Annotated in this window: 103 protein-coding genes and 2 pseudogenes (1 of these 105 running past the window's edge); 34 read left to right on the forward strand and 71 right to left on the reverse strand. The window is 70.9% G+C overall.

Going from position 1 to position 113,267, the window contains the following annotated elements; all coding sequences use genetic code 11:
• Positions 1 to 723 precede the first annotated feature (723 nt).
• Both IH68_RS0139485 and IH68_RS0139490 read right to left on the reverse strand, forming a co-directional pair.
• Positions 724 to 918, reverse strand: coding sequence for a hypothetical protein (locus IH68_RS0139485; RefSeq protein ID WP_030945662.1), 195 nt, complete (start codon positions 916 to 918; stop codon positions 724 to 726).
• A gap of 198 nt (positions 919 to 1,116) precedes the next feature.
• Positions 1,117 to 1,392, reverse strand: coding sequence for a hypothetical protein (locus IH68_RS0139490; protein ID WP_030945664.1), 276 nt, complete (start codon positions 1,390 to 1,392; stop codon positions 1,117 to 1,119).
• A 196-nt stretch (positions 1,393 to 1,588) separates the two neighbouring features.
• Between IH68_RS0139490 and IH68_RS0139495 the strand changes: the two genes are divergently transcribed.
• Positions 1,589 to 2,956, forward strand: coding sequence for a serine/threonine-protein kinase (locus IH68_RS0139495; protein WP_037886033.1), 1,368 nt, complete (start codon positions 1,589 to 1,591; stop codon positions 2,954 to 2,956).
• 4 nt (positions 2,957 to 2,960) lie between these two features.
• Here the strand turns inward: IH68_RS0139495 and IH68_RS0139500 are convergent, their stop codons facing one another.
• The 9 genes from IH68_RS0139500 to IH68_RS0139540 all read right to left on the reverse strand — a co-directional run bounded on the left by IH68_RS0139500 (position 2,961) and on the right by IH68_RS0139540 (position 15,018).
• Entirely contained in the window at positions 2,961 to 3,353 is a 393-nt protein-coding gene (locus tag IH68_RS0139500) for an NUDIX domain-containing protein (RefSeq protein ID WP_030945670.1), read from the reverse strand.
• Between the two features lie 4 nt (positions 3,354 to 3,357).
• A complete protein-coding gene (locus IH68_RS0139505) occupies positions 3,358 to 4,176 on the reverse strand; it encodes a TrmH family RNA methyltransferase (protein ID WP_030945672.1) in 819 nt (272 codons plus the stop codon).
• 64 nt (positions 4,177 to 4,240) lie between these two features.
• The gene (gene cobA, locus IH68_RS0139510; protein WP_030945675.1) at positions 4,241 to 5,473 is read right to left on the reverse strand and encodes a uroporphyrinogen-III C-methyltransferase; all 1,233 of its coding nucleotides are present in this window, start codon (positions 5,471 to 5,473) and stop codon (positions 4,241 to 4,243) included.
• Between the two features lie 173 nt (positions 5,474 to 5,646).
• A complete protein-coding gene (gene cobT / locus IH68_RS0139515; RefSeq protein WP_030945677.1) occupies positions 5,647 to 9,855 on the reverse strand; it encodes a nicotinate-nucleotide--dimethylbenzimidazole phosphoribosyltransferase in 4,209 nt (1,402 codons plus the stop codon).
• Positions 9,856 to 10,246: 391 nt separating this feature from the next.
• Entirely contained in the window at positions 10,247 to 11,467 is a 1,221-nt protein-coding gene (gene cbiE / locus IH68_RS0139520) for a precorrin-6y C5,15-methyltransferase (decarboxylating) subunit CbiE (protein ID WP_030945680.1), read from the reverse strand.
• Positions 11,468 to 11,551: 84 nt separating this feature from the next.
• A complete protein-coding gene (locus IH68_RS0139525) occupies positions 11,552 to 12,190 on the reverse strand; it encodes a GNAT family N-acetyltransferase (protein ID WP_030945683.1) in 639 nt (212 codons plus the stop codon).
• 154 nt (positions 12,191 to 12,344) lie between these two features.
• Positions 12,345 to 13,181: a MetQ/NlpA family ABC transporter substrate-binding protein gene (locus tag IH68_RS0139530; protein WP_030945686.1), complete on the reverse strand. Its 837-nt coding sequence runs from the start codon at positions 13,179 to 13,181 to the stop codon at positions 12,345 to 12,347.
• Positions 13,182 to 13,246: 65 nt separating this feature from the next.
• Positions 13,247 to 13,984: a methionine ABC transporter permease gene (locus IH68_RS0139535; RefSeq protein ID WP_030945690.1), complete on the reverse strand. Its 738-nt coding sequence runs from the start codon at positions 13,982 to 13,984 to the stop codon at positions 13,247 to 13,249.
• The gene (locus IH68_RS0139540; RefSeq protein WP_030945693.1) at positions 13,981 to 15,018 is read right to left on the reverse strand and encodes a methionine ABC transporter ATP-binding protein; all 1,038 of its coding nucleotides are present in this window, start codon (positions 15,016 to 15,018) and stop codon (positions 13,981 to 13,983) included. Before IH68_RS0139540 ends, IH68_RS0139535 begins: the two co-directional genes overlap by 4 nt.
• A 399-nt stretch (positions 15,019 to 15,417) precedes the next feature.
• Here IH68_RS0139540 and IH68_RS0139545 point away from each other — a divergent pair, with 399 nt between their 5' ends.
• Together IH68_RS0139545 and IH68_RS0139550 are read left to right on the forward strand one after the other, a co-directional pair.
• On the forward strand, positions 15,418 to 15,777 hold the full coding sequence (locus IH68_RS0139545; RefSeq protein WP_030945696.1) for a hypothetical protein: 360 nt from the start codon (positions 15,418 to 15,420) through the stop codon (positions 15,775 to 15,777).
• A gap of 1 nt (position 15,778) precedes the next feature.
• Positions 15,779 to 16,201, forward strand: a complete 423-nt coding sequence (locus IH68_RS0139550) for a hypothetical protein (protein WP_030945700.1) — start codon at positions 15,779 to 15,781, stop codon at positions 16,199 to 16,201.
• On the opposite strand, the gene IH68_RS0139555 is transcribed toward IH68_RS0139550, so the two are convergent.
• The 3 genes from IH68_RS0139555 to IH68_RS0139565 form a co-directional block, all read right to left on the reverse strand.
• Positions 16,191 to 16,688 (reverse strand): GNAT family N-acetyltransferase, encoded by a 498-nt coding sequence (locus IH68_RS0139555; protein WP_030945703.1) that lies wholly within the window; start codon positions 16,686 to 16,688, stop codon positions 16,191 to 16,193. The two genes, IH68_RS0139550 and IH68_RS0139555, sit on opposite strands and share 11 nt — an antisense overlap.
• 46 nt (positions 16,689 to 16,734) lie before the next feature.
• Complete coding sequence (locus IH68_RS0139560; RefSeq protein WP_030945706.1) at positions 16,735 to 17,241, reverse strand: sigma-70 family RNA polymerase sigma factor; 507 nt, start codon at positions 17,239 to 17,241, stop codon at positions 16,735 to 16,737.
• A gap of 74 nt (positions 17,242 to 17,315) precedes the next feature.
• Entirely contained in the window at positions 17,316 to 18,479 is a 1,164-nt protein-coding gene (locus IH68_RS0139565; RefSeq protein ID WP_030945709.1) for a glycerophosphodiester phosphodiesterase, read from the reverse strand.
• Positions 18,480 to 18,841: 362 nt separating this feature from the next.
• Between IH68_RS0139565 and IH68_RS0139570 the strand changes: the two genes are divergently transcribed.
• Positions 18,842 to 19,513, forward strand: a complete 672-nt coding sequence (locus IH68_RS0139570) for a lysophospholipid acyltransferase family protein (RefSeq protein WP_030945712.1) — start codon at positions 18,842 to 18,844, stop codon at positions 19,511 to 19,513.
• Between the two features lie 67 nt (positions 19,514 to 19,580).
• Here the strand turns inward: IH68_RS0139570 and IH68_RS0139575 are convergent, their stop codons facing one another.
• The 6 genes from IH68_RS0139575 to IH68_RS0139600 form a co-directional block, all read right to left on the reverse strand.
• Positions 19,581 to 21,119: an MFS transporter gene (locus IH68_RS0139575; protein WP_030945715.1), complete on the reverse strand. Its 1,539-nt coding sequence runs from the start codon at positions 21,117 to 21,119 to the stop codon at positions 19,581 to 19,583.
• The gene (locus tag IH68_RS0139580; protein ID WP_030945719.1) at positions 21,116 to 21,664 is read right to left on the reverse strand and encodes a TetR/AcrR family transcriptional regulator; all 549 of its coding nucleotides are present in this window, start codon (positions 21,662 to 21,664) and stop codon (positions 21,116 to 21,118) included. The genes IH68_RS0139575 and IH68_RS0139580 overlap by 4 nt, the downstream gene beginning before the upstream one ends.
• An 82-nt stretch (positions 21,665 to 21,746) precedes the next feature.
• Positions 21,747 to 22,718 carry an aldo/keto reductase gene (locus tag IH68_RS0139585; protein ID WP_030945720.1) on the reverse strand — a complete coding sequence of 324 codons (972 nt, stop codon included), beginning with the start codon at positions 22,716 to 22,718 and terminating at the stop codon, positions 21,747 to 21,749.
• 94 nt (positions 22,719 to 22,812) lie between these two features.
• Positions 22,813 to 23,631, reverse strand: coding sequence for an alpha/beta fold hydrolase (locus tag IH68_RS0139590; protein WP_030945723.1), 819 nt, complete (start codon positions 23,629 to 23,631; stop codon positions 22,813 to 22,815).
• A gap of 195 nt (positions 23,632 to 23,826) precedes the next feature.
• Positions 23,827 to 25,257, reverse strand: a complete 1,431-nt coding sequence (gene argH, locus IH68_RS0139595) for an argininosuccinate lyase (RefSeq protein WP_030945725.1) — start codon at positions 25,255 to 25,257, stop codon at positions 23,827 to 23,829.
• 47 nt (positions 25,258 to 25,304) lie between these two features.
• Complete coding sequence (locus IH68_RS0139600) at positions 25,305 to 26,498, reverse strand: argininosuccinate synthase (RefSeq protein WP_030945727.1); 1,194 nt, start codon at positions 26,496 to 26,498, stop codon at positions 25,305 to 25,307.
• A gap of 200 nt (positions 26,499 to 26,698) precedes the next feature.
• Here IH68_RS0139600 and IH68_RS0139605 point away from each other — a divergent pair, with 200 nt between their 5' ends.
• From IH68_RS0139605 to IH68_RS0139615, 3 genes are all read left to right on the forward strand, one after another.
• Positions 26,699 to 27,586, forward strand: a complete 888-nt coding sequence (locus IH68_RS0139605) for a hypothetical protein (RefSeq protein ID WP_030945730.1) — start codon at positions 26,699 to 26,701, stop codon at positions 27,584 to 27,586.
• Positions 27,587 to 27,794: 208 nt separating this feature from the next.
• A complete protein-coding gene (locus tag IH68_RS0139610; RefSeq protein ID WP_030945733.1) occupies positions 27,795 to 28,382 on the forward strand; it encodes a pyridoxamine 5'-phosphate oxidase family protein in 588 nt (195 codons plus the stop codon).
• Positions 28,383 to 28,385: 3 nt separating this feature from the next.
• Entirely contained in the window at positions 28,386 to 29,096 is a 711-nt protein-coding gene (locus IH68_RS0139615) for a L,D-transpeptidase family protein (protein WP_030945736.1), read from the forward strand.
• Here the strand turns inward: IH68_RS0139615 and IH68_RS0139620 are convergent.
• On the reverse strand, positions 29,083 to 30,543 hold the full coding sequence (locus tag IH68_RS0139620) for a sensor histidine kinase (protein ID WP_030945738.1): 1,461 nt from the start codon (positions 30,541 to 30,543) through the stop codon (positions 29,083 to 29,085). The two genes, IH68_RS0139615 and IH68_RS0139620, sit on opposite strands and share 14 nt — an antisense overlap.
• Positions 30,540 to 31,280 (reverse strand): response regulator transcription factor, encoded by a 741-nt coding sequence (locus tag IH68_RS0139625; protein WP_030945740.1) that lies wholly within the window; start codon positions 31,278 to 31,280, stop codon positions 30,540 to 30,542. The genes IH68_RS0139620 and IH68_RS0139625 overlap by 4 nt, the downstream gene beginning before the upstream one ends.
• 150 nt (positions 31,281 to 31,430) lie before the next feature.
• Between IH68_RS0139625 and IH68_RS0139630 the strand changes: the two genes are divergently transcribed.
• From IH68_RS0139630 to IH68_RS0139650, 5 genes are all read left to right on the forward strand, one after another.
• Positions 31,431 to 32,783 (forward strand): ferric reductase-like transmembrane domain-containing protein, encoded by a 1,353-nt coding sequence (locus IH68_RS0139630; RefSeq protein ID WP_030945744.1) that lies wholly within the window; start codon positions 31,431 to 31,433, stop codon positions 32,781 to 32,783.
• Positions 32,784 to 32,793: 10 nt separating this feature from the next.
• Positions 32,794 to 33,261: an FMN-binding protein gene (locus tag IH68_RS0139635; protein ID WP_030945746.1), complete on the forward strand. Its 468-nt coding sequence runs from the start codon at positions 32,794 to 32,796 to the stop codon at positions 33,259 to 33,261.
• Positions 33,262 to 33,336: 75 nt separating this feature from the next.
• Positions 33,337 to 34,719 carry a ferric reductase-like transmembrane domain-containing protein gene (locus IH68_RS0139640; RefSeq protein WP_030945748.1) on the forward strand — a complete coding sequence of 461 codons (1,383 nt, stop codon included), beginning with the start codon at positions 33,337 to 33,339 and terminating at the stop codon, positions 34,717 to 34,719.
• 30 nt (positions 34,720 to 34,749) lie between these two features.
• A complete protein-coding gene (locus IH68_RS0139645; RefSeq protein WP_030945751.1) occupies positions 34,750 to 35,568 on the forward strand; it encodes an FMN-binding protein in 819 nt (272 codons plus the stop codon).
• A 55-nt stretch (positions 35,569 to 35,623) separates the two neighbouring features.
• On the forward strand, positions 35,624 to 36,364 hold the full coding sequence (locus tag IH68_RS0139650; RefSeq protein WP_030945755.1) for an FAD:protein FMN transferase: 741 nt from the start codon (positions 35,624 to 35,626) through the stop codon (positions 36,362 to 36,364).
• A 103-nt stretch (positions 36,365 to 36,467) separates the two neighbouring features.
• On the opposite strand, the gene IH68_RS0139655 is transcribed toward IH68_RS0139650, so the two are convergent.
• Genes IH68_RS0139655 through IH68_RS0139690 form a run of 8 tightly spaced genes read right to left on the reverse strand, consistent with a single transcriptional unit; the run spans position 36,468 to position 45,303 of the window.
• Positions 36,468 to 37,007, reverse strand: a complete 540-nt coding sequence (locus IH68_RS0139655; RefSeq protein WP_030945759.1) for an arginine repressor — start codon at positions 37,005 to 37,007, stop codon at positions 36,468 to 36,470.
• 7 nt (positions 37,008 to 37,014) lie between these two features.
• Entirely contained in the window at positions 37,015 to 38,208 is a 1,194-nt protein-coding gene (locus IH68_RS0139660) for an acetylornithine transaminase (protein WP_030945762.1), read from the reverse strand.
• The gene (gene argB / locus IH68_RS0139665) at positions 38,205 to 39,119 is read right to left on the reverse strand and encodes an acetylglutamate kinase (protein ID WP_030945766.1); all 915 of its coding nucleotides are present in this window, start codon (positions 39,117 to 39,119) and stop codon (positions 38,205 to 38,207) included. The genes IH68_RS0139660 and argB overlap by 4 nt, the downstream gene beginning before the upstream one ends.
• Entirely contained in the window at positions 39,116 to 40,267 is a 1,152-nt protein-coding gene (argJ, locus tag IH68_RS0139670; RefSeq protein ID WP_030945769.1) for a bifunctional glutamate N-acetyltransferase/amino-acid acetyltransferase ArgJ, read from the reverse strand. The genes argB and argJ overlap by 4 nt, the downstream gene beginning before the upstream one ends.
• Positions 40,264 to 41,292: an N-acetyl-gamma-glutamyl-phosphate reductase gene (gene argC, locus IH68_RS0139675; RefSeq protein ID WP_030945772.1), complete on the reverse strand. Its 1,029-nt coding sequence runs from the start codon at positions 41,290 to 41,292 to the stop codon at positions 40,264 to 40,266. Before argC ends, argJ begins: the two co-directional genes overlap by 4 nt.
• A gap of 45 nt (positions 41,293 to 41,337) precedes the next feature.
• Complete coding sequence (locus tag IH68_RS0139680) at positions 41,338 to 41,736, reverse strand: GtrA family protein (protein ID WP_030945775.1); 399 nt, start codon at positions 41,734 to 41,736, stop codon at positions 41,338 to 41,340.
• Positions 41,736 to 42,686, reverse strand: a complete 951-nt coding sequence (locus IH68_RS0139685; RefSeq protein ID WP_030945777.1) for a glycosyltransferase family 2 protein — start codon at positions 42,684 to 42,686, stop codon at positions 41,736 to 41,738. Before IH68_RS0139685 ends, IH68_RS0139680 begins: the two co-directional genes overlap by 1 nt.
• Positions 42,687 to 42,708: 22 nt before the next feature.
• Positions 42,709 to 45,303 carry a YfhO family protein gene (locus tag IH68_RS0139690; protein WP_051833967.1) on the reverse strand — a complete coding sequence of 865 codons (2,595 nt, stop codon included), beginning with the start codon at positions 45,301 to 45,303 and terminating at the stop codon, positions 42,709 to 42,711.
• A 378-nt stretch (positions 45,304 to 45,681) separates the two neighbouring features.
• Here IH68_RS0139690 and IH68_RS0139695 point away from each other — a divergent pair, with 378 nt between their 5' ends.
• A complete protein-coding gene (locus IH68_RS0139695) occupies positions 45,682 to 46,122 on the forward strand; it encodes a carboxymuconolactone decarboxylase family protein (protein WP_030945781.1) in 441 nt (146 codons plus the stop codon).
• On the opposite strand, the pseudogene IH68_RS58620 reads toward IH68_RS0139695, so the two are convergent.
• Positions 46,055 to 46,316: pseudogene (locus IH68_RS58620) on the reverse strand (hypothetical protein); the annotation flags it as partial. The gene IH68_RS0139695 and the pseudogene IH68_RS58620 overlap by 68 nt on opposite strands.
• 21 nt (positions 46,317 to 46,337) lie before the next feature.
• Between IH68_RS58620 and IH68_RS0139700 the strand changes: the two are divergent.
• Together IH68_RS0139700 and IH68_RS0139705 are read left to right on the forward strand one after the other, a co-directional pair.
• Positions 46,338 to 46,613, forward strand: coding sequence for a hypothetical protein (locus tag IH68_RS0139700; RefSeq protein ID WP_234341751.1), 276 nt, complete (start codon positions 46,338 to 46,340; stop codon positions 46,611 to 46,613).
• Between the two features lie 2 nt (positions 46,614 to 46,615).
• Entirely contained in the window at positions 46,616 to 47,059 is a 444-nt protein-coding gene (locus tag IH68_RS0139705; protein WP_030945785.1) for a DUF6314 family protein, read from the forward strand.
• On the opposite strand, the gene IH68_RS0139710 is transcribed toward IH68_RS0139705, so the two are convergent.
• From IH68_RS0139710 to IH68_RS0139720, 3 genes are all read right to left on the reverse strand, one after another.
• On the reverse strand, positions 47,041 to 47,634 hold the full coding sequence (locus tag IH68_RS0139710; protein WP_030945788.1) for a histidine phosphatase family protein: 594 nt from the start codon (positions 47,632 to 47,634) through the stop codon (positions 47,041 to 47,043). The genes IH68_RS0139705 and IH68_RS0139710 overlap by 19 nt on opposite strands.
• A gap of 103 nt (positions 47,635 to 47,737) precedes the next feature.
• Positions 47,738 to 48,175, reverse strand: a complete 438-nt coding sequence (locus tag IH68_RS0139715) for a GNAT family N-acetyltransferase (protein ID WP_030945792.1) — start codon at positions 48,173 to 48,175, stop codon at positions 47,738 to 47,740.
• 171 nt (positions 48,176 to 48,346) lie between these two features.
• Entirely contained in the window at positions 48,347 to 49,795 is a 1,449-nt protein-coding gene (locus IH68_RS0139720) for a PLP-dependent aminotransferase family protein (RefSeq protein ID WP_037886037.1), read from the reverse strand.
• On the opposite strand from IH68_RS0139720, the gene IH68_RS0139725 reads away from it, so the two are divergent.
• Together IH68_RS0139725 and IH68_RS0139730 are read left to right on the forward strand one after the other, a co-directional pair.
• Complete coding sequence (locus tag IH68_RS0139725) at positions 49,794 to 50,744, forward strand: DMT family transporter (protein WP_030945797.1); 951 nt, start codon at positions 49,794 to 49,796, stop codon at positions 50,742 to 50,744. The genes IH68_RS0139720 and IH68_RS0139725 overlap by 2 nt on opposite strands.
• Before the next feature lie 95 nt (positions 50,745 to 50,839).
• Entirely contained in the window at positions 50,840 to 51,034 is a 195-nt protein-coding gene (locus tag IH68_RS0139730) for a DUF1918 domain-containing protein (protein WP_030945799.1), read from the forward strand.
• A 151-nt stretch (positions 51,035 to 51,185) separates the two neighbouring features.
• On the opposite strand, the gene IH68_RS0139735 is transcribed toward IH68_RS0139730, so the two are convergent.
• Positions 51,186 to 52,445, reverse strand: a complete 1,260-nt coding sequence (locus tag IH68_RS0139735) for a glycoside hydrolase family 10 protein (protein ID WP_030945802.1) — start codon at positions 52,443 to 52,445, stop codon at positions 51,186 to 51,188.
• 185 nt (positions 52,446 to 52,630) lie between these two features.
• Between IH68_RS0139735 and IH68_RS0139740 the strand changes: the two genes are divergently transcribed.
• The gene (locus IH68_RS0139740) at positions 52,631 to 53,506 is read left to right on the forward strand and encodes a 3-hydroxybutyryl-CoA dehydrogenase (RefSeq protein WP_078912821.1); all 876 of its coding nucleotides are present in this window, start codon (positions 52,631 to 52,633) and stop codon (positions 53,504 to 53,506) included.
• A 223-nt stretch (positions 53,507 to 53,729) separates the two neighbouring features.
• Positions 53,730 to 53,987 carry a hypothetical protein gene (locus IH68_RS0139745; protein WP_030945808.1) on the forward strand — a complete coding sequence of 86 codons (258 nt, stop codon included), beginning with the start codon at positions 53,730 to 53,732 and terminating at the stop codon, positions 53,985 to 53,987.
• Between the two features lie 29 nt (positions 53,988 to 54,016).
• Here the strand turns inward: IH68_RS0139745 and IH68_RS0139750 are convergent, their stop codons facing one another.
• The 10 genes and pseudogenes from IH68_RS0139750 to infC all read right to left on the reverse strand — a co-directional run bounded on the left by IH68_RS0139750 (position 54,017) and on the right by infC (position 65,083).
• Positions 54,017 to 54,556 carry an NUDIX hydrolase gene (locus tag IH68_RS0139750; RefSeq protein WP_030945812.1) on the reverse strand — a complete coding sequence of 180 codons (540 nt, stop codon included), beginning with the start codon at positions 54,554 to 54,556 and terminating at the stop codon, positions 54,017 to 54,019.
• A gap of 90 nt (positions 54,557 to 54,646) precedes the next feature.
• Positions 54,647 to 55,987 (reverse strand): hypothetical protein, encoded by a 1,341-nt coding sequence (locus tag IH68_RS0139755; protein WP_030945816.1) that lies wholly within the window; start codon positions 55,985 to 55,987, stop codon positions 54,647 to 54,649.
• A gap of 341 nt (positions 55,988 to 56,328) precedes the next feature.
• Positions 56,329 to 57,399: a PP2C family protein-serine/threonine phosphatase gene (locus IH68_RS0139760; RefSeq protein WP_051833969.1), complete on the reverse strand. Its 1,071-nt coding sequence runs from the start codon at positions 57,397 to 57,399 to the stop codon at positions 56,329 to 56,331.
• 297 nt (positions 57,400 to 57,696) lie between these two features.
• Positions 57,697 to 60,210 (reverse strand): phenylalanine--tRNA ligase subunit beta, encoded by a 2,514-nt coding sequence (gene pheT, locus IH68_RS0139765; protein ID WP_030945820.1) that lies wholly within the window; start codon positions 60,208 to 60,210, stop codon positions 57,697 to 57,699.
• Positions 60,210 to 61,331 carry a phenylalanine--tRNA ligase subunit alpha gene (pheS, locus tag IH68_RS0139770; RefSeq protein ID WP_030945822.1) on the reverse strand — a complete coding sequence of 374 codons (1,122 nt, stop codon included), beginning with the start codon at positions 61,329 to 61,331 and terminating at the stop codon, positions 60,210 to 60,212. The genes pheT and pheS overlap by 1 nt, the downstream gene beginning before the upstream one ends.
• A 139-nt stretch (positions 61,332 to 61,470) precedes the next feature.
• Positions 61,471 to 62,607: a sensor histidine kinase gene (locus IH68_RS0139775; RefSeq protein WP_030945824.1), complete on the reverse strand. Its 1,137-nt coding sequence runs from the start codon at positions 62,605 to 62,607 to the stop codon at positions 61,471 to 61,473.
• A 55-nt stretch (positions 62,608 to 62,662) separates the two neighbouring features.
• Complete coding sequence (locus IH68_RS0139780) at positions 62,663 to 63,505, reverse strand: TrmH family RNA methyltransferase (RefSeq protein ID WP_030945827.1); 843 nt, start codon at positions 63,503 to 63,505, stop codon at positions 62,663 to 62,665.
• Between the two features lie 87 nt (positions 63,506 to 63,592).
• Positions 63,593 to 63,976 carry a 50S ribosomal protein L20 gene (gene rplT, locus IH68_RS0139785; RefSeq protein WP_004933571.1) on the reverse strand — a complete coding sequence of 128 codons (384 nt, stop codon included), beginning with the start codon at positions 63,974 to 63,976 and terminating at the stop codon, positions 63,593 to 63,595.
• Positions 63,977 to 64,077: 101 nt separating this feature from the next.
• Entirely contained in the window at positions 64,078 to 64,272 is a 195-nt protein-coding gene (gene rpmI / locus IH68_RS0139790) for a 50S ribosomal protein L35 (RefSeq protein ID WP_003977225.1), read from the reverse strand.
• A gap of 111 nt (positions 64,273 to 64,383) precedes the next feature.
• Positions 64,384 to 65,083 (reverse strand): annotated as a pseudogene (gene infC, locus IH68_RS0139795) (translation initiation factor IF-3).
• 338 nt (positions 65,084 to 65,421) lie between these two features.
• Between infC and IH68_RS0139800 the strand changes: the two are divergent.
• The gene (locus tag IH68_RS0139800; RefSeq protein ID WP_030945834.1) at positions 65,422 to 65,790 is read left to right on the forward strand and encodes a DUF1844 domain-containing protein; all 369 of its coding nucleotides are present in this window, start codon (positions 65,422 to 65,424) and stop codon (positions 65,788 to 65,790) included.
• 4 nt (positions 65,791 to 65,794) lie between these two features.
• Here IH68_RS0139800 and IH68_RS0139805 read toward each other — a convergent pair whose 3' ends face one another.
• Positions 65,795 to 66,523 (reverse strand): SseB family protein, encoded by a 729-nt coding sequence (locus tag IH68_RS0139805; RefSeq protein ID WP_030945835.1) that lies wholly within the window; start codon positions 66,521 to 66,523, stop codon positions 65,795 to 65,797.
• A 161-nt stretch (positions 66,524 to 66,684) separates the two neighbouring features.
• Between IH68_RS0139805 and IH68_RS0139810 the strand changes: the two genes are divergently transcribed.
• Positions 66,685 to 67,683, forward strand: coding sequence for a serine hydrolase (locus IH68_RS0139810; protein ID WP_030945837.1), 999 nt, complete (start codon positions 66,685 to 66,687; stop codon positions 67,681 to 67,683).
• Positions 67,684 to 67,696: 13 nt separating this feature from the next.
• Here IH68_RS0139810 and mycP read toward each other — a convergent pair whose 3' ends face one another.
• The gene (gene mycP / locus IH68_RS0139815) at positions 67,697 to 68,863 is read right to left on the reverse strand and encodes a type VII secretion-associated serine protease mycosin (protein ID WP_030945839.1); all 1,167 of its coding nucleotides are present in this window, start codon (positions 68,861 to 68,863) and stop codon (positions 67,697 to 67,699) included.
• Positions 68,860 to 69,672 carry a hypothetical protein gene (locus IH68_RS0139820; protein ID WP_030945842.1) on the reverse strand — a complete coding sequence of 271 codons (813 nt, stop codon included), beginning with the start codon at positions 69,670 to 69,672 and terminating at the stop codon, positions 68,860 to 68,862. The genes mycP and IH68_RS0139820 overlap by 4 nt, the downstream gene beginning before the upstream one ends.
• Positions 69,673 to 71,215: 1,543 nt before the next feature.
• On the opposite strand from IH68_RS0139820, the gene IH68_RS0139825 reads away from it, so the two are divergent.
• A complete protein-coding gene (locus IH68_RS0139825; RefSeq protein ID WP_030945845.1) occupies positions 71,216 to 72,418 on the forward strand; it encodes an amino acid deaminase/aldolase in 1,203 nt (400 codons plus the stop codon).
• Between the two features lie 25 nt (positions 72,419 to 72,443).
• On the opposite strand, the gene IH68_RS0139830 is transcribed toward IH68_RS0139825, so the two are convergent.
• The 4 genes from IH68_RS0139830 to IH68_RS0139845 are packed head-to-tail and all read right to left on the reverse strand — an operon-like array spanning position 72,444 to position 77,254.
• Positions 72,444 to 73,682: a haloacid dehalogenase-like hydrolase gene (locus tag IH68_RS0139830; protein WP_030945848.1), complete on the reverse strand. Its 1,239-nt coding sequence runs from the start codon at positions 73,680 to 73,682 to the stop codon at positions 72,444 to 72,446.
• 25 nt (positions 73,683 to 73,707) lie between these two features.
• Positions 73,708 to 74,490 carry a 3-oxoacyl-ACP reductase gene (locus IH68_RS0139835; protein WP_030945851.1) on the reverse strand — a complete coding sequence of 261 codons (783 nt, stop codon included), beginning with the start codon at positions 74,488 to 74,490 and terminating at the stop codon, positions 73,708 to 73,710.
• Positions 74,487 to 75,875, reverse strand: coding sequence for an aldehyde dehydrogenase family protein (locus IH68_RS0139840; protein WP_030945854.1), 1,389 nt, complete (start codon positions 75,873 to 75,875; stop codon positions 74,487 to 74,489). The genes IH68_RS0139835 and IH68_RS0139840 overlap by 4 nt, the downstream gene beginning before the upstream one ends.
• Before the next feature lie 8 nt (positions 75,876 to 75,883).
• Entirely contained in the window at positions 75,884 to 77,254 is a 1,371-nt protein-coding gene (locus IH68_RS0139845) for a glutamine synthetase family protein (protein ID WP_030945857.1), read from the reverse strand.
• Positions 77,255 to 77,348: 94 nt separating this feature from the next.
• Between IH68_RS0139845 and IH68_RS0139850 the strand changes: the two genes are divergently transcribed.
• Positions 77,349 to 78,083 carry a FadR/GntR family transcriptional regulator gene (locus IH68_RS0139850; RefSeq protein WP_030945860.1) on the forward strand — a complete coding sequence of 245 codons (735 nt, stop codon included), beginning with the start codon at positions 77,349 to 77,351 and terminating at the stop codon, positions 78,081 to 78,083.
• 85 nt (positions 78,084 to 78,168) lie between these two features.
• Positions 78,169 to 78,882, forward strand: coding sequence for a gamma-glutamyl-gamma-aminobutyrate hydrolase family protein (locus tag IH68_RS0139855; protein ID WP_030945864.1), 714 nt, complete (start codon positions 78,169 to 78,171; stop codon positions 78,880 to 78,882).
• On the opposite strand, the gene IH68_RS0139860 is transcribed toward IH68_RS0139855, so the two are convergent.
• Together IH68_RS0139860 and IH68_RS0139865 are read right to left on the reverse strand one after the other, a co-directional pair.
• On the reverse strand, positions 78,857 to 79,822 hold the full coding sequence (locus IH68_RS0139860) for an aminoglycoside phosphotransferase family protein (protein ID WP_030945867.1): 966 nt from the start codon (positions 79,820 to 79,822) through the stop codon (positions 78,857 to 78,859). The two genes, IH68_RS0139855 and IH68_RS0139860, sit on opposite strands and share 26 nt — an antisense overlap.
• Positions 79,823 to 80,101: 279 nt before the next feature.
• Complete coding sequence (locus IH68_RS0139865) at positions 80,102 to 81,025, reverse strand: LysR family transcriptional regulator (protein WP_030945870.1); 924 nt, start codon at positions 81,023 to 81,025, stop codon at positions 80,102 to 80,104.
• Between the two features lie 71 nt (positions 81,026 to 81,096).
• Between IH68_RS0139865 and IH68_RS0139870 the strand changes: the two genes are divergently transcribed.
• Positions 81,097 to 82,263 carry a TDT family transporter gene (locus IH68_RS0139870; protein WP_051833970.1) on the forward strand — a complete coding sequence of 389 codons (1,167 nt, stop codon included), beginning with the start codon at positions 81,097 to 81,099 and terminating at the stop codon, positions 82,261 to 82,263.
• 69 nt (positions 82,264 to 82,332) lie between these two features.
• Here IH68_RS0139870 and IH68_RS0139875 read toward each other — a convergent pair whose 3' ends face one another.
• The 4 genes from IH68_RS0139875 to IH68_RS0139890 all read right to left on the reverse strand — a co-directional run bounded on the left by IH68_RS0139875 (position 82,333) and on the right by IH68_RS0139890 (position 88,030).
• Complete coding sequence (locus IH68_RS0139875) at positions 82,333 to 83,061, reverse strand: helical backbone metal receptor (protein WP_030945876.1); 729 nt, start codon at positions 83,059 to 83,061, stop codon at positions 82,333 to 82,335.
• Positions 83,062 to 83,066: 5 nt separating this feature from the next.
• Positions 83,067 to 83,642: a helix-turn-helix domain-containing protein gene (locus IH68_RS0139880; RefSeq protein WP_030945878.1), complete on the reverse strand. Its 576-nt coding sequence runs from the start codon at positions 83,640 to 83,642 to the stop codon at positions 83,067 to 83,069.
• A 691-nt stretch (positions 83,643 to 84,333) separates the two neighbouring features.
• Positions 84,334 to 86,949 (reverse strand): ABC transporter permease/substrate binding protein, encoded by a 2,616-nt coding sequence (locus tag IH68_RS0139885; RefSeq protein WP_030945880.1) that lies wholly within the window; start codon positions 86,947 to 86,949, stop codon positions 84,334 to 84,336.
• Positions 86,942 to 88,030, reverse strand: coding sequence for a quaternary amine ABC transporter ATP-binding protein (locus IH68_RS0139890; RefSeq protein ID WP_030945883.1), 1,089 nt, complete (start codon positions 88,028 to 88,030; stop codon positions 86,942 to 86,944). The genes IH68_RS0139885 and IH68_RS0139890 overlap by 8 nt, the downstream gene beginning before the upstream one ends.
• 141 nt (positions 88,031 to 88,171) lie before the next feature.
• Between IH68_RS0139890 and IH68_RS0139895 the strand changes: the two genes are divergently transcribed.
• From IH68_RS0139895 to IH68_RS0139905, 3 genes are all read left to right on the forward strand, one after another.
• Entirely contained in the window at positions 88,172 to 88,525 is a 354-nt protein-coding gene (locus IH68_RS0139895) for a hypothetical protein (protein ID WP_030945886.1), read from the forward strand.
• A gap of 21 nt (positions 88,526 to 88,546) precedes the next feature.
• Positions 88,547 to 89,476, forward strand: a complete 930-nt coding sequence (locus IH68_RS0139900) for a 5'-3' exonuclease (protein ID WP_030945888.1) — start codon at positions 88,547 to 88,549, stop codon at positions 89,474 to 89,476.
• 102 nt (positions 89,477 to 89,578) lie between these two features.
• Positions 89,579 to 90,427, forward strand: a complete 849-nt coding sequence (locus IH68_RS0139905) for a siderophore-interacting protein (RefSeq protein ID WP_030945890.1) — start codon at positions 89,579 to 89,581, stop codon at positions 90,425 to 90,427.
• Between the two features lie 69 nt (positions 90,428 to 90,496).
• Here IH68_RS0139905 and IH68_RS0139910 read toward each other — a convergent pair whose 3' ends face one another.
• The 3 genes from IH68_RS0139910 to IH68_RS0139920 form a co-directional block, all read right to left on the reverse strand.
• A complete protein-coding gene (locus IH68_RS0139910; RefSeq protein WP_030945891.1) occupies positions 90,497 to 91,273 on the reverse strand; it encodes an ABC transporter permease in 777 nt (258 codons plus the stop codon).
• Positions 91,270 to 92,286 carry a daunorubicin resistance protein DrrA family ABC transporter ATP-binding protein gene (locus IH68_RS0139915; RefSeq protein ID WP_030945892.1) on the reverse strand — a complete coding sequence of 339 codons (1,017 nt, stop codon included), beginning with the start codon at positions 92,284 to 92,286 and terminating at the stop codon, positions 91,270 to 91,272. The genes IH68_RS0139910 and IH68_RS0139915 overlap by 4 nt, the downstream gene beginning before the upstream one ends.
• A gap of 169 nt (positions 92,287 to 92,455) precedes the next feature.
• Positions 92,456 to 93,076 (reverse strand): PadR family transcriptional regulator, encoded by a 621-nt coding sequence (locus IH68_RS0139920; protein ID WP_030945894.1) that lies wholly within the window; start codon positions 93,074 to 93,076, stop codon positions 92,456 to 92,458.
• Positions 93,077 to 93,305: 229 nt separating this feature from the next.
• Here IH68_RS0139920 and IH68_RS0139925 point away from each other — a divergent pair, with 229 nt between their 5' ends.
• Positions 93,306 to 94,856, forward strand: coding sequence for an amino acid permease (locus tag IH68_RS0139925; RefSeq protein WP_030945898.1), 1,551 nt, complete (start codon positions 93,306 to 93,308; stop codon positions 94,854 to 94,856).
• Positions 94,857 to 94,884: 28 nt separating this feature from the next.
• Here the strand turns inward: IH68_RS0139925 and IH68_RS0139930 are convergent, their stop codons facing one another.
• Genes IH68_RS0139930 through IH68_RS0139940 form a run of 3 tightly spaced genes read right to left on the reverse strand, consistent with a single transcriptional unit; the run spans position 94,885 to position 97,952 of the window.
• Complete coding sequence (locus IH68_RS0139930; RefSeq protein ID WP_030945901.1) at positions 94,885 to 95,466, reverse strand: GNAT family N-acetyltransferase; 582 nt, start codon at positions 95,464 to 95,466, stop codon at positions 94,885 to 94,887.
• Positions 95,467 to 95,517: 51 nt separating this feature from the next.
• Entirely contained in the window at positions 95,518 to 96,867 is a 1,350-nt protein-coding gene (locus IH68_RS0139935) for a cytochrome P450 (RefSeq protein ID WP_030945904.1), read from the reverse strand.
• 53 nt (positions 96,868 to 96,920) lie between these two features.
• A complete protein-coding gene (locus tag IH68_RS0139940; RefSeq protein ID WP_234341753.1) occupies positions 96,921 to 97,952 on the reverse strand; it encodes a terpene synthase family protein in 1,032 nt (343 codons plus the stop codon).
• A gap of 612 nt (positions 97,953 to 98,564) precedes the next feature.
• Between IH68_RS0139940 and IH68_RS0139945 the strand changes: the two genes are divergently transcribed.
• On the forward strand, positions 98,565 to 99,512 hold the full coding sequence (locus tag IH68_RS0139945) for an RluA family pseudouridine synthase (RefSeq protein WP_078912822.1): 948 nt from the start codon (positions 98,565 to 98,567) through the stop codon (positions 99,510 to 99,512).
• On the opposite strand, the gene IH68_RS0139950 is transcribed toward IH68_RS0139945, so the two are convergent.
• The 6 genes from IH68_RS0139950 to IH68_RS0139975 form a co-directional block, all read right to left on the reverse strand.
• The gene (locus tag IH68_RS0139950; protein ID WP_030945915.1) at positions 99,506 to 100,987 is read right to left on the reverse strand and encodes a cytochrome P450; all 1,482 of its coding nucleotides are present in this window, start codon (positions 100,985 to 100,987) and stop codon (positions 99,506 to 99,508) included. The two genes, IH68_RS0139945 and IH68_RS0139950, sit on opposite strands and share 7 nt — an antisense overlap.
• A gap of 172 nt (positions 100,988 to 101,159) precedes the next feature.
• Positions 101,160 to 101,780, reverse strand: a complete 621-nt coding sequence (locus tag IH68_RS0139955) for a GTP-binding protein (RefSeq protein WP_030945918.1) — start codon at positions 101,778 to 101,780, stop codon at positions 101,160 to 101,162.
• Complete coding sequence (locus IH68_RS0139960; protein ID WP_030945921.1) at positions 101,761 to 102,174, reverse strand: DUF742 domain-containing protein; 414 nt, start codon at positions 102,172 to 102,174, stop codon at positions 101,761 to 101,763. The genes IH68_RS0139955 and IH68_RS0139960 overlap by 20 nt, the downstream gene beginning before the upstream one ends.
• Complete coding sequence (locus IH68_RS0139965) at positions 102,171 to 102,578, reverse strand: roadblock/LC7 domain-containing protein (protein ID WP_016434374.1); 408 nt, start codon at positions 102,576 to 102,578, stop codon at positions 102,171 to 102,173. The genes IH68_RS0139960 and IH68_RS0139965 overlap by 4 nt, the downstream gene beginning before the upstream one ends.
• On the reverse strand, positions 102,575 to 104,167 hold the full coding sequence (locus IH68_RS0139970; protein ID WP_051833971.1) for a sensor histidine kinase: 1,593 nt from the start codon (positions 104,165 to 104,167) through the stop codon (positions 102,575 to 102,577). Before IH68_RS0139970 ends, IH68_RS0139965 begins: the two co-directional genes overlap by 4 nt.
• 316 nt (positions 104,168 to 104,483) lie before the next feature.
• A complete protein-coding gene (locus IH68_RS0139975) occupies positions 104,484 to 105,119 on the reverse strand; it encodes a TetR/AcrR family transcriptional regulator (RefSeq protein WP_030945928.1) in 636 nt (211 codons plus the stop codon).
• Between the two features lie 182 nt (positions 105,120 to 105,301).
• Between IH68_RS0139975 and IH68_RS0139980 the strand changes: the two genes are divergently transcribed.
• From IH68_RS0139980 to atzF, 4 genes are read left to right on the forward strand one after another with little or no spacing between them, the layout of a single operon-like run.
• The gene (locus IH68_RS0139980) at positions 105,302 to 106,126 is read left to right on the forward strand and encodes an urea amidolyase associated protein UAAP1 (RefSeq protein ID WP_030945931.1); all 825 of its coding nucleotides are present in this window, start codon (positions 105,302 to 105,304) and stop codon (positions 106,124 to 106,126) included.
• On the forward strand, positions 106,123 to 106,725 hold the full coding sequence (locus IH68_RS0139985) for an urea amidolyase associated protein UAAP2 (protein ID WP_030945934.1): 603 nt from the start codon (positions 106,123 to 106,125) through the stop codon (positions 106,723 to 106,725). Before IH68_RS0139980 ends, IH68_RS0139985 begins: the two co-directional genes overlap by 4 nt.
• Complete coding sequence (locus tag IH68_RS0139990; protein WP_234341752.1) at positions 106,722 to 110,291, forward strand: 5-oxoprolinase/urea amidolyase family protein; 3,570 nt, start codon at positions 106,722 to 106,724, stop codon at positions 110,289 to 110,291. Before IH68_RS0139985 ends, IH68_RS0139990 begins: the two co-directional genes overlap by 4 nt.
• A gap of 29 nt (positions 110,292 to 110,320) precedes the next feature.
• The gene (gene atzF, locus IH68_RS0139995) at positions 110,321 to 111,994 is read left to right on the forward strand and encodes an allophanate hydrolase (RefSeq protein ID WP_324607699.1); all 1,674 of its coding nucleotides are present in this window, start codon (positions 110,321 to 110,323) and stop codon (positions 111,992 to 111,994) included.
• Positions 111,995 to 112,120: 126 nt separating this feature from the next.
• On the opposite strand, the gene IH68_RS0140000 is transcribed toward atzF, so the two are convergent.
• A protein-coding gene (locus IH68_RS0140000; RefSeq protein ID WP_030945943.1) for a DEAD/DEAH box helicase crosses the window boundary here: on the reverse strand, positions 112,121 to 113,267 show its final stretch. The gene runs 1,715 nt beyond the window's last position; 1,147 of the gene's 2,862 nt are visible here — the last part of the coding sequence; its start codon lies off the right edge, out of view; the stop codon is at positions 112,121 to 112,123.

Here is a 113,267-nt window from a genome sequence, read left to right on the forward strand (position 1 = left end):
CTCCGCCCCTGAACCCCGGCGGGGACTGCGTCCCCTGCACCCCGCCTCGGGACTCCGGCCCCGGGACCCCGTGCCCTGCACCCCGCTTCGGGGCTCCGCCCCTGGATCCCCGCGGGGACTGCGTCCTCCCCTGCACCCCTCGCGGGGCTCCGCTCCTGGACCCACCTCGGGGGGCCAGCCCCCGGACCCACCTCAGGGGGCCAGCCCCCGGACCCCGCGGCACTGCTCCCCCGGGCTCCTTCGCGGGGCTTCGCCCCTGCACCCCGTTTCGGGGCTCCGCCCCGGACCCCGATCGGCCTGAACGGCCTCGTCCTCAAACGCCGGACGGGCTGAAAGTGCCTGACCGGCGCCTGGAGAGTGCACCCCCGCGAGTGGGCGGGGGATCGGGATGACAGACACGTCCTCGCAGGACGCACGGGCTGAAAGCTCCTGACCAGCACATAGAGAGAGCGCCCCCACGGGTGCGTGGGGGATCGGGATGGCACACGCGTCCTCGCAAGACGGACGGGCTGAAAGCGCCTGACCAGCGCATGGGGAGTGTGTCCACACCCCGGCCCGGGGGGCTGCGCCCGCAGGCGGGCGGGGGTGGTTGAGGGCAAAGCAATGCCGGCGCAGCTCCCCAGCTGCGCCGGCATTTTTGCCGTCCGCCGCACCCCCGTCCCCACGGGGTTTCATGGGTGGATGTCCCCGCCCGGACCGCTCTTCCGGGCCTGGGGTCGCCGCTCAGCGCCCCAGCATCACGCCCACGGACGACGCCTGTGTGGCCACTGTCTCCCAGCCGTCGAAGACGAAGAAGAGCAGGGCCGCCAGGGGGAGGGCCATGAGTGTCGCCACCAGGGGGTGGCGGCGGCCCGTGCGGCGGCGGAGTGCGGTGCGCTCCCGGGTGCGGATCAGTGTCCGCGGTGCCGTTAGGGCCATGGTCCCTCTCCTGACCGTTCTCAGTTGTCGTTGGCAGCGGCGGGTGTCTGACCTCGGGGGACGAGTGCTGCACCCGCCGCTTGACCTCAAATCTAGGCGTCCGGCGCTCGCCGCACGTCATGCCCTCGTACCGATTGCCGGGCCTCCCGGAGGATGAGCCATGAGGTGGGGAGTACTCCCCTGGGTGGAGACGTGGACCTAGGTCTCAGGGTCTTCCCGGAGGGGGCGCCCGGTGTGTCCGGCCCTTTCCGAGCTGTCCTCCCTGGGGATCGGCTGTTCTACCAGGGCCAGCACCCGGTTGGCCATGAAGCGGGCCGTGCGGACCACGGAGCCGCTTCGGGTGACTTCGCTCACTTCCACGACACCTCGGCGTACCGCAGTCTCCACCCGGCGGCCCGCCCTGCTGGCCACCACCTCGTAGGTGCGGGTCGTGTCTCCCGCATCCACGACTATTTCCACGCGATCACCCTTCACGTGTTCAATCCCCCTTCTGTGATGGGTGGTTGGGGCCCCAGGGAGGGTAAAGGCCGCCTTTTCACGGGGTCCCTGACCACCCTTCAAGTCTCGCATCCGGCACTGACAATCGATCTGGGCGAGAGGGCGCGGCCTCTGCGCGCGGGCGGCCGTGGAAACGTAAGCTGTGCCACGTCACACGGACCGGGCAGCGGGGATGAACATGGCGATGATGCGCCTGAGGCGCGAGGACCCGCGCGTCGTCGGCTCGTTCAGGCTTCACAGACGGCTCGGCGCGGGTGGGATGGGCGTCGTGTACCTGGGCTCCGACAAGAAGGGGCAGCGGGTCGCGCTGAAGGTCATCCGGCCGGATCTGGCGGAGGACCAGGAGTTCCGGTCCCGGTTCGCGCGGGAGGTCTCCGCCGCGCGCCGGATCAGGGGCGGGTGCACAGCCCGGCTCGTCGCCGCCGATCTCGAGGCCGAACGGCCCTGGTTCGCCACTCAGTACGTGCCCGGGCCCTCGCTGCACGACAAGGTCGCCGACGGGGGGCCGCTGGGTGCGGCCGATGTGGCGGCTGTGGGAGCCGCCCTCTCGGAGGGGCTCGTCGCCGTGCACGAGGCGGGCGTCGTGCACCGGGATCTCAAGCCGTCGAACATCCTGCTGTCCCCGAAGGGACCGCGGATCATCGACTTCGGTATCGCCTGGGCGACCGGGGCGTCCACTCTGACGCATGTCGGCACGGCTGTCGGCTCCCCCGGTTTCCTTGCACCGGAGCAGGTCCGCGGTGCCGCCGTCACCCCGGCCACGGATGTGTTCTCGCTGGGGGCGACCCTGGCGTACGCGTCGATGGGGGACTCACCCTTCGGGCACGGCAGTTCCGAGGTGATGCTGTACCGGGTCGTACACGAAGAGGCGCAGTTGCACGGCGTTCCGGACGCACTGGCTCCGCTCGTGCGGGCCTGTCTGGCGAAGGATCCCGAGGAGCGGCCCAGCACGCTTCAGCTGTCGCTGCGGCTCAAGGAGATCGCCGCCCGTGAGGCGCAGGGGCTCGCCGACCCTCGTCCGCCCGCGCCGCGTTCCGGGGAGGCGGACCGGCCCACCGGGCGGCTCGTCGACACCTATCCGGAGCAGCAGCGCGAACACCGTCGTCCCCCGGGTCCGCAGGGAGCTCCGCCGTCGCGGGGTGCCTCCGCCGGGCCGCGCGGGGTCCCTCCGGTGCGGGGCGGGGCGGGTCCTTCGCGGGGCGCCGGCGCCTCCCGTGGTGGGCCCCCGCCACCCCAGCGTTCCGGGCCCCGGCCCGCGCAGGGGTCGCGGAACACGGCCCGCCAGGGCACGGGGGCCCGGCCCGCGCCGCGCAGCGGTACCGGTCGTCCGGCGCCCAGACCCACGGGGACGGGACGGCGTCCTGCCAATCCGCGGTTGCTGCGGCAGCGGCTGTTCGTGTTCGTCGTCGTGACGCTGCTGGTGGCGCTCGGCATCGCCGCGGCGCAGGGGTGCCAGGGGCCGCCGCGGGGGCTGGGCGGTGGCGACGGCGTCGTACGACAGCAACAGCAGGTGGAGCCGGGGCGCGCCCAGGTGAACTGAGGGGTCACAGCTCCGGCAGGATCCGTTCGAAGAACTCCCGGTCGCCGTCGAAGACCGGGGTGAGCGCCAGGAACTCCTCGGGGGTGACCCACCGGGTCTCGGCGACCTCGGCGGGGTCGGGGACGACCTCGCCGGTGGTCGCGTCCGCCGTCCACCAGTGGAGGCGGAAGAGACCGTCGTCGGTCTCCGACTCCCAGACCTTGGCGAGGGGGGAGACAGTGAGGCCAACCTCCTCCCGGACCTCGCGGACCACGGCCTGCTCCTGGGTCTCCCCCGGTTCGACCTTGCCGCTGAGGGGCTGCCAGTAGCCGGGGCGGGGGACGCCGGGGCCGCGGCGGATCGCCAGTACCCGGCCGCCCCGGCGCAGGACCGCGACGATCGCCTCCCGCTGGGGCACCGGACTATCCCGGCGGGCGGCCCGTGGCCACCGCGTAGAAGGCGACCGCGGCCGCCGCGCCCACGTTGAGGGAGTCGACGCCGTGGGACATGGGGATGCGGACCCATTCGTCGGCGGCGACGAGGGCCTGGGTGGACAGGCCGTCGCCCTCGGCGCCGAGCATCAGGGCGACGCGGTCCATCTTGTGCGGGGCGGCCTCGTCGAGGGATCTGGCCTTCTCGTCGGGGGTGAGCGCGAGGAGCGTGAAGCCTGCCTCGCGGACCGACTCCAGGCTCTTGGGCCAGGTGTCGAGGCGGGCGTAGGGGACGGAGAAGACCGCGCCCATCGAGACCTTGACGCTGCGGCGGTACAGGGGGTCCGCGCAGTCCGGGGATAGCAGGACGGCGTCCATGCCGAGGGCGGCCGCCGAGCGGAAGATCGCGCCGATGTTGGTGTGGTCGTTGACCGACTCCATGACGACGACCCGGCGGGTGGTCTGGAGGAGGTCGGCGGCCGTCGGCAGCGGCTTGCGCTGCATGGAGGCGAGCGCGCCGCGGTGCACGTGGTAGCCGGTGACCTGTTCGGCCAGGTCCGGGCTGACCGCGTACACCGGGGCCGGGAGCTCGTCGATGACGTCGCGCATGACGTCGACCCACTTCGCGGACAGCAGCATCGAGCGCATCTCGTACCCGGCGTCCTTCGCCCGGCGGATGACCTTCTCGCCCTCGGCGATGAACAGGCCCTCGGCCGGTTCGCGCTTGCGGCGCAACTCGACGTCGGTCAGGCCTGTGTAGTCGCGCAGGCGCGGGTCGTCGGGATCCTCAACGGTGATGAGATCGGCCACAGGGTGATACTGCCTTGTCCTGAGTGTGGTGCCAACGGCTGTGTACGAGTTGGGTTACCCGCGGTTACGCGGACGTCTGCGGGCCTACGCCGACAACCTCGCCGATGACGATCACCGCGGGCGGCTTGACCTCCTGCGTACGCACGGTTTCGCCGACCGTCGCCAGGGTCGCGTCGACGCGGCGCTGGGCGGCCGTGGTGCCCTCCTGGACCAGGGCGACGGGGGTGTCGGCCGGCTTGCCGTGTGCGACGAGCGTCTCGGCGATCTTTCCGATCTTGTCGACGCCCATCAGGATCACGAGTGTGCCGGTGAGCTTCGCGAGCGACGGCCAGTCGACCAGGGAGCGCTCGTCGTCGGGGGCTACATGGCCGCTGACGACTGTGAACTCGTGCGCGACGCCGCGATGGGTGACCGGGATGCCGGCCGCGCCCGGGACTGAGATCGAGCTGGAGATGCCGGGGACGACGGTGCAGGGGATGCCGGCCTCGGCGAGGGCGTTCAGCTCCTCCATGCCCCGGCCGAAGACGTAGGGGTCGCCGCCCTTCAGTCGTACGACCGACTTGCCCTGCTTGGCGTGCTCGATCAGGGCGTTGTTGATGGCCTCCTGGGCCATGAAGCGGCCGTACGGGATCTTCGCCGCGTCGATCACCTCGACGTGCGGCGGCAGTTCGGCAAGGAGGTCGCGGGGGCCGAGGCGGTCGGCGATGACTACGTCGGCCTCGGCGAGGAGGCGGCGGCCGCGGACCGTGATGAGGTCCGGGTCGCCGGGGCCGCCGCCGACGAGGGCGACGCCGGGGGTGCGGGTGCGGTGGTGCGGGGCGACTAGGGTGCCGTCGCGCAGGCCCTCGACGACCGCGTCGCGGATGGCGGCGGTGTGGCGGGGGTCGCGGCCGCGGGCCTCGGTGGTGAGGACGGCGACCGTGACGCCCTCGCTGTGGCCGGTCGCCGGGGTCCAGGCCGTGGCGGCGTCGGCGTCGTCGGAGCGTACGCACCACACGCGGTGGCGTTCCGCTTCGGCGGACGCCCGGGTGTTCGCCTCTGTGTCGCCGCTTGCGATCAGGGCGTACCAGGCGTCCGCGAGATCGCCTTCGGCGTACGGGCGCTTCTGCCAGGTGATCTCGCCCGCGTCGGCCATGGCCTCGACGGAGGGGGTCGCCTCGGGCGACACGAGGAGGATGTCCGCGCCTGCTGCGATGAGGGCCGGGAGGCGACGCTGGGCGACCTGGCCTCCACCGAGGACGACCACTTTGCGGCCGGTGAGGCGGAGGCCTACGGGGTAGGCGGGGTTTTCGGCCATGAGGGTGCGGCTCCTCTTTACGGCGGTGCAGTGGCCCTGACGTGCGGATTTTAAAGGGCAGGAGGTGGTGGCGGCTCAGGTGGTCCAGTGGCTGAGCACCATGGCCGGGTGCGTGCGTGGTCCGTGGGTAGCCGTCCCGCAGGGCGGGACGGCTACCCACGGACCACAGACGCCTACTTTTCAGTTACCCCTGCGGAATCGAACGTCGCCACCTCGTGCATCGCCCTGGCCGTGCTCTGGACCAGCGGGAGGGCCAGAAGGGCGCCCGTGCCCTCGCCGAGGCGGAGGTCGAGGTCGACCAGGGGGCGCAGGCCCAGCTTGTTGAGGGCGGCCACATGGCCGGGCTCGGCGCTGCGGTGGCCGGCGATGCAGGCCGCGAGGACCTCGGGGGCGATGGCGCGGGCCACCAGGGCGGCGGCGCCGGCGCTGACGCCGTCCAGGATCACCGGCGTACGCAGCGAGGCGCCGCCCAGCAGCAGGCCCACCATCGCCGCGTGCTCGAAGCCGCCGATAGCGGCGAGCACGCCGATGGGGTCGGCCGGGTCCGGCTGGTGGACCTCGATGGCACGGCGGACGACCTCGGTCTTGCGGGCCAGGGTCTCGTCGTTGATGCCGGTGCCGCGGCCGGTCACCTCGGCCGGGTCGGTGTCCGTGAAGACCGAGATCAGGGCGGCGGACGCCGTGGTGTTGGCGATGCCCATCTCGCCCGTCAGGAGGGCCTTGTTGCCGGCTGCCACCAGGTCGCGGGCCGTCTCGATGCCGACCTCGATGGCCTGCTTGGCCTCCTCGCGGCTCATCGCGGGGCCGGTCGTCATGTCGGAGGTGCCCGCGCGGACCTTGCGCGGCAGCAGGCCGGGGGTGGCGGGCAGGTCGGCAGCCACGCCGACGTCCACCACGCACACCTCGGCACCGACCTGTCCGGCGAAAGCGTTGCAGACCGCTCCCCCGCCGAGGAAGTTGGCCACCATCTGGGCGGTGACCTCCTGCGGCCAGGGGGTGACCCCCTGCGCGTGCACGCCGTGGTCGCCCGCGAAGATCGCGACGGCCGCGGGCTCCGGGATCGGCGGCGGGCACTGACGCGAGAGCCCGGACAACTGCGCGGAGATGATCTCCAGCATGCCGAGCGCACCGGCCGGCTTGGTCATGCGCTTCTGCCGCTCCCAGGCCTCGCCGAGCGCCTTGGCGTCCAGCGGGCGGATCTGGGCGACGGTCTCGGCGAGCAGGTCGTGCGGCTCCTCGCCGGGCAGGGCGCGGCGGCCGTACGTCTCCTCGTGCACGACCCAGGACAGCGGGCGGCGCTTGGACCAGCCGGCCTGCATCAGCTCGGGCTCGTCCGGGAACTCGTCGACGTACCCGACGCACAGGTAGGCGATGACCTCCAGATGCTCGGGCAGACCCAGGGCGCGGACCATCTCGCGCTCGTCGAAGAAGCTGACCCAGCCGACGCCGAGGCCCTCGGCGCGGGCGGCGAGCCAGAGGTTCTCGACGGCCAGCGCGGCGGAGTACGGCGCCATCTGGGGCTGCGTGTGGCGGCCCAGGGTGTGGCGGCCGCCGCGGGTCGGGTCGGCGGTGACGACGATGTTCACCGGGGTGTCGAGGATGGCCTCGATCTTCAGTTCCTTGAACTGCTTCGCCCGGCCCTTGGGCAGCGACTTCGCGTAGGCGTCGCGCTGGCGCATGGCCAGTTCGTGCATGCTGCGGCGGGTGTCGGCGGAGCGGATGACGACGAAGTCCCAGGGCTGCGAATGGCCGACGGACGGGGCCGTGTGCGCGGCCTCCAGGACGCGGAGCAGCACCTCGTGCGGGATGGGGTCGCTGCGGAAGCCGTTGCGGATGTCGCGGCGCTCGCGCATGACCTTCATCACGGCCTCGCGCTCGGCGTCGTCGTAGGCGGGCGCGGCCGGGCCGGTGGACTGTCGTACTTCTTCCACGGCGGCCGTGCTCTCTTCTTCCTGGTCGGCGGCCCTGGTGTCCAGGTCCTCCGCGTGCTGTACGAGGTCGGGGTCGGCCTCCCGCGGGGCGGGGACCTTGACGATCGGCTCCGGCGCCCGCTCCTCCTCCGGGGGGAGGGTGAGTGCGTGCGGCGGGGTCGGGGCGAGGTTCGGGGTGGTCGGCACGGAGCCCTCGACGAGGATGAACTGGCCGACGGACGCGTCCGGTTGCGGGTCCGCGGGCTCCGCGGCGAGCGGCTGGGGCGTCTCCGTGCCGGGGCCGGGACGGGCCGGGTCCGCAGCCTCCTCGGCCGGGGGTGCGGGCGGGACCTCGGCGGAGACCACGGCCGGCTCGGGGGCGAGGGGCGCTGCGGGGTGCGCCTGGTCCGTCGGGGAACTCGCCTGGGCCGGTTGGTCGGTGGCCGGCGCGGAGGGCATCGGGGACACGGCGGGGGCGGACGGGTCGGCGACGGCAGCGGCCTCGGGCTGCGCGTCCGCTTCCGGCGCGGGCGTCGGTGCGTCCGGGGCGGTCTGGACGGGGTGACCGCTCTGGTCCTGGAGAGCGTGCTCTGCTGCCACGAGGTGAGGTGAGGGCTCGGGGGCGGCGGTTGCGTCTCCGGCCGGTGCCACGGGCTGCGCCGGGTCCGGGGCTGCCGGGAAGGGGGCGGCTACGGCAGCCTCCGCGGTCCCGGGGGCGGGCGCCTCGGCGGTTTGTGCGGGTTCGACAGCGACAGCCTGGGCGGGTTCAAGGACGATGGGCTCGGGCGCAGCCAGGTGGGCATCCGGCGCCAGGGTCTCGGGTGCCTGTGCCGCCTCGGGGGCGATTGCTTCAGGTGCCTGTTCGGTGGTGGGTGCGGCCGCCTGGGGGAGCTGCGCAGCTTCCGGTGCGATCGTCTCGGGAAGCTGCCCGGCCTCGTCGGCCACTGCCTGGGGGAACTGCCCGGACTGGTGGGCGACCGCCTCGGGGAACTGCGCGGTCTTGTGGGCAACCGCCTCGGCGAACTGTCCGGCCGCTGCCGCGACCATCTCGGGCGACTGCTCGCTCGCGGGTGCCACCGCCTCCGTGACCTGCGGTGCTTCGGGCGCCACAGCCTCGGCGGGCTCCCCGCTGACGGGCGCAGCCGCCTCGGTGATCGGTGCGCCCTCTGGCGTAACGGCCTCGGCGATCGGTGACGTAACGAGCTCGGTGATCGGCGCGCCCTCTGACGCGGGCCCCTCGGCGACCGGCCCAGCCGCAGGCGTAAGGCCCTCGGCGACCGGTGCGCCCTCAACCGTCGGCGTTCCTTCCGGCGCGGGGGCTGCCTCCGGAACCTGGCCGGCCTCCGGCGCAGGCGCCGCTGCGGGAGCCGATACGGCCTCAGGTACAGGCCCAGGAGCGGGTACGGCCTCCACACCGGGCACGGCTGCATCGGGCTGCCCGCCTTCGGGTGCCACTCCGGAGCCGTACGTCTGCGCGGCCTCCGGCGCTGAAACGACCGGTTCGTCCTGCCCGGCGTCCGGAGCAGCCGGGAGAACCGCCCCCTGCTCCACGTCTTGAGTGGCTCCCGCCGGGGCAAGGTGCCCGCCGTCCACGGCAGCCCCCAGCGGAGCCGCCTGCGCGCCGTCCGCGGCGAACTCACCCGGAGCACCGTGCCCACCCCCCGCGGCGGGGAACCCGCCGGGAGCGACGTGCCCGTCCCCGGCAACAGGTCGACCGTCACCCGCGGCAGCCCCGGCGGTCTGCCCGCCCTCCGCAGCGGACACCCCCACCGGAACGTGCCCGCCCTGCGGGCCGTAGGCCACGCCGCCGTCACCGTTCTGCGCCGCCGGAGCGGTCTCCGTGGCCATGGGAGCCATGACGGCCTGGGCCGCGGCCACCGGCTCCGCGCTCGGCTCGGCTACTGGAACAACCGTTTCCGCAGCGGGTGCCCCGGTGTTCACCGGTACCCCTGCCTGCACCGCGGCCTGCGCCTGGGGGCCCCAAGGGGCCGCGCCCTGCGGGGGCATCTCGCGTAGTTGGGGGGCGTCGAAATACTCGGGGCCGGCGGTCGGCGTGCCGGGCTGGCGTACCGGTGCGCCCGCGGGGCCGCGGTCGGCGAGGGAGCGGACCGGGCTTGCCGAGGCGTCGGGGATCGGCGGGCCGAGGTGCAGCGGGCGGCGCGGGGGCACCGGGGACGACGCGGGTGTCGGGTTGGGGAGGCGGACGCCGCCGAGGTCGACCGAGCCGCTGTCGCGGCCGGCCGTCTCGTGCGGGCCCGGCTCGTGGACGGCCTCGACGACCGGCTCGGGCGCGGGCGGGGCGACCTCGTTGCCCCACGGGCTCTGGGCGCCCGGCAGCAGCAACAGGTCTTCGTCCTCGGCGGTGGTCTCGGAGAGGTAGGTGTACGCACCGTGCGCGTGGACGCCCGGCTGTTCCACCATGCCTGCGCTCTCCGGCAGTCCCTCGCCCGGGACCTGGCCGGTGTCGGTCATGCGTACCCCTCGCCCATCGGTTAGTGCTTCTACGTACAGCCCACCGGGAGCGGCGCACCGACCGCCCCCGCAGTGAAGAACGAGCGTGCCTGCCCAGCGGCACGAACGACCCGCCCGTAAAAGGCGACAAAGCCATTCAGTGGCATTGTCCCGGCCGTTCCTCCGTCACGACAGGTTGATCCGTGACGACCCGCTGTGGACTGCGCCACGTTGCGCGTCCTCCGGTTCTGCCGTACCGCGCCCACCCCAAAAGGGGCGTGTTTTCCGGACATTGACGAACGAAGTTCCGGGCCACCTGGTGCGGTACAACAGTCGGCCAGCCTACCGCGAGCGGTACGACTACAGGATCACCGGGACGGCAGAAACCAGGATCACTGGGACGGCGCCAGGGTCACGATGCGCGCCCCGGCAGCACTCCGCTGAGCAGGAACGCAACGCTCCGCTCCGTCTCCGTCCAGGCCCTGGTGTCGAGTTCGACGGACTGGATCAGGGCGCACTCGACCTGGTAGCCGTGCTCCGTCAGGTCCCGGCCGACGAGTTCGGCCGCGTCGCGGGTGGCGGCGTGGGTGACGATGCGCTGCGGGCGGCGGTCGGCGACCGCGGAGACCACGGCCGCTCCCCCGCCGCCGACGCGCACGACGTCGGGCTCGGGGAGGTTCTCCAGGACGTGCGGAGCCGTGCCCTGCACGATCTGCAGCTGGACGCCGAAGTGCCGGGCGGCGGCGTCGGTGCGGGCGCAGGCCTCCAGCTTGCGGTCCACGGCGATGACGGCTGCTCCGGCGCGTGCGGCTTCGGTGGCGAAGGCACCGCTGCCGCAGCCGATGTCCCAGACGAGGTCCCCGACGCGCGGTCCCAGCCGGGCGAGTTGGGCGGCCCGGAGCAGATCCGTCTCGCCCTCGCCGAGCGGCCCGTCGTAGACCTCGCCGGGCTGTGTCCAGCCGCGCGGTCCGGCTCCCGGGTCGCGACCGGCGAGCCAGCCGCCGCCCTCGCCGGAGCCGCCCGGCGCGGTGGGTCCGCCGATGACGATGACGACGTTCGGGTCGCGCCAGGTGTGGTCGGGGGCCTTGTCGGAGGTGACGACGGTGACCTGTTCGCGTTCGGTGCCGAGTTCCTCGCAGATGACGAAGGTGCGGTGGACGCCTTCGAGGAGGAGGCCGAGTTCGGCGGGGCCTGCGCCGGGTGAGGTGAGGACGGCGACTTTGGTGTGGGCGCGGCACACATTCACTGCGCGTCGCAGGGTGCGGCGGTGCGCGACGACCACCTGGGCGTCGTCCCAGGGCATCCCGGCGCGGGCGAATGCCGCGGCCACGGAGGAGACGGCGGGGACGACCTCGACCTCGAGGCCGAACTCGGGTGCGCGCAGGGTTCGTACGACGCCGAAGAACCCGGGGTCGCCGTCGGCCAGCACCACGGCGGTTCCTCGGTGGCCGGCGATGCGGCGGGCGGCGAGGGAGACGCTGCCGAGGCGGATGCGTTCGGCGGTGGGCGGCACTTCGGGCAGCGCCAGGTGGTGGGCGGCGCCGGCCACCAGGGTGGCGGCGGCCAGGGCGGAGCGGGCCGCGGCGGTCAGGGGCGAGCCGTCCCAGCCGATCACCGTGACACGGTCGGCCATCGTCGTCGGTCTCCAGGGGTTTTGCGCAGGTCGGGCTCCGTGAGGGTACCTGGTGTCAGGTGTGGGCCCTCGAGCCCCCAGGGTTCAGTTCCAGTCGGTGAAGGTCGTGAAACCGCCGGTGTCGGCCAGTTCCTCGCCCGCGCCGTCGAGGTCCTCCGGCAGCAGGCTCCACACGATGAAGTCGGTGCGTACGTCGCTCCAGGTGCCGTCCTCGGCGCGGACATGGGCTATGCAGGCGTTGCGCAGGACGCCCTCGCTGATGCAGCCGATCTTCTGGGCAACCTGCTGGGAGGCGGTGTTGTCGGCGGCCGTGCGCAGCTCGATGCGCTCCAACTTCTGGTCGCTGAAGAGCCATTGGGCAGTGGCGAGCGCGGCCTCCGAGGCGTAGCCCTCGCCGCGCGCCCACGGGGCGATGATGTACGACAGCTCGGTGGACCGTACGTGCCAGTTGGTCTTGGCGAGCTGCACGATGCCGACCAGGCGCTGGGTGAGGAACTCGGTGACGGCGAGATCGAGTCCGCGGCCCGTCGCCCGCTCGGTCGGCGCGTACTCGGTGATCCAGGTGCGAGCCTGGTCCTCGGTGAAGGGCTGGGGGACGTCGGTCCAGGCGCCGACCTGCTCGTCGTTCATCATCTCGGCCAGCGCGCTCACGTCGTCCTCGTCGAAGGGACGCAGCACCAACCGCTCCGTGCTGATGGAGATGTTGGGGAAGGTGCTAGTCATGCGCCACTCCGTAACCTTCGGAAAACCTTCAGAGCCTGCTGAACTGCCCAGCATGCAGCATGTGGGCACGCAACCGCACCACGGGGCCCACACCAGGTGAGCGAGTGGACCCCGTGCGTGGCGATACGCCGTATACGTGCCGTCAGGAGAAGGTTCAGAAGGACGGGATGACCGAGCCCTGGTACTTGTCCTCGATGAACTTCTTCACCTCGGGGGAGGTGAGCAGCTTGGCGAGCTTCTTCACCCGCGGGTCCTTCTCGTTGCCCTTCTTCACCGCGAGGAAGTTGCCGTAGGGGCTGTTCTTCGCGGACTCCAGGACGAGGGCCTCCTTGGCGGGCTTGATGCCCGCGGAGATGGCGTAGTTGCCGTTGACGACCGCGGCGTCCACGTCGTCCAGGGAGCGCGCGGTCTGGGCCGCCTCGACCTCCTTGAACTTGAGGTTCTTCGGGTTCTTGGCGATGTCCTGCGGGGTCGCTTCGCTGCCCGCGCCGTCCTTGAGGGTGATGAGCCCGTTCGCGGCGAGCAGCTTCAGGGCGCGGGCCTCGTTCACGGCGTCGTTCGGGACGGCGATCGTCGCACCGCTCTTTAGGGCGTCGGCCTTCTTGACCTTGTGGGAGTAGAGGCCGAGCGGCTCCAGGTGCACGGTGACGACGGGCACGATGTGGGTGCCGCGCTTCTTGTTGAAGTCGTCGAGGTACGGCTGGTTCTGGAAGTAGTTGGCGTCCACCGAGCCGTCCTCGGTCGCGGTGTTCGGGACGATGTAGTCCTGGAACTCCTTGACCTCCAGGTCGAGTCCGGCCTTCTTCGCCAGGTTCTTCTTGACGAAGTCGAGGATCTCGGCGTGCGGGGTCGGGCTCGCGGCGACGACCAGCGGTCCGCTGTAGTCGGAGGAACTCGATGCGGAGTCCGTGCCCGAGCCGCAGGCGGTGAGCCCGAAGGTGAGGGCTCCGGCGGCGAGGACGGCGGTGGTGAGTTTTGCGGTGTTACGCACGAAAAGTGCCTTTCCTGAGGGTGTAGCGACCCCGCGATGGGTAGTGCGGGGAGTCTGTGAGGGGGTTACGCGACCTTGCCGACGTCGGGGGTCGCGGGCTCCTCGGGCTTGAGCAGGCGGAGCCTGGGTGCAGCGCCGGAGCGGCCGCCGCGGCTGTGCAGGGAGCGGGCCGCGTAGTCGCCGGCGAACTGGATGACCGAGATGACGACGGCGAGGATCGCCACGGTGATCCACATGAGTTCGGTCTCGAAGCGCTGGTAGCCGTAGCGGATGGCGATGTCGCCCAGGCCACCGGCGCCGACCGTGCCGGCCATCGCGGAGTAGCCGATGAGGGCGACGATCGTGGTGGTCGTGCTGGAGATGAGAGAGGGCAGGGACTCCGGTACGAGGACCTTGCGGACGACGGTCCAGGTGTTGCCGCCCATCGACTGCACCGCCTCGACGAGCCCACCGTCCACTTCGCGGACAGCCGTCTCAACAAGGCGCGCGAAGAACGGGATCGCCCCGATGGCGAGCGGCACGATGGCGGCCTCGCGGCCGATGGTGGTGCCGGTGATCCAGCGGGTGAAGGTCATCAGGGCGACCATCAGGATGATGAACGGCATCGAGCGGGCGACGTTCACGATCTGCCCGATGACCTTGTTGGCGAGGACGTTCTGCAGCAGTCCGCCCCGGTCCGTGAGGACGAGCAGGATGCCGAGCGGGAGCCCGCCGACGACGGCGATCAGCGCGGACCAGCCGACCATGTAGAGGGTGTCCCAACACGCCTGGGACAGCAGGGGCTGCATCTCGGACCAGGTCACAGCTCGGCGCCTTCCTTCAGCAGTACGGGCTCCTGGCCCAACACGTCGATCTGCAGGCCCTGTTCGCGCAGGAAGCCGATCGGCACGACGTTGTCCTCGTAACGGCCGGGCAGTTCGATGCGCATCCGGCCGACCTGGAGTCCGCCGACGGTGTCGATGGCGGCGCCCAGGATCGAGATGTCGATGTTGTAGGTGCGCGAGAGCTGCGAGATGACGGGCTGGGTGGCGGCCTCGCCCTGGAAGGTGACGTCGACGACGGTGCGGTCGGCGTCGGTGGCCTCGCCGTCCACCGGGAAGAGGGCGGAGGCCAGCTCGGAGCCGGGGGTCGCGAGCAGCTCGCTCACCGTCCCGGACTCGACGATGCGCCCCCTCTCCATCAGTGCGGCCGAGTCGCAGATCGACTTCACGACGTCCATCTCATGGGTGATGAGCAGGACGGTCAGACCCAGCTGCCGGTTCAGGTCGCGCAGCAGCTGGAGGATCGAGCGGGTGGTCTCCGGATCGAGGGCGCTGGTCGCCTCGTCGGACAGCAGGACCTTGGGGTCGCCGGCCAGGGCGCGGGCGATGCCGACACGCTGCTTCTGACCGCCGGAGAGCTGGGCGGGGTAGGCCTTCGCCTTGTCCGCGAGCCCCACCAGGTCGAGCAGCTCGAGTGCCTTGCGGGAGCGCTCCTTGCCGGACTTGCCGAGGATCTCGAGCGGCAGCTCGACGTTGTCCTGGACCGTCCGCGAGGACAGCAGGTTGAAGTGCTGGAAGACCATGCCGATACGGCTGCGCGCCTGGCGGAGCTCCTTGCCGGCGCGGGGGCCGCGCCCCGCGAGGGCGGTGAGCTCCTGCCCGGCGACGGTCACCGTCCCGGCGGTGGGCCGTTCCAGCAGGTTGACGCAGCGGATGAGGGAGGACTTGCCGGCGCCGGACTGGCCGATGACGCCGTACACCTCGCCTTCGCGGACGTGCAGGTCGACGCCGTCCAGGGCGGTGACCTCACGGCCGCGTGAGCGGTAGACCTTGGTCAGGCCTGAAGTCGTGATCACTGGGTTTCCGTCACTGTCGAGTACGCGGGCGTGGGTGTGCCCTGGGTACGGGAGAGAAGTCATGCGCGGGCGGCTCGCATCACGTACGGCCTTCATGGCGTACGGACATGCCGCGGCGGCTCGCTTCGGGGCGCGAGGCTCAGGGTGTGGTGCAGGGGCCCTCTAGAAGGCGCGCATTCGACACATACAACGAGCACCGGGCGTCATGGTCGCCTCGGTCGCAAGGGTGCGGCAGCTCGTCGTGGTCATGCGATCAGTAAAGCAGACGTATCGGAGCAACCAAGAACCGCTGTCCAGATGACGGACAGCGGTGGACACACTCGTCCTGGCGGCGCGGTGGGTGGAGCGGCGGCCCGGGCCGGGCGCAGCAGGTCTTTTGGGCCGTATTAAGGTCGCTCCATGCTTGATGCCCTGACGCTGGTGACCGGTGTCGCCGCGCTGCTGCTCGCCGCCTGGTGCGGGTGGGCGGCCTATCGTGACCAGCCGACGAAGGACTGGCACTTCATCGGCATGGCCGTGGTGTCGCTGCTGGCCGTGGTGCAGCTGGTGATCGGGATCGTGCAGCTGGCGCGGGGCGAGAAGCCGGAGCAGGGCACGGCGATCTTCGTGGCGTATCTGCTGGGTGCGTTCGCGTGTGTGCCGGCGGCGGGGTTCATGTCCCTGGCGGAGCGCACCCGTTGGGGTTCGGTGACGGTGGCCGCCGGCGGTATCGTGCTGGCCGTTCTCGAAGTGCGGCTCTACGACATCTGGGGAGGCTGAGGTGACCTCGGTGCAGGAGAAGCCCACGAGGACGCGGCTGATCAGCGGGCCGGGGATGCTGCTGGTCTGGTTCTACGGTGTGATGGTCGTCGGGGCCGTGTCGCGGTCCGTCTACCAGATCGCGACCGAGTTCGACCGCGCGCCGCTCGCCTACTCGCTGTCAGCCGTAGCGGGAGTCGTCTACGGCTTCATCACGTACTCGCTGGTCCGCGGCGGTGAAAGGGCCCGCAAGGCGGCACAGGTGTGCTGCGCCGCCGAGCTCGCGGGTGTACTGGTCGTCGGTACCTGGACCCTGGTCGAGCCGTCCGCCTTCCCGGACGCGACGGTCTGGTCGGACTACGGCATGGGGTACGTCTTCATCCCCGTACTGCTGCCGCTGTCCGCGCTGTACTGGCTCCGCAGGAACCGCACCGTCACGCAGTAGCCACGTACGCCTCGGCCGGCTTCTCCAGCACGATCATGGGTACGCCGTCGTTGCCCTGCGAGGTGCCCACGGCCTGGTAGCCCACCCGGCGGTACAGCCGCAGGTTGCCCTCGCTGCGGTGGCCGGTGTGGAGGCGGAACACCTTCGCGCCGCGCTCCTCCGCCAGCGCCGACTCGGCCGCGCGCAGCAGCCGCGCGCCGATGCCGTGGCCCTGCAGGCGGGGGTGGACGCAGAGCTTGCCGATGGCGGCGGAGCCGTCCTCGGTGACGCGGCCGCGGACCGAGCCGACGACCTCCTCGCCGAGCCGCGCCACATAGACGCAGTCGGCGGCCACCTCCTGGCGGACCGAGTCCAGGCTCTGGACGAGCGGGTCGATGCGGTAGTTGCCGTACAGCGCCGCCTCGCTCTGGAAGCACAGGTACTGGAGCTTGAAGATCTGCTCTGCATCCTGCTCGGTCGCCACCGAGATGGTCACGCTCATGCCCATGTGCGCACGCCTCCCGCTCACCTGATCGCCACGTTGTCCCTCACTCCTATCCCCGCGGTTCGCGGGCCGCAACCTCCGGCGAGAGCAAACGACGCAGACATCCCAGGCATCTGGAACGTTCCGGGCCGAGACTGCCCTGTGAGATACCCAACTCCCCCGCGATTTCCCGGTATGTCAGGTCCTTCGGGGACAGCAGGGCCTCCATCAGGCTGGGGCAGCGGCCGGGCAGGCGGCGGACGGCGTCCCGCAGGGCCCGGCGCCGGGCGGCCGCGAGGGCCAGCTGTTCGGGATCGCGGTCGATGTCGTCGGCCGGCTCGATGCCGTACGGCCGTTCGTGTCGGGTCGTACGGCGGGTGCGGCGCACCTCTGAGCGGACGGCGCTGCGCAGCCAGCGCTCGGGGTCGGGCGGCGGGCCGTCCACCTCGAGGTGTTCCAGGAGGCGGAGCCAGACCGCCTGTTCCAGGTCGCCCGGCTCGGCTCCGGAGGCATGTGCCTCGGCGGAGGCCTCGGCGGTGAGCAGCGGGCGCAGGGCGGCAACCAGGTCATGCGTCATATGCGGTTCGACGCGGCCGCCCGGGGCCGAGTTGCCCGGACGGCCGACGGTTCACCCCAACCGGGGCCAGGGGCTCATCCGTTGACGAAGTCCTCGCGGGCCAGCACGCCGGTGTCCGCGTTGTCCGTGAAGACGCCGTCGATGCCGGTGGCGAAGTACGTCTTGAAGGCGCCGAAGGGGTCGCCGTACGCGTCCGCGGCCGTGCCCTTGCGGTATTCCGCCGGCAGGAACGGGTTCTCGTTGCGCATGGTGTACGGGTGCAGGATCAGGCCGACCTTGTGCGCGTCGGAGACGAGGGTGGTCTCCTTGTCGAGGCTGCCGTCCGCCTTCTTGGTGATGATCAGGTCGAGGGTCGGGCCGAGGCCCTGCGCGAAACCGGCCATCTCCCTGAGGCCCTTCGGGGTGATCAGGTCGGCGACGGTGCGCGGGTCGCCCGCCTCGACGAAGTCCCAGGGGCGGCTGCTCGCGCCGGACAGGAGCACCACCAGCGGGTTGTCGACCAGCTTGTTCAGGCGCTGGATGCTGCTCGGCTCGAAGGACTGCAGGATGACCGGCGAGTTCCGCCTGTCCTTGCCGTACTTGTGCAGCAGCTTGGCGACCCGCTCCTCCAGGCCGAGGCCGAGCTTGCGGAAGTAGGTGGGGTGCTTGGTCTCGGGGTAGATCCAGACCTGCTTGCCACGCTTGCGGGTCTGCTCGTCCTGCCACTTCAGGACCTCTTCGAAGGTGGGGATCTCCCAGCGGCCGTTGTAGATCGTGTTGTGCGGGCGGTTGGCCGGAATCCGCTCGATCGCGCGCAGCGTCTTCAGCTCCGCAAGGGTGAAGTCCTCGGTGAACCAGCCGGTGGTGGAGACGCCGTCGAGCACCTTGGTGGTCTTGCGGTCGGCGAACTCGGGGTGGTCGGCGACGTTCGTCGTCCCGCCGATCTCCGGCTCGTGGCGGCAGACGAGATGGCCGTCCTTGGTGGGGACCAGGTCGCCGGCCTCGACGATGTCGGCGCCCAGGTCGAGGGCCAGGTTGTACGAGCCGAAGGTGTGCTCGGGCCGGTAGCCGCTGGCTCCGCGGTGGCCGATGATCGTCGGCTTGGGCAGGCTCTTCAGCCCGCCGTGCGCGTACCCGGCGCCCGCCGCTCTCGCCGTGCCGGACAGGCCGAGCACGGCTCCACCCGCACCGAGTACCGCCGCGCCGAGGAGGGCCCGTCGTCCGGTACTGCCTGTCTGCTCGTTCTCCTGCGTTCCCATGAGCGCCTCCCCTGACGTCGGCTCGATCTGTTCTCTCAGCGCGCCGATCGTAGGGGCGTGGACATGACGCGAGGGAGGCATGGGCCGGAACATGCGGGTGACTCGGGATGTCGTATGAGGTCCTCCGGGGAACGACGTCCGACGAGCGGTGAACGGGCCCGCGCGGCTCGCCCGTTCGGCGGCGAGTCGTCCGTCACATCGTTCCGGGCTGTTACCGGCGGACAACGCCGCGTCACCGCAGGTAAACCCACGTCAACAGTGCGTAAGACCTCCGTGAACCCGATGTGCAAGACCCCGGTGACCGCGAGTATCGTCCTCACCTGCACATACTCATACCGAATCCCTTGACACCGGAGGGCCCGTTGTCCCGCTTCGCGCTCATCAAGGCAGTGCTCGGACCGATCATGCGCCTGATGTTCCGCCCACAGGTGGAGGGCGCGGAGCACATCCCGGGCGACGGTCCGGTCATCCTGGCCGGCAACCACCTCACCTTCATCGACTCGATGATCCTTCCGCTGGTCTGCGACCGCCAGGTGTTCTTCATCGGCAAGGACGAGTACGTCACCGGCAAGAGCCTCAAGGGCCGGCTGATGGCCTGGTTCTTCACCGGCGTCGGCATGATCCCGGTGGACCGCGACGGCGGCCGGGGCGGTGTCGCTGCGCTGATGACCGGGCGGCGGGTGCTGGAGGAGGGCAAGGTCTTCGGGATCTATCCCGAGGGCACGCGGTCGCCCGACGGACGGCTGTACCGGGGGCGTACCGGCATCGCGCGGCTGACGCTGATGACGGGGGCGCCGGTGGTTCCCTTCGCGATGATCGGCACGGACAAGTTGCAGCCGGGCGGGGCGGGGATGCCCCGCCCGGGGCGGGTCACTGTTCGGTTCGGTGAGGCGATGGAGTTTTCCCGTTACGACGGGATGGACCGGGATCGGTATGTGCTGCGGGCGGTCACCGACTCCGTGATGGCTGAGGTCATGCGCCTGTCCGGGCAGGAATATGTGGACATGTATGCGACCAAGGCCAAGGCTGCTTAAGGGTTCGTTGTCGGGTGCGGCTTTGTGGGGGCTGGTCGCGCCCACGCGGCGGTAGCCGCAAATCGATTCAGCCCCGCGCCCCTTCAGCGGCGGTGTCCAGCCGTTGGCCTCGCAGCATGAACCATGCCGCAATCGCCGTAGCGACAAGTACGGCTGCGCCTGCGCCCGCTGCGATCGCGAGGCCGTCGACGAAGGCCGCTCGGGCCGAGGTCAGCAGCGCCTGTGCGGTGTCCGTTGGCATTCCCGCCGCCGCCTCCACCGCTCCGCCCAGTGACTCGTGTGCCCCTGACGGAGTTCCCGTCGGAGCTGCAAAGCCTCGATAGACGCCGGTGACGATCGAGCCCAGGACCGCGATGCCGAGGGCCGCGCCGAGTTCGTAGGCCGTTTCCGAGACCGCTGAGGCCGCGCCTGCCTGTTCCTTCGGTACGGAGGAGAGGATGACGTCGGCCGTCACCGTGAAGGAGAAGCCGGCGCCGACTCCTACGACCAGGAGCGCGGCACCGAGCAGCGGGTAACCGGTCGACTGATCCAGGGTCGTCAGGGCGGCGAGTGCCAGCCCCACCGCCGCCAGGCCGCCCGCGACCACCGCCCGTACCGAGAAGCGGCGCGCCGCGCGGCCCGCGATCAGGCCCGCCGCCACCGCGCCCACCGCCGCGGGCAGTTCGGCCAGGCCCGCCTCGAACGGGCGCCTGCCCTGGACGAGTTGCAGGTACTGGGAGAGGAAGAAGACCAGGCCGGACAGGCCGAGGATGGTCAGCAGGTCGGCCAGGACCGCGGCGCTGAAGCCGCGGTTGCGGAACAGGCGCATGTCCAGCAGCGGGGTGGGGAGCGTGAGCTGGCGGCGGATGAACCAGTACAGCGCAGCCGCGCCCAGTGCGCCCGCGGCGAGCGTGGGCCACTCGAAGCCGTGGGTTGCGGCCTCCTTGACCGCGTAGACGACGCCGATCACACCGACCAGGGACAGGACGACGCTGGTCAGGTCCCACGGGCCCGGGTTCGGGTTGCGGGACTCCGGCAGCGTGCGGATGCCGACCAGCACCAGGACCACCATCACGGGGAGGTTGATCAGGAAGACCGACCCCCACCAGAAGTGTTCGAGCAGGAAGCCGCCCGCGATCGGGCCGACGGCCGTGCCCGCGGAGGCGGTGGCGCCCCAGATGCCCACGGCGAGGCTGCGTTCGCGCGGATCGTGGAAGAGGTTGCGGATCAGGGCGAGGGTGGCCGGCATGAGGGTGGCGCCCGCGACGCCGAGCAGGGCGCGGGCCAGGATCATCAACTCGGGTGTCGTCGCGTAGGCGTTGAGGACCGATATCGCGCCGAACGCCGTGGCGCCGCCGAGCAGGATCCGCTTGCGGCCGATGCGGTCGCCGAGGCTGCCCATCGACACCAGCAGGCCCGCGATGACGAAGGAGTAGACGTCTCCGATCCACAGGAGCTGGGTGCCGGAGGGCTTGAGGTCCTCGCTGATGTAGGGGGTCGCGAGACCAAGGACGGTCGCGTCGACGGCCACCAGCAGCACGGCGAGCACCAGGACGGAGAGCGCGAGCCAGCGGCCCGGGCGCTTCACCGCCTCGGTCGTGGTCGCCGGCTGCAGGGTGCTGGTCATGATTCCTCTCTCCGTAGCGCGCCGCCGAGCAGGAGCTCGGCGACCATGTGGGTGAAGTCCTTGGGGGCGACGCGGCCGTCGTGCATGGCCCAGGCGCACGAGGCGATCAGGCCGTAGAGCGCCTCCGTGAGCCAGACAGGGGTGAGATCGATACGGAACTCGCCCGCTTGCTGACCCCGCACGAACAGCGCGCCGATGCGGGTGTCCAGCCGCTGCCAGCCCGCGTCCTGGCCGGCTTCCCAGAGCTGGCTCTCGCCGTACAGGAAGGCGAGCAGCCCGGCGGCGGGCTGAATCTCGCTCACCAGCCTGCGCACGGCCTCGCTCGCGGTTCCCTCGTCCAGCAGGGCGGCGTCCAGCGCCGCCTCGCACTCCGCGATGCCGAGCGCTTCGAGCGCCCTTACCAGCGCGTCACGGCCCGCGAAGTGGCGGTGCAGCGTGGCGCGGCTGATCCCGGCGGCCTTGGCGACCTCGTCCATGGTCGCGGTGGATTTGCGGGTCAGCAGGGCTGCGGCGGTGCGCAGTACGTGGTCACGGTCGACGGCCATGAGACGAGCGTAGAGCATGTGAGACGTTCATGTCTCATTCTGGGCGTGTGCGTCTCACGGTGGCGAGGGTTGCTGCCGGATTTCAGTGCCAGGGCAGCTGCCCGCGCCGCTCCCAGTACGCCTGCGGGTTCTCCACCAGTTCGGCCAGGCGGGCCAGCTGGTCCTCGTCCAGGTCCACGACCGCCGCGTGCAGGTTGGAGGCGAGCTGGGTGGCGGTCGCCGCGCCGGAGAGCACGACCCCGACCCAGGGCCGGCGCAGGATCACGGCGAGGGCCACCGCGTCGCAGCCCAGAGACGTTTCTGCGGCTACGGCCTTCAGGGCGTCCGGCGCATACGGGTCCGCGAGGCGGCCGTTGGCCATGCCCTCTTTGACGATCACCGTGAGCCCGGCGTCGTGCGCCTCGGCGAGGGCGGGGGCGGCCGAGGTCTCCAGCACGTTGTACGTCGACTGGACGGTACGGAAGAGGGGCTCGCCGTCGACCGTCACGGCAAGGGCGGCGCGGATGGCCTCGGCCTGCGCCGGGCCGCTGGTGGAGAAGCCGATGGTGGTGCCCTCGGCGGCCGCCTCCGCAAGCTTCGCGTGGAGTTCCTTGTCGGTGAGGGCAGGGCTGTCCGGGGTCACCGAGTGGATCTGGTAGAGGTCGAGGCGGTCGCCGAGCAGTTCTGCGCTCTCGGCGCGCTGGCGCTCGTAGGTCCCCAGGCGGTGGTCCTTGACCTCGTGCGTCTCGGCGTCCGCCGACCAGCCGGCGGTGTAGGTGTAGCCCCACTTGCTGCCCACGACGATGTCGTCGAAGGAAGGGCGGGCGTTCAGCCAGTCGGCGAGGAACTCCTCGGAGCGGCCGTAGGAGCGGGCCACGTCGAAGTAGCGGACGCCCTGGGCGTAGGCGGCGTCGAGGAGTTCGTGGGTGCGCAGGCGCAGGGCGTCGACGGTGCGCTCGGCCGGGAGGTCGTCCTCCCGGCCGAGATTGATGTAGCCCGGACGGCCGACGGCGGCGAGACCCAGTCCGATGTGCGCGGTGGGCGTGGTCGCGTGGGCCAGGCGGCTGAAGGGCATGGTGACTCCCTGCACGATCGGTGGAGGAGATCCCGCATCAGGAGGGGGATCTCGCACCAATCTACCCAGCCGCGTGCGGTTCAGCCCGCCCTCGTCAGACGCAGCGCGGCACGAAGGCGGGGTCGGCCGGCCCCTTGCGCTCCAGGGCGTTGAGGACCCACTGCTCGACCAGCGGCGACTTGGGGGCCTGGTCGTGCTCGGTGGTGTCGAGGGGGCAGCGGTCCTGGAGGAGGACGTCGGTCACGTACGAGTCCGGGCCCTTGAGGAAGGCGCTGGTGTACGGCATCACGACCTCGTCGTACTTGGTGGCGATCACCGTGTAGTCGGGGCCCACCGGGGTCTCGGGGTCGGAGTTGAGCTTCTGCAGGAAGTCCGAGCCGGCGGTCTGGTCGACGCAGGAGTCGCAGACGGTGGCGCCGGCCGCGAGAGCAAGGGGGTTGGTGGTGCCGTGGTTGGACGGCACGATGCCGACGAGGTCGTCGACCTTGGTCGCGCCGCCGAGGAACTTGACGTAGTAGCGGGGCATCATGCCGCCCTGGCTGTGCCCGACGATGTCCACCTTCTTGGCGCCGGTCGCGCCGAGCACGGCGTTCACGAAGTCCCGCAGCTCGGCCGCCGAGTCCGGGATCGGGGCGGTCTCCAGGCCTCCGTACTCGAAGGAGAAGACGCAGTAACCGGCGTTCGCCAGCGCGGGCGAGAGGGTCAGCCAGTTCTCGTACGAGGTCTTGAAGGTGCCGTTCACCAGGACCACCGGCTGCGGATGGGCCGAGTCCGGCTTGCAGGACCAGTCGTTGGAGCCGGGCGGCGGAGTGTCGGCGGCGTCCGCGGGAGCGGTGAGCCCGAAGGCGCACAGGGCCGCTGTGGCGGTGACGGCGAGAAGGCGGGCTGTTCGTCTGGTACCTCGGGCGCGCATGACGTCCCTTTCATGCTCGGCAGCGATCGACCGGTGTTCGGCATTGTCGACCGGGTAACCGGAATGGTTACCTCCGAGTAGAGCGGCGTCAAGGTTTCGGCCAGTGGCCGAATCTCATCTGTTACCAACCGGCCCAGGCAGCACGAAGGGCCCGGACGCGATGTCCGGGCCCTGCTGTGTGCTGCGGTGCGGCCGTCAGGCCTGCTTGGCCGTGGCCCATGCGTGCTGTGCCGCGACGTCCGTCTTGACCTCGGCGAGCTGGACGGCGACCGCGCTGGGCGCCGTACCGCCGCGGCCGTTGCGGGAGGCCAGGGCGCCCGGCACGTTCAGGACCGTCCGCACCTCGGGGGTCAGATGGGCGGAGATCTTGGCGAACTGCTCGTCCGTCAGGTCGTCCAGCTCCTTGCCCTCGGCCTCGGCCGCCTTCACGCACTCGCCGGCCACCTCGTGCGCCACACGGAACGGGACGCCCTTCTTGACCAGCCACTCGGCGATGTCGGTGGCGAGGGAGAAGCCGGCCGGGGCCAGTTCCTCCATGCGCTCACGGTGGATGGTGAGGGTGGCCATCATGCCGGTGAAGGCGGGGAGCAGGAGCTCGAGCTGGTCGCAGGAGTCGAAGACCGGCTCCTTGTCCTCCTGTAGGTCGCGGTTGTACGCGAGCGGCAGGGCCTTGAGGGTCGCCATCAGGCCGGTCAGGTTGCCGATCAGGCGGCCGGACTTGCCGCGCGCCAGCTCGGCGATGTCCGGGTTCTTCTTCTGCGGCATGATCGACGAGCCCGTGGAGAAGGCGTCGTGCAGGGTCACGAAGGAGAACTCCTTCGTGTTCCAGAGGATGATCTCCTCGGCGATCCGGGAGAGGTTCACTCCGATCATCGCGGTGATGAAGACGAACTCGGCGACGTAGTCGCGGGAGGCCGTGCCGTCGATGGAGTTCGCGGAGCTGCCGTGCTCGAAGCCCAGGTCCTTCGCCACCGCCTCCGGGTCGAGACCGAGGGAGGAGCCCGCCAGGGCGCCGGAACCGTACGGCGACACGGCCGTGCGCTCGTCCCACTGCCGCAGACGCTCCGCGTCCCGGGTCAGGGACTGGACGTGGGCCAGGACATGGTGGGCGAAGAGGACCGGCTGGGCGTGCTGGAGGTGGGTGCGGCCGGGCATCGCCACGTCCGGGTGGGCCTCCGCCAGGCCGACCAGCGCGTCCTGCAGGTCGGCGAGCAGGCCGCCGATGATGCGGGCGTGGTCCCGCAGGTACATCCGGAAGAGGGTGGTCACCTGGTCGTTGCGGGAGCGGCCCGCACGGAGCTTGCCGCCGAGGTCGGGGCCGAGGCGCTCCAGGAGGCCCCGCTCCAGTGCGGTGTGGCAGTCCTCGTCGGCGATGGTGCCCACGAAGGAGCCGTCGGCCACGTCCGCCTCGAGCTGGTCGAGTCCGGCGATCATGCGGGTCAGCTCGTCGTCCGTGAGCAGGCCCGCCTTGTGCAGCACGCGCGCGTGGGCTCGCGAACCGGCGATGTCGTAGGGCGCCAGCCGCCAGTCGAAGTGGACGGAGGCGGACAGCTTCGCCAGGGCCTCGGCGGGACCGTCGGCGAAACGGGCGCCCCAGAGCCGTACGTCACCGCTGTTGCTGCTCACTTGCGTCGCTCCTAGGGGGGGTGGGTCGGTATTGCGCACAGTCTCGCTCACGCGAGGTCCCGCTCGGCCGCGATCTTCGACGACAGGCTGTAGATGTCGATGAAGCCCTTGGCCGCGGCCTGGTCGAAGGTGTCGCCCGTGTCGTACGTGGCCAGGTTGAAGTCGTAGAGCGACGACTCGGAGCGCCGTCCGGTGACCACCGCGCGGCCGCCGTGCAGGGTCATCCGGATGTCGCCGTTCACGTGCTGGTTGGCCTCGTCGATGAAGCCGTCCAGCGCCCGCTTGAGCGGGGAGAACCACTGGCCGTCGTAGACGAGTTCGCCCCAGCGCTGCTCCACCTGCCGCTTGTAGCGGGCGAGTTCGCGCTCGACGGTGACGTTCTCCAGCTCCTGGTGGGCCGTGATCAGGGCGATCGCGCCCGGAGCCTCGTACACCTCGCGGGACTTGATGCCGACGAGGCGGTCCTCGACCATGTCGATCCGGCCGATGCCCTGGGCACCGGCGCGCTCGTTGAGCTGCTGGATCGCCTGCAGGACGGTGACGGGCCTGCCGTCGATGGCGACGGGGACGCCCCGCTCGAAGGTGATGATCACCTCGTCGGCGTCGCGCGGGGTCGCCGGGTTCGACGTGTACTCGTAGATGTCCTCGATCGGCGCGTTCCAGATGTCCTCCAGAAAGCCCGTCTCGACCGCGCGTCCGAAGACGTTCTGGTCGATGGAGTACGGGGACTTCTTGGTGGTCGCGATCGGGAGGTTCTTCTGCTCGCAGAACGCGATCGCCTTGTCGCGGGTCATCGCGTAGTCGCGGACCGGGGCGATGCACTTGAGGCCGGGGGCGAGGGCGACGATGCCGGCCTCGAAGCGGACCTGGTCGTTGCCCTTGCCGGTGCAGCCGTGGGCGACCGTGGTGGCGCCGTACTTCCGGGCGGCGGCGACGAGGTGCTTGACGATCGTGGGCCGGGAGAGCGCGGAGACCAGCGGATAGCGGTCCATGTAGAGGGCGTTGGCCTTGATCGCCGGGAGGCAGTACTCCTCGGCGAACTCGTCCTTGGCGTCGGCCACCTCGGCCTCCACGGCGCCGCAGGCGAGGGCGCGCTTGCGGATGACGTCCAGGTCCTCGCCGCCCTGGCCGACGTCGACCGCGACCGCGATGACCTCGGCGCCCGTCTCCTCGGCGATCCAGCCGATGGCGACGGAGGTGTCCAGACCGCCTGAGTAGGCGAGTACGACGCGCTCGGTCACGGGGTTCTCCTCACACCGCATTCACTGATATGCATGAGTATGCAGTGCTCTGCATGATTCGTCAATCAGACCCGGGCGGCAGGCGGGGCGTGGAGAAGTTCTGAAGGGAGCTTGAACAAACGAAACCGCTTACCCGTACTTCACCCCGAACGCCGGCGCCGCGTTTGTAAACCCACTCCTGACCCAAGTGAGGCATCCGCATGTCCAGGGCTCTTCCGAAGTACAACAAGCGTCGCGTCGCGATCATCGGCGGCGCTGCCGCGGTGGCGCTGTCCGGAGCGGTGATCGCCGGTTCCGCCCTCGCCGGGACGCCGTCCAAGAGCAGCGGGAACAACGCCCGGACCCTGGCCGCGTCCCCCGGCACCATCACCTGCCAGGACGTCGCCTCCAAGCTCCCGGCGATCCCCGCCTCCGCACAGGCCGAGGTCACCCGGAACCTCACGCTGCTGCAGACACAGATCCAGGAGGCCAACAAGCGGCTGGTCGACACGGTCGGCCAGGGCGGCCCGAACTTCGTGAACAACGCCATCCTGGGGCCCCTCAAGGACAAGCGGGTGGCCACGATCAACCGCATCGCCACCGCCATCGGGCGTACGGCGGCCAAGCCGACCGGCCTGGACTCGCTGGCGCCGTGCACCCTGAACGCCGGCGGCGCGAACACCGGTGCCAACAAGGGCGCCAACAACGGAAACGCCGGCAAGGGCAAGGCCGGCTCCGGGGCCGCCGCGAACAACGCGAACTCGGGCGCCTCCACCGCGGCCGGCGGTCAGGCGGCCGGCACCGCCGCCTCCGCAGCCGGCACCATCACCTGCCCGGACGTCGCCTCCAAGCTCCCGGCGATCCCCGCCTCCGCACAGGCCGAGGTCACCCGGAACCTCACCCTGCTGCAGACACAGATCCAGGAGGCCAACAACCGGCTGCAGAGCACGGTCGGCCAGGGCGGCCCGAACTTCGTGCAGAACGCGATCCTCGGCCCGCTGGCCGACAAGCGGAAGTCGACCATCGACCGCATCGCGATCTCCATCGGCCGCACCTCCGCCAAGCCCACCGGCCTGGACTCCCTGGCCGCCTGCACTCTCACCAAGTAAGGCGCGTGACAGGCGCTGTGGCCGCCCCGATCGAGCGCCGGCCGGGGCGGCCACGGACGGTGGCAGGCGATCGAAGGCCGGCCGAAGGAGCTGGACAGGCGGGGCCGGCAGATGGAGGTCGGCAAGTGGAGCTCGACAAGTGGAGCTCGACAAGTGGAGCTCGCAATTCCTTAGACAGGCGAAAGGTTTGCGGCCATAATCGTCAGGCGTGGGAAAGACTTATGAACGTATAGACGGCAGGCTGCGCACGTTCATCGAGGCGCAGCCCCTCTTCTTCACCGCGACCGCGCCCCTCTCCGGCGACGGCACGGTCAACCTCTCCCCCAAGGGCCTCAAGGGTTCCTTCGTGGTGATCGACGAACTCACCGTGGCCTACCTGGACTTCGCCGGATCCAACGCGGAGACGATCGCCCATCTGCGGGAGAACGGGCGTATCACGCTGATGTGGTGTGCCTTCCAGGGCCCGCCGACCATCGTGCGGGTGCACGGGCGCGGGGAGCCCGTCTTCCGCGACGACCCGCGCTTCAAGGAGCTGCTCACCCATTTCCCGGACATCGACCCGACCCTGCACGGCCTGCGGGCCGTCATCGTCGTGACGGCCGAACTCGTCCGCGACTCCTGCGGTTACGCCGTGCCCTTCATGACCTACGACGAGGACCGCGACCTGCACGGCAAGCGCTTCGCGCGGGAGGACGACTCCTCGCTCAGTGAGTACTTCACCAAGAAGGAGCACATCGCGACGAGCCTGGATGGCCTACCCGGGCTGCCGTTGCCGCTGCCCCCGTCTACGGTCTGAGCCATGCGATCAGCTCTTGCCGCCGGCGCTCTGGTGTCCGCCTCGCTCCTGGTCCTCGGTGCCGTGCCGGCCGCGTCGGCCTCCGGTACGCCTCTTCCCGCCCGGATGGCCGACACGGGCGGCGGTTCGCAGCTGATCACCGCCGTGGCCCCGAAGACGGGCTCGACGACCGGCACGGTCATCTGGTGGGACCTGGTCCACGGCCATTGGGTGGAGGCCGGTTCGGCGTCCGCGCGGTTCGGGGCGAAGGGGCTCGTGGAGGGGGTGTCGCGGAAGCAGAACACGAACACGACTCCGACCGGGCTGTACGACCTGCCGTACGCCTTCGGCATCAAGGCCGCGCCGGGCGGGACGCTCTACAAGTACCGTCCCGTGCACCGGAGTTCGTGGTGGTGCGAGGACACCGCCTCCCGCTCCTACAACCGTTGGACCGAGCCGCGGCCCTCCGACTGCCGGGCGTCGGAGTCGGAACACCTGGCGTCCTACGGGACGCAGTACGCGTATGCGCTCGTCATCGGGTTCAACTACCACGAGAGAGTGCGCGGTCGCGGGGCCGGAATCTTCCTGCATGTCAACGGGCGTGGGGCAACGGCCGGTTGTGTGTCCGTCCCTCGTGACGCGATGCGGAAGATCCTCACGTGGGTGCACCCGTGGACCGAGCCGCACATCGCGATCGGGACGACGAGCGGGAGTACGGCGATCACGCGGTACTGAGCCATACGGTGAACGTGGTCGACCCCGGCCTGCTCTCCAGCTCCACGCTCCCCCCGTGCGCCTCCGCGACCGCCGCCACGATGGACAGGCCCAGGCCCGCGCCCCCGCCGGGGGCGTCCTTGCGGCGGCGGTGTTCGGCCCGGGTGAAGCGTTCGAAGACGCCCGGCCGGATGTCTTCGGGGACGCCCGGGCCGTCGTCGTGGACCTTGAGGACGGCCGAGGGGCCGTCGGTCTCCAGCGACACCGTCACCTTGGTGCCGACCGGTGTGTGCAGACGCGCGTTGGCCAGCAGGTTGGCCAGTACCTGGTGCAGGCGGTGCTCGTCGCCGGTGACCGTGACCGGTTCCTCGGGGAGCTCCAGGGTCCAGCGGTGGCCGGGGCCGGCGGCGCGGGCGTCGGTGACGGCGTCGAGGACCAGGCGGGTCAGGTCGACGGGGAGGCGTTCGAGGGGGCGGCCCGCGTCCAGGCGGGCCAGCAGCAGGAGGTCGTCCACCATCGCGCCCATGCGGCCCGACTCGGCGGCGATGCGTTCGAGGGCGCGGGTGACCTCCGGCGGCACCGGGCCGGGGTGGAGGAGGGCCAGTTCCGCGTGGCCGCGGACCGAGGCGACCGGGGTGCGCAGTTCGTGGCTGGCGTCGGCCGCGAAGCTGCGCAGCCGCTCCTCGCTGGCATGTCGTTTGGTCAGGGCGTCCTCGACATGGCCGAGCATGCGGTTGAAGGCGCCCGCGACCCGGCCCACCTCGCTGCGCGGGTCGGACTCGGGGGCGCGCGGCGGCAGGGCCACCTCGCCGCTGGCGAGCGGGAGTTCGCTGACCCGGGTGGCGGTCGCGGCGACCCGGCTCAGCGGCCTGAGCGACCAGCGCACCCAGAGGGCGCCCGCGACGCCGGTGAGGGTGAGGGCGGCGCCGAAGACGATCCCGGCGACCAGTTCGAGGCGGTGGACGGTGGCCTCCACGGGCTCCAGGGGCAGCCCGGTGATCAGGACGTCGCCGTCGAGGCCCTTGGACGCGGTCACCCGGTAGCCGTCCAGGGTGGAGAGCCGGACGCTGTGGCCCCTGCCGTCGACCGGGACCGCGGCGAGCTGCCCGGTGTCCCTGGCCGTCAGCGTGACGTCGACGACTCCGCCGGTCCGGATGACCGCGGCGTTGGTGGCCGAGCCGTCGACCAGGCGGGCGCCGAAGGTGCCGGCGGCCTGTCTGCGGTCGTCGCCGTGTTCGTCGCCGTCGTGATCGTCGGGGAGCTTGCCCCCGTGTTCCAGGCTGGCGGCGAACCGGGGCCCGACCTGGCCGAGCTGCTCGTCGAGGCGGCTGGTAAGGAAGCCGTTCAGCTCGATCACGGCGGCAAGCCCGACCGCCGCGCAGCTGACGGCCAGCAGCACCACCAGGCCGACGGTGAGCCTGGCCCGGAGCGTCCGTGGCCGGGGCAGCCGCCGCCACTGCACCCTCATGACGCCACCGGCTTGAGCACGTACCCGGCCCCCCGCACGGTGTGGATCATCGGCTCGCGGCCCGCGTCCACCTTCTTGCGCAGGTAGGAGATGTACAGCTCGACGACGTGGGCGCGGCCGCCGAAGTCGTAGGACCAGACCCGGTCGAGGATCTGTGCCTTGCTGAGCACGCGGCGCGGGTTGCGCATCAGGAAGCGGAGCAGCTCGAACTCGGTCGGGGACAGCTCGATCAGCTCGCCGGCCCGGGTGACCTCGCGGGAGTCCTCGTCCATGACCAGGTCGCCGACGGTCAGCCGCGGGCCCTCGTCCAGCTGCCGGGCCATGCCGGCGCGACGCAGCAGCCCGCGGACCCGGGCGACGACCTCCTCCAGGCTGAAGGGTTTGGTGACGTAGTCGTCGCCGCCCGCCGTGATGCCCGCGATGCGGTCCTCCACCGCGTCCCGTGCGGTGAGGAAGAGGACGCACACGTCGGGCTTCACGGTGTGCAGGGAGCGCAGCACGGCGAAGCCGTCGGTGTCGGGCAGCATCACGTCCAGCACGACGGCGTCCGGCATCAGCTCCCGCGCCTCGGCCAGCGCGGAGGCGCCGTCGCCGGCCGAGCGGACCTGCCAGCCCTCGTAGCGCAGGGCACCCGAGAGCACCTCGGCCAGGTCGGGGTCGTCGTCGACGACCAGGACGCGCAGCGGAGTGCCGTCGGGGCGGGTGAGGGCGGGGCGGCCGGAGCGGGTGGTGTTCATCGCCCTACCAGGATCACCCCTCGCCGGGTCGGCAGGCCGTCCGCGATGCTCTGAGTTTCCTCTGAGTGGGCTCAGAGGGTGCTGGTTGAGAGCGTGCTGAGAGGTTGCGGCGGCACAGTTGCGTCCGGATACAGGCGAAAGGACGCACACATGACCACCGTGTACGAGCGGCGGACGGCACCGGCCGTGGCGCCGGCCGCGCGGCGCTCCCCCGCGGGCCCCGTGCTCGCCCTGCTGTGGGCAGGGGCGGCGGCCGTGGTCGCCCTGTGGTGGACGGACACCGGGTCGGTGGTCGGCACGGCCGGCTGGCTGACCGGGGCCGGGCGGATCGCCGGGCTGCTGTGCGGGTACGCCTGCGCGGTCCTGGTCGGGCTGATGGCGCGGGTGCCGCTGCTGGAGCGGCGGATCGGTTCGGACCGGGTGGCCCGCTGGCATGCGATGGCCGGCCGCTACACGGTGTGCCTGCTGGTCGCGCACCTCGTGCTGATCCTCCTCGGGTACGCCGCCCAGGACCGCGCATCGGTGTGGCACGAGACGCTCACCGTGGTCCTGGACTACCCGGACATGCTCAAGGCCACCTTCGGCACGGTCATCCTGTTCGCGGTCGGCATCACCTCGGCGCGCGCCGCGCGCCGTCGGCTCAGCCACGAGTTCTGGTACTACGTCCACCTGCTCACGTACGTGGCCGTGTTCCTGGCCTTCTTCCACCAGCTGACGCTGGGCAACGAGTTGAGCGGCCACACCGCGGCCACGGCGGCCTGGTACGTGCTGTACCTCGGTGTCGCGGCCCTGGTCCTGTGGTTCCGGGTCCTGGTCCCGCTGCGGCTCAACCTGCGGCACCGGCTGCGGGTGGAGTCGGTGCACAAGGAGGCGCCGGGCGTGTACTCCGTCGTCGTACGGGGTGAGCGGCTGGACGAACTGGGCGCGCTGGCCGGGCAGTTCTTCCGCTGGCGGTTCCTCGGCGAGGGCATGGGGTGGACGTCGACGCCGTACTCGCTGTCGGCGACGCCCCGCCAGGATCTGATGCGGATCACGGTCAAGGCGCTGGGCGACCACAGCGCGGCCGTCGCGCTGCTGCGGCCGGGCACCCGGGTGTGGGCGGAGGGCCCGTACGGGTCGCTGACCCAGGACCGGCAGACCGCGCAGAAGTCCCTGCTGATCGCGGGCGGCGTCGGCATCACACCGCTGCGGGCGCTGTTCGAGACGCTGCCCGGCGACGTCACCCTTCTCTACCGGGCGCGCACCGCCGAAGACCTGGCCCTGGGCGGGGAGTTGGAGGCCATCGCCCGCTGGCGCGGAGCCAAGGTGCTGTATGCGCTCAACGGGCCGGACGGGCGGCGCCCCAGCCTCACCGCCCAGTCCCTGCGCGCGTCCTTCCCCGACCTCGCGGGCCACGACGTCTACATCTGCGGCCCGCACGGCTTCGCCCGCGAGCTGTACGAGGCGCTGCGCACCGCGGGTGTGCCGGACCGCCGTATCCACCACGAGTCGTTCGAGCTGTGAGGCGGTAGAAGTGCACGCGTTGAAGAAGAACCGCCCGCTGCGCCGGATCGTGCTGGCGAGTGCCGCCACCGTCTCCGGGATGGTGCTGCTGCTCTCCCTGAAGCCGCACTCGACACCGGACGTGGGCCTGGCCGTGCCCGCGCCGTCCAGCAGCTCCAGTTCGGGCACGTCCGGCGGCTCCGGAGGATCGACCACCACCGTCACCAAGACGGTCACCGGGGACACGATCCAGACCCGCTGGGGCCCGGTCCAGGTGAAGATCACCGTCAAGAGCGGCAAGCTCACCGAGGTGACCGCCGTGCAGTATCCGACGGACAACCCCCGGGACCAGGAGATCAACAGCTTCGCCCTCCCCCGGCTGCGCAGCGAGGCGCTGCAGGCCCAGAGCGCGGACATCGACACCGTCTCCGGGGCCACGTACACAAGTGACGGTTACCGCCAGTCACTCCAGTCCGCACTGGACTCGGCACGCGGCTGAACACACCGGCGTCGCGGCACGTATTCCTGGGCCAAGGGACCACGACAGCCCCCTTGCCCCCGCGACGGAGGAACAGTGACCACCACGCTCGCAGGCGGCCGCGCCGCCCGCCGCCAGACGATGCGCCGCATCCGCCCGCGCCGCTCCCCGGCGACCGTCCTGCTGCTCGCCGTATGGGCGGGCGCGGTCGCCGTGCTGTGGCTGTGGTGGCACAACACGCCGTCCATCGCCGACCAGAACGGCAAGATCCTCAACGCGGGCCGGATCACCGGTCTGCTGGCCGGTTACCTGATGGCTCTCGTGGTGCTGCAGATGGCCCGGGTGCCCGCTCTCGAACGGCGCGTCGGCTCCGACCGGGTGGCGCGCTGGCACGCGATGAGCGGCCGCTACACGCTCTGCCTGGTCTTCGCGCATGTCTTCCTCATCATGTGGGGCTACGCGCTGCAGGCGGGCAAGTCGCTCGGCGACATCGTCCAGCAGACGATCGACTCCATCAACCAGCTGCCGGACATGGGCAAGGCGGCCATCGGCACCGCTCTGTTCGTGCTCATCGGACTGACGTCGATCGGCCCGGTGCGGCGCAGGATCCCGTACGACACCTGGTACCACGTCCATCTGCTGACGTACGGGGCCGTGTTCCTGACGTTCTGGCACCAGATCACCACCGGCAACGACTTCGCCGTCGAGCCGGCCGCGAAGACCTTCTGGTACGCCCTGTACGGGTCGGTCACCGCGCTGGTCGTCTGGTACCGCATCCTCACGCCGATCCGCCTGAACATGCGGCACCGCATGCGCGTCGAGGCGGTCATCGAGGAGACCCCGGGCATCGTGTCTGTGCTGATCGGCGGGCGCAAGCTGCACCGGATGGGCGCCGAGGCGGGGCAGTTCTTCCGGTGGCGGTTCCTCGCGCCGGGCATGCGGTTCTCCTCCCACCCGTACTCGCTGTCGGCGGCGCCCCGCCCCGACATGCTGCGGATCACCGTCAAGGCGATCGGTGACCACAGCGCCCGGCTGCGCGAGCTGACGCCCGGCACCAAGGTGTGGGCCGAGGGTCCGTACGGCGCGATGACCGCCCAGCGGCGCAGCCGCGGCAAGGTGCTGCTGGTCGCGGGCGGCGTCGGCATCACGCCGATGCGGGCGCTGTTCGAGACACTGCCGGGTGCCTCCGGCGACATCACGCTCCTGTACCGGGCCAACACCACGCAGGACCTGGCCCTCTGGGACGAGCTCGCCGCCATCGCCGACGACCGCGGCGCCCGGCTGATGTACGCGGTCAACAGCCCGGACGGGGAGCGCCCGGACATCTCGGCGGAGCGGCTGCGGCAGAAGCTGCCGGACATCGAACAGCACGACGTCTTCATGTGCGGGCCGGCCGGCTTCGCGCAGGGCGTGTACGAAGCACTGCGCGGCGCGGGAGTGCCCGCCCGCCGCATCCATCACGAGTCGTTCGAGATGTGAGCGACGGGACTTCAGGAGCTCAGGAAAGCGATGAAGAAGAGTCACCCCATCCGGCGTGTCGTGCTGGCCACCGCCGCCACCGTGTCGGGCGTCGTACTGCTGCTGTCGCTGAAACCGGCGTCCGACCCGAACGCCCAGGCGGCCGGTGCGGCCCCGCAGCAGACCTCGGCCGCACAGGAGTCGCCCCAGGGCGGCACCGCGGGAGCCGGTAGCGGCACGGTCGACGGCAACGTGGCCCAGACCCAGTACGGCAACGTCCAGGTCCGGCTGACGGTCAGCAACGGCAAGATCACCAAGGCCGAGGCGATCCAGGCGCCCAAGGGCGGCACCAGCGACCAGAAGACCGCCCTCTCCATACCCAAGCTGACCAAGGAGACGGTCACCGCGCAGAGCGCGCAGATCGACACGGTCTCCGGGGCGACGTACACCAGCAACGGCTACAAGCAGTCGCTGCAGTCGGCCATCGACAAGATGAAGGCGAGCGCGGGCTCTTCGCAGGGCAGCGGCTCCTCGCAGAGCAGCGGCGCGGGCTCCTCGTCCGGCAACTCCCAGGGCTCGGGCTCGGGGAGCACCCAGGCCAAGACCGTCACCGGCAGTGTCGCGCAGACCCAGTACGGGCCGGTCCAGGTCCGGATCACCGTCAGCAACGGCAAGATCACCAAGGCCGACGCGGTGCAGGCACCCAAGGGCGGGCTCAGCGACCAGAAGACGGCGATGGCCATCCCCAAGCTCAACCAGGAGGCGGTGGCGGCCGGCAGCGCGAAGATCGACGCGGTGTCGGGTGCCACGTACACGAGCAGCGGCTATATGCAGTCGCTGCAGTCGGCACTGGACCAGGCCGGTGGCTGAGTCGGTGGCCGAGTCGGCAGAAGCTCCCGCCGCGGTGCGTCATGCGGAGGAGGTCATGGGGACCGTCTTCTCCTTCGACGTCCGCGGCGGGGAGCCCGGTGCGGTGCAGGCGGCGCTGGAGGAGGCGATCGCCGGACTGCACCGGGTGAACGAGGTGTTCAGCACGTACCGCGACAACAGCCAGGTCTCCCGGCTGGCTCGGGGCGAGCTGACCGTGGAGCAGTGCGCGCCCGAGGTCGCCGAGGTGCTCGCACTGGGTGCCGAGGCGGAACGGGTGAGCGACGGCTGGTTCAGCATGCGCTACGAAGGGCGGCTGGATCCGACCGGCATCGTCAAGGGCTGGGCCGCCGAGCGCGCGGCCCGGCTGCTCGCGGCCACCCCCGGCGTGAGCGGGGTGAGCATGAACGGCGGCGGGGACGTCCAGCTGCTCGGCATGCCCGAACCGCACCGGCCCTGGCGGGTCGGGGTGGCGGACCCGCTGCGTCCTGGCGGGCTCGCTGCGGTCGTCTCCGCGGCCGGCGCGGACGAGCTGGCGGTGGCCACCTCCGGCACCGCCGAGCGGGGCGCCCACATCGTCGACCCGCGCACGGGCCGCTCCGCGGTGACCGACCTGGTGGCGGTGACCGTGGTGGCCCCGAAGCTGACCTGGGCGGACTGCTGGGCCACGGCGGCCTTCGCCATGGGCTCGAACCAGGGCCTGCGCTGGCTGGAGTCCCTGCCGGACGTGGAAGCACTGCTGATCACGGCGGGCGACGAGGTGAGATGCACAGGGGGCCTCGCATCTCGGCTCGGGTGAGCACAGCGCCCCTCCAGGGGCGCGGGGCTGTGTCGATTTGCGGCTCCGCCGCGTGGGCGCGACCCCCACGACCCGCAGGCGGCAAACGACCGCAAGCCCCGCTTCAGTGGCCGTTCTGAGCCAACCTCAGCATGTGCTCAGCAAGCGCCTGCCCACCCGCCGGATCCCGGCTGATCAGCATCAGCGTGTCATCACCCGCGATCGTCCCGAGAATGTCGTGCAACTCGGCCTGGTCGATCGCCGAGGCGAGGAACTGTGCCGCCCCCGGAGGCGTACGCAGAACAACGAGATTCGCCGACGCCTCGGCGGAAATCAGCAGCTCCTGCGACAGCCGCCGCATCCGCTCCTCCTTCGCCGACTCGCCCAGCGGCGCCCGGGGGGTCCGGAAACCCCCCTCGCTCGGCACCGCATAGATCAGATCGCCGTCGTTGTTGCGGATCTTCACCGCGTTCAGCTCGTCCAGGTCCCTGGAGAGCGTCGCCTGTGTGACGGTCAGCCCGTCGTCGGCGAGGAGCTTCGCCAACTGACTTTGGGACCGCACCGGTTGCCGGTTGAGGATGTCCACGATCCGGCGGTGGCGTGCGGTGCGGGTCTGCGGCACGGCAGGCCCGGCGTGCTGTGCGTCGTCCTGCGCGTGACTCATCGTCGTCTCATTCTCCGGATCCGTCCCCGTTGGCCTGGTCCAGGATGCCGGGGAGCGCCCGGAGGAACGCGTCCACCTCGTCGTCGCCGAGAGTCAGCGGCGGCATCAGCCGTACGACGTCGGGGGCGGGCGCGTTCACCAGGAATCCGGCCTCCTGAGCCGCCTGGCGCGCCTGGGGCGCGAGCGGCTCGGTGAGCACGATACCCAGGAGGAGGCCCGCGCCCCGGACATGGGCGATCAACGGGTGGCCCAGTGACTCGATTCCGTCCCGCAGCCTCTCGCTCTGCTGCTTGACGTTCTCCAGCAACCCCTCGTTCGCGATCGTGTCCAGGACGGCGAGCCCGGCGGCGCAGGCGACCAGGTTGCCGCCGAAGGTCGTGCCGTGGTGCCCGGGCTGCAGCAGCTCGGCGGCCCGGCCGAAGGCGACGGTCGCGCCGAGCGGCAGTCCGCCGCCGAGACCCTTGGCGAGAGTGACGACGTCCGGCAGGACGCCCTCGTGGGCCTGGTACTCGAACCAGTGGCCGGTACGGCCGATTCCGGTCTGCACCTCGTCCAGGACCAGCAGCGCACCGGTCGCGGCGGTGATCGCACGGGCGGCCTTGAGGTAGCCGGCGGGCGGCACGACGACGCCGATCTCGCCCTGGATCGGCTCCAGGATGACCAGCGCGGTCTCCTCGGTGACCGCGGCCGCGAGCGCCTGCGCGTCGCCGAACGGCACATGCGTGACGTCACCCGGCAGCGGCAGGAACGGCTCCCGCTTGCCCTGCTGGCCGGTCATCGCGAGCGCACCCATGGTGCGGCCGTGGAAGGCACCCTCGGTGGCGACGACGTGGGTACGCCCGGTCAGCCGGCCGATCTTGAAGGCGGCCTCGTTGGCCTCGGCGCCCGAGTTGCAGAAGAACACCCTGCCGTCCCGCCCGAACAGCTGCAGAAGCCGCTCTGCAAGGGTCACGGTGGGCTCGGACATGAAGAAGTTGGAGATGTGGCCGAGGGAGCCGATCTGCTTGCTGACGGCCTCGACGACCGCCGGGTGGGCGTGTCCGAGCGCGTTGACCGCGATGCCGCCGACGAAGTCGACGTACTGCTTGCCGTCGGCGTCCCACACCTTGGCGCCCTCGCCGCGTACCAGGGGCAGCAGCGGGGTGCCGTAGTTGTTCATGAGCGCGCCCTGCCACCGCGCGGTCAGTTCCTGGTTGCTCACGACTCCCCCTGTACGTGCGGATTCTCGTCGGGCACGACCATCGTGCCGATGCCCTCGTCGGTGAAGATCTCCAGCAGGATCGAGTGCTGGACCCGGCCGTCGATGACGCGGGCGGTGGTGACGCCGCCTCGGACGGCGTGCAGACAGCCCTCCATCTTCGGCACCATGCCGGAGCTCAACTCCGGCAGCAGCTTCTCCAGTTGGGAAGCGGTGAGGCGGCTGATCACCTCGTCGCTGTTCGGCCAGTCCTCGTAAAGGCCCTCGACGTCCGTGAGGACCATGAGGGTCTCGGCGCCCAGCGCAGCAGCGAGTGCCGCAGCCGCCGTATCGGCATTGACGTTGTAGACATGTCCGTCGTCCTGGCTACGGGCGATCGACGAGACGACCGGGATGCGGCCGTCGGCGAGGAGTGCCTCGATCGCGCCCGTGTCGATCTCGGTGATCTCGCCCACCCGCCCGATGTCGACCAACTCGCCGTCGATCTCGGGCTGGTGCTTGGTGGCGGTGATGGTGTGCGCGTCCTCGCCGGTGAGGCCGACGGCGAGCGGGCCGTGCTGGTTGAGCAGCCCGACCAGCTCGCGCTGGACCTGCCCGGCGAGCACCATGCGTACGACGTCCATGGCGTCCTCGGTGGTGACGCGCAGTCCGGCCTTGAACTCGCTGACGATGCCGTGCTGGTCGAGGGCGGCGCTGATCTGCGGGCCGCCGCCGTGCACGACGACCGGCTTCAGGCCGGCGTGGTGCAGGAAGACGACGTCCTGCGCGAAGGCGGCCTTCAGGTCCTCGTCGATCATGGCGTTGCCGCCGAACTTGATGACGACGGTCTTGCCGTTGTGCTTGACCAGCCAGGGCAGCGCCTCGATGAGGATCTGGGCCTTGGGGAGCGCGGTGTGTTTGCGAGTAGTGCTCATGAGGAGTACGCGCTGTTCTCGTGGACGTAGTCGGCGGTGAGGTCGTTGGTCCAGATCGTGGCGGTCTCGGACCCGGCGGCGAGGTCGGCGACGATGTGCACCTCGCGGTAGCGCATGTCGACCTTCTCGCGGTCCTCGCCGACGCCGCCGTTCTTGCAGACCCAGACGCCGTTGATGGCGACGTTCAACTGGTCCGGTTCGAAAGCGGCCTTCGTCGTGCCGATCGCGGAGAGGACGCGGCCCCAGTTGGGGTCCTCGCCGTGGATCGCGCACTTGAGGAGGTTGTTGCGGGCGATGGAGCGGCCCACCTCGACGGCGTCGTCCTCGCTCGCCGCGTTGATCACCTCGACCCTGATGTCCTTGCCGGCGCCCTCGGCGTCCCGGATGAGCTGCTGGCCGAGGTCGTCGCAGACCTGTCGTACGGCCTCCGCGAACTCCTCGTATTCCGGGGTGATGTCGGACGAGCCCGAGGCGAGAAGCAGAACCGTGTCATTGGTCGACATACAGCCGTCGGAGTCCACCCGGTCGAAGGTCGTGCGCGTCGCCGCCCGCAGCGCCCTGTCCAGTACGTCGCTGTCGAGGGCGGCGTCGGTGGTGAGGACGACCAGCATGGTGGCGAGGCCGGGGGCGAGCATGCCCGCACCCTTCGCCATGCCGCCCACGGTCCAGCCGTCCTTGGTGACGACGGACGTCTTGTGGACGGTGTCGGTGGTCTTGATGGCGATGGCGGCCTTCTCGCCGCCGTGCTCACTCAGGGCCTCGGCTGCCGTCTCGACTCCCGGGAGGAGCTTGTGCATCGGGAGCAGGACGCCGATGAGGCCGGTGGAGCACACGGCGACCTCGATGGCGCCCCGGCCGAGGACCTCGGCCACCTTCTCGGCGGTGGCGTGCGTGTCCTGGAAGCCCTTCGGGCCCGTACAGGCGTTGGCTCCACCGGAGTTGAGGACGACGGCGGACACCTGGCCGGTCTTGAGGACCTGCTCTGACCACAGCACGGGCGCGGCCTTCACACGGTTGGAGGTGAAGACACCGGCGGCGGCGCGGCGCGGACCGTTGTTGACCACGAGGGCCAGGTCCGGGTTGCCGTTCTCCTTGATTCCGGCGGCGATGCCCGCAGCCTGGAATCCCTTGGCTGCCGTGACGCTCACGGTGCGACTCCGATCGTGGAAAGCCCCGTGGACTCGTCGAGTCCGAGGGCGAGGTTCATGCTCTGGACGGCACCGCCCGCGGTGCCCTTGGTCAGGTTGTCGATGGCGCTGATCGCGATGATGCGGCCCGCCGCCTCGTCGTATGCGACCTGCACCTGAACAGCGTTGGAACCGTAGACGGACGCCGTCGCGGGCCACTGCCCCTCGGGCAGCAGGTGGACGAAGGGTTCGTCGGCGAAGGCCTTCTCGTACGCGGCGCGCACGGATTCGGCGGTCACGCCCGGCCTGGCCTTCGCACTGCAGGTGGCCAGGATGCCGCGGGGCATCGGCGCGAGGGTCGGCGTGAAGGAGACGGAGACCCGCTCCCCGGCCGCCGCACTGAAGTTCTGGATCATCTCGGGGGTGTGCCGGTGGCCGCCGCCGACGCCGTACGGCGACATGGAGCCCATGACCTCGCTGCCCAGCAGGTGCGGCCTGGGCGCCTTGCCCGCGCCGGAGGTGCCGGAGGCGGCGACGATCACGGCCTCGTTCTCGGCGAGTCCGGCGGCGTAGGCCGGGAACAGGGCCAGGGTGGCGGCCGTCGGGTAGCAGCCGGGTACCGCGATGCGCTTGGACCCCTCCAACGCGGCGCGGCCACCCGGCAGTTCGGGGAGGCCGTAGGGCCAGGTCCCGGCGTGCGCGGAGCCGTAGAACTTCTCCCAGTCGGCCGCGTCCTTGAGCCGGAAGTCGGCGCCCATGTCCACGACGAGCACATCCGGGCCGAGCTGCTCGGCGACGGCGGCGGACTGGCCGTGGGGCAGGGCGAGGAACACCACGTCGTGCCCGGCGAGGACCTCGGGGGTGGTCTCCTGGAGTATCCGGTCGGCCAGCGGCAGCAGATGCGGCTGCAGCGCGCCGAGTCGCTGGCCCGCGTTGGAGTTGCCGGTCAGGGCCCCGATCTCGATCTCGGGGTGCGCCAGGAGCAGACGCAGGAGCTCTCCGCCCGCGTACCCGCTCGCTCCGGCCACTGCCGCACGTACCGCCATGTCATCCTCCTCCTGGATGGCATGACTATACGTATCGATGCACGTTTATGCAATCGGAGCGGGGTCCGCCTTCGGGAGCATGATCCGCCGGGAGACGACGAAGGTCACCGGGATGGCCGCCAGGGACGCGAGCAGCGGGGCGAAGCGGCTACTGAAGTGCAGGAGGTCGACGAGCACGTAGACGCCGGCTGTCGTGCTGAGGAAATTCGCGGCGTTCGTCAGGGGAAACAGCAGGAATTTCCGCAGGGTGGGGCGTGTCCGATAGGTGAATCGCGCATTGAGGAAAAACGAACCGGTCAGGCTGAGCGCGGTCGCGAGGATATGGGCGAGGAGGTAGGGGAGACGGGTGAGGAGCAGCAGGTAGGCAGCGTAATAGGTGCCTGTGTTGACGACACCGATCACGGCGAAGGTGATCATCTGCCTTGAAACAAGTCCGGTACGCATCAGGGAATGAGGTCCTTCGCCCGGTCCACATTGCTCGCCTTCACCAGGAAGTGCGGGCGCCGTTTGACCTCGTAGTAGATGCGGCCGGTGTACTCCCCGATGACCCCGAGCATGACCATCTGCACCCCGGCGACACCGGTGACCGCGGTGATGATCGTGACATAGCCGGGCGTCTGCACGCCGTTGACGAGCGCGGCGCCCACGATCCACGCGGTGTACAGGCCGGCGCACAGCAGCAGGCCCATGCCCAGATAGAGGGCGAGGCGCAGGGGCCTGTTGTTGAAGGAGAGCAGCCCGTCGATGCCGTAGTTGAGCAGGCTGCGCAGGCTCCAGGAGCTGCGGCCGGCCTCACGGGCGGCGTTCTCGTACTCGAAGGTGGTGCTGGGGAACCCCACCCAGGCGAACAGGCCCTTGGAGAAGCGGTTGTACTCGGTGAGCTCCAGGACCGCGTCCACCACGCGGCGCGACATCAGCCGGAAGTCACCGACGCCGTCGACGAGTTCCACGTCGACGAGCCGGTTGATGAGCCGGTAGTAGAGACGGGCGGTGACGGTGCGGGTCATCCGGTCACCGGTCCTGGTGCGCTTGGCGATGACCTGGTCGTAGCCCTCCTTGCGCAGGTCCACCATGCGTTTGATCAGCTCCGGCGGATGCTGGAGGTCCGCGTCCATGACGATCACGGAGTCTCCCGAGGAGTGGCGCAGCCCGGCCAGCAGCGCCGACTCCTTGCCGAAGTTGCGGCTGAAGGAGACATAACGCACGCGCGCGTCCCGGCCGGCCAGCCGCTCCAGCGCTGCGAGCGTGCCGTCGCGGCTGCCGTCGTCGACGTACACGAACTCCATGTCGTGACCGAGCGGAAGGAGCTCCTCCGCGACCTTCTGGACCTGGTCGTGGAAGCGCTCGATAACGTCTTCTTCGTCGTAGCAGGGTGCGACGATCGATATGAGCATGGTTTTCCCCCTGGGGACGCGATCAGAGAACGCCCGTCATGGGTTGGCGCGGGCGGGTGCGGGTGGTGGGTGGGGTGGGCGTTGTGGAACGCCGTCGGCGTACGGCGGTGACGGCGCCGAGCAGGATCAGGGTCAGCAGCGAGGCGGCCCCGACGGCCGTGCCGAGCCGCAGGCCGGGCGGATGGAAGGTGCAGGTGACGCTGGTCGAGGAGCCGTCGAGAGGGACGGCGATCAGGCCGTGGTACTCCTTGGCCGGTACGGCGTCGCCGTCGCCCGCGGCGCACCGCCAGCCGGCGATGCGGGGAGCCGCGACGACCGCGATTCCCCTGCTGCCGGCGGGGAGTTCGGCGCGGAGGGTGGCGTCGGAGACGGTGACGTGTGTGGCTCCGGTGGCCTTGAGGTGTTCGACGGCCTTGTGCAGCCGGGTGGTGTCCAGGCAGCCGACCGCGCCACGCGGGATGCGGCCGGGGCGGTCGGGGGTCAGTTCGATGCGCAGCCGGCCGGCGGCGGGGGCCGGGCCGAGCGGCGCCATGGCGGCGCGGTTGCGCGGGTACTGCGCACGGAAGAGCACGGTGCGACCTGCGAGGCGCGCGGTACCGGAGTAGCGCGGGGCCCACAGATAGACCTGGCTGCCGGCCGGGCAGTCGGCCGTGATCGTCGGATGGGTGAGGGCGGTCCCGTAACCGACCCAGTCCTTCTCCCGGAGCGGCTTGCCGTTGTCGTCGTGGACGGCGGTCCGGGGCACGGTGTAGACGCGGGCGCCGAGCAGCAGCTCCTGGTTGCGGTACGGCGACGGTACGAAGGCCGCCCGGTCCGGCATGCTCCGTACGGTCACCAGTGGCGGCACGTCCTGCCGGGAGACCGACAACGGGCCGCCCAGCTGAGGCAGGTAGGCCTGGTGGGGGTCGATCGGTGAGTGCACCCGTGCTCCGACGGAGAAGATCGCGTCGGTGACGGGGTTGTCGAGGCTCTGCAGGTTGCGGCCCCGCGAGGTCCAGCCGCCGCCGAGGGCGGTGAGGGTGCGGCTGAGGACATCGGAGGTGAGGCTGCTGTAGTACTGGGCGCCCTGGCCGCCGACCACCATCGGGTCGTTGGCGACGGTCTGCGCGCGGCCCGGGTCGGTGCGGTACCGCGGCCAGCCGTCGGCCTGTGCGATCGCCTGCGCCTGCGCCTCCTGCCGGGCTCCCCAGGGCACGTAGTCGTCCATGTGGCCGAAGCGGACCCGGGTGGCGACGGCGGCGGTGGCGGCCGTCTCTCCGAACTGCCCGCCGAACAGCAGCACCAGCGCGAGTCCCGCCAGGGCGGTACGGCCCCGGCCGTCGGCGCGGCGCAACAGCACCAGCCCGCCCACCGCACCGATCACGGCGAGCACCAGCACCGGCCACGCGACCGGCTTCACGAAGTGGCTCCGGCTCGCAACGGCGGTGATCAGGGCGAGCAGCGCTCCCGCGGCCCCCAGCGCCCGCCGGTCGGGAAGGCCGTACGACAGGGCATGCCACGCGGCGATCACCAGCAGCGCACACAGGACGAAGGCCTGGCGGTAGGGGCTGCCCTGTGGGGTGACTAAGGCGTGCCAGACCAGGTGGGTCGGCCCCCACTGCAGCGACAGCGCGACCGCGGCGACGAGCAGCGTCCACCCGGTGCGCACCCGCCCGGGTACCGCTCGGTGGAAGGGCAGCGCAAGAGCGAGCAGCAGTGCCGTCATGCCCACGTAGAGGGCCGGGCTGCCGAAGCTGTACGTGGTGGGCAGCACACGGGCCAGCAGGTCCTGGGTGCCCACGGGCGCGAACTGCACGACCCGGCCCGGGTAGGCGTGCTTGGTGCCGAAGTACACGACCGTCACCAGCGGTGCGGCCAGGCCCATGCCGAGGGCGACGGTGCCGGCGGCGCGGCCCGCCGCGGCGAGTCGCTGCCGGCGGGAGAGGTCGCAGAGCCACAGCCGGAGCAACAGCACCAGGCCGGCGCCGAGGGTGGCCATGTACGCGGTGTAGAAGTTGGCGACCCAGGCGAGGGCCACGATCAGCACACCGAACAGCGGGCGCCTGCGCTGGAGGGTCCACTCGCCGACCAGGCACAGCAGCGGCAGGGCGACAAGGCCGTCGAGCCACATCGGGTTGTAGTCGCCGACGGCCACGGTCCAGCCGCACAGGGCGTACGAGGCACCCAGCAGCCCGGCACCCCACCAGCGGCCGGGGCGCAGACTCAGCAGCAGCCAGGCCATGGCCGCCCCCGCGCAGGCGATCTTCAGCACGGTGATCACGTAGACCGCGAGATCGATCTCGTCCCGCGGGAACAGGGCGACGAGCAGGGCGAACGGGCTGCTGAGGTAGGTGCCGAGGTCGGGCAGGAAACTGGAGCCGAAGCCGGACTGCCAGTTGACGAAGAGTCCGGCGTCGGCCCTGCCGTGCAGCAGGTCCCACAGGTGCGCATGGAAGGGCACGTACTGGTTGCCGAGGTCGTTGACATTGCGGGTGCGGGGGCCGAACGGATAGCTGCGGGCGACGGCGTCGGCGGCGCAGAACACGGTGACGGAGATGACCGCCGCGAGCAGGGCCGCGGCCTTCTTCGGTGAGAAATGACCGCTCGAAACGGCTGTGGACAGGGTCGAGCGATCCATTCCTTCTTACTCCCCGCAGGTTATCGATTCGACGGCTTAGACGGACTTTGTTTCCGCTTGGTTGTGCCGTCCACAAAAAGTGGTGAAGCCAATTCCGAATACGAGCGGGAATTTATGAAATGGTGAACAGCTGGGAAACAAAACCCTCCCGGCGCGTTATTTGATGGTGAAATTCAGCGGGTCTTGCCGCTCTGCATGCGCCCCTCGCGTCGGCCCGGTGCGCCCGCTTCGGCGGCTGATCGGAAGCAGCCTTGCCTTAGAGCACACTCCAGCTTCTACGGTTCGTGTCACGAGCTGTTTCCGAAACGCCCGTGCACTGGACGACAAGATCGACTATGAACGACTGCTCGACGAGCAGTCGGGGACGGACGACCCGACATGAGCGAGAGCACCACCCGTGAAGACCGCTTCGCCCACGGCCTGGAGGTCCTGAAGAGGGTCGACGGCGAGGCCGGCCAGCGGGTCGTCGACTCCCTCGCCGACATCAACCCCGAACTCGGCCACCAGGTCGTCGCCTGGGCCTTCGGCGAGATCTACGACCGCCCCGGACTCGCCCCGCGCGACCGCCAGTTGGTGACGCTGGGCATGCTCACCGCGCTCGGCGGCTGCGAGGCCCAGCTCGACGTGCACGTCAACGCGGCCCTGAACGTGGGCCTCACCCCCGAGCAGATCGTCGAGGCCCTGACCCACTCGGCGGTGTACTGCGGCATACCGAAGGCGCTCAACGCCACCTTCGTGGCGAAGAAGGTCTTCACCGAACGCGGGCTGCTGCCGCTCGGACAGCAGCCCGCACAGGAGACCCCGGCCACCTCTGCCTGATCCGCAGGAAGGTGATCGAGTTCGCCGGGAAGCGCGACCGTCGTGGACGTCTCGGTCTTCACCGCGTCGGGCGCGGCGGCGAGCGTGGTCACCCGGGCCTTGGACACGACCTTGGCGCCACCGAGGTCGATCGCCGTACGGGCCGCCGACGCCTGGGCGTTGACCACCTTGACGATCAGGTCACCGGTCTTCGCGTGCACGTCAATGGGGCGAACATGCGCGGGCGTAAGGTCGACGCCATGGATGCGCTGCTGCCCTACCTCGTCCTGGCCGCCGGCCTGGCCGTCGTGATGGCGGCCTTCACCTGGCTGGCGCTGCGGATCCGTCGCCGTGGGACCGCCGGTGGCGGGCTGGGCGGGGCGCTCGCCGCGTACGAGGAGGCCTTCCGCGCCACGAGCCACGCCGCACACCACGAGATCCGGGCACAGGCAGACCGCAAGACACCCACCGGCTCGCCCGATCCCCTGCGGACCCGGCGGAAGAGGGGCTGAGCATGGGCGAGTTCTGGCCCGTGGCCGACGTGCTGGCCCATCTCGCCGGGCGCTGGCGCGTGGAGCGCACTGTGCGGGATCTCGCAAGCGGCGACGAGGGCAGCTTCGAGGGCACCACACTCTTCAGCCCACTCCCCGAGGGCGGGCTGCTGCACGAGGAGTCCGGCACGTTCACCTGGGAGGGCGTCGCGCGCCCCGCCGAACGCACCCTGCGCTTCCTGCCCGGCGATTCACCGGGCACCGCGGACGTGCGTTTCGCCGACGGGCGCCCCTTCCACCACCTGGACCTGACCTCCGGGCAGCATGTCGCCGACCACCCCTGCGCGGCGGATCTCTACCGCGGCGAGTTCACCGTCCGGGACCCGGACCACTGGCGGACGGTGTGGCGGGTGGGCGGCCCCGCCAAGGACCTCGTCCTGACCACCGACTACGCCCGCGAGGGCTGAACCGGAGCCCCGTCGAAGCGCAGGTTCCAGCGCCCGGCGCGCCCCGTCACGGTGGTCGTCGACAGCGGGCGCACGTCGATGTTCCAGTACGTCGACGGCGGCGCCTTCAGCGCATACACCAGGGCCGCGCGGACGACGGACGGCTCGGCCACGGCGACGATCCGGCCGCCGTCCTCGACGGGCCGGGTGTCGAGCCAGTTGCCCACCCGGGCGATGAAGCCCATCAGCGACTCGCCGCCGTGCGGGGTGGCCCGCGGGTCGGCGAGCCAGGCGTCCACCGCCTCCGGCTCGCGGGCCATCGCCTCGCCGAGGGTCAGCCCGCGCCAGCGGCCCATGTCGCAGTCTCTTAGGGCGAGTTGGACCAGCGGCGCATAGCCGAGGGCGTCGCCGGTGGCACGGCTGCGCGGCGTGGGCGAGCAGTAGCGCAGCTCCGCCGCCGCGAGCGGCACCAGATCGCGGGCGACACGCTGCACCTCGTCCCAGCCGGCCTGGTCCAGCGGACGGTCGTCCTCGAAGCGCTCGGCGAGCAGCGGAGAGCTGCGCGCGGCGGCGACGAAAGTGACCCGAAGTTGCATGCGGCGATGGTGTGTCGGGAAAGTGCGCAGGTCAAGGGGTGTTGGTGAGCGTTCACCGACGGTGCCCGAAACCTTACTTCAAGGTCAGGACCTGCCGGACAAGTCACTCGAAAACGAGGGCCATCCAGATGTCCGGCTGGGCCAGCGGCTCGAATCCGAGCTTCGCGTAGACCCCGTGCGCGTCGGCGGTGGCGAGCATGATGCGCCGCAGCCCGTACGGCTCCAGGTGATCGCGCACGGCGCCCACCATGGCCGTACCGAGGTTCTTGCCGCGCACGGACCGGTCGACGTAGACATCACACAACCAGGCGAAGGTGGCCCGATCCGTGATGACCCTGGCATACGCGACCTGCTCTCCCGAAACCATGTCGTACACCCCGAAGTTGAGCGACCCGGCCATCGCCCGCTCCTGCTTCTCCCGCGCCCGGCCCTTTGCCCAGTAGGCGTCGGTGGACAGCCAGTGGTGGACGCGTTCGACATCGATGCGGGCCGGGTCGGTGGAGATCTCGTAGCCTTCGGGGAGGCTCGGGGTGTCGGTCATGGCGGGAGGCTCGCAGGGCGGGACGGATAAGTCGACCGGTTTTCAGCGGGACGGGGCGTCGCCGGTGCCTCCCCGGCAAACGGTTCGGCAACGCCCTTCAGGGGCGCGGGGCTGTGTCGACATGCGGCTCCGCCGCGCGGGCGCGACCAGCCACAACGGCGCTGCAGACGATCAACGACCCACCCCGCGGAGCGACTCGTCACAAGCCACCCGCAACCGCCGCACCCCCTCCACGATCTCCCCGCTCCCCGCGACCGCGGCAAAGCTCAACCGGGCGTGCGGCGCCGGCGATTCCGCACTGAAGTACGGACGTCCGGGGGTGATGGCAACCCCGGCGCGCAGGGCCGCCGCCGTCAGCGAGGGTTCGTCCGTGCCGTCGGGCAGCCGCAGCCACAGGTGGTACCCACCCGACGGGATGTGCGGCAGGGACAGTTCGGGGAGCTGCAGCCGCAGCGCCGTCGTCATGGCGTCGCGTCGGCTCTTCAACTCCCCGGAGATCGCCCGCAGATGGCGCGGCCAGGCGGGCGAGCCGACGAGTTCGAGCGCCGCCTCCTGGAGCGGGCGCGGGACGAAGAAGGTGTCGACGACCTGGATGGCGCGCAGCCGTTCCAGGACCGGGCCGTGGGCGGCCAGCGCGCTCACCCGGAAGCTGGGCGAGGTCGCCTTGGTGAGCGAGCAGACGTGGACGACGACTCCGTCGGGGTCGTCGGCGGCCAGCGGGCTCGGCAGGGGCCCCGCGTCCTCGTGCACGAGCCGTCGTACGAAGTCGTCCTCGACGACGAACGCACCGGCCTCGCGGGCGATCCGCAGCACCTCCCCGCGCCGTTCGGGGGCGAGCACGGCACCCGTGGGGTTCTGGAACAGCGGCTGGCAGACGAAGACCCGCGCCCCGGTTGCCCGGAACGCGTCCGCGAGCAGCGCGGGCCGTACTCCGTCCGCGTCCACCGGGACCGGCACCGGCCGCAGGCCGGCCGCCCGCGCGATCGCCAGCATCCCGGGATACGTGGGCGATTCGACGAGCACCGGCGCTCCGGGCGGGGCGAGCGCGCGCAGGGCGGTGGTCAGCGCGGACTGGCCGCCGGCGGCGATGAGCACGCCGGCGGCGGTGACCCCGCCGCCGATGCTCCGCGCGAACCACTCGCGCAGCTCCGGCAGCCCCTCCATCGGCGGCCGCCCCCAGGCGCCGGGGCGGCGGCCCGCCCGGGACAGCGCCGCCGCCATCGCCCGCTCGGGCTGCAGGGACGGGTACAGATAGCCGCCGTTGAACTCGACGACCCCGGGCGGCGGGGCGGCAAGGGAGACCGTGACTCCGGAGGCGTCCACGGAGCGCGGTACGAGATCGGCGGCGCCGTCCGCGCTGAGGGCGACCTCCTGCCAGGAGGTGTCACCGGCGGGAGCGCTCGCACCGCGCAGTTCTGCACGGAAGGCGCCGGCGCCCGGCCGGGTCACCACCAGGCCCTCGGCGGCCAACTGCCCCAGGGCACGCGAGACAGTCACCGGACTGACCCGGAACCGCTCGACGAGGGACCGGCTCGACGGGAGCTTTCCACCAGGAGAGTAGCGATCCAGTTCCCGCCGCAGCTGATTCGCCAGTTCACCGACACTGCTACGCTCTTGCATGAGAGCACAGAGTAGCGCTACTACACCCAGCCGGATAGCGGTCGACAGCAAGACCCGGCCGACAGGCGCGGGCACCCCGGTGCCCGCGGCAAGCCGCCGCACCGGCACCCTCCTGGCCGCCCTCGGCGTGGTCGCCTTCTCCCTCACCTTCCCCGCCACCGTCTGGGGCCTGGAGGGCTTCGGGCCCTGGTCCCTGGTGGCCGTGCGCAGTGTTCTCGCGGCGCTGATCGCGGGGGCCTGTCTGCTGGCGCTGCGCGTGCCGCTGCCCGACCGAAGGCACCTGGCGGGCCTGGCCGTTGTCGCCGCCGGTGTCGTCGTCGGCTTCCCCCTGCTGACCACGCTGGCCCTGCAGACGTCGACCACCGCGCACGCCGCCGTCGTGGTCGGACTGCTCCCGCTCACGACCGCCCTGTTCTCCGCGCTGCGCATGGGCACGCGCCCGTCCCGCACCTTCTGGACGGCGGCCCTCGCGGGCGCTGCCGCGGTCGTCGCCTTCACGGTGCAGCAGAGCGGCGGTGCGCTGACCACCGCGGACCTGTATCTGTTCGGCGCACTGCTGGTGTGCGCGGCCGGCTACACCGAGGGCGGCCGGCTGGCCGGGGTCATGCCGGGCTGGCAGGTCATCGGCTGGGCGCTGGTGCTGTGCCTGCCGCTGAGCGTGCCGGCCGCCGCGCTGGCGCTGTCGTACGAGCCCGTACGGCTGAGTGCGCACAGCGTGGCCGGGCTGCTGTGGGTCGCGGCGGGCTCGCAGTTCCTCGGCCTGGTCGTCTGGTACCGGGGGATGGCGGCGATCGGCATTCCCAAGGCCAGCCAGTTGCAGTTGGCCCAACCCCTGCTCACACTGGTGTGGTCGGTGCTGCTGCTGGGCGAGCACCTGACGGTGGCCGCCCCGCTGACGGCCGCGGCGGTGCTGGTGTGCATCGCCGTCACGCAGCGGGCGCGGGGCTGAGCGGCGCACGTACGCGCCGGTTCCAACCGTGGCCCCGCGCCGTAGACTCAAGGCCACGGACCGCTGCTCCCGCACCTGGTGAGGAGGCCCTACAGATGCGTGCAACCGTGGGCGACCAGCTTGTCCAGCACGGCAGGGTGGTCGGCCAACACGACAAGGTCGGCGAGATCGTCGAAGTACTGGGCCAGGAGGGCAACCCTCCGTACCGCGTCCGCTTCGAGGACGGGCACACGGGCATCTGCTCGCCGGGCCCGGACACCGAGATCCGCCACACGGAAACCCAACGCTGACCGCTCCGCTTGGAGAGCCGCGATGTGCCGTCAGTCGTCTGCGGCACCATCGTGGCTGGTCGCGCCCGCGCGGCGGAGCCGCAAATCGATACAGCCCCGCGCCCCTTCGGGGCGCGGCCGAACCGCAGCGGACACTCCCGGCTTGCAAGGGTCAGCGCGGGGACTTCGCCGGCTGCTGGTAGTGGTCGGCGACGACCCGTGCCATCGCACCGATCCGGTCCGTCGTCACGTCCTTGGCGGCGAAGAAGATGTGCCCGCGGACCTGCGGGTAGTCCTTGGCCAGGGTGAGGTGGCGGGAGAGTTCGGCGACGTCCTGCCAGGGCGCGGACTGGGCCGGGTCACCGGCCTTGTACAGCGCCTCCCCCACGTACACCTGCGTCCCGGTGCCGCGCGCGACCTCCGACCACCACGGCAGCAGCTTGGCGTAGTCGGCGGCGGCGAAGCCGATGTTCCAGTAGACCTGCGGGGCGATGTAGTCGATCCAGTGCTCCCGCACCCATTTGCGGGTGTCCGCGTGCAGATCGTCGTACGTCTGCACGCCCGCCCGGGTGTCGGAGCCGTGCGGGTCGGTGGCGGCGTTGCGCCACACCGCGAACGGGCTGATGCCGAAGCGCGTGCCCGGCCGCACCTGCTTGATCCGCACGGCCATCTCGGACACCAGCTTGTCGATGTTGTTGCGGCGCCAGGCGTCCCGGTCCGGGAAGGACCTGCCGTGGCGGGCGTAGGCCGCGTCGTCGTCGAAGGTCTGGCCGGTCACGGGATACGGGTAGAAGTAGTCGTCGAAGTGGACGGCGTCCACGGGGTACTTCCGCACCGCGTCGAGCATCGCGTTCTGCACGAAGGCGCGGACCTTCGGCAGCCCCGGGTTGTAGTAGAGCTTCCCGCCGTACGGCACCACCCAGTCCGGGTGCTTGCGCGCGGGATGGGAGGCGGCGAGCTTCGTCACGTCGGTGTTGTTGGCGATGCGGTACGGGTTGAACCAGGCGTGCAGTTCCAGACCGCGGGCGTGGGCCTCCTTCACCGCCGTACCCAGCGGGTCCCAGCCCGGGTCCTGGCCCTGGGTGCCGGTGAGCACCTGCGACCAGGGCTCGTACGGGGAGGGCCACAGCGCGTCGGCCGTCGGGCGTACCTGGAACATCACGGCGTTGAGGCGGCTGTGCACGGCACGGTCCAGGATGGCGATCAGCTCGGCCCGCTGCTCGGCCGCGGTCAGCCCCGGTTTGGAGGGCCAGTCCCGGTTGGCCACGGTCGCCACCCAGACGCCCCGCATCTCCCGCACGGACCGCCGGCGGCCGGGATCGCCGCCCGCCATCGCCGCACTCGCCGCCACTGCACCGCCCCCCGCCACGAGAGCCGACAGGGCCGTCGCTGCGAACGCCCGCCGCGACAGCCGAGACCTACGGTGCAGCATTCCCCTACCTCCATGCGCCGATGTGCGTGACCGGGGGAGATTCTCGACCCGGGCCACCCCCTGCGTCAGGCTGCCACGCGGACCCGAACGATCGATCAACGATCGCCGGAGGTAACGTGCAGGTTTGGAGCAGGCACCGAACCACGGGGGCCCTGCCGCATTCGTAGATCAGCGAAGGGGACGATGTGACGGACTTCCCAACGGGAGACATCTCGCGCGTCGGAGTGGTCGGCTGTGGCCAGATGGGGGCGGGCATCGCCGAGGTGTGCGCCCGGGCCGGTCTGGACGTCAAGGTCGCCGAGACCACCGGGGAGGCCCTGGAGATCGGCCGGACCCGGCTGTTCAGCTCCCTCGGCAAGGCGGCCGAGCGCGGCAAGATCACCGAGCAGGAGCGGGACGAGACGCAGGCGCGGCTGAGCTTCACCACCGACCTGGGAGAGTTCGCCGACCGCGATCTGGTGATCGAGGCCGTCGTCGAGAACGAGCAGGTGAAGACGGAGATCTTCCAGGTGCTCGATCAGGTGGTGACCCGCCCGGACGCCATTCTGGCCTCCAACACCTCCTCCATCCCGCTGGTGAAGCTCGCGGTCGCCACCTCCCGACCGGACCACATCGTCGGCATCCACTTCTTCAACCCGGCCCCGGTGCAGCAGCTCGTCGAGCTGATCCCGGCGCTGACCACCTCCGAGGGCACGCTCAGCCGCGCCCAGCTCTTCGCCGAGAAGGTCCTCGGCAAGCACGCGATCCGTGCCCAGGACCGCTCCGGCTTCGTGGTCAACGCGCTGCTCGTGCCGTATCTGCTGTCCGCGATCCGGATGTTCGAGTCGGGCATCGCGAGCCGTGAGGACATCGACAACGGCATGGAGATGGGCTGCGCCCACCCGATGGGCCCCCTGAAGCTGTCCGACCTGATCGGCCTGGACACCATAGTCTCCATCGCCAACTCGATGTACGCCGAGTACAAGGAGCCGCTGTACGCCGCTCCCCCGCTGCTCCAGCGCATGGTCGACGCGGGCCGGCTCGGCCGGAAGACCGGGTCGGGCTTCTACACCTACGGCTGATCCCGACGGCCTTTTGCACAGTGCCCGTTCCAGGGTGCTGATTACACAGTGCGACCGGCACGGGCCCGGCACTTTTCGGAGTGCCGGGCCCGTGCCATTCACACACCGTGTGCGCGCCGGGCCCGCATATGCCCCTCGCACACGCTCCCCACGTGTCCACCAGGCGAGTTGACTCTCCCTGCGCAATGCAAGGGATGTGACGACTACGGAAAGGAGTGGACTCGTGACCGCCGACCCGGAGCATCCCGTGGTCCATGGAGAACTCGCAGAGTTACGCCGCCGCCTCGATGTCGCGTACGCGCGCGTCGAGGGAGGGCTGGCCCTGCTCAACCATCGCACCGAGGAGACACACAAGGAAGTCGACGATCTCAGCGCACGGATCATCGCCCTGGAGCACGCCCGCTGGCCGCTGCCCGCAGTCGCGGCGCTGACGGCAGTGGGCGCGCTCGTCGTGACGGTATGGCAAGCCCTGGGCCACTGAGGGACAAGGGCGCGGTGGGGGGATCAGGGTCAGGCGTCCTGCCCGAGCCTGAGGTGGTGCAGGAGCAGTAACGCGGCCGCCATGTTGGCGGCCGGGACCTCGCCGCGGGCGACCATGTCGGGGACGAGTTTGAGGGGGACCCATTCCCGGCGGTCCGACTCGAAGTCGTCCACGGGATGTCCGACGTACTCGCCCTCGTCGGCCCAGTAGATGTGATGCCGGGCGTCGGTGAGGCCGTTGGACGGCTCGACGCTCATGAGGTGCTGCAGCGGTCCCGGTCGCCAGCCGGTCTCTTCCTCGAGTTCCCTGGCGGCCGCGACGGCGATGTCCTCGCCGTCCTCGACCACGCCCGCAGCGAGTTCCCACCCCCAGCTGTCGGTGATGAAGCGGTGGCGCCACAGGAGGAGGACTTCATTGGCCTCGTTCACCACCGTGGCCACGGCGACGGGCCGCAGCCGTATCAGAAAGTGGTCCAGGTGCCGCCCGTCCGGCAGTTCCACATCTGCCAGGTTGACGGTGAACCAGCGGTTTGCATACACAGTTTGTTCGTTCTGTTTCGTCCACTGCACGGTTCTGCCACCTTCCGTCGAGTAAGTGGCAATATCGCAGCAGGGACTGTGGGACGTCGGTGCTCGGAACCTGTCTACGGCGGAACCGGTCTACAGCGGTACGCGCAGTGCCCCGTCGATGAGTTCGGCGGCTTCGGCGGTGCCCGCACAACCACTGCGCACCAGGTACTCGCGTACCGCGCGGAGTCTGTCGCGCAGCCGCTGGGACTCCATTCCGCGGGCCTGCTCGGCCATCTGCACCGCGGTGGCCACGGCTTTGTCGGCGTTGCCCTGGCGCAGTTCGATCGTGGAGAGCATGGCGAGGCGGTGCACCCGGCCGCGGTCGTGCGCGGGATTGTCGACGGCCGCCGCGGCATGCTCCCCCGCGGCGACGAGTTCGCCGAGGCTGAGCAGTGCCTCCGCCACCTGGACGTTGACCAGACCCGGCTGGACATAGCCGGTTTCGTCGGGTTCGTACCCGCGCCGGATGCGTTCGGCGGCCTGCTCGGCACGCCGGATGCAGGACAGGGCCGTCGTACTGTCGCCCAGGTGCGCGTACGCCTTGGCCTGCATCGCGTAGAGATCGCAGGCGAGCGCCGGCGTGATGTGCTTGCCGGCGGCCCGCAGCGCGGCCTCCGCGAAGGCGACCGCCTGGCGGAACTCCCGCATGAACAGCGCCTGGTTGACCAGCAGCGCAATGACATAGGCGCCGAGTCCCCGGTCTCCGCTGGCCTTCGCCAGCCTGAGCGCCTGGTGGAAGTAGCGCTGGGCGAGCCCGTGCGCGTCGGAGTCGTAGGCGCAGATGCCCGCGATCGCCACCAACCCACCCGTGGCACGGTGCAGTTGGCGGCCGGTGGCATCGGTGTAGCTGCCGCGCAGCAGCGGGGCGGCCTCGGCGTTGAGAAAGCCGACTATCCGGGTGCGGGTGGCTATGCCGCCGGCTTTCCGGTACATCTGCTCGTAGTGGGTGCGGGCCGCGCGCAGCATCTCGATGTCGCCGGGGGTGACCCGGTGCCGGCCGCCGCGCGAGACATCCACGTCCTCGGGCGGGTTCTCCCACTCCCACACGGGCATGACGGCGGGCGTGCCGGTGACCGCGGGCGCACCCAGGATGTGCGGGCGCTGCTGTTCGTCGGAGCGCCACAGGGCGGTGGCGCGCTCCACGAAGCCGGACAGCGAGGTGCCGTGCGGAGCGGACGGCTCGCCGGGCACACCGAGGCCGATGTCGTCCAGCGTGACCGGACGGTGCAGCCGTCCCGCGAGTACTTCGCAGATCAGGTCGGGTACCTGCCCCCGGGGCCGCTGCCCCTTCAACCATCGTGCGACGGCGGTGTGTTCGTACCGGAGCGCGAGGCCGCGCGCCCGCCCCGCCTGATTGACGTGTGCCGCCAGCCCCGCATGCGAGATCCCGGCCTCGTCCAGGATCGCGTCGAGCAGAGTGTTGGGCTGCATATATGCCCCCCGGATCGCTCGGTGTCGTCAGCGTAGTGCGAACGGCTTCACACGGGGTGTGAACGGAGTGCTCGAATCCGCAGCGTACGCGCACTGTCGCGGAGAGTTTCCAGTCGGTTGACTGAAATGCCTCGCAAGAGGCCGGCCGGGCCGCCGGCTCCCCCTCGTACAGTGCGGCGGCCCGCTTCCGCGCCGTCCGCCCAGCTGCCTGCCCGACACTCCGTGGCGGGGCGGACGGTGCGCCGGCTGGCAGCTTGGCGGTGCGACTAGACGCCGTGGGTCAACGGTGCGTTGTCGGCTGCGGGTTCGCCGTGGCTGGTCGCGCAGTTCCCCGCGCCCCTTCAGGGCGCGGCTGAACCACGGTGGCCGACCGGCTCGCCCGGGCGGCATGCGACATGGCGGCGGTCGTTGCGCAAGACCAGCAGCGCGACGTCGTCGGCGGGTCTTCCCCCTGCGTGGCGCAGCAGCCCGGCGAAGACGGCGCGCAGTACCGACTGCGGGGAGACCGGCCCGGCGTCCACGGCCTCGGCGAGCGCGGCCGGCAGCGGAAAGAACCGGCCACGTCCGTCACGTGCGTCCTCGACACCGTCCGTGTGCAGGAACAGCGCCTCGCCGGGCAGCAGCCGACCGCACGGGAGGGCGGGCAGCTCGGCGGGCAACGGGAACGGCCCGAGGGGAGGCAGTGGTTCGGCCCGGGTCAGCAGTTCGGCCCGGGCCGGCCCGAGCAGATACGGCCAGGGGTGCCCGCAGTTGAGGACGCGCACCTCGCCGTCCGGCTGGATCTCCAGCAGCAGTACGGTGACGAACTCCTCGGCGACCGGGTTGTCCGGCTCCGCTCCGGCCGAGGGGTGCTCGGCGCGGGCCCGCTCCCGCAGATGCCGGGCCAGCGCCCGTTCCAGCCGCCGCAGCACACTGCCGAGTTCGGCCTCGTCGTGCACGGCCTCACGGAAGCTGCCGAGCACGGCGGCCACCGTACTGATGGCGGCAAGACCGTGGCCGCGCACGTCGCCCATCACGACCCGCACTCCGTGCTCGGTGGCGATGACCTCGTACAGATCGCCGCCGATCGCCGCACAGCGGTCCGCGGACAGCTGGGCCGCGGCGATGTTCAGCCCGTCGATCCGCGGCGGGAGCGGCCGCAGCAGCACACTCTGCGCGGCGCCCGCGACCTGCCGGACCTCTCTGAGCTCGCGGAGCATCACATGCCGGACGTGGAGTATCAGCCCGGTCCCCACCGCGAAGAAGACGGCACTGGTGCCGATGCGCGCCCCCAGCCCGTTCTGCTGGGCGAGCGGACAGGCCAGTTTGTACGTGATCGCCATGGCGCCCCACACCGTGGGCAGCCCCAGCGCGAGCACCCGGCGCAGCGGCAGCCGCCCCGCCCGGGGAACGCCAGCCTTGATGCGGATCATGCCGATTGGCCCCCCATTTAGGCCTGGAAGCACAGACGGACCGACCCCGAAAGGCCGGTCCGATTCTGTCGACCGCATGGCCGGGCAGGGCCAGATCACCCGGGCTTATCACCCAGATGAGTGAGCCCCCGCAGGCCACCCGCATTTATGCAGGTGGGGCGCATATGCACCGCCGGTTCGGCAGCGCCCCGTAAGGGGCGCGGGGCTGTGTCCATTGGCGGCTGCGCCGCGGGGCGCGACAAGCCACGAACGACCCGCAGCCGCCACCCAAGAGCAGCTCCCCGCCCCGTGGGTGAACTAGCCCCGCAGCACCGCTCCCGTGCGCTCGCCCGCGAGGGCAACCGCCGCGTCGCGGGCCGCCGAGGCCTCGTCGACGGTCAGGGTGCGGTCGGGAGCCCGGAAGCGCAATGCATACGCCAGCGACTTCCGCCCCTCACCGAGCTGCTCGGCGTTCTCGTACACGTCGAACAGCCGGATCGCCTCAAGGAGTTCACCCGCACCGTCGCGCAGAGCGGCCTCGACCTCGGCGTGCGGCACGAAGTTGTCGACGACGAGGGCGACATCCTGCGTGGCCACCGGGAAGGTGGAGATGCCCGGCGCCTGCGGGGTGTCGTTGCCGACCTCCTCCAGCACATCAAGGTCGATCTCCATCGCACTGGTGCGCTCGGGCAGCCCCAGAGCCTTCACCACTCGCGGGTGCAGCTCACCCGCGTGGCCGACCACCGTCTCCGCGCCGTCGACGACGACCACGAGCTCGGCGCAGCGGCCGGGGTGCCACGGACCGTACTGACCCTTGCGGACGATCAGTTCGGCACCGGCTTCCCGCGCGGCGACGCGGCCCGCCTCTACCGCGTCCGCCCAGTCCGCCGGACGGCCCTTGCCCCACCAGCCGGCCTGCTCGCGGGCGCCCGCGAGGACAACGGCGACGTGGCGCGGCTGCTCGGGCAGCGCGGCGTTCAGCTCGGCGATCTCCTCGTCGGTGGGACGCCGGTCGACGGGCAGGGCGACGGCGGTCTTCTGCTCCTCGCGCGGGAGGAAGACCAGCCCGGTCTCGAACAGCGCGAGGTCGTGCGAGCCGCGGCCGTTGTTGCGCCGCAGGGCACCCAGCAGGCCCGGCAGCAGCGAGGTACGGAGCGCGGGCTCCTCGTCGCTGAGCGGGTTGGTGAGCTTCACGACGCGGCGGTTCGGGTCGTCGGCCTCCAGCAGCAGCTGGTCGAAGACCTGCTCGCTGACGAAGGGGTAGTTCGGCGCCTCGACATAGCCCGCCCCGGCCAGCGCGCGGCCGACCCGGCGGTGCAGCCGCTGGCGGTGGGTGAGGCCACGGCCCGAGGGCAGCTTGGGCAGCGTGGAGGGCAGGTTCTCGTAGCCCTCCAGGCGGATGACCTCCTCCGCGATGTCGTTGACCTCGAGGAGGTCGGGCCGCCAGGACGGCACGGTGACGATCAGCTCGTCCTGTCCGTACACGTCGCAGCCGATCTCCTGCAGCCGCCGTACGACGGTCTCGCGGCCGTAGTCGACGCCCGCCACCTTGTCCGGGTGGTTGGCCGGGACGGTGATGGTGTGCGGCGCGGACGGCGTGATGACCTCGGTGACACCGGCCTCGGCGGTGCCGCCCGCGAGCAGCACCAGCAGGTCGACCGTGCGCTGCGCGGCGGCGGCCGCGGCCTGCGGGTCGACGCCGCGCTCGAAGCGGCGGGAGGCCTCGGAGGACAGCTTGTGGCGGCGGGCCGTGCGCGCGATGGAGACCGCGTTGAAGTGCGCGGCCTCGATCACGACGTCGCTCGTGGAGTTCTCGGTGTCGTCGTGGTCGGCGATCTCGGTGTTGGCGCCGCCCATGACGCCCGCGAGGCCGATGGGACCGCGGTCGTCGGTGATGACGAGGTCCTCGGCGTCCAGCGTGCGGGTGACGCCGTCGAGCGTGACGAGCTTCTCGCCCTGCTCGGCGCGGCGCACGCCGATGGTGCCCTGGACCAGCGAGCGGTCGTAGGCGTGCAGCGGCTGGCCGAGCTCCATCATCACGTAGTTGGTGACGTCGACGGCGAGCGAGACCGGGCGCATGCCGACCTTCTGCAGCCGGCGCTGCAGCCAGATCGGGGAGCGCGCCTCGGGGCTGAGCCCGGTGACCGTACGCGCGGTGAAGCGGTCGCAGCCGAGCGGGTCGGAGACCTGCACCGGGTAGCCGAACGCGTTCGGGCCGGGTACGTCGATCAGGGCCGGGTCGCGCAGCGGCAGCCCGTAGGCGATGGCGGTCTCGCGGGCGACGCCGCGGATGGACAGGCAGTCGCCGCGGTTGGCGGTGACGGCGATGTCCAGGACCTCGTCGACCAGCTCGAGCAGCTCGATGGCGTTCTTGCCGACCTCGGCCTCCGGCGGCAGCACGATGATGCCCTTGGTGCCGTCGTCGCCCATGCCCAGCTCGTCGCTGGAGCAGATCATGCCGTGGGACGTCTTGCCGTACGTCTTGCGGGCGGAGATGGAGAAGCCGCCGGGCAGCGTGGCGCCGGGAAGCACGACCACGACCTTGTCGCCGACGGCGAAGTTGCGGGCGCCGCAGACGATCTCCTGGGGCTCGCCGGTGCCGTTGGCCTGGCCGACGTCGACGGTGCAGAAGCGGATCGGCTTCTTGAACTCCGTCAGCTCCTCGATGGTCAGCACCTTGCCGACCACGAGCGGGCCCTTGAGGTCGGCGCCGAGGTGCTCGACGGTCTCGACCTCGAGCCCGGCAGAGACGAGCTTCTCCTGGACGTCACGGCCGGTTTCCGTCGCCGGCAGGTCGACGTACTCCCGCAGCCAAGAAAGCGGGACCCGCATCAGATCTCCATCCCGAACGGCCGGGTGAACCGGACGTCACCCTCGACCATGTCTCGCATGTCCTCGACGTTGTGGCGGAACATCAGCATCCGCTCGATGCCGAACCCGAAGGCGAAGCCGCTGTACTTCTCCGGGTCGACGCCGCAGGCGGTCAGCACCCGCGGGTTGACCATGCCGCAGCCGCCGAGCTCGATCCAGCCCTCGCTGGAGCAGGTGCGGCAGGGCCGGTCGGGGTTGCCGACGGACTCGCCGCGGCAGACGTAGCACACCATGTCCATCTCGGCGGACGGCTCGGTGAACGGGAAGAAGTTGGGCCGCAGCCGGGTCTTCATGCCCTCGCCGAACAGCGACTGGACCATGTGGTCCAGGGTGCCCTTGAGGTCGGCCATGGTCAGGCCCTCGTCCACGGCGAGCAGCTCGACCTGGTGGAAGACGGGCGTGTGCGTGGCGTCGAGCTCGTCGGTGCGGTACACACGGCCCGGGCAGATCACGTAGACCGGCAGCTCACGATTGAGCAGCGAGCGGATCTGGACCGGCGAGGTGTGGGTGCGCAGCACCATTCCGGACTCGGTGCCGCCCTGCGGGCCTTCGACGAAGAAGGTGTCGTGCTCGCCGCGCGCCGGGTGGTCCGGGCCGATGTTGAGAGCGTCGAAGTTGAACCACTCGGCCTCGATCTCGGGGCCCTCGGCGACCTCGTAGCCCATGGCCACGAAGACGTCCTCGATGCGCTCCGAGAGCGTGGTCAGGGGGTGGCGGGCGCCGGCCGGTACGCGGTCGTACGGCAGCGTGACGTCCACCGACTCCTCGACCAGCACGCGGGCGTCCCGCTCGGCCTCGAGCTCGGCCTGGCGGGCCCCGAGGGCCTTGTTCACGGCGCCTCGGGCCTGGCCGACCAGCTTGCCGGCGGCGGCCTTGGCGTGCGGGGGCAGGGCGCCGATCTCGCGGTTGGCGAGAGCCAGCGGGGAGGTGCCCCCGGTGTGGGCGACCTTGGCCTCCTGGAGCGCGTCGAGGGAGCTCGCTGCGGCAAAGGCGGCGAGCGCCTCGTCCCGCATGCGCTCGATCTCTTCCGGTTTCAACGCCTCGACCTCTACAGGGTCGTACGACTTATTCGGTGCCGACATCTCTTCCCGTGCTTCCGATTGGCTGGCTGAAGGTCCCCGTCACCGACTCACACAGAGGTCAGAGGGCCGTCCATGGGACACAAAGGTGCCAAAGGCCGAGTCTAACGGGGTGGAGGTGTACGAATGCGCCCGTGGGCCGTCAGGCGAGATACGCCGGGGCTGCCACGGGCAACGTAAATAGGAACTCGGCGCCGCCCTGGGGGGCGCGGCCGACCGTGATGGTGCCGCCGTGGGCCTCGACGATGCCCTTGACGATGTAGAGCCCGAGGCCCGTGCCGCCGCGCTTGCTGCCCCGCCAGAAGCGGGTGAAGACGCGGTTCATGGACTCCTCCGGGATGCCGGGCCCCTCGTCGCTCACCGTGACCGACGTGCCGGTGTCCTCGTCCTCTCGGGGGGACGCCGTGGCCGTGATGTCAATCGTGACGGTTCCCTCGCCGTGCCGCACCGCATTTTCCAGCAGGTTGCTGAGCACCTGGTCGATCTTGTCGGGGTCGGCCCACAGCGAGGGCAGCGGCTGCTCGATCCTCAGCAGGAACCGGTCGGCGGGCTGCCCGGCGGCGACGTACGCCTGGATGTGCCGCCCCACGGCCGCGCCGATGTCGACGGGCTGACGCCTGACCTCCAGCCGCCCGCTGTCGATCCGCGAGATGTCAAGGAGCTCGGCGATGAGCCGGGTGACCCGGTCGGCGTCGGCGTCCACGGTCTCCAGCATCAGCCGCTTCTGGTCGTCCGTGAACCGTTCCCATTTGGCGAGGAGCGTGGCGGTGAAGCCCTTGACGGAGGTCAGGGGCGACCTGAGTTCATGGGCCACGGTCGCTATCAGCTCGGCGTGGCTGCGCTCGGTGCGGCGGCGCGCCTCGGTGTCGCGCAGCGAGACGACGACACGGCGGACCGGGCCGGTGGGTTCACCGCGGACGTACCGGGCCGATACGAGGACCTCCCGTCCACCGGGAAGCAGCAGGTTCCGCTCGGGCTGCCGCCGGCGAATGGCGAGCCCGCCGTACGGGTCGGTCAGCTGCCACCAGCGCCGACCCTCCAGGTCCTCTAACGGCAGCGCCTTCTCCAGCCGCTGCCCGAGGGCGTCCCTGGCGGGGACGGCGGTGATCCGCTCGGCGGCGGCGTTGAAGCAGATGACGTGGCCGTGCTCGTCGGCGACGACGAGGCCGTCGGGCAGTACGTCGGGGTCGATGCCGAGCTCGGCGAGATCGCCGTGCCGGGGCTCGGGCGCGCGCTGCGCGTCCCGTGATCCCCGTGCCCTGCTCGTGCCGACACTCATTCCCCGTAACCCCACCCTTCAGACGGCGCAGGTGGCCCCCGAGCTGGTCACCCTACTAGCTCTCGGTGACGGAGCGGCACCCTCCGGAGGCGCGCTGTGCACGGGCTGACGCATACAGACATACGGCGGCCGCGGTGGCGAGGTTCAGACTCTCGGCCTTCCCGTGGATCGGCACGCGCACCACGGCGTCCGCGAGTGCGCGGGTCTCCTCCGGAAGCCCCCAGGCCTCGTTCCCGAACACCCAGGCGGTCGGCCCGCCCATGGTGCCCTTGTCGAGCTCGTCGTCCAGGTCGTCGGTCCCGGCCCCGTCCGCGGCGAGGATCCGGACACCGGCCCGCCTGAGCCCCTCGACCGCGTCCTCGACGGGAACGCCGACGGCGACGGGCAGGTGGAACAGCGAGCCCACGGAGGCCCGTACGGCCTTGGGGTTGTAGAGGTCGACGGACGCGTCGGTCAGTACGACGGCCTCGGCGCCGGCGGCATCGGCGCACCGCAGCACGGTCCCGGCGTTCCCCGGGTCCCTGACATGCGCGAGGACGGCGACGAGCTTGGGCCTGGCGGCGAGGATCTCCTCGAAGGGCGTGTCCAGGAACCGGCAGATCCCGACGAGCCCCTGCGGGGTGACGGTCGTCGAGATGTCGGCGATCACGTCATCGGCGGCGAGATGAACACGGACCCCGGTGTCCCGGGCCTCCCCCACGATGTCGGCGTACCGCTCCGCGGCCTCGACCGTGGCGAACAGCTCCACCAGCCCGTGCCCCGCGGCTTCCCGCACGGCCTGCGGCCCCTCGGTCAGAAACAGCTGCTCCTTCCCACGGAAGTTCCGCTTGGCGAGCCGCCGGGCGGCGACGACACGAGGGGAACGGGGGGAGATCAGCTCGGGGGTAACGGGAGGCATCAAGGTCACCTAACTCAATCAACGAAACGGACCCGCGGGCAGCAACCCGCGGGTCCGAATGTCACGTCGGCCTAGGCCAGTGCAGCGTCACGCAGCCTTGGGCGCGTTGACGTCCGCCGGCAGGGCCTTCTGCGCAACCTCGACCAGCGCGGCGAACGCGGTGGCGTCGTTGACGGCCAGCTCGGCCAGGATCTTGCGGTCGACCTCGACGTTCGCGGCCTTCAGACCCTGGATGAAGCGGTTGTACGTGATGCCGTTGGCGCGGGCAGCGGCGTTGATGCGCTGGATCCACAGCTGGCGGAAGTCACCCTTGCGCTTCTTGCGGTCGTTGTAGTTGTAGACCAGCGAGTGGGTGACCTGCTCCTTGGCCTTGCGGTACAGGCGCGAACGCTGACCGCGGTAGCCGGAGGCCTGCTCGAGGATCGCCCGGCGCTTCTTGTGGGCGTTGACTGCCCGCTTGACGCGTGCCACTTGTTAACTCCTTGTAGCGGGGCCGTGGTTGGACTCACACGGCCCGGAAACGATTGGGTCCCGGTCCAGACGTACGGCGCTCAGTGGGGGCGCCGCTCACGTCACTTGCCGAGAAGCTTCTTGATCTTCGCGGCGTCGCCCGGGGCCATCTCGGCGTTGCCGGTGAGGCGACGCGTCACGCGGGACGACTTGTGCTCGAGCAGGTGGCGCTTGCCGGCGCGCTCACGGAGCACCTTGCCGGAGCCGGTGATCTTGAAGCGCTTGCTGGCACCGCTGTGCGACTTGTTCTTCGGCATAGCGCCGTTCTCTCCTCGTCGGTGGCGCTCCGGTGCCCGGTCGCGAAAACCGGGCACGGTGGAGCGTCGTTCGTGTTTCGGTTACATCCTGGGGACTTGCGTCCCCCGGGATCACGCCTCGGCGGAAGCCTCGGCAGGTGCCTCGGTCTCCACGGAGTCCTCGGTCGCCTCGGCGTGCTCGGTCTCCGCGGCGTTCTGCGACTTGCCGGGGTTGGCCTTCGCGTCTGCCTTGCGGGCTTCCTGCGCCTGGCGGGCCTCGGCCATCGCCTCGGTCTTCTTCTTGTGCGGACCGAGAACCATGATCATGTTTCGGCCGTCCTGCTTCGGGTTCGACTCAACGAAGCCGAGGTCCTGGACGTCCTCCGCGAGACGCTGCAGCAGTCGGTAGCCCAGCTCGGGCCGGGACTGCTCGCGACCACGGAACATGATCGTGATCTTGACCTTGTCGCCCTGCTTGAGGAACCGGACGACGTGACCCTTCTTGGTGTCATAGTCGTGCGGGTCGATCTTCGGCCGGAGCTTCATCTCCTTGATGACCGTGTGCGCCTGGTTCTTGCGCGCCTCACGGGCCTTCATGGCCGACTCGTACTTGAACTTCCCGTAGTCCATGAGCTTGCACACGGGCGGACGGGCGTTCGCCGCGACCTCGACCAGGTCCAGGTCGTACTCCTGCGCAAGCTCCAGTGCCTTGGCCAGCGGGACGATGCCCACCTGCTCGCCACTGGGACCGACAAGTCGCACCTCGGGAACGCGAATCCGGTCGTTGATGCGGGGCTCGGCGCTGATGGATCCTCCTCGGTTAGCACCACACGGCGGTCTGGCGGACAGCCGCGTATGTCTCTCTTTCGTTAGACCTAACCGCGCCGAAGCATGAAAAATGCCCCGGACGATCACAGGCGGGGCTCCAAAGCACTACCGGAGCACCGCCGCGATGACGCGGGGCGCGCTTTCGGGCGACTCCATCGTCCGTACGGAACGATGGTGGCCGCCTGACCGGGGTGACCCGCCGTCCCGGGGGACAGTCAGGTGGGAGATCGGAGCCTCCACTTGTGGGCCGGACACGCGAGCGTCCAGCCGGTCGTCACACAAGGTTAGCAGCAACCCGGGGGTGGTGCTAACCGGCCTGCACCGGGCCCTATCGTGTGGGGCATGAGTGACACCCCTCCTGAGTCTCCCGAGTCCCCCGCCGACTTCGACGCCATGACCCGCGACATCGCCGAGGTCCCCGCCGTCGAGGTGATCGTGACGGTCGCCGTCAACCTGATGAGCGCCGCCGCGGTGAAGCTCGGTCTGACCGAGGAGGGCGACAAGTACAAGGACCTGGACGAGGCCCGCAAGCTGATCCACGCTCTGGCCGGCCTGCTGGACGGCAGCGCGACCGAGATCAGCTCCTTCCATGCGGCGCCGCTGCGCGACGGTCTGAAGTCGCTGCAGCTGGCGTTCCGCGAGGCGTCGATCGTCCCGGACGAGCCGGGCCAGGGGCCGGGCGAGAAGTACACGGGGCCCGTTTACGGCTAGTCGATCACCGTACGTACAAGGGCTCGCCCGGTGGCGTCGCCCCGGCCGGCAGCAGCGCCAGGTCGAGGCCGCGCACCAGGCGGGCCCTCAGTGTTTCGTCGGCGGCGAGGCGCTCGGCGACGGCGCGGGCGGCCTCGGCGGGTGCGGCGGAATCGTCCAGTACGAGGGCGAGGGTGCCGTCGGCCTGACCGGGCCCGAGGTGGGCGCGCAGCACGGCGGGCTCGGCGGCCACCGCGGTCCGGACCGCCTCCCGTACGGCGGGGTCGGACAGGGGGTCGGCCGTCGTACGCCCCTCGGCGAGTGCGAGCAGCGCGGAGCCGGTCAGTTCGAACGGCACCGGCCCGGCCAGGTCCAGCACCACCGTGTCCGCCTGCTCGTGCGCGGCGGCCTGCAGTGCCTGGTGCAGGGGTACGGCGACGGGGCGGGCCGCCGGGTCCCAGCGAGCCAGGGAGTCGGTGGAGGTGAAGGCCGGCAGAGCGGTGCGGGAGCCGGCCTTGAGGGTCGGGACGGCCATGTCGCTGGTCTTCTCGCGGCGCAGCCCGTTCTCGTCCTCCTCGACCTCGCCGAGGACGGCCACCACGGGGACGAGCAGCCGGGCGCCCTTGAGTGCCTCCAGGACGGGGCCCACGGCGGTGCGGTCCTCGGCCCAGGCGGTGAGCGCGGCGCTGAGCCGGGGGTCGGCGGTGCCGTCGTCGTCGGAGAAGCCGGAGTCGGGAATGTTCTTGTTCGCCACGGTCACCGACCCTATCGGGCGGATATCGGGGGGATGCTGCTGGGCTTGTGCGGCCCCGGAAACCGCTGGTTCACAGGGTTCACGGCTTTCTCAGATTTCCCTGACGCACATCTAACGTCCGTCTAACCGAGCGCACAGTCGCCGCCTCCAGCATCGCGAGAATGGAGTCCCCCAGAGAACGCCGCCGCCGCGCTCGTCCGTCCAGGACGCGCACCCTGCTCCACACCGCCCTCGCCGTCGTGGCCGTCGTCGGCGGTACGGCCGCCGGGACCGTGTATGTGAAGGCTCGGGCGCACTCCGGTGCGAGCCCCGTATCGTCGGCTACGGCGCCGGCCTCCACCTCGGCCGCGGCGGACGGGGAGGATGCGGTGGAACCTGTGGCAGAGCCGGCGGTGGACTACGACGCGCTGCTGGCCGGGGCCGTGAAGTCGGTGCCCGTCGAGGACGGCGCGCAGGTGTCGGTGGCGGTGCTGGACCTGGACTCGGGCGAGAGTGCCTCGTACGGGGACGGCTCGTTCGACACGGCGAGCATCGTCAAGGTCGACATCCTGGCGGCGCTGCTGCTCCAGGCGCAGGACGCGGGCCGGCACCTCACGGCGAGCGAGAAGTCGTACGCCACCACGATGATCGAGAACAGCGACAACACCGCCGCGTCCGCGCTGTGGCAGATCATCGGCAAGGCGGAGGGTCTCGACGCCGCGAACGAGCGGCTGGGGCTCTCAGCCACCGCGGGCGGCGACGGCATGCTGTGGGGGCTGACGCAGACCACGGCCGCCGATCAACTCACGCTGCTGCAGCAGGTGTTCGGGGACGACTCGGGGCTGAGCGAGGTCTCGCGGACGTATCTGCAGGGGCTGATGGAACACATTGAGGCCGACCAGCACTGGGGCGTGTCGGCGGCGGCCGACGGCTCCCGGTGGGCGCTGAAGAACGGCTGGCTGCCGCGCAGCACGACCGGACTGTGGGACATCAACAGCATCGGGCGGGTGACGGTCGGCGGCCGCGACCACCTGTTGGCCGTGCTGTCCAAGGGCAACTCGACGCAGGCGAAGGGGATTTCGCTGGTCGAGTCGGTGGCGAAGGCGGCGGTTTCGGCGCTGGCCGGGGACACCTCGGTGTCGTCCGCTTCTGCTTCGCCCTCCGCGTCCGTCCCGGAGTGACGGGCCGGCGGTCTCAGAAGCCGTCGAAGCGTGGGCGGCGGCCGCGCCACAGGAAGACCGCCGCGACGAGCAGCACCCCGCCGAGGCTGCCCGCGAGCGGAGCCGCCCAACTGCTGGTGCCGTCACCGGACTTGGACTCGTCCGGGCCGGGTCCGAAGTACTTGTCGCCGTACGACACCGCCTGCAGGCCCTTGGGCTTGAGTCGGCCGGCGGCCTTGATCGCGGCGGCCGGGTCGATCATGCCGAAGCCGCGCGAGTCGTCGCGACCGCCGGCGGGAGGGTTGCGGGCGGTGTCCTCGAGGAGCTGCTTGATCTGGGCGGGGGTCAGCCCCGGGTGGGCGGCCTTGATGAGGGCGACCGCGCCCGAGACGAACGCCGAGGCCGCGCTGGTCCCCCAGCCCTCGTAGTACTTGTGGTCGGGGTCGGCGATGACGATCTTGTCGCCGGGGGCGCTGACGGTGGCGTACCAGCGGCGGGTGGAGAACGAGGCGCGGATGCCGAAGCGGTCGACTGCCGTCGCGGCGATGACGCCCGGGTAGGCGGCCGGGTAGGAGACGTGGTCGCCCTTGTCACCGCCGTTGCCTGCCGAGGCGACGACGGCCACGTTCTTCTTCAGGGCGTACTGGACGGCCTCGTCCTCGGCGGGTTCGGGGTGGGCGGAGGCGGAGTCGTCGCCGAGGGAGAGGTTGATGACGTCGGCGCCGTGGTCGGTGGCCCAGCGGATGCCTTCCGCGAGGGCGTTGCCGCGGGTGGAGCGGGCCTTGCCGCGGGCGGTGTCGCCGTCCTCGAGGATCACCCGCACCGGCAGGATCTTCGCCTCGGGGGCGATGCCCATGACGCCGTCGGCGTCGCCGGGGCCGTGTCCGTGCCCGGCGATGATGCCGGCCATGGCGGTGCCGTGCCGGGCCCATGCCCGGTCCCCCTGCTCGGCCCCGAAGCCGATCATGTCCTTGGCGGGCAGGACGTTGCCGGCCAGGTCGGGATGGTCGGCCTCGACGCCGGTGTCGAGGACGGCGACGGTGATGCCCTTGCCCTTGGTGGTCTGCCAGGCCTGCTGGGTGTGCATGGCGTCGAGGGCCCACTGCTGGGCGCGTATGCCGTCGGCGTGCGCGACGGTGGCCGGCACGAGGGCGAGGGAGGCGGCGAGGAGGACGCTCAGCGTTCCGATGCGGCGCGTCACGAGGGGTTCTCCGTGGGCGAGGTGACGTCTTTGCGCAGGGCCCGTTCGATGCGGTCGGCGAGGCCCTGGGCCTCGTTGCCGAGGCCCGCCTGGGCGGGGGCCGCGGTGGCGCCGGACTGGGTGGCCTGCTCGGCGGGGACCGGGGTGTCGACGCTGCGGCCGTCTGCCCAGCCGGAGACGGCGTAGACGACGACGGGGGCGTCGGTGAGGACGGAGACGGTCCAGGAGGCACGCTGCTTGTTGCCGAAGTGGGCGGCGGCGGTGTTCTTCGCGGCGTAGGGGCGGGGCATGAGGTCGGTGCGGGTGCCGAGGCCCTGACTCTGGAAGCGTTTGGCGAGGGAGGTCATGGATGCGGTGTCGGCCTCGGTGAAGAGGAGGCCGACGGTGGTGACGAAGCTCTGGGTGGCGTCGGTGTACGTGGCGCGGAGCAACCGCTGGCAGCCGACCGGTGCGAGGGCCTTCTTCAACAGCGGGTCGAAGGCGTCCTTGCAGCCGCTGTCCGGTGCGACGGCGATGCGGGTCCAGGTCCGGTCGGCGCCGCCGGGTCCGGCGCCCGTGCCCTGCACGGTGCGCGGGAACAACTGGTCCACGGGCACGCTGTGCCACAGGCTCCCGGCCGCGGCGAACGTGTCCTGCCCGCCGTCGTCCCCGGAGCCCCCGACCAGCCAACTCCCGGTCACGGCACCGCCGATGAGCCCGAGCCCGAGCACGACACAGGCGGCGACGGCGGCAGTGCGCGAACGCATCCGCCCCCCGAGCGGCCGCGGCCGGACCCGCTCGTCATATCCCTCGGGTTCCCCGAACGACACCACCGGCCGCCCGCCGCCGGGCACCCCCGGAGCGCTCCAGGAAAGCGCCGGGTCGGGCAGCCCCGCGCCCACACCTTCCACCCGAGTGCCCGGCAAGGGCGGCATGGGCGGCGACTGCGACGGGTGGCGGAAGCTCGGGCGGGTGGAGGGCATAGGAGGTGTGGCCGCGCCGGGGGTCGAGCTGGGCCGGGCGGGCGGCATCGGCATGGACGAGCCGGGGCGACGGGCCGGTTCGGCGGGGGCAGCGGCCGGGCGGGGTGGCGGCGTGGCCGTGCCCGGGCGGGCATCCGCCGACGGCGGGGTGCTGCCCGGGCGGCCGGCCGGCTGCGCGGCTGCACCGGGGCGAGAAGCCGGACGGGCAGGAGGCATGGGCCCGGCAGCCGAGCCGGCGCGCCGCGGCGGATCGGCGGGAGCCGGGGGCGTGGTCGAACCGGCAGGGGCCCCCGCCGGACGGGCAGGAGGCACGGACTTGGCGGCCGACTCAGGCCGGTGCAACGGGTCGGCGGACGGCAAGGACGGCGTCCCCGACCGCGTACCCGAACCGGTCGGACTCGGCGGAACAGCCCCGCCAGAGCCCGAAGCCGCACGCGCAGAAGGCATCCGTCCAGCAGCCGAATCAGCACGGCGCCGCGGATCAGCGGACGGTGACGACGACATCGACCGCGTACCCGAACCAGCGGGGGCGTCCGATGTCGGCGGGGTGGCCGAGCCGGGAGGGGGCGGTGTGGGCGTCCGGCCCGTGACCGGCGTGGTGGTCGGGGCCTCGGGTGGGGTCACCGGGGGGATCGGGCGGAGGCGCGTGGTGGTTTCCTGGGGGGTTTCCGCGGCGGCGTTCGGGGCGCCGGGCGGCGGCGTGGGGCGGTGGGTCGGGCGTGGCGGTACATCGGTGCCCGGAGCGGGTGCGGGCGTACCGGCGCTGTTGCGCGCCGCCGGAGGGGTGTCCGGGAAGCGGGCCGAGGCCTGCGGCGGGGGCGGGGGCTGCGGACTCGACCAGGCCTCGCCCCCCACAACGCCGTCCCGAATGGGCGGCAGCGGAGCCGGAGCCGGTTCGGGCTCGGCGGACGAGTCGGGCCCGGCTTCGGTGTTCGAATCCATGGACGGGGTGCGGTGGCCGAACGCCTCGAAGGGTCCGGAGCGTCGCCACGGGGACCAGGCCTCGCCGGAGGCCGTCGCGGTGTCCTGCGGCCGGTCTTCCGACGGCGACGATCCGACCGTCGGGGGCTGGGGTGGGCGCGGCGGAATGGAGGCATGCTGCGCTTCCGTGCTCATGCACCCCCCGTTTCCTCGCGCCCGGGCCGTCCACCTGTACGCGGGCCGTCGTCCTTGCGCTCAACCGGTCGACGCCGGGCCAGTCCGTCCCGGGCACGCATACCCGTACGAGCGGACCGGCATCCGGATGCATGTGCAACCGCCGACGTTCCGCCGTACGTGCGCGTCACTCTACGGGCTGCCCCTGTCAGAACGGGAACCAGTCCACGAGCACGAGGCATCTGCCCGGAACGTCCCCCTACCCTGCGGTAATCCTGTCTGGCAGGCTTCGTTCATGACTGCGCGCGCCGCCGACCGGGTCCGCTACGACCGGGCCACCGCCCATCTCGACGCCCCTCTCGCCATCGTGGATCTGGATGCCTTCGACGCCAACGCGGACGATCTCGTGCGCCGCGCGGGCGGCAAGCCGATCCGGGTCGCCAGCAAGTCCGTCCGCTGCCGGGCCCTGCTGGAGCGGGTCCTCGCCAAGGACGGGTTCGCGGGCATCATGTCCTTCACCCTCGCCGAGTCCCTGTGGCTGGCGCGCGGCGGCTTCGACGACATCCTGCTCGCCTATCCGTCCGCGGACCGCGCCCGCTTCGCCGAGCTGGCCTCCGACCCCAAGCTCGCCGCCGCCGTGACCGTCATGATCGACGACCCCGCGCAGCTGAGGTTCATCGACGAGGCCCGCGACGGCGGGCGTGAAGTCATCCGGGTCTGCCTGGAGTTGGACACCTCTCTGAAGCTGTTCGGGGGCCGCGTGCGCGTCGGCGCGCGTCGGTCGCCGCTGCATTCGCCCGCCCAGGTCGCCGACATGGCCCGGCTCGTGGCCCGGCGGCCGGGGTTCAAGGTCGTGGGGATAATGGCGTACGAGGGCCATATCGCGGGCGTCGGTGACTCCGTCGCCGGGCGGCCGCTGCGGTCGCGTGCCGTACGGCTCATGCAGGCAACGGCCCGCCGGGAGCTCGCCGAGCGACGCGGCGAGGTGGTGCGTGCGGTGCGGGCCGTCGTACCGGATCTGGAGTTCGTCAACGGCGGTGGCACCGGCAGTGTGCAGCACACCGCCGCCGAGGACGCCGTCACCGAGATCGGCGCAGGCTCCGGGCTGTACGTGCCGCGGCTGTTCGACAACTACACGTCCTTCAGCGGGCGTCCGGCGGCTCTGTTCGCCCAGCCCGTCGTACGCCGGCCAGGGGTCGGGGTCGTGACGGTGCTCGGCGGCGGATACCCCGCCTCCGGCGCGCCCGGAAGCGACCGGCTGCCCGTCCCGCACCTGCCCGAGGGGCTGCGCTACGACCCTCAGGAGGGACCCGGCGAGGTGCAGACGCCGCTGCTCGGCTCCCCCGCCGACGACCTGCTGATCGGCGACAAGGTGTGGTTCCGGCACGCCAAGGCCGGTGAGCTGTGCGAGCGCTTCGACGTGCTGCATCTGATCGAGGGGGATGAGGTGACGGCGACCGTCCCGACGTACCGCGGGGAGGGCCACACCTTCCTCTAGCCGGTGCACCAGGGGTCGCTGCAGGTCAGTACACGGTGTCCGGCTGGTCCGGGACCACGAAACCGTCGTCGCGCAGAAGGGGGTCCTTGGCGCCGTCGGAGGCGTTGTGGGCCCTGGTCGAGCACGGGTACGGGTCCGGCCTGCGCGGCAGGGGCTCGATGAACATGGGGTTGATCAGCCAGCGGCCGTCGGCGTTGTCGTAGGCCCGGCACATCAGCTCCGGCTTGTTGCGGTTGAGGACGAGGTGTGCGCCGGTCGCGTCGCCGACGAAGGTGACGTCGGTGTCGGCGTCCCCGGCCGCGAGGACCGGGCGCCGCGGCCACGGCTGCCGCTGCCAGGCCGCGGCGCCCTGGACGCCGTAGATCTCCTGGTTGATCCAGCAGCGTTTGCCGTCGATGTACGGGATCGCCGTGCCACGGGTCGCGGGTACGTTGCCGCAGCCCTGGTTGCTGGGTGTGATGCGGCCGCGGCGGTCGAGGAGGGAGCGGATGGCGATGGTGTGGGCGGGGTCGATGCCGATGGCCCGGGACCAGACCTCGGTGATCGGCTCGGAGCCCGCGGAGACGATGTAGACGTCGAATCCGGCTCGTTGGAGGGTGTGGATGAGGTCGCGCTGCTGGTCGTAGTAGCGGACGTAGGCGGGCACGGTGTGGGTGCCGAGGGTGCGGGTGGCGCCGATGGGGGCCGCCAGGGCTTCGGTGCGGGCCTGGCGGGCGTAGGAGGCGAGGTCGGCGGGGGTGCGGCCGGCGAAGAGCTGGGGGATCCAGGCGTACTGCGGGACGGTGCGGCGGTGGTTCCAGGTGCCGGCGAAGGCGGGGGCGCCGCTCGCGGTGGTGGCGTTCTCGCGGATGTCGAGGATCTCGTCCGTGCAGCGGGGGTTGGTCGAGGTGCGCAGGGGTTCGGAGGTGCCGGTGCCGCAGGCCTCGGCCAGGGCGCGGTCGGCGGCGTCGGTGAGCCAGGGGCTGGTGTCCTTCCAGCGGGCCGGGCGCAGGAGCCGGTCGTGTCTGAGGGACCAGGAGAGGGTGGCGTCGGTGACGTCGTTCTTGGTGACGGTGTTGTCCCAGTCGAAGACGGCGACCGGGTGGCCGCCGGCTCCCGAGCAGGTGCCGCGCTCGTCGATCACCTGCTGGAGGCGGGCGCGGTTGTCGCCGTACCAAGTGCCGGTCAGGCGGGGGCAGTTCGAGTGCGGGGAGACGGGGGGTGCGGTGGGCGCGGCCGCCAGGGCGGCGGCCGCGGCCAGGGTCCACGCGAGAAGGGATCGCATATGCGTGGACCGTACCGTTTCGTCCCTACAGGGGCGTGACGTACGCGCCCGCGATTCCGCCGTCCACCAGGAAGTCTGTGGCGTTGACGAAGGAGGAGTCGTCGCTGGCGAGGAAGGCGACGGCGGCGGCGATCTCCTCGGCCTCGGCGAACCGGCCGACGGGGATGTGGACCAGGCGACGGGCGGCCCGCTCGGGGTCCTTCGCGAACAGTTCCTGGAGGAGCGGGGTGTTGACCGGGCCCGGGCAGAGGGCGTTCACGCGGATGCCCTCGCGGGCGAACTGCACGCCCAGCTCGCGGGACATGGCGAGCACGCCGCCCTTGGAGGCGGTGTAGGAGATCTGGCTCGTGGCCGCGCCCATACGCGCCACGAAGGACGCCGTGTTGATGATGGAGCCCTTGCCCTGCTGCCGCATGTAGGGGATGGCGGCCTTGCAGCACAGGTAGACGGAGGTGAGGTTGACCTCCTGGACGCGCTTCCAGGCCTCCAGGCCGGTCTCCAGGATGGAGTCGTCGTCGGGCGGGGAGATGCCCGCGTTGTTGAAGGCGATGTCGACGCTGCCGTAGGTGTCGAAGGCGGTCTTGAAGAGGGCCTCGACCTGCTCGGCGTCGGTGACGTCGACCTTCACGAAGGTCCCGCCGACCTCGTCGGCGGCCGCCTTGCCGCGGGCCTCGTCGACGTCGCCGCAGACGACGTGCGCGCCTTCGGAGGCGAGCCGGCGTGCGGTGGCGAGGCCGATGCCGCTGCCGGCTCCGGTGATGACGGCGGTACGCCCGACCAGGCGTCGGCAAACAGGGGTGTCGGTCACTGTGCGGGGCCTTCCGTGCTGATGAAGACGTTCTTGGTTTCGGTGAAGGCGGTCAGGGCGTCCGGCCCGAGCTCGCGGCCCAGGCCGGACTGCTTGTAGCCGCCGAAGGGGGTCCAGTAGCGGACGCTGGAGTGGGAGTTGACGGAGAGGTTGCCGGCGCGGACGGCCCGCGAGACGCGCAGGGCGCGGCCCAGGTCGCGGGTCCACAGGGAGCCGGCCAGGCCGTACGGGGTGTCGTTGGCGAGGCGGATCGCGTCGGCCTCGTCGGTGAAGGGCAGGAGGACGGCGACGGGGCCGAAGATCTCCTCGCGGGCCGCCTCCGAGTCGTGCCGCTCGCCGGTGAGGACGGTCGGCGGGAACCAGAACCCGGGCCCGTCGGGGGCGCTGCCCCGCAGGGCCGGGGCCTCGTCGGGCACGAACGACCGTACGCGGTCCAGCTGTTGACGGCTGATCAGCGGGCCCATCTGGGTCTTCTCGTCGGCCGGGTCGCCCACCACGACCGTGGACAGCGCGTCGGCGAGCAGGTCGCGGACCTCGTCGTACACCGGTTCCTGGACCAGGATCCGGGTGCGGGCGCAGCAGTCCTGGCCGGAGTTGTCCAGGAAGGAGAAGGGGTCGACGGCGGTCCTGAGGTCGGCGTCGGCGAAGACGATGTTGGGGCTCTTGCCGCCGAGTTCGAGGGTGACCGGCTTGACCAGCCGGGCGCAGCGCTCCATGACCTCGCGGCCGGTGCGGGTGGAGCCGGTGAACACGATCTTCGCGACGTCGGGGTGGTCGACGAGGGCGCGGCCGGCGATGTGACCGTAACCCGGGACGACCTGGAAGAGATGCTCCGGCAGGCCCGCCTCCAGGGCGAGTTCGGCCAGGCGCAGGGCGGTCAGCGGGGTGGTCTCGGCGGGCTTGAGGACGACCGCATTGCCCGCCGCGAGGGCCGGGAAGGAGCCCCAGGCGGCGATGGGCATCGGGAAGTTCCAGGGGGCGATGACACCGACCACGCCGAGCGGTTCCTGGAAGGTGACGTCCCAGCCGCCGGTCACGGGGATCTGCTTGCCAAGGAGGCGTTCGGCGCCGCCCGCGGAGTACAGCAGGAGGTCGCGGGCGTTGCCGGCCTCCCAGCGGGCGTTGCCGAGGACATGGCCCGCCTGGCGGACCTCCAGCTGGGCCAGCTCCTCGACATGCGCGTCGACGACGTCGGCGAAGCGGCGCAGCAGTCGGGCCCGGTCGGCGGGGGCGGCGGCCGCCCAGGTCCGCTGGGCGGCGGTCGCGCGGGCGACGGCGCGGTCCACGTCGGCCGCGTCGGCGGCGGGGACGGTGGCGACGACCTCCTCGGTGGCGGGGTTCAGTACGACGAGTTCGTGCTCGGCAGACGTGTACTCGGCAGACAACAGGGGCCTCACATGCGTTCGAAGGAGCGGCGCAGCTCCCAGTCGGTCACCGCGGCGTCGAAGGCCTCGAGCTCGACGCGCGCCATGTTGCGGTAGTGCGCGACGACCTCGTCGCCGAAGGCGGCCTTGGCGATCGGGCTGGTCTCCCAGAGCTCGGCGGCCTCGCGCAGGGTGGTCGGGACGTGCTCGTACTCGGCGGTGTACGCGTTCCCCGCACACGCCTCGGGCAGCTCCAGCTTCTGCTCGATGCCGTACAGTCCGGCCGCCACCAGCCCGGCGACGGCGAGATGCGGGTTGACGTCACCGCCGGGCAGCCGGTTCTCGAACCGCATTGAGCGGCCGTGGCCGACGACCCGCAGGGCGCAGGTGCGGTTGTCGTAGCCCCAGGCGACGGCGGTCGGGGCGAAGGAGCCCGGCTGGAACCGCTTGTACGAATTGATGTTGGGGGCGTACAGGAGCGAGAAGTCGCGCAGGGCGGCGAGCTGTCCGGCGAGGAAGTACCGCATGACGTCCGACATGCCCCCGGGGTCGTCGGAGGAGCCCGCCATGGCGTTGTTGCCGGCCGCGTCCGCAAGGGAGAGGTGGATGTGGCAGGAGTTGCCCTCCCGCTCGTTGTACTTGGCCATGAAGGTGATCGACACGCCCTCCTGGGCGGCGATCTCCTTGGTGCCGGTCTTGTAGATCGCGTGCTGGTCGCAGGTGACGAGGGCGTCGTCGTAGCGGAAGGCGATCTCGTGCTGGCCGGGGTTGCACTCGCCCTTGGCGGACTCGACGGTGAGGCCGGCGCCCGCCATTTCATTGCGGATACGGCGCAGCAGGGGCTCGATGCGTCCCGTGCCGAGCACCGAATAGTCGATGTTGTACTGGTTCGCCGGTGTCAGCCCTCTGTAGTTGGCGTCCCAGGCCTGTTCATAGGTGTCCTTGAAGACGATGAACTCCAGCTCGGTGCCGACCTGGGCGGTGAAGCCGTGCTCGGCGAGGCGCTCCAGCTGGCGGCGGAGGATCTGCCGCGGGGCGGCGACCACGGGCGAACCGTCGTTCCAGGCGAGGTCGGCGATCAGCATGGCCGTACCGGCGTTCCAGGGCACCCGGCGCAGGGTGCGCAGGTCCGGGTGCATGGCGAAGTCGCCGTAGCCGCGCTCCCAGGAGGACATCGCGTATCCGTCGACCGTGTTCATCTCGGTGTCGACGGCGAGGAGGTAGTTGCAGCCCTCGGTGCCGTGGTGGAGGACCTCGTCGAGGAAGAAACGTGCGGCGAACCGCTTGCCCTGGAGCCGCCCTTGCATGTCGGGGAAGGCCAGGACGACAGTGTCGATCTCACCGCTCGCGACGAGGGCATGCAGCTCCTCGACGCTGAGCGGGGGTGTGCGGTCTGCCACGGGAGAGCTCCTTCGGCTGCTGACGCTTTTTCGACCGGGCCGGAAGCCATAAGGTATTGCGGAGAACCATTGCTTGGGAAGGGGGTGCGGCGGGATGTCGCTGGATCCGGACGGCAGCCTGGAGGACCGGTTGACACCGGTACTGCGGCCGGTGCGGGCGGGCAACGGCTTCGAGGAGGCACTGGAGCAGATTCTGCAGGTCGTACGGCTGGGTCTGGTGCCGGGCGGCGACCGGCTGCCGGCCGAGCGGGAGCTGGCGGAGCGGCTCGGGATCAGCCGGGTGACACTGCGCGAGGTGCTGAAGGTGCTGCAGGACCAGGGTCTGGTGGAGTCCAGGCGCGGGCGCTACGGCGGCACGTTCGTCCTGCCGCGCGCGGACGCCGGCGGCGAGGACGAGCTGCGGCGCCGGGTCGCCGAGGTCGACATCGAGGACGTCCTGCGTTTCCGGGAGGTCCTGGAGGTCGGGGCGGCGGGGCTGTGCGCGACGCATGGCCTGGGCAGGGAGCAGGCGGACCGGCTGCGCGAGGCCCTGGCCCGCACGGGCGACGCACCGCTCGCCGACTACCGGCGTCTGGACACGATGCTGCATCTGACGCTGGCCGAGCTCTGCGGATCTCCGACGCTGACCGCGCAGTACGCGGCGGTCCGGGCGACGGTGAACGACCTGCTCGACTGCATTCCGCTCCTCGTCCGCAACCTGGAGCACTCGCAGCGGCAGCACGTCGCGCTGGTGGAGGCGGTCCTGGACGGGGACGCGGACGGGGCGCGGGAGATGATGCGGGAGCACTGCGCGGGGACGGCGGCGCTGCTCAGGGGGTTCCTGGCGTGAGGGGCCGCTTTCCCGGGGGCCTTGCCTTCGAGGGCACCTCTCGACAAAGGTATGAATACAATCCTTTGCCGGACCGGGAGGACGCATGGCGGACGGGCCGCTGATCGGCATCAGTACGTATCTGGAGGCCGGGGCGCGCTGGGGCGTGTGGGAGCTGGAGGCCGCGCTGCTGCCGGTCGGCTATCCGCGGCTGGTGCAGCGGGCGGGCGGGCTGGCCGTGATGCTGCCACCGAACGCGCCGGAGCACGCCTCCGCGACCGTCGCGCGTCTCGACGGTCTGGTGATCGCGGGCGGTCCGGACGTCGAGCCGGTCCATTACGGCGCGGAGCCCCATCCGCGGACGGGCCCGCCGGCGCGTGCCCGGGACGCCTGGGAACTGGCGCTGATCGATGCGGCCCTGGCCGCCCGAGTCCCCCTGCTGGGCATCTGCCGGGGCATGCAGCTCCTGAACGTCGCCCTGGGCGGCACGCTCGTCCAGCACATCGACGGCCACGCCGAGGTCGTCGGCGTCTTCGGCGACCACCCGGTGAAGCCGGTGCCCGGCACGCGGTACGCCGCCGCCGTGCCCGAGGAGACATCCGTACCGACGTATCACCACCAGGCCGTCGACCACCTCGGCACCGGCCTGATCCCTTCGGCCCACGCGGCGGACGGGACGGTGGAGGCGCTGGAACTGCCGCCCGCGGACGGCTGGGTGCTGGGTGTGCAGTGGCATCCGGAGATGGGGGACGACCTGCGGGTCATGCGGGCGCTGGTGGAGGCGGCTGCTTCGGCTACGAGTCCTTCAGCCGTCTCCTGAGCCAGGCGAGGGCGGCGTCGCCCTGGGCGCGTTGGAAGGCGCGCAGGGTGGGAAGGCCTGGGGGCGGCGGCCGCAGGGCGTGCTCGACAAAGTAGCCGGCCAGCGCGGCCAGAGCGGTGGTGACGGCTGCCGGGTCCGCCTCCCGGCCGACGGGATGCGCCGTGAACACCTCCTCCGGGTCCGGTCCGCCCTGGGCCCTCACGCAGGGCAGCATCACCAGCAGGTCGAACCAGGGTGCGGCGCGCACCGCGTGCGGCCAGTCGACGAAGACGACCCGGTCTTCGGCGGTGAGCAGCATGTTGTCGGCGCGCAGGTCGGCGTGGGCGAGGGTGTCGCCGGACGCAGCCCGGGTCCAGTCCGCGGCGATGCCGGCGAGGCGGGGCAGTTGGGCGAGAGTCCAGGCGTCGAGGCGTCCACGGACCTCGTGCTCCGGCTGCGCCCGCAACCGCTGCCAGCCGGAGAAGTCGTCGGCGAGCGCTTCGGCCGCGGGCGGTGCGTCCACCGGGGACGGGGTGAGGATACGGCTGAGTTCTGCCACGGCGTCGAGGACGCGCTGCAACTCCCGCTCCCGCCAGGGGACATGGGGCTGACGGCCGGGGATCTCCTCCAGGACCAGGGCGACCCAGGTTCCGTCGTCGTAAGTGCCGAGCAGGCGGGGTGCGGGGACGGTGTGCGGGAGGGCGGCGGTATGGCGGGCCTCGGTGCGGTGCAGAGTGGGGCTGTGCGGGTTGGTGTCCGCGCTCACCGCCTTGACGAAGGCGCGGCGGCCGTCGGCGGTTCGGATGCGGGCGGCTGTGCCTGGGGAGAAGCCGCCGGGTTGGGTGACTGCGTGGACGACGGGGCTGCCGCCGAGCACGTCTGCAACGGCGTTGCGCACGGTGGCCGGGAGTGCGTCCCAGGGTGTGCGGACGCCTGCGGCGGGCGGGGCGGGGGTGGTCATGCGGTTCATGGTGCGGTCCGGTGCCCCTCGCACACCAAGGGTTTTCGCCCCCGCCGCCCCTACCCGTCCCGTCCCTGGGGGCTCCGCCCCCAGACCCCCGATCGGCCTGAACGGCCTCGTCCTCAAACGCCGGACGGGCTGAAAAGATCAATCCCCGGCCGGCGAAATTCAGCCCCAGTCCGCAAAATTCAGCCCCTCCGGCGTTTGAGGAGCGGGGGTCCGGGGGGCGGAGCCCCCCGGGTCGGGACGGCAAGGGGCGGCGGGGGCGAGGAAAGATCGTTACCCACGGGTCAGCGACAACAGCTCACGTGCCGGCCCCACCGGCCGATGCCCCGTCGGCCACACCGCCCGCAGATCCCTGGCCAGCGCGACGCCGTCGACCGGCACCGACACCAGGCGCCGCATAGCAAGCTCCTCCCCCACCGCCAGCTCACTCAGCACCGCCGGCCCCGCCCCGCTGACCACCGCAGCCTTCACCGCAGTCGTCGACGACAGTTCGATCAGCGGCCGCGCCAACCCGCCCAGCGCCGCATCCAGGACCTGCCGGGTCCCTGAACCCTTCTCCCGCAGAATCAGGGGCGTCTCCGCCAGCTCCGAGGCCTCCAGCGGACGCCGGCGGCGGGCCCACGCATGTCCCGGTGCCGTCACCACGATCAGCCGGTCGTGGGCGATCACCGTCGAGTCCAGGCCGGGCGGCACACTGACCCCCTCCACAAAACCCAGGTCCGCCTCGCCCGACAGCAACCGCTCCCCCACCGCCGCCGAGTTGCCCGCAAGCAGGGACACCGCCGTGTCGGGACGCTGGGCGCGCAGCGCCAACAGCCAGCCGGGGAGCAGGTATTCGGCGATGGTCATGCTCGCCGCCACCCGCAACCGGGAGTCCCGCCGGTCCCGCAGCGCCTGCGCCCCCGCGTCGAAGGCCTCCGCCGCCTCGACGATCCGCCGCGCCCAGTCCGTGACCAGCGCACCGGCGTCCGTGAGGCGGGAACCCCGCGGGGAACGGTCGACGAGGGCCACACCCAACTGCCGTTCCATCGACCGGATCCGGCTGCTCGCCGCCGGCTGTGTGATCCCCACCTCCCGCGCGGCCCCGCCCAGACTGCCGAGCCGCGCCACCGCCAGCAGCAACTCCAGCGCCCCGAGATCAGGCACCCGATGCGCCAGCGAGACCACGACGGCCGGCGGCTCCTCCCTGTTACTCATAACTCCAGCTTATGCCCTCATAGAGACATGCTCCCTGGTCGCAGGGACCCGGCAGCGAGACCGTGACTGCCATGGTCACCGCAGCCCAGCCCCTTCCGCGTGCCACCGCACGCCCCCCGCGCGCCACGGCCGTCCGTCATCTCGGGCCCAACTGGTACGCCGCCGTCATGGGCACCGCCATCGTCGCCACCGCAGGGTCGTCGCTCCCCCTCCACGTCCCCGTCCTGCGCACCGCCTGCGCAGCCGTGTGGGCCCTCTCCCTCGGCCTCCTGCTCGCTCTGCTGACCGCCCGCGCCCTGCACTGGAGGCACCACCGCGACCAGGCCCGCGCCCACCTCCTCGACCCGGCGACGGCACCGTTCTACGGGTGTCTCGCCATGGCCCTGCTGGCCGTCGGCGGCGGTGCCGTCACCGTCGGCCGGCACTGGATCGGACCGGACGGCGCGCTCGTTCTCGACGCCGTGCTGTTCACCGCCGGGACGGTGGTGGGGCTCGCGGCCGCCGTCGCCGTCCCGTACCTGATGGCCGTACGACACAAGGCCGAGCCGGAGCAGGCCACGCCGGTGTGGCTGCTGCCTGTCGTCGCGCCCATGGTGTCCGCGGCGCTCGGGCCGCTCCTCGTGCCGCACCTGCCGGCGGGGCAGCCCCGGGAGACGCTCCTGTTCGCCTGCTTCGCGATGTTCGGGCTCAGTCTCCTCATGACCCTGCTGATGCTGCCGGTGATCTTCGGTCGGCTGATGACCGGCGGTCCGCTGCCCCTCGTCCTGACCCCGACCCTGTTCCTGGTGCTCGGGCCGCTGGGGCAGTCCACCACCGCGGTCGGCAGGTTCGCGGACGTCGCACCGGGGGTCGTACCGGCGCCGTACAGCGAGGGATTCGGCATCCTGGCCGTCCTGTACGGCGTGCCCGTCATGGGCTTCGCGCTGCTCTGGCTGGTGTTCGCCGCCGCGCATGTGGTGCGGGCCCGGCGGCAGGGCATGGGCTTCGCGATGACGTGGTGGGCGTTCACCTTCCCGGTCGGGACGTGTGTCACGGGCGCCGAGGCGCTCGCCCGGCACACCGGGCTCGTCGTGTACGACTGGCTCGCGGTCGGGCTGTACGTCCTGCTCGTCGTCGCCTGGGGCACCGCCGCCCTGCACACGGCTCGCGGTCTGGTCAGCGGAGCGCTGCCAAGCGGTTCGGGCGAAGTCCGCTGCCGCGCGGCGGAGCCGCATGTCGATCCTGCGGCCGCACCCTGAAGGGGCGCGGGCGTGGACATGCGGCTCCGCCGCGCGGGCGCGACCGGCCACGACGCACCCGCAAACAGCTCACCGCTCATCCCGCGGAGCGCTTCGCAGCGCCTCGCCCAGCACCCGCGGCGCCTCGGTCAACGACGGCCCGTACCAGGTCAGATGACGTCCGCTGACCAGTGCGCACTTCAGTCCCGGGAACGCCTCCGGGCCGTCGTCGGCCGTGAAGCGGTACGGCTCGTCCGGCAGTACGACGACGTCCGGGGCGGCCGCCCGCAGCTCGTCGAGCGGGATGCGGGGGTAGCGGTCGGGGTGGGTGGCGTAGAGGTGGTCGACGCCGAGGCGGGACAGGACGTCGCCGGCGAAGGTGTCCCGGCCCAGGACCATCCAGGGGCGGCGCCAGATCGGGACCACGGCCGTCGTACGGTGCTCGGGGCGCGGCAGGCGGCACCAGGTCGTCTCGGCCTCGTCGAGCCAGCGGGGGCGGGACTTCGCGCCGCAGGCCTCCAGCACCCGGGCGAGCTCCGCGAACGCCTGTGGTATGTCACATACCACCGTCACCAGGACCTCGACGCCCGCCGCGCGCAGCGCCGCCAGGTCGGGTTCGCGGTTCTCCTCCGCGTTGGCCACCACCAGGTCGGGGGCGAGCGCGAGGATGCGGTCGAGTTTCGGGTTCTTGGTGCCGCCGATGCGGGGGACGTCCAGGTCCGCGGGGTGCGTGCACCAGTCGGTCGCGCCGACCAGGGCTCCCGGTACCGAGACCGCGACCGCCTCCGTCAGCGACGGGACGAGGGAGACGACACGCACCGGCACTACCGCGACCGGTTCTGGACCGCCTCGACGTGCTCGGCCACCGCGACGACGACCACGCGCGTGTCGGACACGGTCGCCCGCCACCGGTGGCGTACGCCGCCGGTCAGGTACAGCGTGTCGCCGCGGCCGAGCCGGTAGGCCCGCCCCTCGGCCTCGATCTCCACCGCGCCGTCGGCAACGTACATCAACTGGTCGTTGCGGTACTGGAATTCGCGGCCCGCGTCATGGTCCCCGGTGAACTCCGAGGCGTGCATCTGGTGGTGCCCCCGCACCAGGGAACGCACCCGCGGTTCTGCCGCCGGCTCCGGTTCGGCGCGCACGACGTCGACGCTGCACGCCGGGTCGGCGGCGGCGAGGAGTTCCACGGCGGTGGTGCGCAGGGCGTCGGCCACCTTCTCGAGGGACGTTCTGCTGGGCCGCGCCCGGTCGTTCTCGACCTGGCTCAGGAACGGAACCGACAGGCCGCTGCGCTCGGCCACGACGGCGAGGGTGAGCTGCAGCGCCCGACGGCGTCGCCGCACGGCAGCGCCCACTCGCAGGGGCTGATCCTTGTGGTCGTCTTTGTGGTCGCCCATCGCTCCGGCTCCCTCCTTCGCTCGTGGTCCGTGTGGCGCGGTTCCGTGTGCCGTGCACCGGCGTCCGGGGGCGGCACTTCGGATGAGTTTTCTCTGCACCTTACGCAGGTTCGGCAAACCGTTTCATGCGCCCGTCACATCCCCGTAAACACTGCGTGCGGTCAATTCGCCAACTCTGGCCCGCGCATGAGCTCTCCGGACTCCCCGGGCGCGGATTCCTCCTTCGGGACGAAGGCGCTGACCAGCAGGGCCTCAGGGCGGTCCGGGCCGGTCGCGGGGGCCGTGGGCGGTCGGCGCGGGCGCGGCGCTCTCCGGAGGTGCGGATCGCCTTCCGGTCGGCCGGTCCGGTGCCGGGATCCCGGGCGTACGGCCGCCGGTTTCCGACGTCGGCGGGGCGACGCCCAGTTGGCGTTCCGTGTCGCGGTCCGGCCGGTCATGGCTGGTCAGTTCGATGGTGTCGCCATGCACCGAGGTGATGTCCGGGGTGCCTTCGGCACGGACGGCCGGGGTGCGCGCCGCGGTGCATGTGCGGTCGGCACTTCCGGCGGCGAGGACAGTGAGGCTTGGGTGATGACATAGCCCTACGTGGTTGGCCGGATCCTTTTCGTACGCCCTTCACACGCGCGTGGGCGGCCCGTCGCGAAACGGACCGCCCACGCGCGCGTGCTCCCCTACGGGGGTGTCTTCGGGCCTACTGAGGTGTCATCCGGCCCACCACGTCCGGGTGCTCCTTGACCCAGGCGGCGACGGCCTCCTCCTCATGGCCCTGGCCGCGCTTGTTGATCTCGGCCTCAAGGCTGCCGAGCTCCGCCTCGCTCATATGGAAGCCCTTGATCCACTTGGTGAGCTGCGGGTACTGCCCGGGGAACTTCTCGTTGGTGATGGTGCGGATCGTGTTGCCCTCGCCGAAGAGCTTCTTGTCGTCCTTCAGCTTGGTCAGGTCGTAGCGGCTGTACGCCCAGTGCGGCGACCACAGGACCACGGCGACGGGCTCCTTCTTGGCATAGGCCCGCTTGAGCTCGGCCAGCATCGCCGGGGTGGAGCCGTCGACGACCTTGTACTCCTTGTCCAGGCCGTAGCCCGGCAGAACCTTCGTCTTGAGGAGGTTCATCTCACCGGTGCCCGGCTCGATGCCCATGATCTTCCCGCCGAAGGTGCTCGCCTTGCCCTTGAGGTCGTCGTAGGACTTCACGCCCTTGACGTACGAGGGCACGGCGACCTCCAGCGAGGTCGGCTGGTACCAGGTGCCGAGGTCCTTGAGTCTGTCCTTGTTCTTGTCCCAGTAGTTCTGCTGCGCGTACGGCAGCCAGGCGTCGAAGTTGACGTCGAGGTCACCGGAGGCGAGGCCGGTGTAGACCGGGCCGACGTCCATCTGCTTGAGGTTCAGCTTGTAGCCGCGCCGCTCCAGGACGTTCTTCCAGAGGTACGTGACGGCGATGTCCTCGTCCCAGGGGAACCAGGCCACGTTGACGCTCCGCTTGGCCTCGGCGGGGGTCGGGCCCGAGCCGCCGGCGACCGGGGCCAGCTTGTCGACGACGCCGGGGTTCTTCTTCAGCCAGGCGCGTACGGCATCCTGCTGCTTGCCCTTGCCCACCTTGTTGATCTCGGACTCGAGGCTGGTGAGCTGCTTCTCGCTCATCCTGAAGTTCTTCAGCCACTTGCCGACGGTGGGGTTGTCCGACGCGAAGCCCTTGCGGGCCAGCGTGTGCACGCCGTCGCCCTTGCCCCAGGCGCCCTTCGGGTCCTTGAGCTTCTTCAGGTCATAGTCGCTGTACGCCCAGTGCGGCGACCACAGAGTCACCACGATCGGCTCCTTCTTGGAGTACGCGCGCTTGAGCTGGGCCAGCATGGCGGGCGTGGAGCTGTCGACGACCTTGTATTCCCCGTCGAGGCCGTACTCCTTGAGGACCTTGCTCTTGAGCAGGCTCATCATGCCGGCGCTGGACTCGATGCCGGTGATCTTGCCGTCGAACTCGGAGGCCTTGCCCTTGAGGTCGGCGAGGGAGTTGACGTCCTTCATGTACGACGGCACGGTCAGCTCCAGGGACGTCTGCCCGTACCAGGAGCCGAGGTCGTCGAGCTTGCTGCCGTACTTCTTCCAGTACTCGGCGTGCGTGGTCGGCAGCCAGGCATCCGTCTGGAAGTCGAGCTGACCCGAGGCGAGCGAGGTGTAGAGCGGGCCCGCTTCGAGCTGCTTGGCCTCGACGTCGAAGCCGCGCTGCTCAAGGACCTCCTTCCACAGGAAGGTGGAGGCAACGCCCTCGTCCCAGGGGATGTAGCCGATGGTGATCTTCTTGCCCTGGCCGACGTTCGTCGCGTTCGAGGCAGCGGTCCCGCCGTTCGAGCCACCGAAGATGCCCATGCCGCCCGCGACCAGCGCGAGAACGACGACTCCGATGACCGCGACCGCGGGACGCGGGCGGAAGTTCCAGATCGTCACGCCGTGGTCGGCGGGCAGCTTGGCGAGGGCCCGACGGCCCGTCGGGGACGCCTGGGTGCCCAGGGCGCTGGTCATGCGGTCGAGGTAGATCGCCAGGATCACGATGGAGATGCCGGCCTCGGAGCCGAGGCCGACGTTGAGCTGGCCGAGGGCCTCGTTCACGTCGGCGCCCAGTCCGTCGGCGCCGACCATGCCCGCGATGGCCGCCATGGACAGGCCCAGCATGATGACCTGGTTGACGCCGGCCATGATCGTGGGAAGTGCGAGCGGGAGCTGGATACGCAGCAGGGTGTCGCGCGGGGTGGTGCCGAACGCGTCGGCGGCCTCGACCAGTTCCTTGTCGACCTGACGGATGCCCAGCTCCGTCATGCGGACGCCGGGGGCCAGGGCGAAGATCAGGGTCGCGACGATGCCGGCGGGGGCTCCCGAACCGAAGAAGAGGATGGCCGGGATGAGGTAGATCATCGCGGGCAGCGTCTGCATGAAGTCGAGGACAGGCCGCACGAGGGCGCTGACCCGGTCCGAGCGGGCCGCCCAGATACCGACCGGCACTGCGACGACCAGGGCGATGATCGTCGCGACGAGGACGAGTGACAGCGTCATCATCGCGTGGTCCCACAGTTCGAGGGAGTCGACGAACGCGAATCCGACAAAGGTCAGCACACCCGCGACCACGCCGCGCAGCCAGAACGCGATCACTGCGAAGATGCCCGCGAGCAGCAGAGGGTGCGGTGCCTGCAGGACGGCGTCGATACCGTCGAAGGAGCCCTCGAAGACGGTCTTGAAGAAGTCGAACAGCCAGGCCATGTGGTCGAGCAGCCAGTCGACCGTGCTGTTGACCCAGTCGCCGAACGGAATCCTAGGCACCGGCGATCACCTTCTCGCCGCCCTGGTTGCGAGGGGAGTCGCACAGCGCGGGTTCGCCCTGCTCGTCGCCGAGGAAGCCGACGAGGCGCTGTCTGCGTACGACACCGACAAGCCCCCGTTTCGCGTCGAGGACGGCGACCGGGTGCGTCAACCGGGCGCTGATCGCGCAGAGTTCGGCAATCGGCGTGTCGGGCGTCGCGGTCTCGCAGCGGCATTCGGCCTCGTCGCCGCGAACGTCCTCGTCCATGACGGCGGACGCGGTCAGGACGCGGGAACGGTCGACGTCCTGGATGAAGGAAGCCACGTAGTCGTTGGCCGGGCGGACGAGGATGTCCTCGGCACTGCCGGTCTGGACGATGCGGCCGTCACGCATGACGGCGATGCTGTCGCCCAGACGCATGGCCTCGTTGAGGTCGTGGGTGATGAAGACGATGGTCTTCTTCAGGCTCCGCTGCAGTTCGAGCAGCTGGTCCTGCATGTCGCGGCGGATCAGCGGGTCCAGGGCGCTGAACGACTCGTCCATCAGCAGCAGGTCGGCGTCGGTGGCGAGGGCGCGGGCGAGGCCGACGCGCTGCTGCATGCCGCCGGAGAGCTCGTCGGGCCAGGACTTCTCCCAGCCGGCCAGTCCGCACAGGGCCAGCGCCTCGCCGGCGCGCTGCTCGCGCTCGGCGCGGGGCACGCCCTGCACGGCCAGGCCGTAGGCGGCGTTCTCGAGGACGCTGCGGTGCGGGAACAGCGCGAAGTGCTGGAAGACCATGCTGATCTTCCTCGCGCGGACCGCGCGCAGTTCGCGGTCGCCGAGCGCGGTCAGGTCCTGGCCGTCGAAGCGGACCTGTCCCGCGGTCGGCTCCAGCAGGCCGTTGAGCATGCGCAGCAGCGTGGACTTGCCGGAGCCGGACAGGCCCATGACGACGAAGATCTGGCCCGGTTCCACGGTGAAGGAGGCGTCGATCACGGCGGCTGTGGTGCCGTCGGCGCGCAACTCCTCCCGGTCGGCTCCCTGTCGGAGCCGCTCGACGGCATGGTCGGGTCGTCTGCCGAACACCTTGTAGAGATGTTCGGCCTCTAGCCTGGAGGACACGCTCGCCTCTCGTTTCGCGGGGTCAGGGGGACAGGGGGCGCGCCTGCCCCCGGCCGACCAGGGCAAACGCGGGAGTGGTTCAGTTCACAACCAGTGCGTAGGATCACCGCCGGTACTTCACATCGGTATGGGGGGACGACTGTGGAACGACCGGACGACAAACGTGCGTCGGTGCTGCGCTTCGCGACGGAGCTGGTGGCCTGGGTCGCCACGCCCTGGGCCCTGTGGCCACACTCCTGGCCGCTCGCCGTGCTCGCGGTGCTGGTGCTGATCGGTCTGCCGACCGTCTTCTCCACTCCGGGTGACAAGGCGCACGTGATCGTGCCGGTTCCGGGCCCGGTCACGATCCTGCTCGTACTGCTCCAGCTCGCCGCGGCCCTGGTGTCGGCGTGGTGGGTCTGGCCCGTCTGGGCGGCCCTCCCGGTCTCCCTCCTGGCGGCCGCCACCCTCGTCACGGAACGCCCGCGCTGGCGGTGGCTGCTCGCCGACGCGTGACTGTCAGTCCCGTACGGCATGATGCGAGGCGTGACCGGACGACTGATGCTCCTCGACACCGCCTCGCTCTATTTCCGCGCCTACTTCGGCGTGCCGGAGTCCGTGAAGGCCCCGGACGGCACCCCGGTGAACGCCGTGCGCGGGCTCCTCGAATTCATCGACCGCCTGGTCAAGGACCACCGCCCCGACCACCTGGTGGCGTGCATGGACGCCGACTGGCGCCCTCAGTGGCGGGTGGACCTGATCCCCTCGTACAAGGCGCACCGTGTCGCCGAGGAGCACGAGGTCGGCCCGGACGAGGAGGAGGTGCCGGACACGCTCTCCCCGCAGGTGCCGGTCATCGAGGCGGTCCTCGACGCTCTCGGCATCGCGCGCGTGGGCGTCGAGCCGTACGAGGCGGACGACGTGATCGGCACGTTCACCGCGCGGGCGAAGGGCCCGGTGGACATCGTCACCGGCGACCGCGACCTGTACCAGCTGGTGGACGACGCGCGCGGGGTGCGCGTGCTCTACCCGCTCAAGGGCGTCGGCACGCTGCAGCTCACCGACGAGGCGTGGCTGCGCGAGAAGTATGGGGTGGACGGAAAGGGGTACGCGGATCTGGCACTGCTGCGCGGCGACCCGAGCGACGGCCTGCCGGGCGTGCCGGGCATCGGTGAGAAGACGGCCGCGAAGCTGCTCGCCGAGTTCGGGGACCTGGCCGGGATCATGGCCGCGGTCGAGGACCCGAAGGCGAAGCTCACGCCGTCGCAGCGCAAGCGCCTGGACGAGTCGCGGCCCTACGTCGCCGTCGCCCCGAAGGTGGTGAAGGTCGCGGACGACGTCCCGCTGCCGGACGTGGACACGGCCCTGCCGCACGCCCCGCGCGACTCGGCGGCGCTGGACGAGCTGGCGGTCCGCTGGGGACTGGGCGGCTCGCTGCAGCGTCTGCTGACGACGCTGGGGATGTGACGATTCCGGCGACCGGCACTCATCGGGTCTTCATGGGAGAGGTGTTAACTGAGGGAAGGTGCTAACTTAGGTAAACCTAAGCTTGGGAACAGGGAGGCCGCCATGGCAGAACGCCCGGCACGGAAGCCGCGGAAGGCCCAGTCCGCGCAGGTCGTCCGCACGGAACGGCTGACTCCGCACATGCAGCGCGTGGTCCTCGGTGGTGAGGGTCTGGCCGGGTTCGCGGCGGACACCTGCACCGACCACTATGTGAAGCTGCTGTTCCCGCCGGACGAGGGTGTCGCCTATCCCGAGCCCTTCGACCTGGAGCGCATCCGCGAGGAACTTCCGCGCGAGCAGTGGCCGGTGACCCGGACGTACACCGTGCGGGCCTGGGATCCGGTCCACCGCGAGCTGGCGCTGGACTTCGTGATCCACGGCGCCGAGGGCCTGGCCGGCCCCTGGGCGGCGCGCGTCCAGCCGGGCGAGACCGTGCACTTCATGGGCCCCGGCGGCGCCTACGCCCCGGACATCAGCGCCGACTGGCATCTGCTCGTCGGCGACGAGAGCGCCCTGCCCGCGATCGCCCGCTCCCTGGAGTCGCTGCCGGACGGCACTACGACACATGCCTTCGTGGAGGTGTCGGGCCCCGAGGAGGAGCAGAAGATCGACTCCGACGTGCAGGTCGTCTGGCTGCACCGCGGGGACCGGCCCGTCGGCGAGGCGCTGGTCGAGGCCGTACGGTCGCTGCGGTTCCCGGAAGGCCGGATGCACGCCTTCGTCCACGGCGAGGCGCACTTTGTGAAGGAACTGCGCCAGCTGCTGCGCTGCGACCTGGCGATCCCGCGCGAGGACCTGTCGATCTCCGGTTACTGGCGGCTCGGTCACAACGAGGACGGCTGGCAGGCCTCCAAGCAGGAGTGGAACGCGCGTATCGAGGCGGAGCAGGAGCGCGCGGCGTCCGCCGCGTGAGACGTCCGAAGGGGCGGCACCTCGCCGAGGTGCCGCCCCTTCGTTGTTGCCGTCACACCGGGGGCGCGCTCACACCGACCGCTGGTACGAGCGGAAGGTCCGGATCGACAGCCACACCGCCGCCACCGCGAGCGCCAGCAGAGCCCCGCCGCGACTGAGCACGTCAGCCCAGTCGGGGTGCTCGGACAGGGCCGAACGGCCCGCGACCATCGCCCAGTTGAGCGGGTTGAAGTCGGCGATGTGCCGCATCCAGGACGGCATCTGGGACGGCGCCATGAAGGCACTCGAAAGAAACGTCAGCGGCAGCAGCAGGAAGGTGTTGATGCCGATGATCGACTCCCGCTCCCGCACCAGCATGCCCAGCGCGTTGGACAGCGCCCCGAAGACGGTGCCGAGCAGCACGGAGGCGAGGACCAGGATCGCGATGCCGCCGATGCCGCCCGGGTAGTCGGCGCCTCCGGCCAGCGCGAGCAACACGATGACGACCGACTGGAAGGCGGTGACCAGGCCGTTGTTGACGACGTTGCCGTTCATCAGCGCGGCCCGGCTGACCGGCGTGGTCAGGAAGCGGTTGAGCGTGCCCCGCTGGATCTCCTCCAGCGTGCCCATCCCGGCCCACATGTTGGAGCTGAGCGCACTCATCACGACCACGCCCGGGACGAGGTAGTCGAGGTACGTGGTCGTCCCGAAGCCACCCAGCTCGACCACCTTCTTGAAGAGGTTGCCGAACAGGAACAGCCAGATCACCGGCTGGATCAGCGTGATGACCGCGTACGCCGGCTGCCGGGTGAACACCATGAGCTGACGCTGCGTCATGTACCAGGTCTGGGAGACGGCCGTGCTCATCGCGCACCTCCGGCGAGGACGAGGTTCTCGGTGCCTTCGGCATCGGCCTCGGAGTAACGGCGGCCGGCGTAGCGGAGGTAGACATCGTCTAGGGAGGGCCGGGCGACGGTCGCGGCGGCGACCCCGACCCCGGCCCGCTCCAGCGCCCCGAGCAGTGCGGGTACGGCGGCCGCCCCGTCGTCGGCGCGGACGCTGACGCGGCGCCCGTCGACCAGTACCTCGTGCATCCCGGGCAGACCGCCGAGGGCACCTTTGAGCAGCGTACGGCCGGCCTCTCCGAGCGCCTCCCGCAGCTCCAAGTGAACGGCGTCGCCACGGAGTTCACCCTTGAGGGAGTCCGGGGTGCCCTCGACGACGACCCGGCCGCGGTCGACGATGGCGATGCGCTCGGCGAGCCGGTCGGCCTCCTCGAGGTAGTGCGTGGTGAGCAGGATCGTCAGACCCTCCTCCCCCGCCAGCCGGCCGATCTCGTCCCACATCGCCGTGCGGGCCTCGGGATCCAGGCCGGTGGTGGGTTCGTCGAGGAAGAGCACCTCGGGCCGGTGCACCAGACCGAGCGCTACGTCGAGTCGGCGTCGCATTCCGCCGGAGTAGCCCTTGACCGGACGCCTCGCGGCGTCGGCGAGACTGAAGCGGTCGAGCAGCTCGTCCACCCGCCTGCCGAGGGCGGCACCCTTCAACCCGTAGAGCCTGCCCTGGAGTTGGAGGTTCTCGCGGCCGGTGGCGACCGGATCGGCGCCGGAGCTCTGGGCGACCACACCGATCGCGCGGCGCACCCGGTCCGGGTGGCGCAGCACGTCGTGCCCGGCGACCGTGGCGGTGCCCGAGTCGGGCTTCGCGAGGGTGGTGAGGATCTTGACGGTGGTGGATTTGCCGGCGCCGTTGGGCCCGAGGAGGCCGAAGACGGTGCCCGGTTCGACGGTTACGTCCATGCCGCACAGGGCGGTGACATCGCCGGGGTAGGTCTTGATCAGCTGGCGCGCCTGCACTGCGGGCGCACGGGTAGCACTCACGACTGCTCTCCTGAATGAGCGGATGACAACTGATCCGTCCGCTTGAAGAGCGCCGGGCTATCCTGGGTGTGCCGCACCTCGATCGCCTGGAGCCGCTTCACGGCGGATTCAGTTCGGGGTTCGAGACCCCGGCCCAGCTGCTGCAACAGCCCGGCCGGGGTCTGTTTCGTCAGGTGAACTCCGGTGGCAGCTCCCCCGTTTCGTGGAAGCGACGCCACCCGTCGACGCCCGGCAGCGAGCCCTTCTCGATCTCCTCCAGGAAACCGCGGACCCATTCCGCCTGTGCCTCGACCATGTGCAACTGGTACTCGACCTCGACGAGGAAGAGCCGCGGAAGCGTCTCGTACAGCTTCTGCAGCGCCGCGCGCCTGCTCGCCACGTCCACCTCGAGGTTCTGCAGCCGCTCCGCGAGCAGCCGCACCACGTCGTCGGGAGGCAGGGCACCGAGCAACGACAGCGCAGTCTCGAAGATCGGAAACTCTTCGGCCGGGACGGCCAGCAGATCGGACAGCCAGTCGGCCATCTCCTCCCGCCCCGCCTCGGTGAGCCCGTAGACCGTGCGCTCGGGCCGGTTGCCCTGCCGCTCGACGTCCGCGACCTCGACGAAGCCGTGCTTCTGGAGGTTCTGCACGACCGTGTAGAGCGAGCCGTACTTGATCTTCGTGCTGACGTCCTTGCCCTGCCGGCGCAGCGTCTGGCCGATCTCGTATGGATGCATCGGCTTCTGCCAGAGCGTGACCAGCACGGCGAGCGCCAGCGGGTTGCTGAGCTTGCGGCGCTTCATCGCCATGACCGATCACCTCGCTTACGAATATCCGTGGCCGAACATATCGCGATGCCCAACCAGGCGTCAATACACACGATGTATCGCGTTTTGATGTGCGCGGCAAGGGCGTGAGGACTTGGGCCCGTCGTGGACATGGCGGCGTGACACACACGAAACAGCCCGTCCCTAATTTCTGTCGCCTGACAGGAACCCGCACCACTCTCCGCTCCCCGCGCCGAAGGCAGGTGCCGCCGTGACGACAACCACCCCCTCCGACATACGCCCCGACCCTCCGCACTCACCGGACGACGGCTCCCTCGCGGAGTTCGGCTACCGCCAGGAACTGCACCGCAGCCTGGGCAGGTACGCCTCCTTCGCGGCCGGGTTCTCCTTCATCTCCGTCCTGACGACCGTCTTCCAGTTCTTCGCCTTCGGGTACGCGTTCGGCGGCCCTGTCTTCTTCTGGGCCTGGCCGGCGGTGCTGGTCGGGCAGCTGCTGGTGGCCGCGTGCTTCGCAGAGCTGGCCGCCCGGTATCCGATCTCGGGCGCCATCTACCAGTGGTCCTCACGACTTTCGAACCTCACCTTCGGCTGGTTCGCCGGCTGGATCATGGTGATCGGACAGATCGTGGTGGTCGCGGCGGCGGCGCTGGCACTGCAGATGGTGCTTCCGGCGATCTGGTCGGGCTTCCAGCTCGTGGGCACCGACTCGGCGGTGACGTCGGAGGACGGCGCGGCGAACGCGGCGGTCCTCGGAGTGATCCTGCTGGTGCTGACCACGCTCGTGAACATCGTGGACAACCGGGTGATGTCCGTGGTCAACCGGGTCGGCGTGACCGCCGAGATCATCGGTGCAGTGCTCATCGTCGTGCTGCTGCTCACCCACTCGACGCGCTCCCCCGGCATCACCTTCCACACCACGGGAGCCGCAAGTTCCGGCCTGTTCGGGGCACTTGCCGTGGGTTCCTTCACAGCCGCGTACGTGATGATCGGCTTCGACAGCGCGGGCGAGATGAGCGAGGAGACACACCACCCCCGGCGTACGGCGCCCCGCACGATCCTCACCGCACTCGGCGCCGCGGGCCTGCTCGGCGGCCTGGTCATCCTGGGCGGCCTGCTCGCCGCGCCCAGCCTTACCGACGGCCGGCTGGGCGTCGACGGCCTGAGCTACGTCCTCACCAGCCGCCTCGGCGACGGCCTCGGAAAGGTGCTGCTGGCCGATGTGGTGGTGGCGATCGCGGTGGCCACCCTCGCCATCCAGACCGCGGCCTGCCGGATGCTGTTCTCCATGGCCCGCGACGGCCAGCTCCCCTTCTCCCGCCGCCTCGCCCGCGTCAATCCGGGCACGGGCATGCCGAACGCCCCGGCCCTCGTCGTCGGCGTCCTCGCCGCAGCCCTTCTGCTGCTCAACTTCGCCTCCCCGGACGCCTTCCTTGCCATCGGCACCACCTGCATCGTGATGCTGTACCTGGCGTACGCGATGGTCACGGGCCCGCTCCTGATCCGCCGCCTGCGCGGCGAGTTCACCTCCGAAGGCACCGACGAGACGGGCGGCCGGCTCTTCTCCCTCGGCCGCTGGGGCATCCCCGTCAACGCCCTCGCCCTCCTCTACGGCCTCCTCATGACGGTCAACCTGGCCTGGCCGAGGGCGGCTGTGTACGACCCGGCGGGCGGGCACTGGTACTTCCAGTGGTTCACGGTGCTGTTCCTCGCGGCGACGGTGGTGGCCGGCGGCGCGTACCGGGCTTACCGCCGGCGGACGGCGGCCCAAAGTGATGCCGCTGTTCAGAAGGCCGCCGTCTAGCCCGGGCCCCCAGCACGCGCGCGTACGGTCAGTCGCCCTTCACGCGCGCGTGCAGGTGCATGTCGTGCCATCCGTCCTGGTGCCAGCCTGCGCTGCGCTTGGTGCCCTCCAGGACGAAGCCGGCCTTGTCGGCGACCCGGCAGGACGCCCCGTTGGCCGTGGCATGCAGCAGCTCCAGGCGATGGAGTCCGATCTCGTCGAGGGCCCAGCGGGTGAGGGTGTTCGTGGCACGGGCGGCGACGCCACGGCCACGGGCCGCCGCCGCGGTCCAGTAGGCGATCGCGGCCAGACCCTCGTCGAGCCGGATGTCGCGCAGCGCCACCCGCCCCAGCAAGCGGTCGGTGTCCGCGTCGGTGACGGCCCACTGGGCGTCCCGCTCCTCACCCCAGCTCCGCTGCCACTCCTCGATCCAGCCGGCGACCTCCTCCACGGAATCCGCGGACCGGACGTGCCACTGGTGAATCAGCGGGTCCTGGAAGGCGGCATGGACGGCAGGAGCGTCCGCAGCCCGCCACGGGCGCAGGAGGAGGCCGTCGCCGGTGGACAACGCGGGCTGAGGGACGCCGGCGAGGCTTCCGGCGGGCACGACGGGGTCAGCGGTGAAAGGCATGATCCGCATCCTGCCAACGGACAGGGAGGAGCCCAACGGATTTTCCGACGACTACCGGCCTACGGCACCCCTCTCCAGACACTCCACCCGGACACGGACCCTGTCGGGGTTCAGAGTCATACGGGGCTCGACGCGCGGCAGTTGAAGGTCGTTGTGCGAGAGCCGCCAGCGGGCCACGATCGTGGACAATGCCAATGTCGCCATGGTCATCGCATAGTTGTCGCCGATGCACTTGCGCGCGCCTCCGCCGAACGGAATGAAGGCACCGCGCACGTGTTCCTGCTCCGGCAGCCAACGGTCGGGATCGAAGCTGCTGGGGTGAGGATTGAACCGTGCGTCGTGGTGCATGAGATATGCGCTGTAGACGAGCGTGGTTCCGGGCGGAATCACGGCATCTGCCAGCCGGGCTTCGGTGGTGGTCGTCCGGGTGAAGATCCATCCGGGCGGGTAGAGGCGCAGTGTCTCGGTGATGACCCGGCGTGCCAGGTCGAGCCGGGGGAGATCGTCCCAGGTGGCCGTCCGGGTGCCGAGAACCTCATCCGTCTCGGCGCGCAACCGCTCCTGGAGCTCGGGGTGTTGGCACAGGAGATGGGCAGCCCAGGTAAGGGCCACCGCGGTGGTGTCGATACCGGCGACGAGCAGGGTCATGATCTGAGCGTGGATCTCGGCGTCGCTCAGGGCTCGCCCCTCGTCGTCACGGGTCTCGAGGAGCATCGACAGCACATCGCCGTGGGATTTCTCGTCCTGCCGGTACAGACCGATCGTCTTGCTCACCGCGGCCCATGCCCGGTCGCGAGCACGCTCGTAGCGCACGTTCGAGGGGAGTGGCAGGCGGCGCAGCAAAGGCGGGAGGACGGCCTGCTGGTAGATGCCCCGGAAGATGTCCGGAAGACATTCCGTGACGGTCTCCACGGCGGGCCCCGCGACGTCGGCCGTGAACAACGTTCGAGCAATTGTGCCACTCGCGAGAGAATACATCTCCGCGCCGGCATCGATGGCTCGTCCATCACTCCAGCCGACTGTGAGCGCGTCTATCTGCTCGCTCATGATGACGGCATATTTCTGCAGGGAGGAACGAGAGAAGGCCGGCTGCAAACTACGTCGCTGTCGCCGGTGAGCGCTGTGCGGACACGAGGCGATGCCGTCCCCGAGCGCATTTCCGACGCGCTCGATGATGGGGCCGCCCTTGTCGTAGACGCGGTCGTTCAGGAGCATTTCCTGGACGAGTTCGGGTCGGCAGACCACCACGGCCTTTTGCGGACCTAACCGTATCTGTACGAGATCGCCGTACGAGGGGAGGGTTTTCAGGAACTGCAGCGGATCCCGAAGCAAGGGCAACAGATGCCCGACGAGTGGCAGTGCGCCTGGAGCGTGTGTGATGCCTTCACGGTTCGTTGCCATGACATACCAGCCTTCCTTGGCCGATCCAGGTATCGCTCAGCGACCGACCGTTACTACGCCGGGATGTACAGTCCTGGGCTCGGGAGCAGCACCTGAAGATGAGCATGCTGCTGATCCGACTCGTCCGAGGCACCGGGGAGTGTGTAGCGACTGGTGTTGCCGTACCACTGCAGGCACCCGTTGGTCCACTGCCGCATTCCGGCAGTGACCTTCAGAATCGCCTCACGGGTGGCGCGCGGCACGCCACGACTCACCAGGAAGGGCAAGAGCTGTTCTTCGGCGGCCAGGAAGTCGGCTACGCGCGCCTCGACCTTGGCAACGGCCCGGTCGATGGCCTGCTGCAGCGAGATTCCGCCGGCATGCTGCATCACTATGACAACGTTGTGGAAATCTCCACGTTTGCTGTCCAGGTGGACTGAATGCAGGTCGTTCTGCCAGGCGACAACATCGCTCGCGGCTTCGATTATCCGCCTGAACAGGCCTGTCCCGTATATGCCTTCTGGAACCTCTGTGTCCTGACTGAGTTCCACCAGATCGAATCCGAATTCCATACCTACGGACAACCGCCTGGTCTGGGTGAAACTCTCGATTCCTGGAGGAGTGCCACGGAACCGGTTCTCGGATTCCTCGGCGAATCCCTGGAAGAATAGCTCCAGGTGCCGGTTGAGCCGTCCATGAAGCGTCGGCGAGAGCCTTTCGCCGGTACGCACGGCCAGATCCGAAAGAGCCCTGGTGAAAGGAGTCCGGTCTCGCGCGGGGGCAGGGTCTTCTCCGGTATTGATGATGTCCGTCAGGCGCCGCTGAACCGGAGCCCATGCTTCCGGGGCGTCGTAGACCTTCAACGTGTGCAGGTCGTCCAGGATGAAGGTGAAGAAAAGCCATTCCGCACACAGGCAGAGATCACTGAACGATGCTTCCGGATAGGTCCAGGCGACAAAGCGCCCGTAGCCTGCCCGCATCCGCTCCTGGCCGCCTCGCGTCTTGGCCAGCCCGAGGCTCTCTCCGAGTGAGCTGACGTATTCCTCGATCTTCTGGATGTGTGGACTTACGGCCGGCGGGGCGGGTTCCACAAACGTCGGGATCATGGCGAGCACGAGGACCTCCATGTCTGGGCGCAGAAGTCGGCTGAGGCAGATGAGGTGCGGTCAGGTTGCCTGCTCGCGCGGCGAGAAGGCCGAGGAACAGCCGCAGCGAGCGGCCGCGGCACGAGCCGCGACTCGGGCTTCTCCTTCCGTGTTGGCGCGAACAGGACGCTCTGCCTTCGGCGGTACACCCTTCAATCACATCGCAGTTCGGTTCACATCGGAAGTGGGCGTCCCTGATCCAGCCGTGAACGAACCGAACAGCCAACTGAACGTTCGACGATCGGAACTGACGTTTCCCCTCCTCAAGCCCATGGCTTGAGCAACAGCCCTCGGTCGACCTGACCGGCCAGAGCCAGCTCACCGAGGGGACGAGCAAGGTGACGACTCTCAGTAGACGCAGACCCGCCAACGGGAACAAGTGATCACAGGGGGGCGCATCGGGGCGCAAAAGTGGTCACGTAAGCGCATTGGATGGCCGATAGTGCACAGGCACTGATGAACGCGCTCGTGCGCCGGAGCCTGTCATCGCGATCCGGCGCGCAGGCGGGCGCCCCAACGCCCTGCGACTGCACCTCGCCCCGCTGTCAGCGCCGTCTCGTACGCTTGATCGCGATGAGACGCCGTACGCCACCTCCGCCCTCTCCCCTGCCGCAGCGCGACGGGGTGGACCCCGTGCGCGTGCGGTTGCCGGCCGGGGACGAGTGGGCGACCGTACGGGATCATCTGGTGGCGCGGCTCGCGGCCGGGGCCGGGGTGATCGACGCCATGCTGGACGCGGGGCGGATCGTGGACGGCTCCGGGCATCCCGTGCCGCGGGACGCGGCGTATGTGCCGGGGATGTTCGTGTGGTTCCACCGGGAGCTGCCGGATGAGGAGCGGGTGCCGTTCACCGTCGACGTCGTGTACCGGGACGAGCACGTGGTCGTGGCGGACAAGCCTCACTTCCTGGCCACCACCCCGCGCGGGAGCCATGTCGCCGAGACGGCCCTGGCACGGCTGCGACGAGAGCTGGGCCTCCCGACGCTGGGCGCGGCGCACCGGCTGGACCGGCTGACGGCCGGGCTGGTGCTGTTCACCGTGCGGACCGAGGAGCGCGGCGCCTACCAGTCACTCTTCCGTGACAGGCGGGTGTCGAAGGAGTACGAGGCAGTGGCCCGGTACGACGCTGCGCTGGACCTCCCGCGCACCGTGCGCAGCCGGATCGTCAAGGAGCGCGGAGTCCTGGCGGCCCGCGAGGTCGAAGGCGAGCCCAATGCCGTGAGCCGCGTCGAGCTGATGGAGCACCGGGCCGACGGGCTGGGGCGATACCGGCTCGTTCCGAGCACCGGGCAGACCCATCAGCTGCGCGTCCATATGAACGCGCTCGGCGTGCCCGTCCTCGGCGATCCGCTCTACCCCGTGGTGACCGCCCCCGTGCCGGCCGGTGACTTCCGCCGCCCGCTCCAACTGCTGGCGCGGGCACTGGAGTTCACCGATCCGGTCACAGGGGCGGAGCACCGGTTCCGCAGTGCCCGAACCCTCGCTGCCTGGAGCTCCTACGGCGACTGGGCCGGTCAGTAGCCGCGCCACCACAGCAGGAAGCGACGCCAGGCGCCCTTCGGGCGGGCCGGTTCCTCAGGCGCGGGCGCCGCCTTGGGCGGTGCGGCCGGCTGGGGTTCCGCGACAGCGGCCGCCGGCTCGGGCTGCTTGGTGCCGATCTCCCAGTCGGTGCGCTGCGACGGGACCGGGGCGTGGCCGGGCAGCGCCTTCACGTCCTGCTGGGGCTTCGGCTCGAAGTGGACCGGCAGCTCCACCAGGTGCCGGTTCGAGATGGACGCCCGCCAGCGCAGCTCGCTCTCCTCGCAGGCCAGTTGGATGTCCGAGAGGCGGCTCAGCAGCGCGTCGACGCCGACGTCGGCGATGGCACGGCCGATGTCCTGGCCGGGGCATTCGTGAGGTCCGCCGCTGAAGGCGAGGTGGGAGCGGTTGCCCATCATGTTGGCCGACGGGTCGGGGCGTACGCGCGGGTCGACGTTGCCCGGTGCGATGCCCAGGAGGAGGCCGTCGCCCTTGCGGATGCGCTGTCCGCCCAGCTCGGTCTCCTGTTTGGCGAAGTAGCCGAGGATCGTGCTGAACGGCGGCTCGTCCCACAGGGACTGCTCGACCGCCTGGGGCACGGTCATCTGGCCGCCGTTGAGCTGGGCACGGAAGCCGGGGTCGGTGAGGACCACTCGCAGCACGTTGGCGAGGAGGTTGGCGGTGGATTCGAACGCGACGATCAGGACGACACGCAGGTGCTGGCCGACCTCCTCGTCGGTGAGCCCCGCCGGGTGGTTGATCAGGTGGCTGGTGAAGTCGTCCTCGGGTACGGCACGCCGGCGGGCCGTGAGCCGCATCAGGGTTTCCATGATGTATGCGTTGCTGGCGATGGCGGTCTCGGTGCCCTTGAGCATGTCGCGGGCGGCCTGCACGAGCCGGTCGTTGTACTCCTCGGGCATGCCGAGGATCTCGCACATCACCGCCATCGGCAGGTGCTCGGCGAACTGACTGACCAGGTCGGCCCGGCCCTCTTCACAGAACTGGTTGACGAGGTGCTGGGTCGCGCGGTTGATGTGGCGGCGGATGCCCCGGTGGTCGATGGTCGACATGGCGCCGGTGACCGCCCCGCGCAGCCGCAGGTGTTCGTCGCCCTCGGCGTGGCAGCAGATGGGCTGCCACGCGACGTGCGGCATGAGCGGGTGGTCCGGCTTGAACGTGCCGTCCTGCAGGGCGGTCCACAACCGGGTGTCGCGGCTGAACAGCGAGGGACTGCTCACCATCTGCAGGTTCTCGCTGTGGCCGAGCACCACCCAGATCGGCACGTCCTCGTGCAGCAGCGTGGGGGCCACGGTGCCGTGCTCGGCACGGAGCTTTTCGTACACGGCTCCGAGGTCCTCCGCCTCGGGGCCGTACAGTCGTCGCAGCCCGTCGGGGCCGATGCCGTGCGCGGGGCAGCCGGGGGGCGGGCCGGCCATGGACTCGTCCGTACCGGTCGGGGAGAAGGGTTCAGGCCTCACGATGATCGCTCCGAAGCTGAAGTGGATCCGGTGTACATGAAGTGATGGGCTCCCCCGGTCCGGGCGGCTCGGACGAAGCCGCAGACGTGGGGGAGGTCGTGCAGGGGGGCGGGGCCGTACGGCTCGGGGACGGGACGGGGTGACGTACGGCCCGGCTCGATCGGTGCGTGGCTCAGGTGGACGCCTTCGCCCTGGCCAGCGAATGCAGGAAGCGCAGCAGCGTCATCAGGACGTCCCGGCTGGAGGCCCGGCGGCGTGCGTCGCAGTCGATGATCGGGATCTCCTCGGCCAGGTCGAGCGCGGCGCGCAGGTCGGCGACGGGGTAACGGGGGGCGTCGGGGAAGGAGTTGACGGCGATCACGAAGGGCACGCCGCGCTCCTCCAGCCGCCCGATGACGTCGAAGCTGACCTCGAGCCGCCGGGTGTCGATCAGTACGACCGCGCCGAGCGCGCCCTCGAACAGCCCGTTCCACAGGAACCAGAAGCGTTCCTGGCCGGGGGTGCCGAAGAGGTAGAGCACCAGTTGGTCGGTGATGCTGATGCGGCCGAAGTCCATGGCCACGGTGGTGGCCGTCTTGGACTCGGAGCCGTAGTTGTCGTCGACCCCGACGCCGGCCTGCGTCATGGTCTCCTCGGTGGTCAGCGGCCTGATCTCGCTGACCGAGCCGACCATCGTCGTCTTGCCGACTCCGAAGCCGCCCACGATCACGATCTTCACCGCGGCCTGGGCCGTGTGCGGCAGATGATCCGCTGTTCGTGGTCCGGGGATGGTGTCAGAGCCTTTGAAGTCCATGCATCACCGCTTCGAGAAGGGAACGGTCGGGGAGCGCCTGCCGGACGATCGGGGCGCGCGCCTGCACCAGTTCTGCCGTCAGCATCTCGGTCAGCAGCACGGTCACCACGCTGAACGGCAGACTCAGATAGGCCGAGAGCTCGGCCACCGAGAGGGGGGCCGTGCAGAGCCGGAGCATCGCCGTCTGCTCCGGGGTGGCGGAAGGCGGCGGGTCGGCGCGCGCCACGATTAACGTGACGAGGTCGATGTCGGCGCGTTCCCCGTCCGGCCCGGCCACGACGTACAGCCGCTCCGGGGCCTTCGTGTCACCCTGCTGGCCTTCCTTGGCAGGTGTCGGGGGAGGTTCCGCGGTTTCCTGACTGGGGTATCGCCGCCGGCGTTGCGGAGGAGTCATACGGTCTGCCCGTTGCGCCGGGGCGGGCTGGTGAGATGGGCCCCGATGCGTACGACGAGATCGCGCATGCGGTTGCTCATCAGACCGGGTTCGGCGACCACGTCGGAGAGCACCGCGAGGTAGGCGTTGGCTCCCGCGGCCATCAGATAGAAGTAGCCGCCGTTGATCTCGATGATGACCAGCTTCATCCGTCCGTCGCTGCCCGGGATCTCATGGGCGACGGCACCCGCCAGGCTCTGCAGCCCCGCGCAGGCCGCGGCGACGCGGTCGGCGGCGTCCGGATCGCCCCCGTAGCGAGCGATGCGCAGGCCGTCGGCGGAGAGCACGACGATCATCTCGATGCCCGGTACTCCGTCGGCGAGATCCTTGAGCATCCAGTCGAAGTTGGCTCGCTGCTGGATCACTTGTGGTCCCTCTCGTCGTCGGCCTCGATATGGGCCGGCTCGTTGGTCGGCTGGGTGAATGCGGTCGGGTCCGGGTCGCCTTTGAGGCCCTCCCAGAACGCCTCGACCCACAGCCCGGGTTCGGTTTCCTTGGTCTCCGGCTCCGGTTCCGGCACGGGCGTCGCCCAGGCAGGCCTGCTCGCCCGGGCCTCCCGCTCGGCCTCTTCGGCGGCGGCCTGTTCGGCGAGCCGCTGGCTGAGCGGGATCTTGACCCGGCTGCGGCGCTGCGGCAGGCCGCCCGCGGTCCACTCGGTGACCTCGGGGATCTCGTCCTCCATGGACACGCCGGCCGGGATGCGCGGGCTGGTGGGACGCCGCCGCTTCGGTGCGCGCTTGGGACCTTCGAGCGCACCGAGTTCGAGCTTGGGCGCCGCGGTGGCGCCGATGCCGTGGGCGAGGCCGGGCGCCTCGTCGCTGGTCACCATCACGCGCGGGATGACGAGGACGGCGCGGACACCGCCGTACGCGGAGGCGCGCAGCGAGATCTGCATGTCGAACGCCTTGCACAGGCGGCCCACGACGGCCAGGCCCAGTCGGGGGGAGTCGCCGAGTTCCTGGAGGTCGACGCCGGCCTGGGCGCGCTCCAGCATGGCCTCGGCCTTGGCGCGGGCCTCCTCGCTGAGGCTGACGCCGGCGTCCTCGATCTCGATGGCGATGCCGGTCTGCACCTCGGTCGCGATGACGTGCACCTTGGTCTGCGGCGGCGAGTAGCGCGTGGCGTTGTCGAGGAGTTCGGCGCAGGCGTGGATGACCGGCTCGACGGAGATGCCGCGGATGTTGACCTTGGCGATGTTGTCGAGCGAGATGCGCCGGTACTCCAGGATCCGGGACATGGCGCCGCGCAGCACGCTGTACAGCGGTACGGGCTGCGGCCACTGGCGGCCGGGGCGGCCGCCGCCGAGCACCGCGATGGAGTCGGCGAGGCGGCCGATCAGCGCGGTGCCGTGGTCGATGCGCAGCAGGTCGTCGAAGACCTCGGGGTTGCGGCCGTGGTCCTCCTCCATCTCCCGGAGTTCCTTGGCCTGTTGGTGCACGATCGCCTGGACGCGGCGGGCGATGTTGACGAAGGAGCGCTGCGAGGAGTCCCGCAGGGCTTCCTCGGTGTCGATGATGTCGAGCATCCGCCTGACCAACGCCACCTGGGCCTTGGGCAGGTCGCGGTAGGCGGGGTCGATGTCGCCGAGTAGGCGGACCACCTCTCTGGGGGAATGGCCGCCGCGCAGGTACTCGATGGCGGTGGGGACGATCTCGTGCGTGAGGCGGTGGATCTCCTGGTCGTGTCCGGCGATGCGCCGTTCCGTGTACGCACGGTGACGGGCGCTCTCCTCGCGCACGGCCCGCAGGGCTCGGCCGCGGCGTACCGCTTCGGCCGTCGTCGCGACCACCAGGAGCGTGGCGACGGCGCCGCACCACACGACGGCCGCGCGGGCCGGTACGGCCACCAGGGCGACGGCTGCTCCGGTCGCTGCGGCCATCAGTATGGCGGGCAGCAACAGCACGCGCGCGTAAGGAAGTTCACGGCGCCCGGGAGGGGATTGAACACTCACCATGTAGGCCCTCTGAAAAAGATCGGCTGGGTGTCTGGGGAGCTTGCAAGTGGGGTACGCATGGGACTGCGCTGGATCTTCGGTATTTTTGGGAACAAGCGCACGAATACACCTCAACTCGGTGCGCTGCGGGCGAGCTTAGTCCGACCGGATCATCGCCGTGTCATATTCAGCAAGCACCTGAAATGGGACCGGACCAAGGGGTACTCTCGGCTCCATTTGCACACTCAGCGCCCATTCGAACACGCCGCGTCACGACGTACGGAAGTACGAAAAACACTCACCGTGACGAGTGAAGATCAGCTTCCGCGCCGGTCGGTCAGACGCCGGCGATCCGCAGCGCCGCGTCCGCCGTGGCCTCGGCGAACACCGACACCGGGCGTTCGGGGTCGGAGCGGTGCACGAGGATCACGCCCTCGATCAGACCGAACAACAGGTCCGTACGGAGATCGAGCTCGTTCTTGGCGAGCGCGCTCCCGGCGGCCGTGGCGGCGAGCAACTGGCGGTAGGCGTCCTTGAGTTCGGCGCGCACGGCGTGGAAGCCGGCGAACCGCTCGGCGCGCACCTCGGGCAGCAGATACAGCCCGCCGAGGTTGTGCGGGCCGCCGCACAGCAGCTCCACGTCCGTCCGGCACAGCTCCCACAACCGGCCCTCGGGCGGGGTCGCATCCTCGGCGAGGAGCTGTCGGGCGCAGGCCAGCGAGGGCGTGACCGTGGACTCCAGCAGCTCGGCGAGGAGCTCCTCCTTGCCGGAGACGTAGTGGTACATGGAGGCCTGCCGCATCCCCGCACGCTCGGCGACCGCACGGGTGGTGGTGGCCGCGTAGCCACGGGTGGTGAACAACTCGGCGGCGGCCGCGAGCAGTTCGTCGCGCGGCGAGAGGCCGCTGTCCGGCCGTTGCGCGGCCCGCGGCCTGCCGACCCGGCGGCCGCCTGCTCCACCCGGCGTTCCCATGCGTTCGATCCTCGCACACGGCCGGGCGGAACGATCTCCGGGCGATCTCCGGACCGGCTTCGTGAGGGCTCGGTAACCCACCGGCAACGCGCGGGCAATGCCCGTGACCCGCCCGGCTCCTAATTTCTGTCGGGCGACAGAAACAACCCGGAAGAGACCACACCGGAGCCGGAGGTCCCGCGATGGCGACAGCGACCACATACGGAGCCCGCGACCACGCACGCGCCCAGGAGGGCACACACGCCGAGGCCATGCCCGTCGTCCCGGCCGCCGCCTGGCCGGACCCGCCCTGCGCGGCGGGCCATCTGGTCTGGGCCGAGACGGTCGCGGGCGGCAACTACACCCACCGGGTGCTCGCCCGCGGCACCGAGCTGCGCCTGACCGACCTGCACGGCGAGGCCTGCGCCCATCTGCTGCTGTTCGTGGCCGACCGGCCCTGGGAGCGGCTGAACGTCGCCGACACGGTGAAGGTCCAGTGGAACGCCTACCTCGGCGACGGCCGGCTCCTCCTGTCCGACCAGGGGCGCGTCCTCGCGAGTGTCGTCACCGACACCTCAAGGCGGCACGACGCGCTGTGCGGCACCTCCACCCTCGTACGCAACACGGAGCGCTACGGCGACGGCACCCCGCAGTCCTCCTCCCCCGCGGGCCGCGAGCTGTTCAAGCTGGCGGCCGCGAAGAACGGCCTGCAGACGCGCGACCTGCCGCCCTCGCTGTCGTTCTTCCAGGGCGTGGAGGTGCGTGAGGACGGGTCCCTGGACTTCACCGGGTCCGCCGGCCCCGGCGGCAGCGTCACGCTCCGCGCCGAACAGGACGTCACCGTGCTGATCGCCAATGTGCCGCACCCGGCCGATCCACGCCCCGACTACGTCAGCACCCCGCTGGAGGTCCTCGCCTGGCGCGCCGCGCCGACCGAACCGGGCGATCCGCTGTGGGAGGCCACGCCCGAGGGCCGCCGCGCCTTCCTCAACACCGCCGAATTCCTTGCCGCGAGGGGGCTCGCATGAGCACGAAGACCGTGGTTCCCGCCCGCTCCGCCTGGTCCTGCGTCATCCGCGCGGGCGAGACGCTGACCATCACCGACCTGCACGGCAACCAGGCCGTCGACTTCCTCGTCTACGACGCCCACGACACCTCCGTCCGCTACAGCGCCCCCGACACCATCCACGCCCAGGGCAGCATCTTCCTGACCAGGGGCAGCGTGCTGATGTCCAACGAGCACACCCCGCTGATGACGCTGACCGCCGACGACGTGGGCCGCCACGACACGGTCGGCGGCGCCTGCTCCAAGGAGTCGAACACCCTCCGCTACGGCCACCACACCTGGTCCCAGCACGCGTGCGTGGACAACTTCCTGGCGGAGGGCGCCAAACACGGCCTCGGCAAGCGCGACCTCGTATCCAACATCAACTGGTACATGAACGTACCCGTCGAGAAGGACGGCACGCTCGGCATCGTCGACGGCCTCTCGGCGCCGGGCCTGAAGCTGACCCTGCGCGCCGAGCGCGACGTCCTCGTCCTGGTCTCCAACTGCCCCCAGATCAACAACCCGTGCAACGGCTTCGAGCCGACGGCGGTGGAGATGACGATCGGGGAAGCCGGATGAGCTTCGACACGCTGCTGGTCGCCAACCGGGGCGAGATCGCGGTCCGGATCATCCGCACCGCCCGCGAACTCGGCCTGCGCACGGTCGCCGTGTACGCCGACCCGGACCGCTCCGCCCCCCACGTCCGGCTCGCCGACGAGGCGGTGCGGCTCGGTCCGGCGCCCGCGAAGGAGTCGTATCTCGACGCCGACCTGGTGCTGAAGGCGGCGAAGGACACCGGCGCCGGCGCGATTCACCCCGGCTACGGCTTCCTGTCCGAGGACGCGGCCTTCGCGCGCCGCTGCGAGGACGCCGGGATCGTGTTCGTCGGCCCGACGCCCGGGCAACTGGAGCTGTTCGGCGCCAAACACACCGCGCGGGCGGCGGCCGCGGCGGCAGGGGTGCCGCTGGCGCCGGGGACGGGGTTGCTGGCCTCCGTGGACGAGGCCCTCGCTCAGGCCGCCGTGATCGGCTACCCCGTCATGCTCAAGGCGACCGGCGGTGGCGGCGGCATCGGTATGTCGGCATGTCGCTGCGCCGATGAACTCACCGACGCCTGGGAGCGGGTGCAGCGCGTAGCCGCCGCCTCCTTCTCCTCCGCGGGTGTCTTCCTGGAGCGGCTCGTCGAGCGCGCCCGCCATGTCGAGGTGCAGGTCTTCGGCGACGGCGAGGGCCGGGTCGTCACCTTCGGCGACCGCGACTGCTCCCTCCAGCGCCGCAACCAGAAAGTGCTGGAGGAGGCCCCCGCCCCAGGCCTCCCTGACCGCGTTCGCGCGCAACTCGCCGCAAACGCCCGCGACTTGTGCGCCTCGGTCGGCTACCGCTCCGCCGGAACCGTCGAGTTCGTCTACGACGCAGCCCGCGAGGAAGCGTACTTCCTTGAGGTCAACACCCGCCTCCAGGTGGAACATCCGGTCACGGAGGAGATCTACGGCGTCGACCTCGTCGCCTGGATGCTGCGCCTGGCCCGCGGCGAGTCCCAGGTCGTACGCGAACCGGGCGCACCCCGCGGCCACGCCGTGGAGGCCCGCCTCTACGCCGAGGACCCCTCGCGCGAACACCGGCCCAGCGCGGGCCTGTTGACACGGGTCGAGTTCCCGACGGGCGTCCGGGTCGACGGCTGGGTGGAGACCGGCACCGAGGTCACGACCTCGTACGACCCCATGCTCGCCAAGGTCATCGCCTACGGCCCCGACCGCGCCCACGCGCTCCAGCGACTGGACGAGGCGCTGGCCCGCACCCGTGTCGACGGCATCGAGACCAACCTTGGCCTGGTGCGCGCGGCGCTGGACCACCCCGACTTCAAGGCCGCCGGTCACTCCACGGCGACGCTGGCCTCCGTGACCGACCCGACACCGCGTATCGAGGTCGTCTCCGGCGGCACCCTCACCACCGTGCAGGACTGGCCGGGCCGTACCGGCTACTGGCAGGTCGGCGTGCCGCCGTGCGGTCCGATGGACGACCTGTCCTTCCGGCTCGGCAACCGGGCGCTCGGCAACCAGGAGGGCGCCCCCGGCCTCGAATGCACGCTCCAGGGGCCGTCGTTGAGGTTCACCCACCCGACGACGGTGTGCGTGACGGGAGCTCCGGCCGAGGTCACGGTCGACGGCATGCCGGTCGCGCAGTGGGAACCGGTGACGGTGCCCGCAGAGGCCGTACTGGAGATCGGCGCACCCACACGGCACGGCCTGCGCACGTACGTGCTCTTCGCCGGCGGCCTGGACGTACCGGCCTTCCTCGGCAGCGCGAGCACCTTCACACTGGGCCGGTTCGGCGGACACGGCGGCCGGGCGCTGCGCACGGGCGACGTCCTGCACGGCGGTACGGTCTGCGAGGGCGCCCCGGTGCCTGCCGAAGACCGCCCGTCCTTCACCGCCACATGGCGGATAGGCGCCGTCGAAGGCCCCCATGCCGCACCGGAGTTCTTCACCGAGGACGACATCCGCGACTTCTACGCCGCCGAGTGGAAGGTGCACTTCAACTCGGCCCGCACCGGCGTACGACTGGTCGGCCCCAAGCCGCGCTGGGCCCGTACCGACGGCGGCGAGGCGGGCCTGCACCCGTCCAACATCCACGACACCCCGTACTCCGTCGGCGCCGTCGACTACACGGGTGACATGCCGGTGCTGCTCGGCCCGGACGGCCCCTCGCTCGGCGGGTTCGTCTGTCCGGCGACGGTTCTGAGCGGGGAGCGGTGGAAGCTGGGCCAGCTGCGCCCGGGCGACACGGTGCGCTTCGCGCCGGTGACCGTCGACGGCTCGCCCCGCGTGGACATCGTGGACGGCGGCGTACTGGCCCGCGACGGCGACATCACCTACCGCCGCAGCGGCGACGACAACCTGCTCGTCGAATTCGGGCCCATGCAGCTCGACCTGGCGCTGCGCATGCGCGTCCACGCGCTGATGGAGGCGGTGGCCGAGGAGGGACCCGAAGGCATCACGGACCTCACACCGGGCATCCGCTCCCTGCAGATCCGGACGGACCCGAGCCGCCTGCCGCTCCATCACCTCCTCGCCGGGGTCCGGGAGATCACGGCGACGCTACCGCCCACGGACGAACTCGTCGTCCCCTCCCGCACCGTCCACCTCCCCCTCTCCTGGGACGACCCGGCGACCCGCGAGGCGATCGCCCGCTACATGGCGGGTGTCCGCGACGACGCCCCGTGGTGTCCGTGGAACATCGAGTTCATCCGCCGGGTCAACGGCCTGGAGTCGGTGAACGACGTGTACGACACGGTCTTCGACGCGGAGTACCTCGTACTGGGCCTGGGAGACGTGTACCTGGGCGCCCCGGTGGCGACCCCGCTCGATCCCCGCCACCGCCTGGTGACCACGAAGTACAACCCGGCACGCACCTGGACCGCCGAGAACTCGGTCGGCATCGGCGGGGCGTACCTGTGCATCTACGGCATGGAGGGCCCGGGCGGCTACCAGTTCGTGGGCCGTACGACGCAGGTGTGGTCGGGGTGGCAGCAGCGCGGCGCGTTCGAGCCGGGCTCGCCCTGGCTGCTGCGCTTCTTCGACCGCATCCGGTGGTACCCGGTGGACGAGGACGAACTCCTGGACCTGCGCGCCGACATCACGTCCGGCCGCTTCGTGCCGCGCATCGAGGAGGGCACCTTCTCGCTCGCCGAGTACCAGGCCTTCCTGGACGAGAACGCCGAGTCGATCGGTGAGTTCCGGACCCGGCAGCGGACGGCCTTCGCCGCGGAGCGGGACGCATGGGAGGCCGCCGGCGAGTTCGCCCGGGCCGAGGCGGCGGACACACCGGCCACTCCTCCGGCCGAGGTGACCGTCCCGGCGGGTGGCCGTCTGGTGGAGGCCGAATTCGCCGCGTCCGTGTGGCAGTTGAACGTCGAGCCGGGCGACGAGGTGAGCGCCGGGCAGCCTCTCCTCGCCCTGGAGGCGATGAAGATGGAGTCCAGGGTGCACGCGCCGATGGACGGCGTGGTGGCGCAGATCCTGGCCAGACCGGGCGACCAGGTGGAGGCGGGGACGGCACTGCTCGTCCTGGCCCCGGCGCCGTACTGCATCCATCCGGGGGGCAACCCCCGGACCCCCGGCAGAAACGCAGGTCAGCGGCGGTGACCGGCGCGCACACCGCGAGGCGAGCATGAGTGAACCACACCGAGGAGCAAGAGATGTCCGCTGTGAACCGTGTCCGTGCCGCCTACGCCCGCATCGAGGCAGTGGACCGTCCCGAGATCTGGATCGACCTGCGCCCGCAGGCCGAGGTCGAGGCGGAGGCGGACGCGATCGACGCCCGCGTGGCGGCGGGTGAGCAACTGCCCCTTGCCGGACGCCTGCTCGCGGCGAAGGGCAACATCGACGTGGCCGGTCTGCCCACCACCGCGGGTTGCCCTGCGTACGCCTACGAGCCCGAGGCGGACGCTCCGGTCGTCGCCCGCCTGCGCGCGGCGGGCGCGGTCGTGCTGGGCACGACGAATCTGGACCAGTTCGCGACGGGCCTGGTGGGCACGCGCTCGCCCCACGGCGCGGTCCGCAACGCGCACGACCCTGCCCGGATCAGCGGCGGCTCCAGCTCCGGCTCGGCCGTCGCCGTGGCCCTGGGCATCGTCGACCTCGCGCTGGGCACGGACACCGCGGGCTCGGGCCGGGTCCCGGCCGCGTTCAACGGCATCGTCGGCCTCAAACCGACCCGCGGTCTGGTCCCCACGGCGGGAGTCGTCCCGGCCTGCGCCTCCATCGACTGCGTGACGGTGTTCGCCCGCACCCTCCCGGAGGCCGAACAGGCGCTGTCCTTCATGACCTCCCCGCCGGACCGCGAACTCCCGCCGCTCCCCCAGCGCACCCCCGGACCGTGGCGCATCGCGGTCCCGCCCCGGGAACAGCTCGGCGAGCTGGACGAGGGCTGGGCGGAGGCGTACGAGGCGGCGGTACGGCAGCTCGAAGCGGCCGGAGCCGACATCCGCACCCTCGATCTGGCCCCTTTCACCGAGGCCGCGGCGATGCTCTACGAGGGCGCGTTCGTCGCCGAGCGCTATACGGCGGTCGGCGGCTTTGTCGACAAGGCGATCGCGGACGGCATCGCGGGCCTGGACCCCACCGTCGCCGGAATCATCACCCGCGCCCGCGACATCCCGGCTCACCGGCTCTACGCCGACACCGACCGCCTGACCGCGCTGCGTGCCCGTGCCCTGGCGGAACTCGCCGACACGGACGCCCTGCTGCTGCCCACCACCCCCGGCCATCCGACCCTCGCCGAGGTGGCCGCCGACCCGCTCGGCGCCAACGCCCGCCTGGGCCGCTTCACCAACTCCACCAACCTCTTCGACCTGTCCGCCCTCGCCGTCCCGGCGGGCGAGGTGGACGGCCTGCCGTTCGGCGTGATGCTGATCGGCCCGGCGTTCACGGACGACCGCCTGGCGCGGATCGCCGCACTGCTCCAGCCGGACACACAGGTGGCGGTGGTGGGCGCGCACCTGTCGGGCCAGCCCCTCAACCCCCAACTCCTGACCCTGGGCGCCCGTTTGGACCGCACGACCACGACCGCCCCCGCCTACCGCCTGTACGCCCTGCGGACGACGCCACCGAAGCCGGGCCTCGTCCACGTCGGCGAGGGCGGCACGGCGATCGAGGCGGAGGTCTGGACTCTCCCCGCGGCGGGCCTGGGCCGCCTGCTGGCGGCGCTCCCCCGCCCGATGACCCTGGGCGGCGTGCAACTGGCGGACGGCACCCAGGTCCCCGGCTTCCTGTGCGAACCGTCCGCCCTCACGGACGCCGAGGACATCACGTCGTACGGCGGCTGGCGGGCGTACCTGAGCCGCTGAGCGCTCCGCGGGATGTGCGGTGATCTGTCTGCGGGGGCCCCAGCGCCCCTTCAGGGCACGGCCTTCCCGGACCGCCTCGCGCAGGCGGTCCGGGATGCCGGTTCGGCCCTGGCGGGGGTCGGCGGCTCAGCCCACCGACGAGTAGGCCACCACTCCGCGCAGCAGCAGGTCGACCGCCTTGCGTGCGTTCTTCGCGACCGTCGAGCTCTCCCCGCCTGAGACGGGGGCCGCCGCCGAGATCTGCCCGAGCACGTCGATGACCTGCTTGCACCACCGCACGAAGTCCCCGGCCGGCATCTCGGCCTCCCGCAGCACCTCGTCGAGGCCCTTGCCGCTGGCCCACATGTAGGCGGCCCAGGCGAACCCGAGGTCCGGTTCCCGCTGCCCCACGCCCTCGGTCTGGGTGATCCGGAAGTCCTCCTCCAGGGCGTCCAGGCGCCCCCAGATCCGCACCATCTCGCCGAGCGCGGCCTTCGCCTGACCGGAGGGCAGCTTCGGCGCCATGGCGTCGTCGCCCACCCGTGCCTCGTACACCAACGCCGACACGCACGCGGCCAGTTCGGCAGGGCCCAGCCCGTTCCACACCCCGGCGCGCAGGCACTCGCTGGCCAGCAGGTCGAGTTCGCCGTACAGCCGTGCCAGCCGCTTGCCGTGCTCGGTGACCTCGTCACCGCGCAGGTAGTCCAGCTCGGTCAGCAGCGCCACGATCCGGTCGAAGGTCCGCGCGATCGTGTTCGTGCGGCCCTCGATACGGCGCTCCAGCTGCGAGGTGTCCCGCAGCAGCCGGTGATACCGCTCGGCCCAACGGGCATGATCCTCACGGTCGTTGCACCCATGGCAGGGGTGTGCGCGAATGGCGGTCCGCAGCCTTGCGATCTCGCGGTCGTCGGCGGCCTGGGAGCGCTTCTTGCGGGCCCGCTCCGGCGGAATGTGCCCGGCCTTGGTGCGCAGCGCGGAGGCGAGGTCCCGACGCGACTGCGGGGAACGCGGGTTGAAGGACTTCGGGATGCGCATCCGCTCCAGCGCCTCGACCGGCACCGGGAAGTCCATCGACGCGAGCCGCTTGACCTGCCGCTCGGCGGTCAGGACCAGCGGACGCGGCCCGTCGTGGTGCTCGAAGCCCCGGTGGCCGTTGGAACGCCCGGCCGGCAGCCCCGGATCCAGCACCAGCGCCAGGCCCGCGTACTTGCCCGCCGGCACATGGATGACGTCACCCGGCTTGAGCTTCTCCAGCGCGACGGCGGCCTCGGCACGCCGCTCGACCGCACCCTGA

Source organism: Streptomyces sp. NRRL S-646 (genome assembly GCF_000720765.1).
Taxonomy (GTDB): Bacteria; Actinomycetota; Actinomycetes; order Streptomycetales; family Streptomycetaceae; genus Streptomyces.

Bases quoted from the DNA above. Each gene is read 5' to 3' on its own strand.
- IH68_RS0139810 (WP_030945837.1), top strand. From the start codon at position 66,685: ATGGAGTCCCCCAGAGAACGCCGCCGCCGCGCTCGTCCGTCCAGGACG.
- IH68_RS0139680 (WP_030945775.1), bottom strand. From the start codon at position 41,736: ATGCGTACCGGACTTGTTTCAAGGCAGATGATCACCTTCGCCGTGATC.
- IH68_RS0139940 (WP_234341753.1), bottom strand. From the start codon at position 97,952: ATGATCCCGACGTTTGTGGAACCCGCCCCGCCGGCCGTAAGTCCACAC.
- IH68_RS0139605 (WP_030945730.1), top strand. From the start codon at position 26,699: ATGTCCAGGGCTCTTCCGAAGTACAACAAGCGTCGCGTCGCGATCATC.
- IH68_RS0139695 (WP_030945781.1), top strand. From the start codon at position 45,682: ATGAGCGAGAGCACCACCCGTGAAGACCGCTTCGCCCACGGCCTGGAG.
- cobT (WP_030945677.1), bottom strand. From the start codon at position 9,855: ATGACCGACACCGGCCAGGTCCCGGGCGAGGGACTGCCGGAGAGCGCA.
- cobA (WP_030945675.1), bottom strand. From the start codon at position 5,473: ATGGCCGAAAACCCCGCCTACCCCGTAGGCCTCCGCCTCACCGGCCGC.
- IH68_RS0139825 (WP_030945845.1), top strand. From the start codon at position 71,216: ATGACTGCGCGCGCCGCCGACCGGGTCCGCTACGACCGGGCCACCGCC.
- IH68_RS0139615 (WP_030945736.1), top strand. From the start codon at position 28,386: ATGCGATCAGCTCTTGCCGCCGGCGCTCTGGTGTCCGCCTCGCTCCTG.
- IH68_RS0139545 (WP_030945696.1), top strand. From the start codon at position 15,418: ATGCTTGATGCCCTGACGCTGGTGACCGGTGTCGCCGCGCTGCTGCTC.
- IH68_RS0139585 (WP_030945720.1), bottom strand. From the start codon at position 22,718: ATGCCCTTCAGCCGCCTGGCCCACGCGACCACGCCCACCGCGCACATC.
- IH68_RS0139990 (WP_234341752.1), top strand. From the start codon at position 106,722: ATGAGCTTCGACACGCTGCTGGTCGCCAACCGGGGCGAGATCGCGGTC.
- IH68_RS0139900 (WP_030945888.1), top strand. From the start codon at position 88,547: ATGCGAGGCGTGACCGGACGACTGATGCTCCTCGACACCGCCTCGCTC.
- IH68_RS0139710 (WP_030945788.1), bottom strand. From the start codon at position 47,634: ATGCAACTTCGGGTCACTTTCGTCGCCGCCGCGCGCAGCTCTCCGCTG.
- IH68_RS0139655 (WP_030945759.1), bottom strand. From the start codon at position 37,007: ATGAGTCACGCGCAGGACGACGCACAGCACGCCGGGCCTGCCGTGCCG.
- IH68_RS0139620 (WP_030945738.1), bottom strand. From the start codon at position 30,543: ATGAGGGTGCAGTGGCGGCGGCTGCCCCGGCCACGGACGCTCCGGGCC.
- IH68_RS0139870 (WP_051833970.1), top strand. From the start codon at position 81,097: ATGGTCACCGCAGCCCAGCCCCTTCCGCGTGCCACCGCACGCCCCCCG.
- IH68_RS0139800 (WP_030945834.1), top strand. From the start codon at position 65,422: ATGAGTGACACCCCTCCTGAGTCTCCCGAGTCCCCCGCCGACTTCGAC.
- IH68_RS0139705 (WP_030945785.1), top strand. From the start codon at position 46,616: ATGGGCGAGTTCTGGCCCGTGGCCGACGTGCTGGCCCATCTCGCCGGG.
- argB (WP_030945766.1), bottom strand. From the start codon at position 39,119: ATGAGCACTACTCGCAAACACACCGCGCTCCCCAAGGCCCAGATCCTC.
- IH68_RS0139855 (WP_030945864.1), top strand. From the start codon at position 78,169: ATGGCGGACGGGCCGCTGATCGGCATCAGTACGTATCTGGAGGCCGGG.
- IH68_RS0139970 (WP_051833971.1), bottom strand. From the start codon at position 104,167: ATGGTGAGTGTTCAATCCCCTCCCGGGCGCCGTGAACTTCCTTACGCG.
- IH68_RS0139525 (WP_030945683.1), bottom strand. From the start codon at position 12,190: ATGACTAGCACCTTCCCCAACATCTCCATCAGCACGGAGCGGTTGGTG.
- IH68_RS0139720 (WP_037886037.1), bottom strand. From the start codon at position 49,795: ATGCAAGAGCGTAGCAGTGTCGGTGAACTGGCGAATCAGCTGCGGCGG.
- IH68_RS0139850 (WP_030945860.1), top strand. From the start codon at position 77,349: ATGTCGCTGGATCCGGACGGCAGCCTGGAGGACCGGTTGACACCGGTA.
- IH68_RS0139960 (WP_030945921.1), bottom strand. From the start codon at position 102,174: ATGACTCCTCCGCAACGCCGGCGGCGATACCCCAGTCAGGAAACCGCG.
- IH68_RS0139975 (WP_030945928.1), bottom strand. From the start codon at position 105,119: ATGGGAACGCCGGGTGGAGCAGGCGGCCGCCGGGTCGGCAGGCCGCGG.
- IH68_RS0139690 (WP_051833967.1), bottom strand. From the start codon at position 45,303: ATGGATCGCTCGACCCTGTCCACAGCCGTTTCGAGCGGTCATTTCTCA.
- IH68_RS0139730 (WP_030945799.1), top strand. From the start codon at position 50,840: ATGCGTGCAACCGTGGGCGACCAGCTTGTCCAGCACGGCAGGGTGGTC.
- IH68_RS0139725 (WP_030945797.1), top strand. From the start codon at position 49,794: ATGAGAGCACAGAGTAGCGCTACTACACCCAGCCGGATAGCGGTCGAC.
- rpmI (WP_003977225.1), bottom strand. From the start codon at position 64,272: ATGCCGAAGAACAAGTCGCACAGCGGTGCCAGCAAGCGCTTCAAGATC.
- IH68_RS0139905 (WP_030945890.1), top strand. From the start codon at position 89,579: ATGGCAGAACGCCCGGCACGGAAGCCGCGGAAGGCCCAGTCCGCGCAG.
- IH68_RS0139860 (WP_030945867.1), bottom strand. From the start codon at position 79,822: ATGACCACCCCCGCCCCGCCCGCCGCAGGCGTCCGCACACCCTGGGAC.
- IH68_RS0139955 (WP_030945918.1), bottom strand. From the start codon at position 101,780: ATGGACTTCAAAGGCTCTGACACCATCCCCGGACCACGAACAGCGGAT.
- IH68_RS0139555 (WP_030945703.1), bottom strand. From the start codon at position 16,688: ATGGGCATGAGCGTGACCATCTCGGTGGCGACCGAGCAGGATGCAGAG.
- IH68_RS0139920 (WP_030945894.1), bottom strand. From the start codon at position 93,076: ATGGCGATGAAGCGCCGCAAGCTCAGCAACCCGCTGGCGCTCGCCGTG.
- IH68_RS0139985 (WP_030945934.1), top strand. From the start codon at position 106,123: ATGAGCACGAAGACCGTGGTTCCCGCCCGCTCCGCCTGGTCCTGCGTC.
- IH68_RS0139760 (WP_051833969.1), bottom strand. From the start codon at position 57,399: ATGATCCGCATCAAGGCTGGCGTTCCCCGGGCGGGGCGGCTGCCGCTG.
- IH68_RS0139565 (WP_030945709.1), bottom strand. From the start codon at position 18,479: ATGGGAACGCAGGAGAACGAGCAGACAGGCAGTACCGGACGACGGGCC.
- IH68_RS0139980 (WP_030945931.1), top strand. From the start codon at position 105,302: ATGGCGACAGCGACCACATACGGAGCCCGCGACCACGCACGCGCCCAG.
- IH68_RS0139865 (WP_030945870.1), bottom strand. From the start codon at position 81,025: ATGAGTAACAGGGAGGAGCCGCCGGCCGTCGTGGTCTCGCTGGCGCAT.
- IH68_RS0139560 (WP_030945706.1), bottom strand. From the start codon at position 17,241: ATGACGCATGACCTGGTTGCCGCCCTGCGCCCGCTGCTCACCGCCGAG.
- IH68_RS0139700 (WP_234341751.1), top strand. From the start codon at position 46,338: ATGCGCGGGCGTAAGGTCGACGCCATGGATGCGCTGCTGCCCTACCTC.
- IH68_RS0139830 (WP_030945848.1), bottom strand. From the start codon at position 73,682: ATGCGATCCCTTCTCGCGTGGACCCTGGCCGCGGCCGCCGCCCTGGCG.
- IH68_RS0139650 (WP_030945755.1), top strand. From the start codon at position 35,624: ATGGGGACCGTCTTCTCCTTCGACGTCCGCGGCGGGGAGCCCGGTGCG.
- IH68_RS0139495 (WP_037886033.1), top strand. From the start codon at position 1,589: ATGAACATGGCGATGATGCGCCTGAGGCGCGAGGACCCGCGCGTCGTC.
- IH68_RS0139645 (WP_030945751.1), top strand. From the start codon at position 34,750: ATGAAGAAGAGTCACCCCATCCGGCGTGTCGTGCTGGCCACCGCCGCC.
- IH68_RS0139685 (WP_030945777.1), bottom strand. From the start codon at position 42,686: ATGCTCATATCGATCGTCGCACCCTGCTACGACGAAGAAGACGTTATC.
- IH68_RS0139735 (WP_030945802.1), bottom strand. From the start codon at position 52,445: ATGCTGCACCGTAGGTCTCGGCTGTCGCGGCGGGCGTTCGCAGCGACG.
- IH68_RS0139485 (WP_030945662.1), bottom strand. From the start codon at position 918: ATGGCCCTAACGGCACCGCGGACACTGATCCGCACCCGGGAGCGCACC.
- IH68_RS0139880 (WP_030945878.1), bottom strand. From the start codon at position 83,642: ATGGGCGACCACAAAGACGACCACAAGGATCAGCCCCTGCGAGTGGGC.
- IH68_RS0139775 (WP_030945824.1), bottom strand. From the start codon at position 62,607: ATGAGTGTCGGCACGAGCAGGGCACGGGGATCACGGGACGCGCAGCGC.
- IH68_RS0139910 (WP_030945891.1), bottom strand. From the start codon at position 91,273: ATGAGCACGGCCGTCTCCCAGACCTGGTACATGACGCAGCGTCAGCTC.
- IH68_RS0139590 (WP_030945723.1), bottom strand. From the start codon at position 23,631: ATGCGCGCCCGAGGTACCAGACGAACAGCCCGCCTTCTCGCCGTCACC.
- IH68_RS0139580 (WP_030945719.1), bottom strand. From the start codon at position 21,664: ATGGCCGTCGACCGTGACCACGTACTGCGCACCGCCGCAGCCCTGCTG.
- IH68_RS0139935 (WP_030945904.1), bottom strand. From the start codon at position 96,867: ATGGCAACGAACCGTGAAGGCATCACACACGCTCCAGGCGCACTGCCA.
- argC (WP_030945772.1), bottom strand. From the start codon at position 41,292: ATGGCGGTACGTGCGGCAGTGGCCGGAGCGAGCGGGTACGCGGGCGGA.
- IH68_RS0139945 (WP_078912822.1), top strand. From the start codon at position 98,565: ATGAGACGCCGTACGCCACCTCCGCCCTCTCCCCTGCCGCAGCGCGAC.
- IH68_RS0139630 (WP_030945744.1), top strand. From the start codon at position 31,431: ATGACCACCGTGTACGAGCGGCGGACGGCACCGGCCGTGGCGCCGGCC.
- IH68_RS0139625 (WP_030945740.1), bottom strand. From the start codon at position 31,280: ATGAACACCACCCGCTCCGGCCGCCCCGCCCTCACCCGCCCCGACGGC.
- pheT (WP_030945820.1), bottom strand. From the start codon at position 60,210: ATGCGGGTCCCGCTTTCTTGGCTGCGGGAGTACGTCGACCTGCCGGCG.
- IH68_RS0139715 (WP_030945792.1), bottom strand. From the start codon at position 48,175: ATGACCGACACCCCGAGCCTCCCCGAAGGCTACGAGATCTCCACCGAC.
- cbiE (WP_030945680.1), bottom strand. From the start codon at position 11,467: ATGGCCGACCGTGTCACGGTGATCGGCTGGGACGGCTCGCCCCTGACC.
- IH68_RS0139930 (WP_030945901.1), bottom strand. From the start codon at position 95,466: ATGCCTTTCACCGCTGACCCCGTCGTGCCCGCCGGAAGCCTCGCCGGC.
- IH68_RS0139780 (WP_030945827.1), bottom strand. From the start codon at position 63,505: ATGCCTCCCGTTACCCCCGAGCTGATCTCCCCCCGTTCCCCTCGTGTC.
- IH68_RS0139575 (WP_030945715.1), bottom strand. From the start codon at position 21,119: ATGACCAGCACCCTGCAGCCGGCGACCACGACCGAGGCGGTGAAGCGC.
- IH68_RS0139755 (WP_030945816.1), bottom strand. From the start codon at position 55,987: ATGCAGCCCAACACTCTGCTCGACGCGATCCTGGACGAGGCCGGGATC.
- pheS (WP_030945822.1), bottom strand. From the start codon at position 61,331: ATGTCGGCACCGAATAAGTCGTACGACCCTGTAGAGGTCGAGGCGTTG.